General features: G+C 64.1%; 113 protein-coding genes. 57 read left to right on the forward strand and 56 right to left on the reverse strand.

All coding sequences use genetic code 11. The features are described from left to right. Both CBW50_RS04670 and CBW50_RS04675 read right to left on the reverse strand, forming a co-directional pair. A partial coding sequence (locus tag CBW50_RS04670; protein WP_172404675.1) for a MerR family transcriptional regulator occupies positions 1 to 685 on the reverse strand: 685 nt, incomplete at its 3' end. A 103-nt stretch (positions 686 to 788) separates the two neighbouring features. Then, on the reverse strand, positions 789 to 1,868 hold the full coding sequence (locus tag CBW50_RS04675; protein WP_226935680.1) for a YeiH family protein: 1,080 nt from the start codon (positions 1,866 to 1,868) through the stop codon (positions 789 to 791). A 117-nt stretch (positions 1,869 to 1,985) separates the two neighbouring features. Between CBW50_RS04675 and CBW50_RS04680 the strand changes: the two genes are divergently transcribed. From CBW50_RS04680 to CBW50_RS04690, 3 genes are read left to right on the forward strand one after another with little or no spacing between them, the layout of a single operon-like run. Beyond that, positions 1,986 to 2,888: a LysR family transcriptional regulator gene (locus CBW50_RS04680; protein ID WP_086144447.1), complete on the forward strand. Its 903-nt coding sequence runs from the start codon at positions 1,986 to 1,988 to the stop codon at positions 2,886 to 2,888. A gap of 50 nt (positions 2,889 to 2,938) precedes the next feature. Further along, entirely contained in the window at positions 2,939 to 3,511 is a 573-nt protein-coding gene (locus CBW50_RS04685) for a helix-turn-helix transcriptional regulator (RefSeq protein ID WP_086144448.1), read from the forward strand. Between the two features lie 7 nt (positions 3,512 to 3,518). Beyond that, positions 3,519 to 4,043 (forward strand): GNAT family N-acetyltransferase, encoded by a 525-nt coding sequence (locus CBW50_RS04690; protein ID WP_086144449.1) that lies wholly within the window; start codon positions 3,519 to 3,521, stop codon positions 4,041 to 4,043. A gap of 34 nt (positions 4,044 to 4,077) precedes the next feature. Here the strand turns inward: CBW50_RS04690 and CBW50_RS04695 are convergent, their stop codons facing one another. Continuing rightward, positions 4,078 to 5,466 (reverse strand): methyl-accepting chemotaxis protein, encoded by a 1,389-nt coding sequence (locus CBW50_RS04695; RefSeq protein ID WP_086144450.1) that lies wholly within the window; start codon positions 5,464 to 5,466, stop codon positions 4,078 to 4,080. Positions 5,467 to 5,828: 362 nt separating this feature from the next. Here CBW50_RS04695 and CBW50_RS04700 point away from each other — a divergent pair, with 362 nt between their 5' ends. Together CBW50_RS04700 and CBW50_RS04705 are read left to right on the forward strand one after the other, a co-directional pair. Next, entirely contained in the window at positions 5,829 to 6,092 is a 264-nt protein-coding gene (locus tag CBW50_RS04700) for a DUF378 domain-containing protein (protein ID WP_212592353.1), read from the forward strand. A 12-nt stretch (positions 6,093 to 6,104) separates the two neighbouring features. Next, positions 6,105 to 6,455 carry a hypothetical protein gene (locus tag CBW50_RS04705; RefSeq protein WP_086144451.1) on the forward strand — a complete coding sequence of 117 codons (351 nt, stop codon included), beginning with the start codon at positions 6,105 to 6,107 and terminating at the stop codon, positions 6,453 to 6,455. Positions 6,456 to 6,547: 92 nt separating this feature from the next. Here the strand turns inward: CBW50_RS04705 and CBW50_RS04710 are convergent, their stop codons facing one another. Next, on the reverse strand, positions 6,548 to 6,955 hold the full coding sequence (locus tag CBW50_RS04710; RefSeq protein ID WP_086144452.1) for a cytochrome c family protein: 408 nt from the start codon (positions 6,953 to 6,955) through the stop codon (positions 6,548 to 6,550). A 156-nt stretch (positions 6,956 to 7,111) separates the two neighbouring features. After that, positions 7,112 to 7,990 carry an EamA family transporter gene (locus CBW50_RS04715; RefSeq protein WP_172404676.1) on the reverse strand — a complete coding sequence of 293 codons (879 nt, stop codon included), beginning with the start codon at positions 7,988 to 7,990 and terminating at the stop codon, positions 7,112 to 7,114. Between the two features lie 214 nt (positions 7,991 to 8,204). Here CBW50_RS04715 and CBW50_RS04720 point away from each other — a divergent pair, with 214 nt between their 5' ends. The 4 genes from CBW50_RS04720 (at position 8,205) to CBW50_RS04735 (ending at position 10,274) form a co-directional block, all read left to right on the forward strand. Next, positions 8,205 to 8,690, forward strand: a complete 486-nt coding sequence (locus tag CBW50_RS04720; protein WP_086144453.1) for a hypothetical protein — start codon at positions 8,205 to 8,207, stop codon at positions 8,688 to 8,690. A gap of 79 nt (positions 8,691 to 8,769) precedes the next feature. Continuing rightward, on the forward strand, positions 8,770 to 9,252 hold the full coding sequence (locus CBW50_RS04725) for a hypothetical protein (protein WP_086144454.1): 483 nt from the start codon (positions 8,770 to 8,772) through the stop codon (positions 9,250 to 9,252). Positions 9,253 to 9,272: 20 nt separating this feature from the next. Continuing rightward, a complete protein-coding gene (locus CBW50_RS04730) occupies positions 9,273 to 9,833 on the forward strand; it encodes a hypothetical protein (RefSeq protein WP_086144455.1) in 561 nt (186 codons plus the stop codon). Between the two features lie 24 nt (positions 9,834 to 9,857). Continuing rightward, positions 9,858 to 10,274 carry a hypothetical protein gene (locus CBW50_RS04735; protein WP_086144456.1) on the forward strand — a complete coding sequence of 139 codons (417 nt, stop codon included), beginning with the start codon at positions 9,858 to 9,860 and terminating at the stop codon, positions 10,272 to 10,274. A gap of 64 nt (positions 10,275 to 10,338) precedes the next feature. Here CBW50_RS04735 and CBW50_RS04740 read toward each other — a convergent pair whose 3' ends face one another. Both CBW50_RS04740 and CBW50_RS04745 read right to left on the reverse strand, forming a co-directional pair. Continuing rightward, positions 10,339 to 12,198 (reverse strand): phytase, encoded by a 1,860-nt coding sequence (locus tag CBW50_RS04740; protein WP_086144608.1) that lies wholly within the window; start codon positions 12,196 to 12,198, stop codon positions 10,339 to 10,341. A 14-nt stretch (positions 12,199 to 12,212) separates the two neighbouring features. Then, entirely contained in the window at positions 12,213 to 14,741 is a 2,529-nt protein-coding gene (locus CBW50_RS04745; protein WP_253251902.1) for a TonB-dependent receptor, read from the reverse strand. A gap of 315 nt (positions 14,742 to 15,056) precedes the next feature. Between CBW50_RS04745 and CBW50_RS04750 the strand changes: the two genes are divergently transcribed. The 6 genes from CBW50_RS04750 (at position 15,057) to CBW50_RS04775 (ending at position 22,096) form a co-directional block, all read left to right on the forward strand. After that, a complete protein-coding gene (locus CBW50_RS04750; protein ID WP_086144458.1) occupies positions 15,057 to 15,962 on the forward strand; it encodes a GGDEF domain-containing protein in 906 nt (301 codons plus the stop codon). Then, entirely contained in the window at positions 15,962 to 16,987 is a 1,026-nt protein-coding gene (locus tag CBW50_RS04755; RefSeq protein WP_086144459.1) for an AraC family transcriptional regulator, read from the forward strand. The genes CBW50_RS04750 and CBW50_RS04755 overlap by 1 nt, the downstream gene beginning before the upstream one ends. 263 nt (positions 16,988 to 17,250) lie before the next feature. Continuing rightward, positions 17,251 to 18,645: a class I SAM-dependent methyltransferase gene (locus CBW50_RS04760; protein ID WP_086144460.1), complete on the forward strand. Its 1,395-nt coding sequence runs from the start codon at positions 17,251 to 17,253 to the stop codon at positions 18,643 to 18,645. 2 nt (positions 18,646 to 18,647) lie between these two features. Next, a complete protein-coding gene (locus tag CBW50_RS04765; RefSeq protein ID WP_086144609.1) occupies positions 18,648 to 19,991 on the forward strand; it encodes a sensor histidine kinase in 1,344 nt (447 codons plus the stop codon). A gap of 1 nt (position 19,992) precedes the next feature. Further along, the gene (locus CBW50_RS04770; RefSeq protein ID WP_086144461.1) at positions 19,993 to 21,090 is read left to right on the forward strand and encodes a hybrid sensor histidine kinase/response regulator; all 1,098 of its coding nucleotides are present in this window, start codon (positions 19,993 to 19,995) and stop codon (positions 21,088 to 21,090) included. Then, positions 21,083 to 22,096: a response regulator gene (locus tag CBW50_RS04775; protein ID WP_086144462.1), complete on the forward strand. Its 1,014-nt coding sequence runs from the start codon at positions 21,083 to 21,085 to the stop codon at positions 22,094 to 22,096. Before CBW50_RS04770 ends, CBW50_RS04775 begins: the two co-directional genes overlap by 8 nt. A 13-nt stretch (positions 22,097 to 22,109) precedes the next feature. Here the strand turns inward: CBW50_RS04775 and CBW50_RS04780 are convergent, their stop codons facing one another. After that, a complete protein-coding gene (locus CBW50_RS04780) occupies positions 22,110 to 22,760 on the reverse strand; it encodes an energy transducer TonB (protein ID WP_086144463.1) in 651 nt (216 codons plus the stop codon). Positions 22,761 to 22,819: 59 nt separating this feature from the next. After that, on the reverse strand, positions 22,820 to 23,347 hold the full coding sequence (locus tag CBW50_RS04785) for an SRPBCC family protein (protein WP_086144464.1): 528 nt from the start codon (positions 23,345 to 23,347) through the stop codon (positions 22,820 to 22,822). 215 nt (positions 23,348 to 23,562) lie between these two features. On the opposite strand from CBW50_RS04785, the gene CBW50_RS04790 reads away from it, so the two are divergent. Together CBW50_RS04790 and CBW50_RS04795 are read left to right on the forward strand one after the other, a co-directional pair. Further along, a complete protein-coding gene (locus tag CBW50_RS04790; RefSeq protein ID WP_086144465.1) occupies positions 23,563 to 24,348 on the forward strand; it encodes a DNA/RNA non-specific endonuclease in 786 nt (261 codons plus the stop codon). Between the two features lie 24 nt (positions 24,349 to 24,372). Then, positions 24,373 to 24,627 carry a hypothetical protein gene (locus CBW50_RS04795; protein WP_086144466.1) on the forward strand — a complete coding sequence of 85 codons (255 nt, stop codon included), beginning with the start codon at positions 24,373 to 24,375 and terminating at the stop codon, positions 24,625 to 24,627. Positions 24,628 to 24,658: 31 nt separating this feature from the next. On the opposite strand, the gene CBW50_RS04800 is transcribed toward CBW50_RS04795, so the two are convergent. The 5 genes from CBW50_RS04800 to CBW50_RS04820 all read right to left on the reverse strand — a co-directional run bounded on the left by CBW50_RS04800 (position 24,659) and on the right by CBW50_RS04820 (position 31,197). Then, the gene (locus CBW50_RS04800) at positions 24,659 to 25,258 is read right to left on the reverse strand and encodes a hypothetical protein (protein WP_086144467.1); all 600 of its coding nucleotides are present in this window, start codon (positions 25,256 to 25,258) and stop codon (positions 24,659 to 24,661) included. After that, complete coding sequence (locus tag CBW50_RS04805; RefSeq protein ID WP_139842396.1) at positions 25,255 to 26,109, reverse strand: hypothetical protein; 855 nt, start codon at positions 26,107 to 26,109, stop codon at positions 25,255 to 25,257. Before CBW50_RS04805 ends, CBW50_RS04800 begins: the two co-directional genes overlap by 4 nt. A gap of 91 nt (positions 26,110 to 26,200) precedes the next feature. Continuing rightward, entirely contained in the window at positions 26,201 to 29,065 is a 2,865-nt protein-coding gene (locus tag CBW50_RS04810; RefSeq protein ID WP_226935678.1) for a pitrilysin family protein, read from the reverse strand. Positions 29,066 to 29,219: 154 nt separating this feature from the next. Then, positions 29,220 to 30,254: a diguanylate cyclase gene (locus CBW50_RS04815; RefSeq protein WP_086144610.1), complete on the reverse strand. Its 1,035-nt coding sequence runs from the start codon at positions 30,252 to 30,254 to the stop codon at positions 29,220 to 29,222. A gap of 43 nt (positions 30,255 to 30,297) precedes the next feature. Next, positions 30,298 to 31,197: a sensor histidine kinase gene (locus tag CBW50_RS04820; protein ID WP_086144470.1), complete on the reverse strand. Its 900-nt coding sequence runs from the start codon at positions 31,195 to 31,197 to the stop codon at positions 30,298 to 30,300. Positions 31,198 to 31,487: 290 nt separating this feature from the next. Here CBW50_RS04820 and queE point away from each other — a divergent pair, with 290 nt between their 5' ends. The 8 genes from queE (at position 31,488) to CBW50_RS04860 (ending at position 40,137) form a co-directional block, all read left to right on the forward strand. Further along, the gene (gene queE, locus CBW50_RS04825) at positions 31,488 to 32,123 is read left to right on the forward strand and encodes a 7-carboxy-7-deazaguanine synthase (RefSeq protein ID WP_086144471.1); all 636 of its coding nucleotides are present in this window, start codon (positions 31,488 to 31,490) and stop codon (positions 32,121 to 32,123) included. Between the two features lie 23 nt (positions 32,124 to 32,146). Further along, complete coding sequence (queD, locus tag CBW50_RS04830) at positions 32,147 to 32,593, forward strand: 6-carboxytetrahydropterin synthase QueD (RefSeq protein WP_035819191.1); 447 nt, start codon at positions 32,147 to 32,149, stop codon at positions 32,591 to 32,593. Continuing rightward, on the forward strand, positions 32,586 to 33,095 hold the full coding sequence (tadA, locus tag CBW50_RS04835) for a tRNA adenosine(34) deaminase TadA (RefSeq protein WP_086144472.1): 510 nt from the start codon (positions 32,586 to 32,588) through the stop codon (positions 33,093 to 33,095). The genes queD and tadA overlap by 8 nt, the downstream gene beginning before the upstream one ends. A gap of 248 nt (positions 33,096 to 33,343) precedes the next feature. After that, entirely contained in the window at positions 33,344 to 35,698 is a 2,355-nt protein-coding gene (locus tag CBW50_RS04840) for a TonB-dependent hemoglobin/transferrin/lactoferrin family receptor (RefSeq protein ID WP_086144473.1), read from the forward strand. Positions 35,699 to 35,759: 61 nt separating this feature from the next. Then, entirely contained in the window at positions 35,760 to 36,914 is a 1,155-nt protein-coding gene (locus tag CBW50_RS04845) for a ChuX/HutX family heme-like substrate-binding protein (protein ID WP_086144474.1), read from the forward strand. Positions 36,915 to 37,076: 162 nt separating this feature from the next. Continuing rightward, positions 37,077 to 37,994 carry an alpha/beta hydrolase gene (locus CBW50_RS04850; RefSeq protein WP_086144475.1) on the forward strand — a complete coding sequence of 306 codons (918 nt, stop codon included), beginning with the start codon at positions 37,077 to 37,079 and terminating at the stop codon, positions 37,992 to 37,994. A gap of 32 nt (positions 37,995 to 38,026) precedes the next feature. Continuing rightward, entirely contained in the window at positions 38,027 to 38,944 is a 918-nt protein-coding gene (gene ldcA / locus CBW50_RS04855; protein WP_086144476.1) for a muramoyltetrapeptide carboxypeptidase, read from the forward strand. 5 nt (positions 38,945 to 38,949) lie between these two features. Beyond that, on the forward strand, positions 38,950 to 40,137 hold the full coding sequence (locus CBW50_RS04860; protein WP_086144477.1) for a DUF418 domain-containing protein: 1,188 nt from the start codon (positions 38,950 to 38,952) through the stop codon (positions 40,135 to 40,137). On the opposite strand, the gene CBW50_RS04865 is transcribed toward CBW50_RS04860, so the two are convergent. Further along, a complete protein-coding gene (locus CBW50_RS04865) occupies positions 40,134 to 40,850 on the reverse strand; it encodes an SOS response-associated peptidase (RefSeq protein WP_086144478.1) in 717 nt (238 codons plus the stop codon). The genes CBW50_RS04860 and CBW50_RS04865 overlap by 4 nt on opposite strands. 144 nt (positions 40,851 to 40,994) lie before the next feature. Between CBW50_RS04865 and CBW50_RS04870 the strand changes: the two genes are divergently transcribed. Then, on the forward strand, positions 40,995 to 41,216 hold the full coding sequence (locus tag CBW50_RS04870; protein ID WP_086144479.1) for a hypothetical protein: 222 nt from the start codon (positions 40,995 to 40,997) through the stop codon (positions 41,214 to 41,216). Between the two features lie 33 nt (positions 41,217 to 41,249). Here the strand turns inward: CBW50_RS04870 and CBW50_RS04875 are convergent, their stop codons facing one another. From CBW50_RS04875 to CBW50_RS04900, 6 genes are all read right to left on the reverse strand, one after another. Beyond that, positions 41,250 to 41,495, reverse strand: a complete 246-nt coding sequence (locus tag CBW50_RS04875) for a hypothetical protein (RefSeq protein ID WP_086144480.1) — start codon at positions 41,493 to 41,495, stop codon at positions 41,250 to 41,252. Positions 41,496 to 41,577: 82 nt separating this feature from the next. Then, on the reverse strand, positions 41,578 to 41,883 hold the full coding sequence (locus tag CBW50_RS04880) for a hypothetical protein (RefSeq protein ID WP_139842397.1): 306 nt from the start codon (positions 41,881 to 41,883) through the stop codon (positions 41,578 to 41,580). Positions 41,884 to 42,119: 236 nt separating this feature from the next. Next, positions 42,120 to 42,326: a hypothetical protein gene (locus CBW50_RS04885; protein ID WP_086144482.1), complete on the reverse strand. Its 207-nt coding sequence runs from the start codon at positions 42,324 to 42,326 to the stop codon at positions 42,120 to 42,122. 95 nt (positions 42,327 to 42,421) lie between these two features. Next, positions 42,422 to 42,991, reverse strand: coding sequence for a manganese efflux pump MntP (gene mntP, locus CBW50_RS04890; protein WP_086144483.1), 570 nt, complete (start codon positions 42,989 to 42,991; stop codon positions 42,422 to 42,424). 60 nt (positions 42,992 to 43,051) lie between these two features. Then, entirely contained in the window at positions 43,052 to 43,906 is an 855-nt protein-coding gene (locus CBW50_RS04895; RefSeq protein WP_086144484.1) for an undecaprenyl-diphosphate phosphatase, read from the reverse strand. A gap of 76 nt (positions 43,907 to 43,982) precedes the next feature. Then, entirely contained in the window at positions 43,983 to 44,603 is a 621-nt protein-coding gene (locus CBW50_RS04900; RefSeq protein ID WP_086144485.1) for a LysE family translocator, read from the reverse strand. A gap of 169 nt (positions 44,604 to 44,772) precedes the next feature. Here CBW50_RS04900 and CBW50_RS04905 point away from each other — a divergent pair, with 169 nt between their 5' ends. After that, a complete protein-coding gene (locus CBW50_RS04905) occupies positions 44,773 to 45,654 on the forward strand; it encodes a LysR substrate-binding domain-containing protein (protein ID WP_086144486.1) in 882 nt (293 codons plus the stop codon). Between the two features lie 9 nt (positions 45,655 to 45,663). Here CBW50_RS04905 and CBW50_RS04910 read toward each other — a convergent pair whose 3' ends face one another. From CBW50_RS04910 to CBW50_RS04930, 5 genes are all read right to left on the reverse strand, one after another. Further along, positions 45,664 to 46,527, reverse strand: a complete 864-nt coding sequence (locus tag CBW50_RS04910; RefSeq protein WP_086144487.1) for an alpha/beta hydrolase-fold protein — start codon at positions 46,525 to 46,527, stop codon at positions 45,664 to 45,666. 85 nt (positions 46,528 to 46,612) lie between these two features. After that, positions 46,613 to 47,251 (reverse strand): hypothetical protein, encoded by a 639-nt coding sequence (locus CBW50_RS04915; RefSeq protein WP_086144488.1) that lies wholly within the window; start codon positions 47,249 to 47,251, stop codon positions 46,613 to 46,615. Positions 47,252 to 47,359: 108 nt separating this feature from the next. Further along, positions 47,360 to 47,686 (reverse strand): hypothetical protein, encoded by a 327-nt coding sequence (locus CBW50_RS04920; RefSeq protein WP_099374404.1) that lies wholly within the window; start codon positions 47,684 to 47,686, stop codon positions 47,360 to 47,362. Positions 47,687 to 47,711: 25 nt separating this feature from the next. After that, positions 47,712 to 48,401, reverse strand: coding sequence for a hypothetical protein (locus CBW50_RS04925; RefSeq protein WP_139842398.1), 690 nt, complete (start codon positions 48,399 to 48,401; stop codon positions 47,712 to 47,714). 97 nt (positions 48,402 to 48,498) lie between these two features. Next, positions 48,499 to 50,169, reverse strand: coding sequence for a DUF6138 family protein (locus tag CBW50_RS04930; protein WP_086144491.1), 1,671 nt, complete (start codon positions 50,167 to 50,169; stop codon positions 48,499 to 48,501). Positions 50,170 to 50,629: 460 nt separating this feature from the next. On the opposite strand from CBW50_RS04930, the gene CBW50_RS04935 reads away from it, so the two are divergent. Continuing rightward, on the forward strand, positions 50,630 to 51,322 hold the full coding sequence (locus tag CBW50_RS04935) for a DUF3334 family protein (protein WP_086144492.1): 693 nt from the start codon (positions 50,630 to 50,632) through the stop codon (positions 51,320 to 51,322). Between the two features lie 59 nt (positions 51,323 to 51,381). Here the strand turns inward: CBW50_RS04935 and CBW50_RS04940 are convergent, their stop codons facing one another. After that, positions 51,382 to 51,828: a GNAT family N-acetyltransferase gene (locus CBW50_RS04940; RefSeq protein ID WP_086144493.1), complete on the reverse strand. Its 447-nt coding sequence runs from the start codon at positions 51,826 to 51,828 to the stop codon at positions 51,382 to 51,384. Between the two features lie 48 nt (positions 51,829 to 51,876). Further along, positions 51,877 to 52,551: a hypothetical protein gene (locus CBW50_RS04945; protein ID WP_139842399.1), complete on the reverse strand. Its 675-nt coding sequence runs from the start codon at positions 52,549 to 52,551 to the stop codon at positions 51,877 to 51,879. Positions 52,552 to 52,909: 358 nt separating this feature from the next. Between CBW50_RS04945 and CBW50_RS04955 the strand changes: the two genes are divergently transcribed. The 6 genes from CBW50_RS04955 to CBW50_RS04990 all read left to right on the forward strand — a co-directional run bounded on the left by CBW50_RS04955 (position 52,910) and on the right by CBW50_RS04990 (position 59,511). Then, the gene (locus tag CBW50_RS04955; protein WP_226935676.1) at positions 52,910 to 54,355 is read left to right on the forward strand and encodes a sigma-54 dependent transcriptional regulator; all 1,446 of its coding nucleotides are present in this window, start codon (positions 52,910 to 52,912) and stop codon (positions 54,353 to 54,355) included. A 367-nt stretch (positions 54,356 to 54,722) separates the two neighbouring features. Further along, positions 54,723 to 56,270, forward strand: a complete 1,548-nt coding sequence (locus CBW50_RS29250) for a hypothetical protein (RefSeq protein WP_172404677.1) — start codon at positions 54,723 to 54,725, stop codon at positions 56,268 to 56,270. A 61-nt stretch (positions 56,271 to 56,331) separates the two neighbouring features. Further along, complete coding sequence (locus tag CBW50_RS04975) at positions 56,332 to 56,784, forward strand: hypothetical protein (RefSeq protein WP_086144499.1); 453 nt, start codon at positions 56,332 to 56,334, stop codon at positions 56,782 to 56,784. Between the two features lie 32 nt (positions 56,785 to 56,816). Further along, on the forward strand, positions 56,817 to 57,527 hold the full coding sequence (locus tag CBW50_RS04980) for a C39 family peptidase (RefSeq protein ID WP_086144611.1): 711 nt from the start codon (positions 56,817 to 56,819) through the stop codon (positions 57,525 to 57,527). A gap of 29 nt (positions 57,528 to 57,556) precedes the next feature. Next, on the forward strand, positions 57,557 to 58,060 hold the full coding sequence (locus CBW50_RS04985) for a hypothetical protein (RefSeq protein WP_086144500.1): 504 nt from the start codon (positions 57,557 to 57,559) through the stop codon (positions 58,058 to 58,060). A 164-nt stretch (positions 58,061 to 58,224) separates the two neighbouring features. Continuing rightward, the gene (locus CBW50_RS04990) at positions 58,225 to 59,511 is read left to right on the forward strand and encodes an acetate kinase (protein WP_172404678.1); all 1,287 of its coding nucleotides are present in this window, start codon (positions 58,225 to 58,227) and stop codon (positions 59,509 to 59,511) included. 48 nt (positions 59,512 to 59,559) lie between these two features. Here CBW50_RS04990 and CBW50_RS04995 read toward each other — a convergent pair whose 3' ends face one another. Further along, the gene (locus tag CBW50_RS04995) at positions 59,560 to 60,108 is read right to left on the reverse strand and encodes a DUF2939 domain-containing protein (RefSeq protein WP_157792308.1); all 549 of its coding nucleotides are present in this window, start codon (positions 60,106 to 60,108) and stop codon (positions 59,560 to 59,562) included. Between the two features lie 222 nt (positions 60,109 to 60,330). Here CBW50_RS04995 and CBW50_RS05000 point away from each other — a divergent pair, with 222 nt between their 5' ends. From CBW50_RS05000 to CBW50_RS05040, 9 genes are all read left to right on the forward strand, one after another. Continuing rightward, positions 60,331 to 61,929: an ABC-F family ATPase gene (locus CBW50_RS05000; protein ID WP_076568522.1), complete on the forward strand. Its 1,599-nt coding sequence runs from the start codon at positions 60,331 to 60,333 to the stop codon at positions 61,927 to 61,929. A gap of 247 nt (positions 61,930 to 62,176) precedes the next feature. Further along, on the forward strand, positions 62,177 to 63,310 hold the full coding sequence (nadA, locus tag CBW50_RS05005; protein ID WP_086144612.1) for a quinolinate synthase NadA: 1,134 nt from the start codon (positions 62,177 to 62,179) through the stop codon (positions 63,308 to 63,310). Then, complete coding sequence (gene nadC / locus CBW50_RS05010) at positions 63,307 to 64,173, forward strand: carboxylating nicotinate-nucleotide diphosphorylase (protein WP_070292298.1); 867 nt, start codon at positions 63,307 to 63,309, stop codon at positions 64,171 to 64,173. The genes nadA and nadC overlap by 4 nt, the downstream gene beginning before the upstream one ends. Beyond that, positions 64,173 to 64,937 carry an ABC transporter substrate-binding protein gene (locus tag CBW50_RS05015; protein WP_086144503.1) on the forward strand — a complete coding sequence of 255 codons (765 nt, stop codon included), beginning with the start codon at positions 64,173 to 64,175 and terminating at the stop codon, positions 64,935 to 64,937. The genes nadC and CBW50_RS05015 overlap by 1 nt, the downstream gene beginning before the upstream one ends. Positions 64,938 to 65,098: 161 nt before the next feature. Continuing rightward, a complete protein-coding gene (locus CBW50_RS05020) occupies positions 65,099 to 65,686 on the forward strand; it encodes a sigma-70 family RNA polymerase sigma factor (RefSeq protein WP_086144504.1) in 588 nt (195 codons plus the stop codon). Next, positions 65,683 to 66,330 (forward strand): anti-sigma factor, encoded by a 648-nt coding sequence (locus CBW50_RS05025; protein ID WP_086144505.1) that lies wholly within the window; start codon positions 65,683 to 65,685, stop codon positions 66,328 to 66,330. The genes CBW50_RS05020 and CBW50_RS05025 overlap by 4 nt, the downstream gene beginning before the upstream one ends. Next, complete coding sequence (locus CBW50_RS05030; protein ID WP_253251903.1) at positions 66,327 to 67,628, forward strand: S8 family serine peptidase; 1,302 nt, start codon at positions 66,327 to 66,329, stop codon at positions 67,626 to 67,628. The genes CBW50_RS05025 and CBW50_RS05030 overlap by 4 nt, the downstream gene beginning before the upstream one ends. Beyond that, the gene (locus CBW50_RS05035; protein WP_157792309.1) at positions 67,625 to 68,299 is read left to right on the forward strand and encodes a TorF family putative porin; all 675 of its coding nucleotides are present in this window, start codon (positions 67,625 to 67,627) and stop codon (positions 68,297 to 68,299) included. The genes CBW50_RS05030 and CBW50_RS05035 overlap by 4 nt, the downstream gene beginning before the upstream one ends. 102 nt (positions 68,300 to 68,401) lie before the next feature. Next, on the forward strand, positions 68,402 to 69,481 hold the full coding sequence (locus CBW50_RS05040) for a TIGR03118 family protein (RefSeq protein WP_086144507.1): 1,080 nt from the start codon (positions 68,402 to 68,404) through the stop codon (positions 69,479 to 69,481). Positions 69,482 to 69,562: 81 nt separating this feature from the next. On the opposite strand, the gene CBW50_RS05045 is transcribed toward CBW50_RS05040, so the two are convergent. Further along, positions 69,563 to 70,456 carry a neutral zinc metallopeptidase gene (locus CBW50_RS05045; protein WP_086144508.1) on the reverse strand — a complete coding sequence of 298 codons (894 nt, stop codon included), beginning with the start codon at positions 70,454 to 70,456 and terminating at the stop codon, positions 69,563 to 69,565. 147 nt (positions 70,457 to 70,603) lie between these two features. Here CBW50_RS05045 and CBW50_RS29865 point away from each other — a divergent pair, with 147 nt between their 5' ends. Further along, positions 70,604 to 71,497 (forward strand): GNAT family N-acetyltransferase, encoded by an 894-nt coding sequence (locus CBW50_RS29865; RefSeq protein ID WP_193068862.1) that lies wholly within the window; start codon positions 70,604 to 70,606, stop codon positions 71,495 to 71,497. Positions 71,498 to 71,503: 6 nt separating this feature from the next. Here CBW50_RS29865 and CBW50_RS05055 read toward each other — a convergent pair whose 3' ends face one another. Continuing rightward, entirely contained in the window at positions 71,504 to 72,208 is a 705-nt protein-coding gene (locus tag CBW50_RS05055) for a hydrolase (protein WP_086144510.1), read from the reverse strand. 107 nt (positions 72,209 to 72,315) lie between these two features. Between CBW50_RS05055 and CBW50_RS05060 the strand changes: the two genes are divergently transcribed. Beyond that, positions 72,316 to 72,999 carry a TetR/AcrR family transcriptional regulator gene (locus CBW50_RS05060; RefSeq protein WP_086144511.1) on the forward strand — a complete coding sequence of 228 codons (684 nt, stop codon included), beginning with the start codon at positions 72,316 to 72,318 and terminating at the stop codon, positions 72,997 to 72,999. Here CBW50_RS05060 and CBW50_RS05065 read toward each other — a convergent pair. The 7 genes from CBW50_RS05065 to CBW50_RS05095 all read right to left on the reverse strand — a co-directional run bounded on the left by CBW50_RS05065 (position 72,962) and on the right by CBW50_RS05095 (position 78,631). Then, positions 72,962 to 73,642, reverse strand: a complete 681-nt coding sequence (locus tag CBW50_RS05065; protein ID WP_086144512.1) for a DNA alkylation repair protein — start codon at positions 73,640 to 73,642, stop codon at positions 72,962 to 72,964. The two genes, CBW50_RS05060 and CBW50_RS05065, sit on opposite strands and share 38 nt — an antisense overlap. 301 nt (positions 73,643 to 73,943) lie before the next feature. Next, positions 73,944 to 74,720 (reverse strand): peptidylprolyl isomerase, encoded by a 777-nt coding sequence (locus CBW50_RS05070; RefSeq protein ID WP_086144513.1) that lies wholly within the window; start codon positions 74,718 to 74,720, stop codon positions 73,944 to 73,946. 115 nt (positions 74,721 to 74,835) lie between these two features. After that, positions 74,836 to 75,615, reverse strand: a complete 780-nt coding sequence (locus CBW50_RS05075) for a peptidyl-prolyl cis-trans isomerase (RefSeq protein ID WP_086144514.1) — start codon at positions 75,613 to 75,615, stop codon at positions 74,836 to 74,838. Positions 75,616 to 75,728: 113 nt separating this feature from the next. Further along, a complete protein-coding gene (locus CBW50_RS05080) occupies positions 75,729 to 76,031 on the reverse strand; it encodes a BolA family transcriptional regulator (RefSeq protein ID WP_226935674.1) in 303 nt (100 codons plus the stop codon). Then, positions 76,028 to 76,657, reverse strand: a complete 630-nt coding sequence (locus CBW50_RS05085) for a septation protein A (RefSeq protein ID WP_086144515.1) — start codon at positions 76,655 to 76,657, stop codon at positions 76,028 to 76,030. Before CBW50_RS05085 ends, CBW50_RS05080 begins: the two co-directional genes overlap by 4 nt. 84 nt (positions 76,658 to 76,741) lie before the next feature. Beyond that, complete coding sequence (gene msrB / locus CBW50_RS05090) at positions 76,742 to 77,143, reverse strand: peptide-methionine (R)-S-oxide reductase MsrB (protein WP_086144516.1); 402 nt, start codon at positions 77,141 to 77,143, stop codon at positions 76,742 to 76,744. Between the two features lie 9 nt (positions 77,144 to 77,152). Then, on the reverse strand, positions 77,153 to 78,631 hold the full coding sequence (locus CBW50_RS05095) for a YdiU family protein (protein WP_086144517.1): 1,479 nt from the start codon (positions 78,629 to 78,631) through the stop codon (positions 77,153 to 77,155). Between the two features lie 238 nt (positions 78,632 to 78,869). On the opposite strand from CBW50_RS05095, the gene CBW50_RS05100 reads away from it, so the two are divergent. Then, a complete protein-coding gene (locus CBW50_RS05100; protein WP_086144518.1) occupies positions 78,870 to 80,522 on the forward strand; it encodes a 3-(methylthio)propionyl-CoA ligase in 1,653 nt (550 codons plus the stop codon). 6 nt (positions 80,523 to 80,528) lie between these two features. Here the strand turns inward: CBW50_RS05100 and CBW50_RS05105 are convergent, their stop codons facing one another. From CBW50_RS05105 to CBW50_RS05120, 4 genes are read right to left on the reverse strand one after another with little or no spacing between them, the layout of a single operon-like run. Next, a complete protein-coding gene (locus tag CBW50_RS05105) occupies positions 80,529 to 82,052 on the reverse strand; it encodes a chemotaxis protein CheW (protein WP_226935672.1) in 1,524 nt (507 codons plus the stop codon). Continuing rightward, positions 82,039 to 82,593 (reverse strand): chemotaxis protein CheD, encoded by a 555-nt coding sequence (locus tag CBW50_RS05110; RefSeq protein ID WP_086144519.1) that lies wholly within the window; start codon positions 82,591 to 82,593, stop codon positions 82,039 to 82,041. The genes CBW50_RS05105 and CBW50_RS05110 overlap by 14 nt, the downstream gene beginning before the upstream one ends. Next, positions 82,590 to 83,414, reverse strand: coding sequence for a protein-glutamate O-methyltransferase CheR (locus tag CBW50_RS05115; protein WP_086144520.1), 825 nt, complete (start codon positions 83,412 to 83,414; stop codon positions 82,590 to 82,592). Before CBW50_RS05115 ends, CBW50_RS05110 begins: the two co-directional genes overlap by 4 nt. Before the next feature lie 3 nt (positions 83,415 to 83,417). Next, on the reverse strand, positions 83,418 to 85,115 hold the full coding sequence (locus CBW50_RS05120; protein ID WP_086144521.1) for a PAS domain-containing methyl-accepting chemotaxis protein: 1,698 nt from the start codon (positions 85,113 to 85,115) through the stop codon (positions 83,418 to 83,420). Positions 85,116 to 85,668: 553 nt separating this feature from the next. Between CBW50_RS05120 and CBW50_RS05125 the strand changes: the two genes are divergently transcribed. Beyond that, the gene (locus tag CBW50_RS05125) at positions 85,669 to 87,756 is read left to right on the forward strand and encodes a 3-hydroxyacyl-CoA dehydrogenase NAD-binding domain-containing protein (RefSeq protein WP_086144522.1); all 2,088 of its coding nucleotides are present in this window, start codon (positions 85,669 to 85,671) and stop codon (positions 87,754 to 87,756) included. Between the two features lie 44 nt (positions 87,757 to 87,800). On the opposite strand, the gene CBW50_RS05130 is transcribed toward CBW50_RS05125, so the two are convergent. The 3 genes from CBW50_RS05130 to CBW50_RS05140 all read right to left on the reverse strand — a co-directional run bounded on the left by CBW50_RS05130 (position 87,801) and on the right by CBW50_RS05140 (position 89,481). Next, positions 87,801 to 88,637 (reverse strand): alpha/beta hydrolase, encoded by an 837-nt coding sequence (locus CBW50_RS05130; protein ID WP_086144523.1) that lies wholly within the window; start codon positions 88,635 to 88,637, stop codon positions 87,801 to 87,803. A 100-nt stretch (positions 88,638 to 88,737) separates the two neighbouring features. After that, complete coding sequence (locus CBW50_RS05135) at positions 88,738 to 89,136, reverse strand: VOC family protein (RefSeq protein WP_086144524.1); 399 nt, start codon at positions 89,134 to 89,136, stop codon at positions 88,738 to 88,740. Positions 89,137 to 89,235: 99 nt separating this feature from the next. Continuing rightward, positions 89,236 to 89,481, reverse strand: a complete 246-nt coding sequence (locus CBW50_RS05140; protein ID WP_086144525.1) for a DUF2798 domain-containing protein — start codon at positions 89,479 to 89,481, stop codon at positions 89,236 to 89,238. 113 nt (positions 89,482 to 89,594) lie between these two features. Between CBW50_RS05140 and CBW50_RS05145 the strand changes: the two genes are divergently transcribed. Further along, entirely contained in the window at positions 89,595 to 90,542 is a 948-nt protein-coding gene (locus CBW50_RS05145; RefSeq protein ID WP_086144526.1) for a LysR family transcriptional regulator, read from the forward strand. Positions 90,543 to 90,662: 120 nt separating this feature from the next. After that, positions 90,663 to 90,866 carry a hypothetical protein gene (locus CBW50_RS05150; RefSeq protein ID WP_086144527.1) on the forward strand — a complete coding sequence of 68 codons (204 nt, stop codon included), beginning with the start codon at positions 90,663 to 90,665 and terminating at the stop codon, positions 90,864 to 90,866. A 99-nt stretch (positions 90,867 to 90,965) separates the two neighbouring features. Here the strand turns inward: CBW50_RS05150 and CBW50_RS05155 are convergent, their stop codons facing one another. Further along, on the reverse strand, positions 90,966 to 92,666 hold the full coding sequence (locus CBW50_RS05155) for an MFS transporter (RefSeq protein ID WP_086144528.1): 1,701 nt from the start codon (positions 92,664 to 92,666) through the stop codon (positions 90,966 to 90,968). Positions 92,667 to 93,040: 374 nt separating this feature from the next. On the opposite strand from CBW50_RS05155, the gene CBW50_RS05160 reads away from it, so the two are divergent. From CBW50_RS05160 to CBW50_RS05175, 4 genes are all read left to right on the forward strand, one after another. After that, the gene (locus CBW50_RS05160; protein ID WP_086144529.1) at positions 93,041 to 94,219 is read left to right on the forward strand and encodes an acetyl-CoA C-acyltransferase; all 1,179 of its coding nucleotides are present in this window, start codon (positions 93,041 to 93,043) and stop codon (positions 94,217 to 94,219) included. Positions 94,220 to 94,346: 127 nt separating this feature from the next. Further along, positions 94,347 to 94,649, forward strand: coding sequence for a Dabb family protein (locus CBW50_RS05165; RefSeq protein WP_086144530.1), 303 nt, complete (start codon positions 94,347 to 94,349; stop codon positions 94,647 to 94,649). Positions 94,650 to 94,711: 62 nt separating this feature from the next. Then, entirely contained in the window at positions 94,712 to 95,713 is a 1,002-nt protein-coding gene (locus CBW50_RS05170; RefSeq protein ID WP_086144531.1) for an NADP-dependent oxidoreductase, read from the forward strand. A 60-nt stretch (positions 95,714 to 95,773) separates the two neighbouring features. Further along, positions 95,774 to 96,199, forward strand: coding sequence for a GNAT family N-acetyltransferase (locus tag CBW50_RS05175; RefSeq protein WP_086144532.1), 426 nt, complete (start codon positions 95,774 to 95,776; stop codon positions 96,197 to 96,199). A gap of 72 nt (positions 96,200 to 96,271) precedes the next feature. On the opposite strand, the gene CBW50_RS05180 is transcribed toward CBW50_RS05175, so the two are convergent. The 9 genes from CBW50_RS05180 to CBW50_RS05220 all read right to left on the reverse strand — a co-directional run bounded on the left by CBW50_RS05180 (position 96,272) and on the right by CBW50_RS05220 (position 105,851). After that, entirely contained in the window at positions 96,272 to 97,282 is a 1,011-nt protein-coding gene (locus CBW50_RS05180) for a ribose ABC transporter permease (RefSeq protein ID WP_070311868.1), read from the reverse strand. A gap of 173 nt (positions 97,283 to 97,455) precedes the next feature. Next, the gene (locus CBW50_RS05185; RefSeq protein ID WP_086144533.1) at positions 97,456 to 98,955 is read right to left on the reverse strand and encodes a sugar ABC transporter ATP-binding protein; all 1,500 of its coding nucleotides are present in this window, start codon (positions 98,953 to 98,955) and stop codon (positions 97,456 to 97,458) included. A gap of 77 nt (positions 98,956 to 99,032) precedes the next feature. Beyond that, positions 99,033 to 99,968 carry an ABC transporter substrate-binding protein gene (locus CBW50_RS05190; protein WP_083708248.1) on the reverse strand — a complete coding sequence of 312 codons (936 nt, stop codon included), beginning with the start codon at positions 99,966 to 99,968 and terminating at the stop codon, positions 99,033 to 99,035. A gap of 63 nt (positions 99,969 to 100,031) precedes the next feature. After that, the gene (gene tal, locus CBW50_RS05195) at positions 100,032 to 100,982 is read right to left on the reverse strand and encodes a transaldolase (protein ID WP_086144534.1); all 951 of its coding nucleotides are present in this window, start codon (positions 100,980 to 100,982) and stop codon (positions 100,032 to 100,034) included. A 2-nt stretch (positions 100,983 to 100,984) separates the two neighbouring features. Beyond that, the gene (xylB, locus tag CBW50_RS05200; RefSeq protein WP_216356318.1) at positions 100,985 to 102,469 is read right to left on the reverse strand and encodes a xylulokinase; all 1,485 of its coding nucleotides are present in this window, start codon (positions 102,467 to 102,469) and stop codon (positions 100,985 to 100,987) included. 31 nt (positions 102,470 to 102,500) lie between these two features. Further along, a complete protein-coding gene (locus CBW50_RS05205) occupies positions 102,501 to 103,508 on the reverse strand; it encodes a LacI family DNA-binding transcriptional regulator (RefSeq protein WP_086144536.1) in 1,008 nt (335 codons plus the stop codon). A gap of 210 nt (positions 103,509 to 103,718) precedes the next feature. Further along, positions 103,719 to 104,456 carry an NRDE family protein gene (locus CBW50_RS05210; RefSeq protein ID WP_086144537.1) on the reverse strand — a complete coding sequence of 246 codons (738 nt, stop codon included), beginning with the start codon at positions 104,454 to 104,456 and terminating at the stop codon, positions 103,719 to 103,721. Beyond that, positions 104,447 to 104,737, reverse strand: a complete 291-nt coding sequence (locus CBW50_RS05215; RefSeq protein WP_086144538.1) for a DUF4936 family protein — start codon at positions 104,735 to 104,737, stop codon at positions 104,447 to 104,449. The genes CBW50_RS05210 and CBW50_RS05215 overlap by 10 nt, the downstream gene beginning before the upstream one ends. A 7-nt stretch (positions 104,738 to 104,744) precedes the next feature. Then, positions 104,745 to 105,851, reverse strand: a complete 1,107-nt coding sequence (locus CBW50_RS05220) for a folate-binding protein YgfZ (RefSeq protein WP_226935670.1) — start codon at positions 105,849 to 105,851, stop codon at positions 104,745 to 104,747. Between the two features lie 185 nt (positions 105,852 to 106,036). On the opposite strand from CBW50_RS05220, the gene mltG reads away from it, so the two are divergent. Genes mltG through CBW50_RS05240 form a run of 4 tightly spaced genes read left to right on the forward strand, consistent with a single transcriptional unit; the run spans position 106,037 to position 109,296 of the window. Then, complete coding sequence (gene mltG, locus CBW50_RS05225) at positions 106,037 to 107,023, forward strand: endolytic transglycosylase MltG (protein ID WP_086144540.1); 987 nt, start codon at positions 106,037 to 106,039, stop codon at positions 107,021 to 107,023. Between the two features lie 24 nt (positions 107,024 to 107,047). Next, positions 107,048 to 107,689, forward strand: a complete 642-nt coding sequence (gene tmk / locus CBW50_RS05230) for a dTMP kinase (protein ID WP_086144541.1) — start codon at positions 107,048 to 107,050, stop codon at positions 107,687 to 107,689. 16 nt (positions 107,690 to 107,705) lie between these two features. Next, positions 107,706 to 108,734: a DNA polymerase III subunit delta' gene (locus tag CBW50_RS05235; RefSeq protein WP_086144542.1), complete on the forward strand. Its 1,029-nt coding sequence runs from the start codon at positions 107,706 to 107,708 to the stop codon at positions 108,732 to 108,734. A gap of 46 nt (positions 108,735 to 108,780) precedes the next feature. After that, on the forward strand, positions 108,781 to 109,296 hold the full coding sequence (locus CBW50_RS05240) for a GNAT family N-acetyltransferase (protein ID WP_086144543.1): 516 nt from the start codon (positions 108,781 to 108,783) through the stop codon (positions 109,294 to 109,296). Between the two features lie 12 nt (positions 109,297 to 109,308). Here CBW50_RS05240 and CBW50_RS05245 read toward each other — a convergent pair whose 3' ends face one another. Beyond that, positions 109,309 to 109,668, reverse strand: coding sequence for a hypothetical protein (locus tag CBW50_RS05245; protein ID WP_139842400.1), 360 nt, complete (start codon positions 109,666 to 109,668; stop codon positions 109,309 to 109,311). Between the last annotated feature and the right edge of the window lie 58 nt (positions 109,669 to 109,726).

The raw sequence follows: 109,726 nt of genomic DNA on the forward strand, positions 1-109,726 counted from the left end.
GGCTGGCGCCGGCCAGCGCGCCGGCGCACATGCGCAGGATGTCGGCCGGTGCGGCCGGTTCGCGCGCCAGCAGGCAATTCTCGGCGCGCAGGCGGGCGATGGTGGCGCTGGCGCCGAAGTGATACAGCACGACAATGGCGCGCGCGGCGCCCGCCACGCTGGCCGCGCGGATCGGCGGCAGGGCGTCGTCGCCCAGTTCGGCAATTTCCAGCATGATGATGTCGGCGCGCGCGCCCAGCAAGGCTTGCGGCGCCTCGGCCAGGCTGTCGCAGACGCGCACCACGTCGCAGGCGGGCATGCTGGCCGTGCCGCGCAAGTCGCTGGACATGCGCATCGGCAAGGTCGTGCCGACGAGGGCCAGGCGCAGCGGGCGCGGCAGGAGGGGCGCGGAAACGGCGTCGGGCGGCGCCAGCAGCTGTTGCAGGCTGTCTTGCGGCAAGTGGGCCAGCATGCCCACGTTGTGGCCCAGGTCGACCAGTTGCTTGATCAGCCCCAGCCGGCGTACCTGGCTGGCGGAATACAGGCGCTGGCCGCTGGCCGAGCGCTGCGTGGCGGCAATGCCGTAGCGGCGTTCCCAGACGCGCAGGGTTTCCACCGGCACGCCGGCCAGCCGGGCGGCGGCGCCGCTGCGCAAGGCGCCGTGCTCCGCGCCCGATTCTGCATAGTCTGTCGCCGATGTCCTCATGGTGACCCGTTGATGAACCGTGGTTGTTTTATTGTAGCGGTTCATTGTGTGCTTGCAAGCAGTATTTGCCCGGGCTTGTGCCAGATCAAGCGGTTCATCGTGTTCATGCGAACAGGCTGGCCACCACATGGTTGATGGCGGCGCCGCCGGCGATCAGCCAGCAGAACAGCAGGCCGGCCAGCAGCAGGGGCTTGATGCCGGCGCGGCGGATGGCCGACATATGCGTCGTCAGTCCCAGGGCCGCCATGGCCATGGCCAGCAGGGCCGTGTCGATGTCGTTGACGGCGGCCACGACGGGGCTGGCCAGCCAGCCCAGCGAGTTGAACGCCACCACGGCAATAAAAATGAAGGCAAACCAGGGGATGGCCAGTTTGGCCGCCTTGCCGTTGCCGCCCGCCTTGCTCTTGCCGCGCGCCAGCACGGCCGACAGGATGACGAGGAACGGTGCCAGCATCATCACGCGCACCATCTTGGTGATCACGGCCGCGTTCGCCGCTTCCTGGCCGATCGACTTGCCGGCCGCCACCACCTGCGCCACTTCATGCACGGTAGAACCGATGTACACGCCGAACGCCGTGGGCGTGGCGCCCAGCACATGCCAGTCCAGGTTCCACCGGTACAGCAAGGGATACAGGAAGATGGCGATGGTGCCGAACACCACGACGGTCGAGACGGCCACGGTGACGTCCTCGCTGCGGCCTTTGACGACGGGTTCCGTCGCCATCACGGCCGCCGCGCCGCAGATCGAGCTGCCGGCGCCGATCAGGATGGCGCTGTTGCGCTCCAGCTTGAACACCCTGGTGCCGAGGAACATGGCCAGGCCGAACGTGGACGCCAGCACCAGCGCGTCGATGGCGATGCCGGCCAGGCCTACCTGGCCGATATCCTGGAAGGTCAAACGGAAGCCATACAGGATGATGCCCAGTCGCAATAACGTCTGCTTGGAAAAAGCCACGCCCGCGCCGCAGGTGGGCGCCAGGCGCGCGTAGACGCTGTTGCCGAGCACGATGCCCAGCATGATGGCCAGGGTCAGCGCGCTCATGCCGTGGCTTTGCATCCATGCCAGCTTGCCCAGCGCAATGGCGCCCCAGGCGATGATGCCGCTCAGCAGCAGGCCGGGCAGGAGGCGGCCGTAGCGGTCGGAAAAACTCGTGGTATTCGTGGTCGTCGATAGGGAAGACATGCCGTACTCCATGTTTTTATGCGTATGGCATGACTGTACAGTGAGGCTATTAAATGGTAAAACGGATTGTTTTTGTATGTTTAACCTGAAAAATAGGTAAAGAAGGAGCGCAGCACCATGGCCTTGTCCTTGCGGCAACTGCAGATTTTCCTCGCCGTGGCCGACACGGGCAGCACCAGCGCGGCCGCCGAACAGATTGCGCTGTCGCAATCGGCCACCAGCGCGTCCCTGAACGAACTGGAAACCCTGCTGGGCGCGCAGCTGTTCGACCGCGTCGGCAAGCGGCTGGTGCTCAACGACAATGGCCGCCTGCTGTTGCCGCAGGCGCGGCAGATGCGCGACGGGGCCGCCAGCATCGAGCGCCAGTTCGCGGGCGCCGACCCGTCCGTGCCCGTCAGCCTGCAGATCGGCGCCAGCACGACCATCGGCATTTATTTATTGCCGCAGATCCTGGCGCAGGCGGCGCAGCAGTACGGGCGCAGCATTCCGCAGGTGACGATCGCCAACACGGCCGACATTGCGGCCGCCGTGGCGGCATTTCGCGTCGACATCGGCCTGATCGAAGGGCCGTGCCATGAACCTGGCTTGCTGGTGGAACCCTGGCTGACGGACCAGATGCTGATCGTGGCCGCGCCCGCGCACCCGCTGGCGCAGCTGCGCCACCTGCTCAGCTTTGCCGAGCTGAACCAGGCGGGCTGGCTGCTGCGCGAGGCGGGTTCGGGCACGCGCGAAGCCGTGGAGCAGGCGCTGGTGCCCTACCTGCACTATCTGCGCCCCGCGGGCGAGTTCAGCAATTCGGAAGCCATCAAGTACGGCGCGGCGGCCGGCCTGGGCATCGCCTGCCTGTCGCGCGTCGTCGTGGCCGATTTGCTGGCCAGCGGGCAACTGGTGGAGCTGGACACCATGCTGCCGCCCCTGGAGCGCAATTTTTATCTGATCCGGCAATCGAAAAAAATCCTCTCGCCGCGCCTGGCCGGCTTCCTGGAGCTGTGCCGCCACGCCTCGCGCATGGGCGGCTAGCGGGCGCACGCGGCTTGACTGTGTTCCATATATGGAATAAATTCCCATATATGGAAAATCATATTGCGAACGAAGACAACGCCGAACAGCGGCTGGCGGCGCGCCTGAAACAGTTGCGCGTGGAGCGGGGCTGGTCGCTGGACCAGCTGGCGAACGTGAGCCAGGTCAGCCGCGCCACCCTGTCGCGCCTGGAAAACGGCGACGTCAGCCCGACGACAGCCGTGCTGGGCAAGCTGTGTACGGCCTATGGCCTGGCCATGTCGCGCCTGCTGCGCATGGTCGAGGACGATTTCCCGCCCCTGCTGCGGCGGGCACAGCAAAGCGTGTGGACGGACCCGGACACCGGTTTTATTCGCCGCTGCGTCTCGCCGCCGTCGCGCGACCTGGCCGGCGAAGCGCTCGAATGCACGCTCGGCGCCGGCTTGACGATATCGTATGCCGCCTCGCCCCGGCCCGGCATGGAACACCATCTGCTGCTGCAGGAAGGCAAGCTCAACGTGACGGTCGATGGCAAATCCCACGACTTGCTGGCAGGCGACTGCCTGCGCTACCAGCTGCACGGCCCCAGCGCTTTTGTCACGCCGCCGGACAGCGGCGCCCGCTATGTTCTCTTTCTCGTCTGAGGCCGCCATGCCACCCTTGCTGCGTCTGTTTACTTCCGCCGATATTCGTGAGCGCCTGCCGGAGCTGGGCGCCTTGCTGCAGGCCTGCGTGCACGACGGCGCCAGCATCGGTTTCATCTTGCCCTTTGACGCGGCGGCCAGCCGGGCATTCTGGACCGACAACGTCTTGCCGGCCGTGGCGCGCGGCGTGCGCCTGCTGCTGGTGGCCGAAGTGGAAGGGGTGCTGGCGGGCGCCGTGCAGCTGGACTGGGATACCAACCCCAACCAGGCGCACCGGGCCGAAGTGCGCAAGCTGCTCGTCGCGCCCGCTTACCGCCGCCACGGCATCGCGCGCCAGCTGATGCGGGTGCTGGAAGACCAGGCGCGCCTGTTGCCGCGCAGCCTGCTGACCCTGGACACGCGCAGCGATGACCATGCGCAAGCGCTGTATCTGTCGCTCGGCTACGTGGCGGCGGGCAGCATCCCCGGCTATGCGCTGGCGCCGGCCGGCGACCGGCTGGACGCCACCACCATCATGTACAAGCGGCTGTAGCGTAGTCCCGACTGAGCCGCCGTGGCGGGGGAACTCAGGCTTTCCGCCGCGCTCTAACGCTTGCGGCAGGCCGGTTTGCCGGCGCGGTAACCTCCCGGGTAGCCTGCACGGCCACCAGGCTGATGCCGTGCGCCACTTGGGCGGGAAGCTGATCACGGCTCAGCTTGAAGATGCCCACCGTGCCCGACAGCAAGGTGGCGCGTTGCTGCATGCTGGCCGCCGCCGTCGACGCCTGTTCCACCAGGGCCGCGTTTTGCTGCGTCACCTGCTCCATCTGCACGATGGCGGCATTGACTTGTTCGATGCCCGACAATTGCTCGCCGCTGGCCACGCTGATTTCGCCCATGATATTTGTTACCCGGTGCACGCTGGCCACGATGTCGCGCATGGTGGCGCCGGCCGTGTCGACCAGGCGCGCGCCCGCGTCGACCCGCTCGACGGAGTCGCCGATCAGCTGCTTGATTTCCCGCGCCGCCCCGGCCGAGCGCTGCGCCAGGGTGCGCACTTCCGCGGCCACGACGGCAAAGCCGCGCCCCTGTTCCCCGGCCCGCGCCGCTTCCACGGCCGCGTTCAGGGCGAGGATATTTGTCTGGAAGGCGATGGCGTCGATGACGCCGATGATGTCAACGATCTTTTTCGACGACGCATTGATCGCGCTCATGGTATCGATGACTTCTGCCACCACTGTACCCCCTTTGCCGGCCACGTCGGCGGCCGATTGCGCCAGCTGGTTGGCTTGCCGCGCGTGGTCCGCATTTTGCTTGACGGTGCCCGTCAGCGTTTCCATCGAGGCGGCCGTGCGTTCCAGCGAACTCGCTTGCGCCTGCGTGCGCTGCGACAGGTCCAGGTTGCCGGCGGCGATCTCGCCCGAGGCGCCCGCGATCTCGTGCGTGCCGCCGCGCACCTCGCCGACGATATTGATCAAACTCGTGTTCATGTCCTTCAGCGCCTGCAGCAATTGCCCCACTTCATCGCCGGAATCGACGCGGATATGCTCGCTCAAGTCGCCTCCGGCCACCTTGCGCGCCACCTTGACGGCATGCCGCAAGGGCCGCACGATGCCGCTGCTGATGAACCAGGCCGTCGCCAGGCTCAGCACGCCGCCGACGAGGCCCAGCGCGATGATCAGCATGCTCGTATCGCGCGCGCGCGCCATGGCCGTCCCGGCCGCCGCGCGCATCAGGGCCGACTGCGCGGCGATCTGCTGGTCGAGGTCGCTTAGGGCGGACGGCGCCAGCGTACTGTTGCGCGTGGCCTGCAATTGCGCGATGCGCGCGTAGCGCTGGTTCACGCTGCTGTCGATTTCGCCGCTGACCGCCGACAATTGCCAGGTGCTGATGCCGACGACCACAGCCAGCAAAAGCGAAGCGAGCAAAAAGCCTGTCGTCAGCCGTACACCGATGCGTATGTTTGAAATATTCATGTCCCCTCAGCTGTTGTCCCATGGTGGCCGTGCCCCATGCGGCGGCGGGGCGCGGCGCTTGCCCCTGAAGTTGCTGGGGTGAAATGAGTGTAGCAGTGCGGTACTAAGTAATCTATAAATATTTCCATATTGGAATTAGTCACTGCCTGTTTAGCAACAGCTTGGGCCACAGCGGGCAAGGACGTGCCGGCATGGGCGCGCGTGCGCAAGGGGTGTTGCCGGATAAAATCACCCACCGCATTACAGAGTTATCCTACTTCCATACCCGGCATCGTCCGACTGGCGCCCACGGTTGGCCCGCCTACACTGTTTCTTGTACAGACCCGGCGGCGGGTCATTCTTCTTATCCACAGGAGGTTGACATGGCGAATATCCAGGCAGGATCGGACGGTGCTGCAAACGAGGAAATGACGGCAAAGCGCCTGAATGTGGTCGACTGGATCTCGATGATCCTGCTGATCGTGGGCGGCTTGAACTGGGCGCTCGTGGGCCTGTTCGACATCGACATCGTGGCCCGCATCTTGGGCGCCATGACGACGGCGTCGCGCGGCGTGTACGTGCTGGTGGGGCTGGCGGCGCTGTATTCCATCTATCTGTGCGTGCGCAAGCTGCCCGCCAAGCCTTAGGTGGGAGGGCGCATGCCAGCCGGTGCCAGTCCCAAGCGCGAGCGCGAATTCAGGAAGCTGGAAAAAGAGTTCAGGCAGGAAGGGCGCTATCGGGGCCGCGAGGATGAAGTGGCCGCCCGCATCGTGAACAAGCAAAGGGCGCAGGCGGGGGAAACGCGGGCGGTGCCCGAGCGGAAAAATACCAGCAGCCCAGGCTCGGATGCGCCAGCGTCAGACCTGCCCATTGCCGGCTACCAGCATTTGACGGTTGCGCAGATCCGCGACAAGCTGGGCGGTCTTTCCGCCGCCCAGTTACGGCGCCTGCGCGACTATGAGGCGGCGCACAAGAAGCGCAAGGGCGTGCTGCAGGCGCTGGGAGCTTGATCTGGCGTCAGGACTTGATGCCGTGTGCCCGTGCATGCATGCGCGCTGCTTACATTCGCTTATCGCTGCTTACATCCGCTTATTTCATGCGATTACTGCGTGCGCAGGTAGGCCAGCAGATCGGCCACTTGCTGCGCATTGCCGATGCCCCAGAAGCGCATGTTGTTTCCAGGAATGAAGTCGCTCGGTGCTTGCAGGAAGCTGGCCAGGTTTTGTTCGGTCCAGACGAGATTCGCGTTCTTCATGGCGGCCGAGTATTTATAGTCGGTGGTGGCGCCGGCCTTGCGGCCGATCACCCCCGTCAGCTTGGGGCCGAAGCCGCCGCGCGCCGCAGGCCCTACCTGGTGACAGGAGGCGCACTTGCGAAACGCGGCCTTGCCCGCTTCGGCATTGCCTTTCAAGGCGGCGGGAGCGGCCGCATTTACCATGGCGGCGGGCGCCAGCAGCAGGGCCGCCGCGGCAAGAGGGGAGAACCGGCGAAAAAGATATGTGGATGTCATCGGTGAGGCGGAAGTGCGCGATATGGCAAGCAATGACGCATTTTACAGGCGGGCATCCAAACCTGCCCGTTAGTGATGCAACCATGTGATGCAACCATGCCAGGCGGCCAAGCGCGGGCGTGGCGCAGTCAGCACAGCGGAACTGGCTCGACACCGCTAGCGCTTGCCGCCCTGTGCGCCCAGCGCCGCCATGGCCGAGGCAAACACGATGCAGGCGATGGCCAGCCACTGGGTCAGGCTCAGCAGCTCTCCCAGCACGGCCATGGCCGCCAGTGCGCTGACGGCCGGCGCCGCGCTGCTGAACATGCCGAACACGCCTCGCGGCAAGCGGCGCAGGGCAAAGATTTCCAGCGAATACGGCAGGGCGCTGGAGAGCATGGCAATGGCCAGGCCCATCAGCGCAATCGATGGCGCCAGCAGGGCCGTGCCCGAATACGCAACGCCGACGGGCACCGTCACCATGGCCGCCACCGTCATGCCCCAGGCCACGGCTTGCCCGCCCTGCAAGGCCGAGGCGCGCTTGCCGAAGATGATGTACAAGGCCCAGCACAGCGCCGCCCCCAGCGCATACGCCACGCCGACAGGGTCCAGGCTGCCCGGACTGCCCTGCAGGGGCAGCAGCAGATACAAGCCAAACACGGCGCACGCCACCGCCAGCAAATCGCGCGGCCGGCGTGACGACAGCATGGCTACGGCCAGCGGCCCCGTCACTTCGATGGCCACCGCAATGCCGATCGGTATGAGCGCAAACGCCCGGTAGATCAATAAATTCATCAGCCCCAGCACGGAACCGTAGACGAGCAGATTCAGCACATCCTTGCGCGTCAGCCGGTAACGCCAGGGGCGGAAGATGGCCAGCAGGATCAGCGCCGAAAACCCCACCCGGTACGCCGTGATGCCCTCGACGCCGATGACGGGAAACAGGTTTTTCGCGATCGCCGCCCCCAGATTGACGGAAATCTGCCCTCCCAGGACGGCCAGGGAAGGGAGCAGCACGCTGTCGGGCAGGGGGGAGGTCGAGGCGGGGGAGGTCATGGGGCGCCATTTTAATACGCCACAGGCCGCCAGTCGCTGGCAGATCTGTAACGGGCAGCAATTTATTCGCCCGCGCCACGTCGCGATGCGGTGCGGGCACTGTTGAGATAGTGCAAGTATTTTCTGATAATGCTATTCTGGCTGCACGCCCGGACCCGCCGGGCGCTACCCCGATTCCTCATCCTGATGGAGCCGTCTGATGAATTGCACAAGCATGGCAGTGACAGTCGCCTTGGTGTGCGCCGCCGGCATGGCCGGTGCGCAAGCCTTGCCGCCGCAGGCGCAATTGCCGGTCTGGGCGACGCAACAGCTCGATAACCTGGGCAGGCGCGAGCCCGTCGAAGTCAATGCCCGCATGAACCCGTTCGTCCTGCGCGGCGATTTCGACGGCGATGGCAAGGGTGATCTGGCCGTGCTCGTCAGGAACAAGGACAGCAAGAAGGAGGGCATCGTTTTCCTGTTCAGGCAAAAGACGGCGCCCCTCATCGTCGGTGCCGGACATGCCTTGTCCAGCGGCGGTGACGATTTCGCCTGGCTGGAAGTGTGGCAGGTGGAAGACAAGGGATCGTTGCAGCACAGCTATCATGAAAAATCCCTCAGGCTGAAAACGGATGGAATCGTGGTGGCGAAAGAGGGTTCTGCCAGTGCCTTGATCTATATCAAGGGTGGCAAGGCGTTTTGGCAACAGCAGGGCGATTGATGGATTGCCCGCGCATGTCCGCTGGCTGGCAAGCAGTCCACGGGAATGGGCAGAGCCTGAATCGGCATGAATTGAGATTATGACAGCACTGGCAGTGGATTACGTTGCATCCTATACCCCCTCATCCGAAGCGAAAATTGCCTTTGCCTGGAATGGCAGGCATGGGGCCGATTTCGACGATGCCAACATGGCGTTTCGCACCGTCATAGGCGATTATTTCGAAGAGAATACGCAGGCATGCTCCTTGCCGCTGATTGCCGCCCTGTACCGCGCGGAGACGCAGTGGGCGAAGGAAGCCTGGTGCGTGAGGAGCGTGGTGGCTGAATTGGCGCAGGAGCTGCTGCAGCGCGGTGGCGTCGCTTATCTCGACGTGTACCTTGCCGGCGCATGTTGCGGCATGGATGCCTGTATGGAATCGGGGAATATTTCGCTCAGCAAGACGCGTTGCGAAGAGTTGCTGGCCTATTGCAAGGCCTCGGCATTCAACGCCGAGGCCGGTCTCCGGGAACGATGGACCATGCTGGCACAGCGCTTTGCCTGCCTGCTTGCCGGTGCGGCTTGATGACGCAAATGAGGGAACAAATGAGAGACGCAGTTAAGGGGCAATACGGGAAAAAACTCGTCGGATGCACGATGCTGGCGCTCGCCTTGGGTGCCAGTTGCGGCGTCCGCGCGGCAGAGCCTGAAACCGTTGAAACATTGGCGATGCAGTTGTTTCTCGGCGTTTGCGTGCCTTCTCAAGGGGATGTGCAGCAGATCGGAACGGCAGTCAGGCGTGTGAAGCTGGTCGAGGTGACGTCAAAAGAGGCGCGGGCACTGCCGGATGATGTGCCTGGCAAGTCCTGGTCCACGAGGGAAACAGGCGGCCGCTTTACGGTAGTGGCCACGCAGCCGCAAACCTGCGCCGTTGTGGTGAAACAGATAGCTCCAGCCGATTTGAAGCGCGAGTTTGAACGGTGGCTTCCTCCGGCAAGCACCGGCTACACCGTGATGCAGAAAGCCGAGGACAGGCAGGGCGATATGGCGACCTCGTCTTACGCCATTTTGCGCGAGGGGCGGCTCAGGTACAGCTGGGTGCTGTGCATGTCCTTGACCCAGCCGGGCGCGACGGGAACGCTTTCCGTGCGTGCCGCGGTGTCCTGACTTGTTACGATGGAGTAGTGTTGAATGCATGTATTTAGTATCGGCGACACCAATTTCGAAGTGGATGTCGCGAAATCCCGGATCAGCGTGTCGGCACGCGCCGACGGCATGCTGGAAATCAATATCAGGATCGAGGCCGACGACGACGAGTTCATGCGGCTGACGGAAGACGAGGACGCGCCCTGGTCGTGGGCGCTGTATCCGCCCACATTCCTTTTGCAGGGCTTGCTCGTGGCGGGCACGGATACCGCGCCCCTGCACGGGCTGGCCGTCGATGCCGGCAATACGGACTGTGAATGCAGTCTCTACATGATGGAATACCGCGACGTGGCGGACCTGCGCCTGGTGGAACTATCGGCGCAGCGCCTGGCCGTGACCGGGAAGGTGGGTTTCGATGGCAAAGACCTGCCCTTCGCCATCGATATGCGGCGCGCGGCGTAGCGCCGGTCCTGGGTGCAGCGGCGGGAGAACGCTGGGGCGGCCGGTGCGGGCCGGCCCCGTGTCACTAGTCCAGCTTCAAGGCCTTCGCCACATCGCCCCACGCCACATACTTGAAGTTCTGCGGCCCGTCGGGCAAGCGCTTGTAGCCGTCCTGGATCACCAGCATGCCTTGCGCATACGCGCCGCCCAGGTTGGCGGACGTGACGTCGAGGCCATCCGTTTCCGAGGTGCCGTCTATGCCGGCGGGCAAGTTGAATCCCACCTTGAAGCGGCCGCGCACCTTGTACGGCGCCTGTGCGTCGAGCACGACGTAGCTGCTGTCGCCCTGGCTGGAGACGACCAGGTAGCCGGTGCCGGGCTTGGCGCCCGGCTGGCGGTAGATGGCCATGCCTTCCACGTCGGCCGCCAGGTGCGGGCCGACGGGCAAGACCATGGCGAGGGCGTCGGGCTTGGCGGCGTCGGCCGAGGTGGTCCACACGCCGCGTGTTTCCTCGCCCAGGAACAGGCGCGCGTTGGCGTCGTCGGCAACGCAGCCTTCCGGCTGCGTGGCGACCTTGAAGCTGCGCAACAGAGTCGCGCTGAACTTGTTGTCTTCCAGGCCGATGCTGTACTGCTGGAAGGTGCCGTCCTTGTCGTTGATGAACGCTTGCACGCCGCCGCCGGCCGGCTGGTACAAGCACATGCCGTAGATGCTTTTCAGGCCAGTCGCGAAGCGGCCCGCTTCCGCCACCTCGCCACTGGCATTGATCGTGAACAACATCATGCTGTTGTCGTCGCGCTGCGTGGCCACAGCCAGGTCGACCTTGCGGCCGCTCAACTGGATGTTCTGGCGCACGTCGACGTTGTTCAGGCGTCCCACTTCCAGCAGCTGCGTCTGTTTACCGTGCAGGTCGTAGACGAGCAAGCCCTGCTTCTTGTTGGTGCCGAGGATGCGCGAGTCGGCCCGGTTGCTGGACAGCCAGATGGCCGGGTCGTCGGCCGCATCGCCCTGGCGCGCCATCGGTTCCGTCTGCGCTTGCGGCGCGATGATGGCCACCGCAGGCTGCATTTCCGCCTTGCCGGCCCATTTCAAGGGCCGCGCCTGCCAGCTGTTCTTGCCGCGCAGCAGCAATGCGTCCTTGTCCAGCGCCAGCTGGCTGTCGCCCTTGCGCACGTTCAAGGCGACCGTTTGGGCCAGCTGCGCCGTCCACCGGTCGTCCTGGTGGGCAAACAGGTGCAGCTTGTCCGCCTTGCCGTCGAGAACGGCCACGCCGCCGGGCAGCACGGCCAGGGCGCCGGCGCCGCCGTCCAGCTGGCCGTATGGCTTGCGCAGCGCCACCACTTCGCGCTTGCCCATGCCTTCCGAATCGGCCTCATACGCCCACACGCCCATGTTGGACTCGCTCACCAGCAGGCGCTGCGCGCCATCGTCGGCGCGGCAATGCTTGGCGTGCGGGGGCAGGGCCAGTTTGCGTACCAGGCTGCGCTGCTCGCCCTGCATCACCCACTGTTCCGCCTGTCCATCCTTGCCGATCAAGAACAGATGGGCCAGCTGCTGGGCGTCGCGGTACAAACACGACGCTTCCACGGAAAACGTGGGCACGGGAAACGGCGCCAATTTGACCAGCTTGCCGGCTTGCACGTTCACGGAGACGGGCAGCGGGCGCTGCGTGTCCGCTTCCAGGAACACGGCCAGCACTTGATTGCCGTCAATGCGCGTGTCGAGCTGCTTGGCGCGCACGGCGATGCGGTCCAGCTCCTTGCCCGCAGGATCGAACAGGCGCAGGCCGTGCTTGTCCAGGGTCAGCCAGCCGCCGCCGGGCAGGCGCGCCAGTTCTTCCGCCTCCTGCGTGAAAGTGGGGACGGCTTGGGCAGGGGCGGCCTGCGCGCTGCCGCCCAGGCAGAAGGCGGCCAGCACAGCGCTGCAGAGTACGGTCTTTTTCATGTTATTGATCATCATCAGAAGGCGCTCGCTTTCAGGCTCACTTTGAACGTGCGGCCGTATTGTTCGTTCTGCACGTTGTATTGCTTCGTGCCCTGGTAGACATAGTATTTCTCGTTGTTCAGGTTGGCCGCTTCAAGGACCACTTGGAACTGCTTGTTGATCTGGTACGACAGCGAAAAATCGAGCTGCTTCTGGCTGTCCACGATACGGTCCTGGCTGGGGTCGAGGATATCGTTGCCCATTTCCAGCAGGTAGGGCGACTTGTAGTTGAGGGCCAGGCGGGCGCTGACGGGCCCCGTTTCATAGCCCAGCATCACATTCATCACCTGGTTCGACTGGCCCGGCAGACGGATGTCGCGGCTCATCTGTTGCTTGCTGGCCTTGTCATAGCGGCCGATCTGCGCGCTCGAGGTGCTCAGGGTGCCGTTGACGCCGACGAGCAGCTTGTTGAACGGCGCCGGCAGCATGCGCAGCGGCTGCATGTAGGCCAGTTCGATGCCTTTCACTTTGGCCGCGTCGCCGTTCGCATACGAGGTGGCCGTCGTGTAGCCCGTCCATTGGCCCGTGCCGGCCAGGTTGGTCGTGTACGTAAAATTCTTGATGTCCTTGTAGAAGCCGTAGGCCGACATCACGCCGTCGTTGCCCAGGACTCTTTCGATACCGAGGTCCAGGTTGTTGGCTTTCAAGGGTTTCAAGTCCGGGTTGCCGATCACGGCTTCCGTAGTGCTGGCCAGGCTGATGCCGGGCGCCAGCTGGCTGAAGTTGGCGCGCACGACGGCTTGCGTCCACGCGGCCCGCACGCTGGTTTTTTGATCCACATCATAACGGGCTTGCAGGTTCGGCAGCCAATTGGTGTATGAACGTTCGCGCGTCAAGGCCGTGGCCAACCCGGCGCTGTCCACCTGCGAGCCGGCCGCCTCGAAACTGGTGCGTTCGGCGCGCACGCCGCCCAGGATGTGCCAGGCGTCGAAGTCGTAGCTGTTTTGCACATACATGGCGTTGATGTCTTCATGCATGCGGTAATCGTTGATGATGGACTCGGTGGCCAGGCGCGCCTTGTCACGGTCCAGTCCGGCGACCCTGGCGCGTATCAGGGCCGGGTCCAGCGCCACGCCGATGTTGCCCAGGTCGTAGTCGAGATGGTGGCCCTGCACGAAGGCGCTCATCGAGGTGGAACCGGCGCCCCAGTAATTGCCGCTGGAAGCCTTGCTGCTGTTATACGCCCATTGATCCGTGTCATTGGTTTTTTCGCGGCGGCTGACCTTGGCGCCGAATTTCAGGGTGGCGATGTCGAACTTGCGGGCCAGGTCGATGCGCGCATGGCGTTCATTGTCCTTCGAATAGCGCTTTTGCAGGGTGATGGCGTTCAGTGCATAGCCGGCCGGGTCGTACAGCGAGGCGGGGCCGCTCAACAATGGTTGCTCGGTGCCATGGAAGCTGATGCCGTTAAAGTTGCTGAGGCCGCGGAAGCGGCCGTCGTTCAAGGACTCCGGCGTGTCTTCCGTGGCGCGGCTCAGGCCGCCTTTCACGTCCAGGGTCCAGTCGCCCGATGTCTGCTGCGTGCCCAGCACCAGCGAGCGCACCTGCTGCGTGTACTTGCGCTGGCGGATGCGGCGCTCGGCGCGCGCGCTGGCCGTCTGGTCTTCGGCCAGGCTGCCGCCCGCGATATTGCTGATGGTCAAGCGGTCGCGCACTTCATCGTCGGAAAATTCGCTCACAAAAGAGCGCAAGAACCAGCTGTTGCCCGCCTCCGGGCGGTAATCGAGGTTGACGGCCAGGGCGCCGCGCTTGCGCACGGGCAGGTAGTCGCGCAATTCCAGAGCCGACAATTTGCCCTTGCTCCAGGCGCCGCCTGTTTCCACGTCATCGGAGCCGAACGAGCGCTTTTCCGCGCTCAGGCCGGCGGCCACGCCCAGTTTGCCATCGAGAAAGCGCTGGGCCCACAGGGCGCCGCCGCTGGGGCTGGTCTTGCCCGTCTTTTCATCATGGCTGGCGGCCACGTTGGCCGACAGCAGCTTGCCTGGCAAGTCGAAGGCGGACAGCGACTTGACTTCGACGGTGGCGCCCAGCGAGTTGGCGTCCATTTCCGGCAGCAAGGTTTTCGAGACTTCCAGGGTGCGGATCAGGCCGGCAGGCAGGATATCGAGCGCCACGGCGCGGCGCCCCGCTTCCGGCGACGGCACCAGCGCGCCGTTGATGGTGACCGCGTTCAGGTCCGGGCCCAGGCCGCGCACCGTGATGTAGCGGCCTTCGCCCTGGTCGCGCTGCACGGACACGCCCGGCAGGCGGGCCAGCGCCTCGGCCGCGTTTTTATCGGGCAAGCCGCCGATATCGTCGCTGCTGATGACGCTGATGATGTTGTCGGCTTTCTCCTGTGCGGCGATGGCGTTGCGCAGGCTGGCGCGCTGGCCGCTGACGACGACGGTGGCGCCGGGCTGGCCATCCGCATCCTGCGCTTGCGCCTGGCTGGCGCCGCCGAAGACGGCCATGACGGCCAGGGCCACGGCCGTCAGGCGCAGCGGGGAAGGGTAGGAAGTGTGCATGGTTTTCATGAAGGGCTCGGTGAGGGGGAAGGAACCGGGCGGATTCTAGGCAGCAAATATGACGGTTGCGTGACAGGCCAGGGCTTGCTGCCCTGAAAACAACGGCGCGTGAAGGCTTTCCAGCCGGAAATGAAGCGGGGTGAGCTGAAATGACCTGTCCGCTGCGGGCGCGCGGGGCGCGGCATGCCGTATTTGCATGACGGCAACTCGTAATGGTGAGCCGTTTGCACCTGCCGCACGGGTGCGCGGCGTGTCATCGTGCCGTCATGGGCGGGCGCTATCGTGGCGGCAGCACCACTTTTAAAGGTTTTCCCCATGCTGCCATTGCACCGTAACAGCCTGATTGCCGCCGCACTGGCGCTGCCCCTGTTTTTTTTGCTGTACGCCACCCTCGGCCATCCGAAACCAGTTGCCATCTGGAAGTGGATGGACATCGTCTGCGAAGGCGGCACGGCCGTCATGGCCGGCGTGTGGTTCCTGTTCACCCTGAGCAGTCGTCCTGGGGGAAGGGTGACGAGCCTGATCGCCGGCGGCCTGTGCGCCATCATGCTCGGTTCCTGGGCCGATTGCCTCGACGAATTCTTCGCCGTCGACAAGCAGGACGTGTGGGATAACTGGCTGGAAGCCTTGATTCCGTTCGGCATGCTGGTGCTGACCATCGGCATGTATTACTGGCGCCAGGAACAGTTCCGCCTGAACGAACACCTGCAAAAGCGCGAGCGCCTGTTCCGCGACCACCGCGCCTTCGACCGCATCACCCAGCTGGCCGACGCCAGCTATCTGCGCACGCAGATGCGCCTGGAGCAGGAACGCCGGCCCGGCCTCGATTGCGCGCTGGTCTTGCTCGACATCGACAGCTTTCACCTGATTAACCGCGAATACGGCCACCGCGAAGGCGACCGCGTGCTGCAAGCCGTGGGCCACATGCTGCTGTTGAACTTGCGCAATGACGATCTGCTGTGCCGCTACGCGGGCGACCGCTTCGCCGTGCTGATGCCGGGCGTGGCCCGCGAGGACGCGGCTGCCAGGGCGCGCCACCTGTGCTATATGGTGGGGCAGATGCGCCACCACGCCAACGACAACCGCGAAATCCGCCTGAGCCTGCGCCATGCCTGCTCGCTCACCGACGGCGTGCCGGAAGTGGTGTTGGCCGAACTGAGCCGGGCCGTGGAAACGCCGCGCCCGGGCGCCAGTCCCGGCCCCGCCACCGCGCCTGCCTGATGCAGCTGAATCAGGCGGGCGACCCCGGCATCGCGGCGCGGCACCAGCCGGCGCTGGTGCTCGACTATGCGCGCAGCCGCGACCTGGCCATGGCGCCGCTGCTCAAGGGCACGGGCCTGGACGACGGCCCGCTGCCGTCCGAGGAAAGCCAGGTTAGCGCCGCGCAATACCTGCAGCTGCTGGCCAACGTGGCGCGCGGCCTCGACAGTGCCGACACGAGCTTCATGCTGGGCCAGCAAATGCTGCCCGGCCATTACGGCGCCGTCAGCCACGCCCTGCTGCAGGCGCAGAACCTGCGCCAGGCCCTGGCCATCCTGTGCGATTTCCATACCTTGCTGTGTCCGCTGCTGCAACCGCGCTTGCGTGTGGCGGGCGACATGCACGTCTTGTACTGGACAGATGCGTTCGGCGCACCGAGCCAGCTGCCGTTTCTGGTGGAAATGCACATGACGGCGCTGGCGGCCATGTGCCGCTGGCTGGCCGGCGAAGCGCTGCCGTGGCGCTTCTGTTTCAACCGTGCCCGTCCGCGCCACGTGGAGCAGCACGAAGTGCACCTGGGCCTGGCGCTGCGCTTCGATTGCCAGGTCGACGCCATGCTCATCGATTCCGCCTGGCTCGACAAGCCCTGGCCGCGCGGCAACGCGACGGCCGCGGCGCTGGCCCTGCGCGCGGCGGCCCTGGCGCCCGTGCCCGCCGCCAGCCTGCTGGGCGCGCTGTACGACTATCTGCTGGCGAACATCCGCTGCGCGCCCACGCTGGAACGCACGGCGCAGGCGTTCGGCGTCAGTCCCGCCACCCTGAAACGCCACCTGGCGCGCCATGGCACGCATTTCCAGGCCGAGCTGGACCAGGTGCGCGCGCACCAGGCCATCTACCTGTTCCAGGCCCATGGCTACGACAACGACGCCGTGGCCGCCTATCTCGGCTTTCATGATGCCACCAACTTCCGCCGCTCGTTCAAGCGCTGGACGGGGCAGACGCCGCAGTTGCTGCGGCACGCATTGGCCCTGTTTGTCTCTGGTTGAACGGGGGCGTTGCGCGCAGGCGCCATGCCAGGTGGTTCCAGAGGGAACAATTGCCCGTTCTGCCACATCCATAGTACACTCGATCAGAGAGCGGACAGACGCGCTGCGAGGCGCTCCGGCACGGCGTCACGCGACGCCGCGACACCGCCATCGCGATGGCGGGCCGGCGGCAGACAACCGGTTTGCCGTGCCTTAACCCCGCCCGGAAACTGGCGCGCCCAGCATGGCGCGCCGGAAGCCGGGCAACTTGATAATGCTCAATCGTGTATTCACAATCGCAGATCGATCCAGTCGTCAGTTTCCGCAACACCCAGGGTGAGGCGGTGCGCGGCACGATTTTCAACTTGCAGCGCAATTCGCTGGTCATGGAAATCTACAATCCCTACTCGATTGTGCAGGTCAGCGAGGTGCTCAACGAGCTGACGGTGCGCATGGGGGCGAAAAACGCCTACGTGGGCAAGGCCGTCGTCATCAGCAGCGTCAATACGGGCCTGACGGCCATCGTTTCCGTCACCCTGATCGACGAATGGCGCGAACTGAGCGACGTGGTGGTGGTCAAGGGCGCCGTGTTGAAAGAGTCGAGCGCCTTTGTCGCCGGCTGGGGCGAGCGTTTCCGCATCCGCCGCGATTACCAGATCGTCGTCAATGAAATGCGCGCCTTTTTGTCGGAAGTGTCGCGCTGGGTCGAGCAGGTCGACTTGTCCGACTCCCTGCCGAAGGAAAACGGCCGCCTGCGCCCCGACGTCTTCGACGAGCTGGCCCTGCCGCTGATGGAGCAAACCCAGCTGTACCTGCGCCAGCTCGAGGTGGAGGCGTCGCTGGTCGAGGAAGAGCGGGCGCCGGCCCACCGCGCCTTCGCCCAGGCGGCGCTGCACCCGCTGATCCTGCGCGCGCCGTTCGTCTTCCGGACGTTTACCAAGCCGCTCGGCTATGCGGGCGACTACCAGATGGTCAACCAGCTGCTGGACGATCCGCGCCAGGGGCCGAGCACGTATTTCCAGATCGTCAACGCGGCCTTTCTGCAGGCGGCCGTGGCCACCGCGCACCGCAACCGCATCGATATCCTGACGGAATTCCTGTCGCAGAAGGCGGCCGCGGCGCGCGCTGCCGGGCGCGTGTATAAAGTGCTCAACGTGGGCTGCGGCCCCGCCATCGAGGTGCAGCGTTTCCTGGAAACGTGCCCCGATGCGCAATGGCTGGCCTTCGAGCTGGTCGACTTCAGCAGCGAGACGCTGGACTGGACGCGCGCGCGCCTGACCACCATCATGCAGCGCACGGGAAGAGTGGTGGAGATCGACTACGTGCACGATTCCGTGCACAACCTGCTCAAGCGCCGCCATGGCGCGGGCGCGACGGGCTTGCCCGGCAGTTTCGACGCCGTGTATTGCGCCGGCCTCTTCGACTACCTGTCCGACAAGGTGTGCGCGCGCCTGCTGCTGCACTTCGCTTCGCGCGTGGGACCGGGCGGGCGGCTGCTGGTGACGAATGTGCATGCCGACAATCCGGGCAAGTTCGGCATGGAGCATTTGCTGGAGTGGCATTTGATCTATCGCAATGAGGCGGGCTTGTCGGCCCTGCTGCCCGAACATGCGACGGAACCGACAATCTATGTCGACGCCACGGGCGTGAATGTTTTTGCGGAAGTGAGCATACCCTGATGATGGATAATCCAGGCCTGCACGCCGGTTACACGGCTGTTTTGCGCGATTTCCGCCTGGAATTTAGCCGCGGCGGGGCCTACACGGGCATCGTGCTGATCCTGCTGGGCATGGGCCTCGATTCGGCCCTGTATCCGGACATGCAGTCGGCTTTCACCAGCGCGCGCATCGTCGTGTCCGCGCTGATCTTTTGCGTCGTGCTGGGCATGCGCACGCAGTGGGCGCAGGACCGCATCCAGGGCCTGACCTTCGTGTGGCTGATCCTGCCGCAGATCATGATCGCGTGGATGATCGCCGTCACGGAAGGCGCCACCTCGATCTATTACGTGGGCATGACCCTGGCCATTTATTCGTCGGGCATCGTGCTGGCCTTCGGCCTGTGGCAGAACATGGTCTTCGGCGCCATTTCCTGCCTGCTGTACGTGGCCGCCTGCGCCTGGCATGCGGGCGGCTTCGACTTGCCGGGCACGTTTGTCGTCAATTGTCTGTTCCTCATCATGTCGGCCAGCATCAGCGCCGTCTTTACCTATTTCAACGAGCGGGCCCGCTTCATGCTGTTCCAGCTGAAGGCGGAAGTGGCGCAAAAGAACACGCAGCTGGAAGAAACCAACAAAAGTCTGGCCGATATCAAGGGGCAGATGCTGCAGCAGGAGAAAATGGCCGCCATCGGCACCCTGGCCGCCGGCATGCTGCATGAAGTGAATAATCCCGTGAATTTCTGCATGATGGCCATCGAGGTGGCCATCGAAGATCCGGCCGCCAAGCAGAGCGCCCTCGTCAGTGAATGCCTGGCCGACGCCAAGCAGGGCATGCTGCGCGTGCAGCACATCGTGTCGGACTTGAAAACCTTTGCCTACCGCAAGAGCGGCAACCAGCTGGAAACGGGGCACTTCCAGTTCCGCAGCGCGCTCGAGGCGGCCATCCGCCTCGTCGGCCACGAAACGAAGAATGTCAGCATCAGCCACGACTTGCCGGTCGACACCCTGGTGCGCGGCGACGAGGCGGCCATCGTGGGCGTGCTGATCAACTTGCTGGGCAATGCCGTGCTGTCCATGCGCAAGGGCAATGCGCCGCCGTTCGAGATCCACGTCACGGCCCGCTGGGACGACAACCGGCTGCGCATCTGCGTGCGCGACAACGGTCCCGGCATCGCCCCGGAAAACCTGGCGCGCGTGTTCGAACCGTTCTTCACCACGCGCGAAGTGGGGCAGGGCCTGGGCCTGGGCCTGAGCATCAGCTATGGCGTGATCGAGCGCCACGGCGGCACCCTCTCCGCCGAAAGCGAGCTGGGCGAGTGGGCCAGCATGAATTTCGACCTGCAGCGCTCCGATTGGGAGGGCCGCTAGCATGGACAACGATAGCCGCGCCTGCGTGCTGTACGTGGACGACGAAGCGCTCGCCTGCAAGTATTTCGAGCGTGCCGTCGGCGCGCGCTACCGCGTGCGCACGGCGCAGAGCGTCGATGCGGCGCTGGCCCTGCTGGAAGACGAGGCCGCCCACGTCGACGTGCTCGTCACCGACTACCGCATGCCGGAGCGCCTGGGCAGCGAATTGCTGCAGGAAGTGGCGCAGCGTTATCCGCATATCGTCTGCATGCTCGTCACCGCCTACGCGGACAAGGACGTGCTGCTGGAACTGATCAACGGCGGCACCTTGTTCCGTTTGCTGGAAAAACCGCTCGACCTGGCTGCCATGCAAACGGCGCTGCAGCTGGCCGTGCAGACGGGGCGCGAGCGGGCCGCGCGGCGCCAGAGCCTGGTGGCGATGGAAGAATCGCTGGCCTTTCTTGCGCATGAATTGAATACGCCGCTGGCGGCCATCGCCAATTTCGCGCGCGGCATCGAACGGCGCGCGCAGGCGGCCGGCGCGCCCCAGGCCGAGATCGGCGAGGCGGCCGCCCTGATGCACGGCAATGCCCGCTATTGCCTGTCCGTGCTGGCCAGCTTTGTCGACACGGTGCGCCTGGCCAGCGCCGGACCCGGCATGCAGGGCGGCCGCAGCGCCGGCAGCGCGCGCCAGCTGCTGGCCGCCTTGCTCGACAGCTATCCCCTGAGCGCGGCCCAGCGCGCCGCCATCAGCGTCGAGACGGGTGAAGACTTTGCCATCGCCGAGTCGCCCAACTGCGTGGCGCTGATCGTCTCGTCCGTGCTGGGCAATGCCTTGCGCTCGGTCAATGATCAAGCCCATCCGCAGATCAGCATCCGCATCGGCGCCGGCCACATCAAGGTGCGCGACAATGGCGCCGGCATCGCCCCCGAGATTGTCGAACAGCTGTTGATCGACCCCGTCAGTGCCAGCAGCGAAGGCGGCAAGGGCTGGGGCATGGTATTTTGCCACCGCATGATGCAATCGTTCGGCGGCAATCTCGACATCGCCACCGAGCTTGGCAGTTCCACCACGGTGACCCTGAATTTTCCAGTACATATAAGGAACGAGCATGATTGACGCCAATCTGCGTTTACCGGCTCAGCGTGAGCCGGCGCAAGGCTTGCCGACGATACTCTACGTCGATGACGAGGCCAACGCCCTCAAATACTTCCAGCGCGCCATCGCGCCGCTGGCCGACGTGCTGACGGCCACCTCGGTCGAGGAGGGCAAGCGCATCCTCGACGAGCAGGCCGACCGCATCGCCGTGCTCGTGTCGGACCAGCGCATGCCCGGCGCCTACGGCAACGAGCTGCTGTCCTATGCCTGGGACCGCCACCCGCACATCGTGCGCATCCTCACCACCGCGTATTCCGAGCTGGAGCACACGGTGGAAGCCGTCAACCAGGGGCAGATCCACCGCTACATCCAGAAACCGTGGGATATCGCGGCCCTGCGCATGGAGCTCAAGCAGGCGCTGGAACTGGCGCGCTTGCGCAATGAACATGCGCAATTGCTGCGCGAAAAGCTGATGGTGCGCCAGCGGCAAGCCGTCGCCAACCGCATCGGCGCCCTGTATGCCCTGTGCGCCAGCCTGGCCGGACCGGAACAGCAGCTGCCCGTGGAAGCGTATCTGTCGGCGGCGCTGACGGCCGGCGTCACGCCGCCCGAACCTGACTGGCTGCTGATGGATTATGCCGACCTGGTCAGTTCGGAAGCCTTCCGCAGCACGGCCTTCGGCGCCGCCGTGCGCCTGCAGCTCGACGCGCTCGAACGCGAACACGCGGGACCGGGCGTGGAGCGGGCCGTCGACATGCTGGCGCCCGTGTTTGGCGCGGCGCTGCAAAACCAGGGCGGCACGGCGCTGTTCCTCGACGGACGCCTGCTGACGGAATTCCTGGAAACGCCGACCACCGCGCCCGTTTCGGCCATCCACAGCTTCTGGCTGGCCAGCCTGCTGTGGCTGGCGCGGCGCGGCTGGTCTTTGCAGCTAAGCAAGGTGGAGCAGGGCTTGCAGGGCAAGCTGGTGCAGGCTGAACCGGCGCTCACGCCCGACCACCTGGCTGCCTGGATCGAGCAGTTCTGAGGGGCGCCGGCGCCTAGGAGTCCAGTTGCCAGACATAGCTGGTGCGCGCCCATTGCTGCAGCGGCGCGCCGTCCTGCATGGCGGGCGCGAAGCGGCAGGCGCTGAGGGCGGCGCGGGCCGCCTCGTCCAGCTGCGGGTGGCCGCTGCTGCGCTCGAGCCGCGATTCCTGCACCACGCCATCGGTGCCGATCAACAAGCCCAGATACGTCGTGCCCTGCGCTCCCTGCGCCTGGGCGGCGGCCGGATAGTCGGGACGGGCGCAGTGGCGCATGTCCACGGTGGCCGCGCGGATGGCGGCGGCGCCATTGGCGAGCACGGCCGTCGGCCGCGCCGTTTCCATGCTGACGGGCAGCGCCACCCATGCCTTGCTGGCCTTGCCATCGATGCGGTAGGGCTGGAAGCGGCATCGCAGCGCCATCGCGCGCGCCGCCCCGTCGAGCCCGGCGTGGCCGCTGCTGCGCTCCACATGTGCTTCGGCGATGCTGCCATCTTCCCGCAACAGCAGGCGCAGCCGCGCCGTGCCTTGCTGCGGCGCGGCCGTGGCGGGCAGCACGACGGGCGGACAGTGCGGCGGCGGCATGGCGGCATCTGCCGCGTGGACATGGCTGGCGGCGGCCAGCAGGGCGGCGGCCGGCAGGCTGCCAGGTAGCTTGATACGGATCAAAGCATTTCCTAAAGAAAACAGGGCCGCGCGGGCCCCGTGTGCAGCGGCGGTGGGCGGGCTTAGCGTTCCGCCGCCGCCTTCAGATTGTTCAGGCCTTTTTCAAAATCCTTGCCGATCATCCGGTCCATGCTGACGAAGACCGTCATGACCTTGCTGACGTAGGGGCTGGGGCCTGTCATGGTCCAGTTCACCTTGGTGCCGTCGCCCTCGGGTGTCATGGTGAAGGTGGTGGTGTTGTGGCTTTCAAACGGTTTCAGGAAGTCCAGCTTGATGACGGTGCGTCCGGGCTGGGTCGCTTCCGTGATTTCCATGCGGCCCGCGCCCACCTTGTCATTGCCTTGCCACGCATATTGCGCGCCCTGGCCGCTGGCCGGGCCCGTGAACGTGCGGCGCATGGCGGGATCGAGTTTTTCCCACGGCGACCAGGCGGCCCAGTAGTGGAAATCCGTGATCAATCCGGCGATTTTCTCGGGCGGGGCCTTGATGGTGATTTCGCGCTGCACGCTGAAGGTGTCCGGTTTGGTGGTGGCATAACCGAGGATGGCGGCGACGACGACAATGATAAGCAGCAGGGTTTTTTTGATCATATGCTCTCCAGATCTTGAATGGTCGATGCGAACGAATCGGGTCAATCTTAGCAGAAATGAATGGCTGTGCGCGGCCGCCTGGCCTTTATTTGCGCCAGCTCCGGGCCGGGCCGCGCGCCTGCCCGTTTTTCGCCGCGCACAGGCGCGCACGCCTCGTTTGTGGCGCGGACCCGCGTCCGCTAGAATGCTGGCCTGCAAAGATTTCAGAGGGAAATATGATTCATCGATCGATCGCCAGGCTGACCCTGGCGTGCGGCCTGCTGGCGTCCGCCTTTGCCGCGAACCTGGCGCATGCCGATGCCTGCCCGGCCCATTACGTGGATGGCCGCAAGCCGGAAATCACCAACCCCAAGCTGGACGTGGCAACGAAAGAGCTGTGCTACAAGGTGTTTGGCGTGATGCACTCCGGTATCACGCGCACGCCGCTATGGTCGGCTGAACATTTGACGGCGAACAGGCTGGACGCGGCGCAGGATTTGTCGCGCGAAAACTCCTTCCATGCGGAACGCAAGCTGCCCGCCGCCCAGCGCGCCGAGCTGGCCGATTATGCGCGCAGCGGCTTCGACCGAGGCCACATGGCGCCCAACGGCGACATGCCGGACCGCCAGAGCCAGCGCGACAGCTTTACCCTGGCCAATATGGTGCCGCAAGACGCGCGCAACAACCGCTACGTGTGGGCCGGTATCGAAGGCGCCGTGCGCAAGATGGCGAAGAAGGAGGGCGATCTGTACGTGATCACGGGGCCGGCTTTTATTGGCGGCAACCTGCGCAAGGTGGGCCGCGTCATCGTGCCCAGCCATCTGTACAAGGCCGTGTACAGCCCGCGCCAGCGCGCCGGCGCCGCCTACTTCATCGAAAACGTCGATACCAAGGCGTATGAGGTGCTGAGCATTGCGCAACTGGAAGACAGGATAGGCATCGATCTGTTGCCGTCGTTGACGCGCCAGCAAAAACTGCGCATGCTGAGTTTGCCCAAGATCAATAGCAAGTCCAAGAAATAACAAGACCGTTGAAAAGGAAATCCCATGTGCGCAAAGAAATTCGTCCCGTATGCCAATGAAAGCGATGTGCTGGAAATCGGCGGCCTGACCATCGAAAACCGTGTCGACCGCATCAGCATCAGCGGCGACATCGACCTGACCCTGGACAAGCCGGGCCTGGCCCTGGCGAAACAGCTGCAAAAACTGCTGGCCGACGTGGTGGCGCAGCTGGAAAAGCAGCAATTGCCGGACCAGCTGCCGCCGCCCGAGGTGACGTCGGTGGCCAATCCCTTCGAGTGACGCCGGCCATGGCCGGGCCGCTTCAGCAGCGTCAGGCCGGGCCGGGAAGCCGCCTGAGTTGGGCCAGCAGCAAATCCCAATGCCAGATTTGCTCTGGAATGTACAATGCGCCGCCCGGCCCCGGGCGCAGCATGACTTCGCTAGCCACGCCTTTTGCCATGAGTTCGCCTTGCGCCCACTGCATCACGCGGCGCTGGCCCGTCAGCCAGCTGCGATGTTCCGGCGACAGCAGCGCCAGGGCGTGGGGCAGGCGACAAGCGAGGGTCTGCCGCAGGCGGATGAGCGCTGCTTTGTCTGTCCGTTCAAAGGCGGGTTCAAGCACGTAGACCTGGCCGGCCGCGTCGCGGACGTCATATTTATCCTGCAGATAGTCGCTGACGCGGTTTCCGCTCACCACGGTCTCGATCTGGCCTGACAGGACGTCAAGCAGGAATGCATTGACGCCGACGTAGCAATACTCGCTGCGGCCATGTACCACATATGCCTCGGCATTGGCGCGGATGATCCAGTAGTCGCCGCGTGCGGACAGGGCGCAGCACTGGATCGCGTGCTTCACGTAGTGCGGCGATTGCGGATCGCCTTCGCAGAACCGCAGTATCGTCGCTTGTGCAGCGTCAGCGCTGATCATCATTTCCGCGCACCCCGTGACCACTGCAGATAATGCAGGGCAAGCGCGATGCCGGCCATGCCGATGCTCCAGTTCCGCAGTTGCCACAGCGACGGCCCCATTTGCGCGGCATACGGTGACGTATATTTGTAGAAAAACATCTGCGCCAGGTACAGGGCGAATGCGGTGGACAGGATGCTGGCCCTGGCCAGGCGTCCCGGTGTGTTGCCCACCCACTCCGCGATCAAAATGACCGGCAAGGCAATAAAGACCAGCTTGTCGCGATGCAGGCTTGCCGGATAGATCTCGGTAATGCCCAGCACAATCGCATTGAAGCACCAGTAGGCATAGACGGCAGCGATGATGTACAGGCACGCGCCGATGCGCCGCCGGCCGCCAGGGCTGGGGCGGGGCAGTTTCGCTGATGCAAAATAAAGCCGGGCATCCTCGCGGTACAGCAGGTAGAGGAAGGTCGCGAACGCCAGTACGGCGAACGGCAGTTGCATGGCGTGGCCGCCCTGTGTCTGTGATGCGATGGCGATTATGTAAGCCATGCTTAGCGTGCCGACAATGACGTAGGCCAGGCGCGCCCACCGCTGCGCGCAGAGCAGGCCTGCGGCAATGAAAAAGTCGGCATAGCCGCCGGCTTCAAGCAGTTGCCATTGCACGCTGCCTGACAGGAAGGTGCCGGTCAGCGGGGCCTCGGGCAGGCGGCCAAACAGCAGGAAGTTAGTGATCGTGTCGCCCATGTTCATGAACAACATATAGGCGATCACGGTCACGCTTGCGGGACGCGGGCGCCGCATATTATTGTCCGCAGGCAAGATTGGCGCGGATGTCTGCGGCGGTGGGGAGTTGAGTACTTCGGATGTCATGCGGATGGACTCGTTCAGAGTTGCTGCGGCAGCGCGCGTGGCGCGGAATCCCATCCGACCGCCAGCATCGGATGGGCGATAGGGCGCCGGCTTACCTGGCGAACGCCTGCGCCGCCGGCGTCACGGTGACGGCCTCAGGCTTGATGTTCAGCTGCATGGCGCCGATCACCTTGTCTTCATCGAGCAGGGCCTGCGGCTTGTTGCCGTCGTACTTGATGGGGGAAAACGCGTCGCTGACGAGCTTTTCCTTCAGGCCGGCCGCATCCTTGGCGACGATCACCACGGACAGGTTCTTTGCCGACAGGTGCTGTTTGATGGCGCGGTTGACATCAAGCACCGTGAGTTTCGACAAGCCGTCACGCATCAGCTTGGTGAACTCGGGCGTGCCATACCATTGCGAATCGAGCGCATAACCGAGCTGCTGGTCCTGCGTCGACGTCATGACGAAGACGTTCTTCATCAGGTAGTCGCGCGTGGCGGCGAAATCGTCCTGCGTCAGGCCGTTGTCGATCAGCTTGCCCAGTTCCGTCAGGGCCACGCGCAGGGCGAAATGGGCGTTGTCCGGCGCCACGGGGCGTATCCAGATTTCGAACAGCTGCGCCTTGCGGCCCAGGTTCGGGTTCGGGAAGAACTGGTACATGCCGCGCGGGAAGGCTTCGATGTACGCGTAATCGCCGTAGTTCATGCCGCGCAGCTCGCGGATGCGCTGGTACAGATAGGAATTCGAGGCGCGGTGCTCGCCCAGCCACGTTTTCGCCAGCCACAGGGCGGGGAAGTCCGCGTGCGTGCGCGTCACTTCCAAAGGCAGGCCGAAGGAAATGGCCGTGGCGCGCGTGTTTTTCTCGATGATTTCCACTTCCAGGCCCTGCGCCTTGCGGCCAGCCGGTTTCACGGTGGCCGGCAGGCCGGGACCGGCCGGCAGCTTGCCCAGCGCCTGCGTCAGCGAGGCCGTCATGGCGTCGGACACGTCGCCGGCAATGCCGACCTTCACGGCGCCTTGCGCGTACGCCGCTTTCCAGAACTGTTTCACGTCGTCGAGGGTGATGGCGTCGATGCCGGCGAGCGTGCCCAGCACGGGGTGGCCGTACGGCGTGCCCGCATACACATTCGTCTGCAGGCGTTCCTTGGCGAATTCCTCTTCGTTATTGTCCTTCAGGTCCAGCAGCAGCGCGTTCTTTTGCGCATCCTTCAGGCGGCGGAAGTCGTCGTCGCGGAAACCGGGCGACAGCAGCAGGGGCAGGGCGATGTCGTTGAACTGGCTCCAGTTATCCTTGTGGATGGCGCCCGTAAACGTCGTCATTTCCTTGTCCGTCTGCTGGCTGAAACTGCCGGCCAGCGGGAACAGGGCCTGGTTGACTTCGTCGATCTTGCGCTCGGACGAGCCGCCGGACGCCACCATGGCGGCCGTCAGTGCGGCCAGGCCTTCCTTGCCTTGCGGGTCGTGCGCGGAACCGGCCGCAAACAGCAGCTTGTAGCGGATCTGTGGCAGCGCGGACTTTTGCACCAGCACGTCGAACTTCGCGTTCGGAGCGGCCGGCAGCAGGCTGGCCAGCTTTGGCGTGGTGGCGATGGCGGCCGGCATGGCTTCGTGCGACAGGGTGGTCACCACCAGGCCGTCGTCCGTCAGGTATTTGCGCGCGGCCGCCTGCAGGTCGGCCGGCGTGAGCGTGTCGATCAGGCGGTAGTACTGGTTGATGGTGGCGTACGAGCGGTCGAAATGCACGAACGACGCCAGGGTGCCGGCGATCTGCTCCGTGTTGTCGAGCGAGCGGATCAAGCCGTATTTCTCGGCCGACTTGGCGTCTGCCAGGTCTTTGTCGCTCACCGGCGTGTCGCGCAGCCGCGCCACGGTGGCCAATATCGCGTCGCGCACGTAGACGGCGTCGGCAAGGTTTTTCACGCGCGCGCCCAGCACGGCCAGGGTCGGGTCGACCCGGTCCGGCGTCATCTCGAACAACTGGTCGACCTTCTGCTCGTTCTGCACCAGGCGTTTATACAGGGGCGAGGTGCGGCCGAACGACAGCGACAGCAGGGTGGCCAGGGCGGCCTGGTCCTTGTCCTTGACGGAAAACGCGGGCGCGTGGAAGCCCACGGCCACCCACGGCAGAGTCGGCGTGGGCCAGGCCACGTGCTTGTAGACGGGGCCATGCGGCTTTGGCTCCACGGGCACGGCCGCCTGCTGCTTGCCGCGCTGCCATTTACTCCAGTATTTTTCCACCAGCGCGATGGCTTGCTGCGGCTCGACGTCGCCGGCGATGATGATGGTGGTGCGCTCGGGACGGTACCAGCGGTCGAAGAAGAGCTTCGAATACGCGTACTGGTTCGGCATATCTTCGATGTCCTGGATGAAGCCCATCGTCGTGTGCTTGTAGGTATGCGTCGTGTAGGCGCTGTCGCGCATCACTTCGAACAGTTTCGAGACGGGATTGGCGCTGTTCTTGTTGTACTCGCCCAGCACGGCCCGCGATTCCGTCTTGAACGCGTCTTCCGCGTAATCGAGGTGCTGGAAGCGGTCCGCCTCCACCTTCAGCACGGTTTCCAGGTCCTGTTTGGCAAACGTCGTGTGGTAATTGGTCAGGTCGTCGCTCGTATAGGCGTTCTGGCGCGCGCCGGCGCGGGTGATGATGTCCTGGTATTTCTCGGGCGGATAGGCCTTGGTGCCGCGAAACATCATGTGCTCGAAGAAGTGGGCGAAACCGGACTTGCCCGGCTCGACTTCATTGCGCGAGCCCGTCTGCACGGGAATCTGCAGCGAAACGATGTTCGGAAAGCCGGTCGGCACGATGATGATCTTCAAGCCGTTGGCCAGGGTCTTTTCCGTGGCCTTGAACGGCAGCAGGTCGGCCTTGGCGGCGGTGGCGCCGTGGGCAGCGGCCGGCCTGACGGGCGCGGCGCCCAGGTTCGACGCGGCCATGGCCGACAGGGCCAGGGCGAAAGCGGGTAATAAAGCAGGCATGATTCTTGACACGGGGGCTCCTTCTTTTTTGGATGTTATGAAAGTGCAACGCCGCAGCATAGAATATTCATGCCGCCGTGCATAGGGGCAAGGCGTTTTGGCATGAAGCGGTGGCCCCGTCAGGGCAGGCTAGGCGCGCCGCAGGGACAGGTGCTCAGGTCAGCGTCGTTTCCGGCAGGCTGATGCGGTTGCGGCCCAGATGCTTGGCGCGGTACAGGGCGCAGTCGGCCGTGTGGATCAGCTGCCCCAGTTCCGTGCCGGGGCCGGGCAGGGCCGTGGCGGCGCCGATGCTGACGGTGACGCAGGCGCCGTCGGGGCGCTTGCGCGGCAGCTGCAGCCGCTCCACGCGCTGGCGGATGCGTTCGGCCACGATGGCCGCGCCCTTGAGCGACTGGTTCGGCAGGATGACGGCAAACTCTTCGCCGCCGTAGCGGGCCACCAGGTCGTTGGCGCGCATTTCGCTGGCCACGGCGCCGGCCACCTTGCGCAGGCACAGGTCGCCGCCCTGGTGGCCGTGGCTGTCGTTGTATTGCTTGAAATTGTCGACGTCGACCATCAGCAGCGACAGCGCCTGCTGCTGGCGCTGCGCGCGCTGCCACTCGGCCAGGAGGGTGTCGTCGAAGCAGCGCCGGTTCGCCAGCCCCGTCAGGCCGTCGCGCGTGGCCAGGCGCTCCAGTTCCACGTGCGCGCGCTTTTCATCGGTCATGTCGCGCAGGGTTTCGACGACGGCGACGAGTTCGCCGTGGTTGCCGTAGATGGGGCTGGCGTCGACGGCCAGGTAGCGGCGGCGGCCCGTGCGCGGCATGTCGCACCAGTTTTCCGCGCACAGATTGTGGCCCGTGCTGTTGCGGTACTGCTGCTGCGCGTACAGGGCGCGCAGGTCGCCGCCGCGCCCGGCCAGCAGCAGGTCGGCCAGGGTGGGGCGCGCGTCGTTGTAGAAGCAGCGGCCCGGCGCGCGCATGCCCAGCACTTCGGCCGCCGGCACGCCCGTCAGCTGTTCGCAGGCGCGGTTCCAGATCATCACCCTGCCATCGACGTCGAGCACAAAGGTCGGCACGACCAGCAATTCCATCATCTTCATGGCGAAACCCTGGGCTTCGCCATAGGGCGATACGCTGGCATGATGTGCGTGGCTGTCCGGCATGTAGGCATCCTTGTAGGGCGGGGAGTGGGGCGGTTCGTTGGCCATGATGCAGCGTGGCTGGCGGCGGGTGTTGATATTGAGCAATATTTCAGCATTGGCCGGCGTTGTCCGCCGGAGGAAGCGGAAGTGGCAGGCTCAGGCGCAAGCGGGTGCCGCCGCCCGTGCGGCTGTCGATGTGCAGGCAGCCGCCGGCGCAGGCCAGGCGTTCGTGCATGCCGGACAGGCCGCAGCCCCGGCGCGCGTTCGCGGCGTGCATGCCGACGCCGTTGTCGCTGACGCACAGCTCGAGCGTGGCGGCGCGCCGGCGCAGGCTGACGCTGACGCGGCTGGCGCCCGCATGGCGGGCCACGTTGGCCAGCGCTTCCTGCAGCGCGTGGTACAGCAGCGGTTCCTGTGCGCCCGCGACGCCGTCGAGGGCGTCGCAAACGCCGTCGCACACGATGCCCGTGCTGCGGGAAAAGTCGGCCAGCAAGCCGTCGAACGCCGCCTGCCAGCCGTGTTCCAGGGCGGGCGGCCGCAAGTCGTCGATGACGCAGCGCAGGGCGGCGATGCTGAGGTCGACGTTGCGCGCGATCAAGGCCAGTTTCTGCGCCAGCTGGGGCGCCGTGGCGGCGCTGTTCGCCTGCAGCATGGCCAGGTCGATTTTCAGGGTCAGCAGGTGCTGGCCCAGGTCGTCGTGGATGTCGCGCCCGATGCGCCGGCGTTCCTGTTCGCGCGCTTTTTGCTGCTCGCAGGCGAGGCGTGCGAGCTCGGCGTCCGCGCGCAAGTGTTCCAGTGTTTGCAGGCGCGTGGCCAGGCGGTGCTGGCGCCACAGCAGCAGGGCCAGCGCTGCCAGCAGCACGGCGCAAGCCGTCGCCAGGTTCAGCGCGGTGTGCGCGCGCGCCAGCGGCGCGTCCGCCTGGCCGGCCTGCAGCGAGGCGCCCGCGCAGGCGCCGAGGCAAGCGGGAATGCCGAGCCTGGCCGGCAGGCGGATGTGGCGTTGCTTCATCTTCTCGCTCCCTCAGATGTTTGCCATCGGGCAATGTCATTACAGAAAATATATTGGCTTGAGGGTATTTATATTGTCTAAACGCAAAAACTGCGCAGATAGCCGCGCCAGCGTCGCATTCTTGTCCGTTTGCCGGCGCCGCCATGCGGCAGGACCGGCATTTGCACGGGATGTGTCGCGGCGGCATATAATAGAGGGTTGTCAATCGGCTTCACGCCCCCGGCCGGGTGTTTTGCGCCGGGCGCGGCCGCATCCATGCGCGATGCGCCGGCCAGCTCTTAGGAAATACAGTGACTTATAGCATCAAAGAGATTTTTTACACGCTGCAGGGCGAAGGCGCGCACGCGGGCCGTCCGGCCGTGTTTTGCCGCTTTTCCGGCTGCAACCTGTGGACGGGCCGCGAAAGCGACCGCGCCACGGCCGTGTGCCAGTTCTGCGACACGGATTTCGTCGGCACGGACGGCGAACTGGGCGGCAAGTTCAAGACGCCGCAGGAACTGGCCGCGCTGATCGACAGCCTGTGGCCGGCCAGCTATACCGCCAGCAAATACGTGGTGTTTACGGGCGGCGAGCCGCTGCTGCAGCTGGACGCGGCCCTGATCGACGCCATGCACGCGGTCGGCTTTACCATCGCCATCGAAACCAACGGCACCTTGCCCGTGCCGGCCGGCGTGGACTGGATCTGCGTCAGTCCGAAGATGGGTTCCACGCTGGTGGTGCACAAGGGTAACGAGATCAAGGTCGTCATCCCCCAGTTCCAGCAGGACCTGGCCGTCTACGAAGGGCTCGATTTCGAGAACTTCTTCGTGCAGGCCATGGATGGTCCATTGGCCGCGCACAACATGAAGCTGGCCATCGAGACGTGCAAAAGCAACCCGAAGTGGAAGCTGAGCCTGCAAACCCATAAACTTCTGCAAATTCCTTAAATAGGTAGTATTAATACAACAATATGCTCACTATCACACGCAAGCTCGAATTCGACGCGGGCCACCGCATTCCCGACCACAAAAGCCAGTGCCGCAACCTGCACGGCCACCGCTACACGGTGGAAATCACCCTGGTCGGCAAGGTCATCGAAGCGGAAGGCAATTCCGACAATGGCATGATCATGGACTTTTCCGACGTGAAAACCCTGGCCAAGCAGCACCTGGTCGACGTGTGGGACCATGCCTTCCTCGTGTATGAAAAGGATACGGCCGTGCGCGACTTCCTGGCCAGCCTGCCCGACCATAAAACCGTCGTCATCGACCGCATCCCGACCGTGGAAAACCTGGCGCGCATCGCCTTCGAGATCCTGAAAGCGGCATTTACCGACCATTTCGGCACGGGCTTGCACCTGCATAAGCTGGTGCTGCATGAAACGCCGAATTGCTGGGCTGAAGTGACCGATGACTGAAGTGCTCGATAGCGCGCAGGACGCGCGCTACATGCGGCTGGCCCTGGAACAGGCCCAGCACGCGTGGGACCTGGGTGAAGTGCCCGTGGGCGCCGTCGTCGTCAAGGATGGGGAAGTCATCGCCGTGGGCTACAACCAGCCCATCGGCCGCCACGACCCCACGGCGCACGCGGAAGTGATGGCCTTGCGCGCCGCCGCCGACAAGCTGGGCAATTACCGGCTGCCAGGCTGCGAGCTGTACGTGACCCTGGAACCGTGCGTGATGTGCTCGGGCGCCATGCTGCATGCGCGGCTGGCGCGCGTGGTGTACGGCGCGGGCGACCCGAAGACGGGCGCCTGCGGTTCCGTGCTGAACCTGTTCGAGCAGCCGGCGCTGAACCACCAGACGGCCATCGCTGGCGGCGTGCTGGCCGACGAGTGCGGCGCCTTCCTCAAGCGTTTCTTTGCCGAGCGCCGCCGCGCCCAGGCGGACGCGCGCAAGCTGGCCCGTCCTCCGGCCTGATGTTGGCCCAGACAGGGCAGGGCCGCCATGGCCTCGCCGGTCTGTGCGCCATGCCTTGCCAGCCATTGCGGATGGCATTTTTTATAATTGTTGCGAAATAACATCTGCCTGGAGCAATTGCCACTCTCAAATGAGAATGATTCGTGTTACAGTATTGTTTTCGCCAGCAAACTTTCCTTATGCATCGTTAACACTTTCGTTATCGATCCGGGTTCAAGAGCCAGCCTCCACTCTTACACCGGATCATCATGACTACAGTGCTACTGCAGCGCTCCGCTGCGCCCGTCGTATCTCCCCTTCCTGCCCGCCGCCACAACCTGGTGCTGCGCGCCGCCTTGCTCGGCCTGTTCGCCGCGCCGCTGCTGCCTGCCGTGGCGCAAACGGCCGCCATCAACGCGGGCACGGCCGCCCAGGAACAGGCCAGGCTGCCTGTCTTCCCGGAAATCGTCGTCAACGCCAAGCAGGATTACGAACGCCGCGCCGGTACCAAAACGGTGATCCGCAGCGACGACCTGGAGCGCCGCAACGTGACGGACATGGCTGGCATCGTGCGCTATCAGCCGCTGATCAGTACGCCAATGGCGGCTTCGGGCGGCGGCGGCATATGGGATGGCGCGGGCAACACCGGTTACAACATCCGTGGCCTGGAAGGCAACAGGGTCAGCCTGGAACTCGACGGCATTTCCCTGCCTGATGCTGCACCGAAGCCAGACAGCACTACCCTCAACGCGTTTGGCATGGGCCGCGATTATTTCGATCCTGAAACTTTCCGCGAAGTGCGCATCGATTCGGGCACGACGGCCGTCAGCGGCGCCAATCCTGGCCTGGGCGGCGGCGTGGCTTTCATCACCAAGTCGCCCGAGGATTACCTGGGCGAAGGGGCGGACCATTACGTGGCGTATAAATACGGCCGCGCCACCGCCGACCGCAGCAATGCGCACACCCTGACGGGCGCCGCCAAGATCGGCGCCAATCTGCAAGGCCTGGCCGTGTACGTGCACCGCGATGGCGAGCAGCTCGACAGCCGTGGCAGCGCGCCCGTCAACCCGGATGACTGGCATTCGAACGCCTTGCTGTCCAAGCTGGTGTGGACCTTGCCGGGCGAACAAAAGCTGGACTTGACGGTCGACATGTTCGAGCGCAAGAACAAGCGCGATTTGCGCAACAAGGTCAGCGCCTTGTATCCGGACGGCGTGCAGCAGGATTCCACCACCAGGCGCACCCGCGTCAGCCTGGGGCATGATGTGGTGCTGAAGGACTTCGCCCTGTTCGACCGCTTGACCTCGAAAGTCTATCTGCAGAACGCGAAGATCGACGACAAGAGCAAGGGGCGCTATACCTACCGCGGCAATTTCCAGCGCGCCATCGACACCAGCTTCAAGAACGACAGCATCGGCCTGACCTCGGAAGCGTTCAAGCAAGTCAATGCCGATAACGCGCTGCTGTATGGCGTGCAGCTGGAGCAGGGGAAATCGCGCCGTCCGTGGATGGAGGACCGTACGGCGGTCGCCACGGGCGCGCACGAGATCACGCGCAAGAACCGCATGGCCGACATGGACAGCACCAAGCTGGCGCTGTATGTGCGCGACGACCTCAGCTTTAATCTGGCTGGCAAGAAAGCCGTGCTGACGCCGGGCTTGCGCGCCGACTACCGCAAGAATGAGCCGAAAAATCTGCAAAACTACGTGATCGCCGTGCCGAACGCGGCCAAGGAGGTGCGCAAGGAAAGCGATAGCTATTTCACGCCCAGCCTGAGCCTGTCGGTGGAAGTACTGCCGCAAATCAATGCTTACGCCACCTTTACCCGCGGCACGCGCCTGCCGACGCCAGTCGAGCGCACGGGCACCTACGATTCCTTCAGCTACACGAGCACGAATGGCTATGCCATCCTGGGCAATGCCAATTTGCGCAAGGAAACCAGCAAGGCCTACGAACTGGGCCTGAAGGGCGACGTCGTCAAGGGCTTGAGCATGCATGCCTCCGTTTACCAGACGGAATACAAGGACATGATCGAGTATGTGATGCAGGACGATGACCCGGTGAATTACCCCACCATCACCCAGGGCTTGTACCGTCCGGAAAACATCGGCAATGCCCGGACCTGGGGCGCCGAGCTGAGCCTGCACGCGGAACTGGGCACCTGGCTGCCCGCCATGCAGGGCTACCGCGTCGACCTGGCCACGGGCGTGGCCAAGGGCCGCTCCTTCAATACCCTGACGGGCGACAGCGGCGGCCTGGCCTCGGTGGCGCCGGCCAAGACGGCGCTGACCTTCGGTTATGACCATGCGAACCAGCTGTTCGGGCTGGAATTGACGGCGCTGCATGCCGGCGAGAAACAGGCGCCGAACGACTTGCTGATGGGCACGACCGCACCGCGCTTCACCGTGCCGTCGTACACGATCTTCGACCTGTCGACCTACTGGAACGTGCACAAGAACGCGAAGATCGTCGTCGGCGTGTACAACTTGACGGATCGCAAGTACTGGGATTACGCCGCCGCGCGCAGCCTGTCCGCCGGCACCACGGCCGCCAGCCGCGCCGAGATCGAGCGCTACGCCAAGCCGGGCCGCAACGTCGCCGCCAGCCTCAGCGTCAATTTCTAAATTTTTCCGGGGAGGGGCGCCTGCCCCTCTTTTTTTCCATGTTTGATTGAATGGTCTCTCTATGAAGTTATCCAAACTCGTTCTCTCCCTGCTAGGCAGCCTGCTGATTGCAAACGCATACGCGGCCCCAGCCACCCTGGCGGAACGCTGGTCCACCCTGCGCACGGAGCAGCCGAAGCTGCAGATCCGCGACGCGGCCCGCGCCCTGGGCGTGTCCGAAGCGCAATTGCTGGCAACCAATGTCGGCAAGGGCGTCACGCGATTGCAGGCCGATGGCAACCAGCCGCGCGAAATCATGCGCGCCGCGCTGGACCTGGGCCTCGTGCAGGCGATCACGCGCAATGAAAACGGCGTCATCGAAACGACGGGCGTGGCCAGCAAGTTCAAGCAGGCGGGCGACAAGTCCGAGCAGGCCGACGCCAAGGACCCGGAAACGGAAGCGCGCCAGCGCAATATCGCAGGCGGCTACCTGGGCGGCCAGATCGACCTGCGTTTCCACTTTGAAAACTGGAAATACGCATTTGCCGTGGAACAGCTTGGTCGCGACGGCAAGCCGACGCGCAGCCTGCAATTTTTCGACGCCAACGGCACGGCCGTGCACAAGATTTTCCTGCGCAATGAAGCGGGCGTGGCCGTCTACGACAAGCTGGTGGCGGCCTTCCGCCTGCCGCAGCAAGGCGCCGAGCTGAACGTGCTGGCCGTGGCGCCGAAAGCGGCGGAAAAGCCGGATGCCGAAATCGACGTCAAGGAATTCCAGCTGGCCTGGAAAGACATGACGGACGTGCATCAGTTTGCGCAAATCATGCGCGAATTCCATCTGTCGCGCGAACAGGCGCTGCGCCTGGCGCCGGCCGGCGTGGTCGAGCGCGTGACGCCGCAAGCGCTGCGCACCCTGCTGGAAAACGCGGCGAAGGACAAGGTCGCCATCATGGTGTTCCTGGGCAACGAAGGCTTGACGCAGATCTACAGCGGCAAGATCGAGAAAACTATGGCCGCCGGCGGCTTCTTCAACGTGCTGGACCCGGACTTCAACCTGCACATCCGCGACACGGCCCTGCGCAGCGGCTGGGTCGTCAAGCGCGGCGGCGTCACTTCCGTCGAATTCTTCGACAACGACGGCACGCAAGTGGTCTCCTTCTTCGGCGTGCGCGAGCGGGGCAAGCCGCAGCCGCAAGCGTGGGTGGACCTGGCCGACTCCTTGCCAAAAGCCAAGTAAGCAGCATCATGGACACTGCACTGTTGCCGCCCGGCGTACCGGCGCGGCAACAGTGCAGAGGGACTTTCGCATGAGTCATGATGGTACTATCACAATAGTGGTATGCTGATTGCAAGGCCGCAGCGATCGTGTCTGCGTGCTGGTTCCTGAAGAGAGGCAATCATGGCAACCATCATGGCGAACGGCCTCAACATAGCTTATGAAAGCCACGGCAAGCCCGATGATCCCTGCGTGCTGCTGGTCATGGGCCTGGGCATGCAGCTGATCGCCTGGCCGGCGGACTTCGTCGAAGGCATCGTGGAGCAGGGCTTTCGCGTCCTGCGTTTCGACAACCGCGACAGCGGCCTGTCGAGCAAGATGGCGCTGGCGGGCAAACCCTATCTGCCCCTGGCCTACGTCAAGAATTTGCTGGGCTGGCCCCTGAAAACATCCTACACCCTCGATGACATGGCGGACGATGCGCTGGGCTTGCTGGCTGCCCTGCGCATTGCGCAGGCACATGTGATCGGCGTGTCCATGGGCGGCATGATCGCCCAGGTGATGGCGGCGCGCGCGCCGCAACAGGTGCTCAGCCTGACCTCCATCATGTCGAGCAGCGGCCGGCGCGGCTTGCCCGGCCCCACGCGGGCCGCGCGCAATGCCTTGCTGCAACGTCCGAAACGCAATGCCAGCCGCGCCGAGCTGATGGCCCACATGGCGGCCACCGTGCGCGTCATCGGCAGTCCCGCCTATCCCGTGTCGGAAAAACTGCTGTACCAGCGCATCGAGGCGGCGCTGGAGCGGGGCAGCTGTCCGGAAGGCGTGGCGCGGCAAATGGTGGCGATCGCCGCCTCGGGCGAGCGCACGGCCTTGCTGCCGAGCATCAGCTGTCCGGCGCTGGTGATACACGGCGCGGCCGACCCCCTGATTCCCGTCGCCTGCGGCATCGATACGGCGGCGCTGATTCCCGGCGCGCGGCTCGAAGTGATCGAAGGCATGGGGCACGACATGCCGCCCCAGCTGATCGAGCGCCTGCTCGCCTTGATCGATGTGCATCTGCAAGGTAAGATGGCGCCCCAGATGCGCTCCCAGCCAGCCTAGGCGCGCCCACCATTTTTGAAGGCACGGGCATTTTGAAGACACCTGACATTGGCATCGCCATCGTGGCGCCCGGCGGTTGCGCGCCCGATGACGCGGCCGTGGCGCGCGGCATCGCCCGCCTGCAGGCGCAAGGCGCCGCCGTCCACAATTACTACGACCCTGCACACACGTTCCAGCGCTTCGGCGGCACGGATGCGGGCCGCCTGGCGCAGCTCAACGCGGCAGCCGCCGACCCGGACGTGCAGGTGGTGCTGGCCTTGCGCGGCAGCTACGGCATCAGCCGCATCCTGCCCGACATCGATTTCGAGCGCATGGCCGCCAGCCGCAAGCTGTTCGTCGGCTACAGCGACTTCACGGCTTTTCACATGGGCTTGCTGGCGAAAACGGGCCGCGCCAGCTTTGCCGGCCCCATGCTCTGCGATGATTTTACGCGCGACGAGCCCGAGCAATTTACGCTCGATCAACTGTGGTCCTGCCTGGCCGGTCCCACGCACACGGTCAGCGGCACGTCCGTTGGCAATCCGCAGGCCGAGGCAGTGGGCACCTTGTGGGGCGGCAACCTGGCCATGCTGGTCCACTTGCTCGGTACGCCGTATTTCCCCCAGGTCGACGGCGGCATCCTGTTCCTGGAAGACGTCAACGAGCACCCGTACCGGGTCGAGCGCATGCTGCTGCAATTGCTGCACGCGGGCGTGCTCGAACGCCAGCAGGCCATCGTGCTTGGCGACTTTTCCGCCTATAAATTGAGTCCGATGGACAAGGGCTACGATTTCGACGCCATGCTGGCCTACGTGCGCGCGCGTCTGCCCGTGCCCGTGCTGACGGGGCTCGAATTCGGCCACATCCGCCGCCGGGTCACCTTGCCCTTCGGCGGCCAGGCGCGGCTGCAATCGGATGCGTCCGGCTTCCGCCTGCAGGTTGCCGATTACCCGACCCTGGCGCGCCCCTGAACTCCTTGAACGCCATTGGCGCCAGGCCGGGCAGGTTGCTGCAGCTCGACGTGCTGCGCGGCATCGCCGTGTTTGGCATCCTGCTGGTGAATATCTGGGGCTTTGCCTGGGGCACGAATTCCTTGCGCTACGGCACCTTGCCCGCGCAGCCTCCCGTGCTGGACCAGCTCGTCATTTTCGGCGTGGCGGCGCTGGCGCAATTCAAGTTCTATCCCGTCTTCGCCTATCTGTTCGGCGCCGGCTTTGCCCTGCAGACACGCTCGCTGCAGCGCCAGCTGGGCAGCTGGGAAGCGGCGCAAGCGGCCTACAAGCGCCGGCTGCGCTGGCTGCTTGTGTTCGGCCTGCTGCACGGTTTTCTTATCTGGAACGGCGACGTACTGACCTCGTATGCGGTGGCCGGCATGCTGGTCCTGCCGCTGGCAGGCGCCAGGCTCGGCCGCGTGCGCAACCGCGCCTGGCTGGTGGCGGGCGGTTTTCTGCTGTTCATGTGCCTCTTGATTCCCGTGGGCCAGCAGGGCGGCGCGCCCGATACGGCGCAGGATTTGCAGAGTTTTGCCGGCCGCTACGCCATCTACACGCAGGGGAGCGCCGGGGCCGTGGCGCAGCTGCGCGCCAACGATTTCCTCGTCTCGCTGCTGTACGCCATCGTCATGCTGCCGCACGTCATCGTGCTGTTCCTGCTGGGCATCTTGTCCGTGCGCCTGGGCTGGCTGACGCGGCCGCAGCGCCACCGCCGGCTGTGGCGCCGCGTGTGCGCCGCGGGACTGGGCGTGGGCTTTCCCTTGAACCTGCTGGCGGGCGGCGTCATCGCGCGCCAGGTGGCTGATCCATATCAAACTTTATTCGACGCGGCCCTGTTCGACGTGGGCCTGTTTGCGGGCGGCCCGCTGCTGGCGGCCGGCTACGTGGCGGCCCTGATGCTGGCCGGCCCCTGCATGCTGCGCTGGCTCGCTGCTTGGCTGGCGCCCGTGGGACGCATGGCGCTGAGCAATTATCTGCTGCAATCGGTGCTCGGCACCTGGCTGCTGCAGGGACCGGGCCTGGGCTGGGGCGCCACACTGCGTCCCATCGAGATGCTGGGCCTGGCCATAGTGATCATGGCGGGGCAGGTGCTATTKAGCCGCTGCTGGCTGCGGCATTTCCGCCAGGGGCCGATGGAGGCGCTGTGGCGCCGGCTGGCGCGCCTGCCTTAATCCTTCCCCCAGTCAAACACACCTTGCGGCGATGCCGGCGGCGGCGCCTTGGCCCTGGCGGACGGCACCAGCGGATTGTCGACGGCATGCCATTCGAACAAGTCCGCGTCGAGCATGCCGGTGCGCGCCAGCTGCAGCGCCGCTTCGGGCGACAGCTGCGGATCGAGCCAGCGGTGGGCGTCTTCCCGGCCGACGGCCACGGGGCGGCGGTCGTGGATATCGACCATGCCGCCCAGGCTGTCGGCCGTCACCAGCACGAAGCCCGCTTCCTCGCGGCTGTGCTTGTATGGCCCGAACTGGGCCAGCGCCAGCAGGAACAGGGGCGCGCGGTCGCGGCGGTGGATGTGCCAGGGCTGCTTGCCGCCTTTTTCGCCCGTCCATTCATACCAGCCCGACACGCAGACGATGCCGCGGCCCGCGCGCAGCAAGGGCTTCCAGTAGGCGCCGGCGAGTTTTTCCAGCCGGGCATTGATGGCGATGGGGATTTTTTTCTTGCCGGGCGCGGGCACGGCGTGCGCGGCCCAGGCGGGGCGGTAGCCCCAGTAGACATCGTCGACCCTGTGCTGGCCATCCTGGATGTGCAGCACGGGCCGGTAGGTGCCGGGCGACACGTTCAGGTGCGGCTCGGCCTCGCTGTCGAACACCGCGTCGGTCCAGCCGAAGGATGACGCCAGCACGCGCGCCGTGTCATTTTGGTCGAATCGTCCACACATGGCGAAATCATACCCGAATGCGGGGCGGCGCGAGGTCCCGCGCACGCGCAGGTCCTGAGTGTGATCAAACGTACAGACGATGCGCGGGCAAAGGCGCACAGTGGCGCTCAGTCAGGTCGCTGACGCTATTGCATCGGAGGCAACATGTCTTTTGAAAATCCCACCATCCACAAAGGATTCACCATCAGCGCCACGGCCAGCCAGCGCCGCGACGGCCGCTGGGTCGGCTCCTTCATCAGCCAGAACCATGCCCGCGGCGCATATGCGGACACCTGCGATTACGATGATTGCAGCAATGAAAAAGAAGCGCAGCAAGTGGCCCTGTCGGCCGGCTGGCGCCTGGCCGACGGCATGCCGGGCCGCTGAACCGTATCACCCTCAGCGCTGCAGTCCGGCATGTCAGCGTTTGCGGCGCAAGGCCAGCAGCAGGCCCAGCAGCGGGAAGAGCAGGGCGGCGCCCAGGCGCACGGGCGTCAGCGACGCCGTCTCGACGCCCAGCACATGGGGCAGGGCCAGCAGCAACAGGGGGGCTGGCACGGCAATGGCAAAGAAAAACAGATACCACGAGTAGCCATTCTTCTTGGCCAGCAAGGCGATCAGGCCGCAGCCGATCAGGAAGACCAGCGGCAAATTCACATGTTCCATTCGTTTAACATCTCGTTCGGGGGAAGCGCGTGATTATACGCGCGCCCGTGCCAGTGACGGCGGCCGTCGATACCGAGCTGCCTCAGTTGCCGACCAGGTCGGGCGGCTGCGGCGCCGGCTTGCCGCTGGCGGGCGCCTCGGCCGGCAGCAGGGCCGTGATGGCGCCGTTATAGATGAGTTCCTGGGCATACGCGGACGCCTCGATCAAGGCCGCATGCACGGACTTGAAACTGCTCGGCGTTTCAATCAGCACGGGCTTGGCGTACACCTGCAGCGTATCGCCGCGCTTGCTGATCAAGATCATGCCCCGGTAGCGCCCATCCTTCTCCAGCGCCCCCGCCACATGAAATTCATAGCCCCTGATCTGGTGTTTCTGTTGCTGATCCATGTTTGCCGCCTCCAGGTCCATTGTCACGGCATCGGCTCAAAAACTCGACAGGAACAGCAGAGTGTTTGATCTGCATCAATACCCCCATTCCTGACCTCGATCCAACGCACGTCACGACGCTTGCTGCAAGCGTAGCGAGCGGAGGTGATGTGTGGCCGAGAAGCGCAACCGTACATGAGTACGGTGAGCATCGCAGGCCGCAAAGCGCCCCGCGCAGTAGCTTGCGGCAAGCGTCATCACCCAGCGCGAATGGCGCGGATCTGCTGGGCCGTTTCCTCGATCTCGCGATACGCTTCCTGGATGTAGCCGCCGATCGGGTGCCCGTCCATCCATTCAAAATAGGCGCGCTCGTCGTGCTTGATGGCAAAGGGGATGTGGTGGTCGCGTATCGAGACGGCCGTCTCGCGCACCAGCGAGGCGAAGATCAGCTCCAGAGTTTCCATGAGGGTCACCTTGCGAGACATGAATGCAGAGCATTGAATGTAGCACAAAGCGGGCCGCCGGCCACGCCAGCGGCTGTGGCGTGCGCGCCCCGGCATCAGGCCGGATGGCCGATATGCTCGTACAGGATCACGCAGCCGATGATGATCAGCACCAGGCCGCCCGCGAGTTCGGCGCGCCGCCCGGCGATGGTGCCGAGCACGCGGCCCAGCATCACGCCCAGGGTTACCATGACGAAGGTGGAAAAGCCGATGGCGGCCGCCGTGACGACGATATTGGCGCCCAGCAAGGCCAGGCCCGCGCCCACCACCATGGCGTCGATGCTGGTGGCCAGGCCCGTGACGGCCAGCACCCAGAACGAGTGCGACTGCGCGGGCGCTTCTTCCTCGTCGGCGTCGGACAAGGCATTGCGTATCATCAACAGGCCGATGCTGCCCAGCAGGCTGAAGGCGATCCAGTGGTCCCACGCTTCCACGTAGGGCGCGGCCACGCTGCCCAGGGCCCAGCCGATGATGGGCGTGATGGCTTCGATGACGCCGAAGATCAGGCCCGTGCGCAAGGCCTCGCGCCATTGCGGCTTGTGCAGGGCGGCGCCCTTGCCCACGGCGGCCGCGAAGGCATCGGTGGACATGGCAAGCGAGAGGGCGGCGGTGGCGGCGAAATTCATCGTTGGCTTTCTGTGAAACCTGGCTGGGATGGTGGGTTGCAAATGACAAACCCGGCGATTCTACCCCAGGTACAGCACGACCAGCGAGGCCAGCAGGCAATAGGCGCCAAAGAAATGCCAGCGGCCCTGTTCCAGCCAGCGCGACAGCCAGCGCAGGGCCAGCAAGCCGGCCAGGAACGCGAGCAGCATGCCCAGCAGGCTGGGGCCGAGCAAATGCAGCAGGCTGTTGCCGTGTTCCAGATGGTCCAGGCTGCCATTTGCCACGGCCTGGTAGAAGCGCCAGCCTTCCTTGACCAGCACGGCGGGCGTCAGCACGACGGCCAGGGCGAAGCTGAATTCCTCGGCGCGGCGCTGCGGCACGCCCATGGCGATGCCGGCCGAAATGGTGGCGCCCGAGCGGGAAAAGCCGCGGAAGGGCAGGCACAGGCCTTGCACGGCGCCGATCACCATGGCCTTGCCGATGGACAAGGTGCCATGCTGGCGCGCCTGCAGGCGCGACGACACAATGATCAGCACGCCGGCGGCGGCCAGCGCGGCGGCCATTAGTTTGGCGTTGCCAAACAGGTGCTCGATTTCAAAGCCGGGCGCATTCTTGCTCATGACATGGGTGATGCCCTTGAGCAAGCCGAAGCCGACGATGCCCGTCAGGGCCGTGGCGGCCGCGAGCAGCAGCACATTGCTGCGCAAGGTGCCGGCCGAACTGAAATACGTGGCGCGCCAGGATGCCCAGAAATACACGATGACGGCGAACATGGTGCCTGTGTGTAACATGACGAGCAGCATGGTCAGCTCGGGCGAGGTGGGGTCCAGGCCCATCCATTTTTCCGCCATGATGACGTGGGCGGAGCTGGACACGGGCAGCAGCTCGGCGAAGCCCTGGACGATGGAGAGGATAAATAATTGCAAAAAGCTCATGGGGACGGGACTCGGGTGGCAAAGGCAAGGCCGCCGATTCTACCCGCCGTATCGCGCGCCTGCGCCGTGCGCGCCATTACAGTTTGTCCATGTTGGCGCAGGCCAGCAGCACGCCGAGGGCCATCAGCAGCGTGCCGATCAGGCGGTCGATGGTGTGCTGGTGCTTGACCATGCGCAAACGAAAGTTTGCCTGCGAGAAAAACGTGGCCACCAGGGCAAACCAGGCCAGGTGGATGGCGGACATGCACAGGCCGTAGCCGAACTGGACACTCAAAGGCGTGCCGGGCTGCACTACCTGGGTGTAGGTGCTGATGACGAACAAGGTGGTTTTCGGGTTCAGGGCATTCGTCAGGAAACCGCTCAGCAGGATCGTGCGCCGGGGCACGCGGGCGCCGCCCTGCAGCTCGATGACGAGACCGGCGCGGTTGCTCCAGGTTTTCCAGCCGATGACGATCAGGTACAGGGCGCCTACGGTCTTGATCAGCGTAAACAAGGCCGCTGAGCCGGCGATGATCAGCCCCACGCCAAACATCGTATAGCACACGTGCACTTGCACGCCCAGCGCGATGCCCAGCGCGGCCAGCAGGCCGGCACGGCGGCCATGCAGATAGCTGTTGCGCGTGACCATCGCGAAATCGGGGCCAGGCACGATGGAGGCCAGCAGGGTAATCAATGCAACGGCGAGCAATGCAATCATGGGTTTTCCTCGGGAAGTGGCGGCCGCATGGCAATCGGTGAGAATTCATCGCCTGTATGGGCAAGACCGTGTGCCCATGCCGCTGGCCGGAAGTCCTATTATCCCGATAGTGGCGGACGATGAAAAACGATGATATCTTGCCGATATGTGTGAGAAAAAGTGACAGATCATGAGCAGACAGACAGCGCTTGGCAGCTTGCGTTTCTTCGAGGCGGCGGCCAGGCTGGGCAGCTTCGTCCAGGCGGCGGACGAGCTGCACGTGACGCACGGGGCGGTCAGCCGGCAAATCCGCCTGCTGGAAGCGTCGCTGGGGACGGCCCTGTTTGAACGGCGCAACCGCGGCGTCTTCCTGACCGCGCCGGGCGCGCAGTTGCGCGACGCCGTGCAGCAGGCGTTCGAACGGCTCGACGCCGCCCTCGATGCGGTGCGCCAGCCGGCGCGCCCGGCGCCGCTGGTGGTGTCATGCGAGCCGACGATCGCCATGAAATGGCTGATTCCCCGCCTCGGCGACTTTTACCAGCGCCATCCCGGCGTGCCGCTGCACCTGTACGCCGCGGGCGGGCCGGTGGCCTTCCAGCGCGACGCGGTGGACGTGGCGCTGCGGCGCAACGATTTCGCGTGGGATGGGGGATTGCATGTGGAAAAGGTGTGCGACGAATGGATCGCGCCCGTGTGCGCGCCGGCCCTGCTGCGGCAAGGCCGGCTGGACCTGTCCGCGCAGCGCCTGCTGCACACGGCGTCGCGCCCGGCCGCCTGGGCGCACTGGCGCGCCGCCGGCACGGACGACGGCAGCAGTAGCGACAGCCAGACCTACGAGCATTTCTATCTGAGCCTGCAAGCCGCTTGCGCCGGCCTTGGCGTGGCGATCGGCTCCATCTTCATGGTGCGCGAAGAGATCGACAGCGGGCGCCTGGTGGCGCCCCTGGGTTTCCGGCGCGACGGCAGCGGCTATGTGCTGCTGTCGCCGCTGCCGTTCGACGGCGATGCGCGCCGCACCACCTTGCTGCACTGGCTGTGCGAGCAGATGGGGTCGGCGCTGCCGGCGCCGTAGCAGCGCCGTTTACTGGGGCGCGGCGGCCGGCTTGAACACGGCGCGGAACGCTTTTAATGCTGCCGGGTGGTAGATGGTGCCATGGGTTTCGGCCGGCATCTTTTCCTGGTGCCATGCCAGGCCGGGCGGCGCCTGCTTTGCCAGCACGTCGGCCAGGCGCTGCACTTCCACGGCAATGCCCGCTTCGCTGCTGGACGCCAGGTACAGGCTGCGCTTGCCCGGCTTGCCCTTGGCCAGCAGATCGGCCGCCTGGCGCGGCAGGGCGCCGCCATTCCACCACAGGCTGGGGTCGAAGGCCAGGTAATGGTCGAACAGCTGCGGTTCCAGCAGATACGTTTCCACCACGAACAGGCCAGCCAGCGATTCGCCGACGATGGCCGTCTCGCCCGTCGTGCGGTAGCGGCGTTTGACTTCCGGCATCAGTTCATCGCGGATGAAGGCCCGGTAGGCTTGCGAGCCGCCCACGACGGGAGCGATCTTGCGGTCTGCCGCGCTGTCCGTCGGCCCCGTCAGGTCGCGCCGGCGCTGCGTGTTCTGCATGCCGACCAGCATGAACGGGCGCATGGTGCCATTCGCTACCGACACCTGCAGCAGGCCGGCCATGTGCAAAAAGTCTTCCGCCACGCCGCCGTCGGGCATGTACAGCACGGGCAGCGGCGCGTCGGGCGGCGTATCCCAGGCGCGCGCCACATACACATTGATGTGGCGCTGTTCCTGCAGCGCCCGCGAATCGATGATGAAGCTTTCGCCGATGACCAGCGGCGTGGCCGCGCTGGCGGTAGCGCTAGCGGCGGGTGCGGCAGTGGCGAGGTGGAAGGGGCTGGACAGCAGCAGGGCGGCGGTGAGGTGCAGTGCAAGGCAAGGGCGGCGCATGTTTTCCCGATAAATAAGTTGGATGGATGGCATGGACGCGTATAGACATGCCACCAAGCAATTCTATCTTATCTTTGAGGCAGCTTTACTTGATCGTTAATAGTTTGCGCCCGCGCACGATCCCCGCCTTGTCGATAGTATAGGCAACGAGCAGGGCGCCGTCGTCGGCGCAGGCATGACAGCTCTTCAGGGGCGTGGAAAACAGCACGCTCTGGCCGCCGTCGGCCGTCGCCGTGCTGCCGACGAAGTCGGCGGCGGCGAACGGCACGGCGTCCGGGTGGGCGGCGGCAAACGCGCGCCAGGCGGGCGTGGCGCGGTCTTCCTCGCGCACGGAGTGCTCGTCGACGTCGACGGCTGCGCCATCGCTGCCGATCAGCAAAGTGCCTTCATTCGTGTTGGCGCGAAACGGATAGGTGACGGTGGCCAGGGACGCCTTGCCCAGCGGGCGCCAGGCGGAAATGTAGCCGGTCATGTTGGCCTTGACCAGCATCCTGGCGGCGACGAGGGCTTGCGGGCTGGCGCCCGCGCGCTGCATGGTGCGCAGCAGGCAGACATCGGGCGCAGTTTGCGATTGTTCGCTGCGGCAAGCCGACAGCGAGCGTTCCTGCCACACGACGCGCGCGTCGATGGTGCCTGTAGCTTGGGCATGGGCCGCCTGCATGGCGGCCAGGCCGGAGACGGCAAGGGCGCAGCTGGCCACGTGGCGCGAAAATCGTGTGGACATGGGGGGAGGCCTTTCAAGAGCGGAAACAGGAGAGCCTCCGATTATAGGAGGAGGCCGGCGCGCTTGCCCACACGAAACGCGCTTGCTGGCGGGCCGCTTGCGCCTCGTTCAGCGCTTTTTCGCCGCCGCCTGGCGCAGGGCCTTGGCTTCCTGCTTGTTGGGGATATGCGGACGCGTGGCCAGCTCCGCCTTGACGGCGGCGATGGCGGCGCCGAACTGCTGTTCGGCCTGCGCCGGGCTGGCGCCCGCATAGTGCTGCTGGCTGGATTGGGCGGCCCGCAGCCGGCGCAGCAGCGCCAGCAATTGCCTGGCGTGCAGGGCAGGCAAGTCTTGCGCCAGTGCTTGCGCGACCACCGCGCCTTCCACATGGTCCGGGTCGAGCAGGCGCAGCAAGGCCAGCCCTGCGGGCTGCGGTACAGGAGTCAATTTGTCCATCCAGCCATTCTAAACGAGGCCAGGATTACAGGTAATCCCAGATTTCATCGAAAGTTTCGCGCGCGAAATCGTTGCGCCAGGCTTCAGAGTTCTTTTCGCGGCTGACGGCAAACGCGGCGCGCCACGTCTGCTTCGGCGAGTTTGTGTAGCTGGCGGCGATCTTTTGCAGGCCCGCCTTGCATTGCTCGGCCTTGCAGCCGCTCTTGGCCAGCTGCTGCGCGGCGGTGGCCCACACCACGGGCACCTTGACGACCTGGCATTCGAAGCTGACGACAGCCGTCTGCATGCCGTTCTCCACCGTCACAGGGTCGGCCTTGGCGGCCTGGCACTCGGCGCCATTCTTGGCGGCGATGACATTGGCGGCCAGCTGTTCGGCGGCCGGCGTGACGGCAGCGCGCATGGCGGCGGGGAAAAGGTCGGCGATCAGCTTGCCGGTTTCTTTCGGGAAGATTGCATCCGTTTCCTTCAAGCCGCTGTACGACGCATATTCGGCCGATTGCTGGCCGGCCAGGCGCGTGGGGCGCAGGTAGGCATTGAGCCGGGCGACGCTCGCTTCATCATGGTTGATGATGGTCTTGATGTAGAGGTTGGCCACGTCGACGGGGGCCATTTCCACCACGGTTTCGGCGGCGACGGCGGGCTGGGCCAGCACCAGGGCGGCGGCAATGCTTGCCGCCAGCACGGTGGCGCGCGATGTTAGTTGTGTTACTTGCATGTAGATTCTCCACGATTCGATGTCAGGCGCCAAAAGATGCCTCGTGGCAACTTCGGCGCGCGCATTATAGATGGCAAAGTTCATAACGTTGCGCACATTAGGCGTCCGTCTTGCTGGCCGCTTCCAGCAGGGCCAGCAGCAACTCCTTGCGCCGCCCTTGCGCCTTGCGCGCCAGGGTGGCCAGTTTTTCCAGCTTGCCCCAGATGGGATACAGCATGTGTTCGACCAGATAGCCTTCCAGCCCCAGCAGTTGCTGGCAGAACAGCTCCAGTTTCTCCACCTCTTCCAGTTCCGCCTGGATTTTCACCTTGGCGCGGTCTGTGCACGCGCGCAGGCACGCCGCCAGCACGGGGACGGAGTCGCGCGTGACGCCATGCTTTTCGGCAAAGGCGGCCGTGAACTGGTCCTGCACCGACTGGTGTTCCTCGTCGACGCTGGCCATGTAGTGCTGCACCAGGGGGAAATAACGCGCGTCGAGCAGGCCCAGGCCGAACGTGGCGTAGCTGCCGGGCATGCAGTTCTTTTCGCCTTCCGTGTCGGCATAGAATTCGAATTGCTCGATGGCGGCGCGCGCATACGCTTCCAGCGGGGCGTGCAGTGCCGGATGGGCGAGGGCGTTGGCAAAGAAGCGGTGCGTGTCGGACCTGGCCAGGCCCTTCAGGGGAAGATACTGCTTGACCCTGGACTTGAGCTTGATCTGGCAGCTTTTCGGGAAGCCGTTGCTCAGCAAATGCGTGATGAAGGCCAGCGCCTGCGCATACGCCTCTGCCTCTTCGCGGGCTATCGTGATGCTGATGGTGGCAAACACATCGTTGGCGCGGCATTCCAGCTGCGCATTTTTCAGGTGGATGGCGTCGGGCGCGAACGTGCCGCTGCCTTCCTTGAGCATGCGCACGGCCCGCTCGCTGCCCAGTTCGCGCGCGATTTCCAGGAATGTGAGGCCTGTCGACTTGGCGTAGCTCGGTTCATGGCGCAAGATCATGACGGCGCCATACAGCAGCAGGTCGATGGGCGCCAGTGATTGCCTGTCAAGCGCCGCGCCTGCCTTCAGGGTGTATTCGGTGGCGCGGTAGCTTGATTTCCGCATGTCATAGAACCGCGGCAGGAACTGCTTTTCCGCCCATGCCGACACGGCCTGGATGATATCGCTGCGGTGTTCGGCCAGCGCTTGCGGGCGCGACTTGTTGAGCTGCTCGATGCGCTCGAACTGGGCGATCGTCCAGCCGATATCGGGCTGGGGAAACAGGTGGGGATCGAGCAGGTGGCGCGCCAGGAAGAAGGTTTCCAGCTTTTTCGTCGGACGGCTGCCATGCTCGAGTTTTTGCGCGACATACGCGTGTATGTTCTCCAGCAAGGTCTTGCGCTTGCCTTCGTTGACATAGTCGAGCAGGTCCAGGTGCAGCATGCCCTGCGCCGTCTGGAACTTGCCGCGAAAGCTGAAGCGGTAATCGACGAAGGGCGTGTCGGCCAGCGTGTCCAGCTTCGCCCGCACCAGGGCGGCCAGCCGGGGCGCGATGCTGTCGCGCACGACGGCTTCATCGAGGCGCGATGGCGTCCTCGGTGCGTCATCCTCGGCGTCGGCCAGATGGAAATCGTCGGCCGTGGTGCGCCCCGGCTTGTAGTCGAGCAGGAAATCGTTAAAGATTCCCATTTGCAAGGTGGTCCGCTTCACGGCCGCTTCCAGGTCGGTGCGCTTGAGGCGCTCGGCAAACCACGCTTCTATTGCCGCCGTCATTTCCGCCGTTGCCTGTTCTTGCAGTATGCTCATCCTGTCGTGCCTTTCGGTCAGTTGATCGTTCCATGCTGGCGGCGCCTGCCGCACCCAGCGCGGCAGTATAAGCGAGGCTGTCTTTTCGCCATGTTTTCAAACGTGCCAGGCTGATTTTTTGGCATGATTATCTTCCGGATAATGTTGTCTGCCTGCTTGCCGTGCGGCCGGGAAAGGCGCGCCATGCATGGGCTTTTGGTATTTCCGCACAGATCGTCAAGTAAATGCAGGTATGGCTGGACGGAAATGTTACATCTCGGTATTCTGCGCATCTGATACTTATTTCTATACAGAAAAAAGTAAGAGGATGGTTCGGGTCCGGCGGCGATGCCGGCGGACCCAGGCACGATCAGGCATGCAAAGGTGAAGTCGTCCGCCAGCTGAGCGAAACTGTCTTGTTTCGGCTCGCGGCGGGCAGGGAACAGTGCTGTCATCTTTAAAATAGTAGGAGAGGTTGCTCATGGATGCAGAAAAGGATGTTGTGTACGGTACAGAAGATTTGTTGATGAGTTTGTGCAACTCGGTGGTTCGGGTGCTCAACGTTGCAACGCAAAGCAAGGTAAATTATTCAGGCATGGTGCAGCGCATCACCAAGACGGGCCTGAAGCCGGACATCGGTTGTTTCGTCATGTTTGATGGCGGTTTCACGGGCCTGGTGGTGCTCAATTTCGCCGCCGATACGGCGATGGAAATCTACGAGCGCTACATGTTGCACATGGGTATGCCGAAGTCGGAGCTGGCCAGCTTCTACACGTCGGACGAAGTGTCGAACATCATGGGCGAGCTGATGAATCAGATCGTGGGCGATTTCACGGGCAAGGTGCGGCGTGAATTGCAAACGAATATCACCCAGAGCCAGCCGAAGATGCTGGTGCTGAACAAGCAGGTGATGCTCAGCGTCGATACGCCGCTGGACCGTCCGGAAATGCGCCGCGTCACTTTCTACACGGAAAAGAACAACATTTTCTATCTGGAACTGGCGATCGACCGTACCGAGTTCATCAAGCTGCACGATTTCGATTCGCGCGAAGTCGACGCCGACTCGCTGATGGATAGCGAATACGCGAACCGCGAGCGGGAAACGGTCCCCGCGCCCGCCGCGGAGCCGGAAGACGACGACAACGCCGACCTGCTCAAGTCGCTGGGCATGTAAGCGCATGTACCCGCCAGCGGCCGGCGGCAGGTTTGCCGCCGGCCACTGCCATATGCAACCTACAGGGTCTTGCTCATGAATACCCGGCTCGCCCCTTCGGGACTGCAGGCAAGGTCGCCGAAGCGGCGCCAGCCGCGGCGCTCGTAAAATTCAGGCGCCTGGAAACTGATGGTGTACAGCACCGCCGAGGCGCAGCCGCGCCGGCGTCCTTCCTCTTCGAACTGCGCCAGTATCCGGCTGCCCAGGCCCAGGCCCCGCAAGGCGGCAGGCAAATAAAACAAATCGAGAAACAGCAGGCCCAGCGAGGTCCGGCCCATGGCGCCGCCCAGCACGCGCTGGCTGTCGCGGTCGCGCACGGCCACGCTCAATACCTGCCTGTCCTGGTATCCCGTAATCGCATCGTTATAGGCGTTCAAGCCATCGAGGATGGTTTGCTCGATCTCCGCGTCGATCGTGGCGCTGACGGAAATGGTGTAGGGCAAGGCCTTGTGCGGGTGTGCAGGCATGGCGGACAGGAAAAGAGTCGATAACTGTATGAATATACAGTATTTTGCCTAATTTTTCCCGGTTTGTGGCGGCAAGGTCAATGTTTCCATGCGGCGCATGCCTACCATGCCGCTCTGCTGGCTGTCATCGAGCGACCAGTACTCAAGCGCATAGGCATAACTGCCGTCGATGATGGTCAGCGATTCCTTCTGGCGGCCGTTGGGCGCCTTGTAATACAGGCGCCGCGCGGGCCTGCCATCGACCGTGTGGCTGAACGCCTGCGGGCTCAGGGTGACGCGCTTGCCCGTCTTGCCTGCCATCGACATCGCCGTGATCGTCACGTAGGCCCGGTCCGGGCAGCGCGCCAGCAGGTGCGCGCCGCCCAGGACGGTGGGCTGCGCCCGGTCCAGCGGAAAGCCGAAAGGCTGCACGCCGACAATATCGTTGCACCCCATCTGTTGCGCCAGGGCCGTCAGCGGGGCCGGATCGAGCGCGCTGGTCCAGTGTTTTTCGGCCGCCCGCGCCTGGCCCAGCGCCAGGCGGCGCTCCAGTTCGGCCAGCGAGATATCGCTGGGCACGGGCAGCGGCGCGGGCGCGCCGGGATCGGCGGCGCGGGACGTTTCCGCCTGCATGCGCGCGCTGACGGAGTGGCTGCGTTCGGCTTGCTCAAGCGGGCCGGCAGCCAGGGCCGTGTTGGCGAGGCCGGCGGCGATGGCCAGCGTGAAAACATGTTTGGTCAGCATGGGGATCTCGTGGACGCGCATCTTCATTGATAAAAAAAGATGTCGAACAGCCTGGCGGCACCTTTGATGACTATGAGAAACGCAGTGTGGCAAAAAAATACAAACTCGATATAAAAAAAGTATTTCTTAGCACCGCAGTGATAAATATCAAAAAGATTGTCACACATATACACAAATCTCGCTACCCTTCCAGAGGGCAGTTCCATCGCGTGTGTTCCTTTGCCAGTTCTATCTTAAGTCATTGATTATTAAGGATTCAATCCACTGCAGACAGTTGGCTGCGATGGTGTTTTATCCGCGCAGTCTTTCATTGACTTTTATCATTCCAGAAAGATTCTGGAAAGCTAGAAAGGCTTGCATGAGTGCGACAGCTTATCTGGCTGCCTGCAGGGCGCCTCTTCTTGCGGGACGCGATGACGCGATGTCTTCTGATGCTCGCAGTCCATTTGGAGGCTGGATGTTGAAACGACAGTTATTGCTTATCGATCTGAGTGGCAATGCTTCGCTACATGAGGCAGGCAAGCAGCAGTTTGGTGTGGCGTGGGAGGGCTGGCAGGTCTGCACCGTGATGAGCCTGGCGGCTGCGGCACGAGCGCTGCGCACGCACACCTTTCCCGTTGGGGTATTGATTTCCTCGTCCGGTGGGTTGGGAGAAATCGACAGTTTCCTGCATCAGCACTGGGATATGCAATGGGTGGGAATTTTTCCGCCACGCGCCCTGCAGACGGCCGCTTGCCGGCGCCTGGTACGTGACCATTGTCACGATTACCACACTTTGCCTGTCGACCTGCTGCGGCTGCGGCATACCCTGGGCCATGCTTATGGCTACGCCACTTTGCGCGAAATGCCGGACGCGCCTCTGTGTGCGCTGGAACAGCCGGACATGTCGCTCAAGGGCAGTGGCGTCGCCATCGGCCGTTTGCGGCGCCAGATCCTGAAGGTCGCCGCTGCCAGCGCGCCGGTGCTGATCTGGGGCGAGTCGGGCAGCGGCAAGGAATTGACAGCGCAAGCCATACACGTCCATTCCGCGCGCGCGGCAGGTCCCTTCGTCCCCATCAATTGTGGCGCGATTCCGGCCGGCCTGGCGCAATCCGAGCTGTTCGGCCATGAGCGGGGCGCGTTCACCGGGGCCACGCGCGACAAGCGGGGCTTGATCGAGTCGGCGGCCGGAGGCACGGTCTTTCTTGATGAAATAGGCGACTTGCCGCTCCCCTTGCAAACCAATTTGTTGCGTTTCCTGCAGGAAAAGACGATTTACCGTGTCGGCGCCACGCACAGTACCGCCGTCGACGCGCGCGTCATTGCCGCGTCGCATGTCCATTTGCTGGAGGCCGTGCAGCAGGGGACATTTCGCGAGGATTTGTACTACCGGCTCAACGTGCTGGCGCTCGATGTGCCTCCCTTGCGCGAACGGAAGGAAGACTTGATGTTGCTGGCAAACCATTTTTTTGCCGCTTTCATGGCGGAGCGGGCGCCGCTGGTGCGCGGCTTCAGCAACGCCGCCGTCGAAGCGATCTGCAAACATAGCTGGCCCGGCAATGTGCGCGAATTGATCAACCGGGTGCGGCGCGCCATGGTGATGGCGGAAGGCAGGGCGATCCTGCCACAGGACCTGGGCTTGTCAGTTGCGGACGCGCCGGGCGCCGATGTCGCACTCGGCAGTATTCGCTGGCGCGCGGACCGTGACGCTGTGCAGGCTAGCCTGGCCAGTGCCGGCAGCAATATCAGCAAGGCCGCGCGCGACCTGGGCGTGTCACGCATGACGCTGTACCGGATGATGAAAAAGCTCAATATCGAATGTTGAACCTGGCGCATCAGGGGCAAGTCTGCGCCATGCGTGCGCATCGTCACAGATACAGGGGTGTAACAGGATTGCGCCAGCGGCAGGATAGGGATACGGCCTTGCAAGTGATTGATTCGGCGTGAATGTCTCTGCTGTGGCGAGCGGGGGCAGAAAAGTGGGTGGCGCATGGCTGTGACAGTTTTCTGTTTTTTGTTTTCTAAGTTTCCTAGAGGAATGCCATGCAAGCCGAAGATCATCGAATAAGACGTTTCAATTCAATGGTTTGGCCAAGTTCTTAATTGCTGGCACCAAATTTGCTGTGAAGCTGTGGACCCGACGCTTCAGTCTGGTGCCAGCATCCTGATTAACTTTTAAAGAGGAAACTGCAATGAAAAAAACTCTCATCGCGGCAGCGGTAGCGCTGGCCTTCGGTTTCAGCGCCCATGCCCAGAACAATGGCACGACCAAGGTCGATAATGTCACGGGTGTCAATACCCAGACGGCGAGCAATGCCACGACGCAGTCTGGTGCCGGGCCCGGGGCGAACGCGCATTCCACCGCCACGCAAGACAATAACTCAGACCAGAATAACGACAAGAGCACGGGGCAGAACAACAGCAGCGGCGGCGCGAATGCCACCGCGTTGGGCTCATCCGCGGCAAACAATGGCGGCACCAGCAGCAATAGCGTGGCAAATGCCTTCAACACCTCGACGGCGACGGCGGCGAGCACCCTGAGTGGCGCGGTGTCGGGCAACACGGTGAATAACATCGGCAATGTCGCCACCAACAACGGCAATACCGGCGGCGGCGCAGGCAAGGGCGGCATCGGCGGCAGTGCGCAGGGGGGCAATGCCTACGGCAAGGGCGGCTCGGGCGGCGCGGCGGCCGGTGGCGACGGCGCATCGGGCGCGCAAGGGGGGAACGCCAGGAATGGCAGTGCCATCAATGGTGCTGCGACGGTCGGCGACAGCACGGCCGGGGCAGGTGGCGCGGGTGGACTGGCCAAGAATGCCAGCAGCGGGGATGCCGGTGCGGGCGGCAAGGGCGGCGCAGGTGGCCGTGGCGCGGCCGGCGGTGATATCTATGGCGGCAACGGCGGCAAGGGCGGCCTGGCAGGCGATGCCAGTGGCGGCGCTGGCGGCAATACTGGCCGCACGACTGGCGGTAGCGGCGGTGATGGCGGCAAAGCCATCGGCGGTCCAGGCGGCGACGGTGGCTACAGCCGCAGCGCCGCTGGCGGCTCTGGCGGCAGCGGCAGCGCCGGTAGCGTGGCCAGGAATGCGGGTGGCGGCGTATCCACCTCCAGCGGTGGCACTGCGACGGGCGGTGCCGGCGGTGCCGGTGGCACCAATACGGCGGGTGCCGGGGCTGCAGGCGGGGCTGGCGCCTCCGGTGCTGGCGGCGCTGGCGCTGCCTTGACGAGTATGGGCGGCGCCGGGGCTGCGGCAACTGGCGGTGCCGGTGGCGCTGGTGGCGCCGGTGCGGGTGGCAGCAGCACCGGCGGCAACGGCGCCGCTGGTGCTGCGGGCGGCAATGGCGGCAGCAGCGGGATGGCGCAAAACACGGGTGGCGCTGGTGCGGCTGGCGGCGCTTCGAGCAATGGCAGTGCAAGCAACGGTTCGCCCTCGAACGGCAGCGCCATTGCCGGTGCTGGCGGCGCTGGCGGTGCCGGTGGCGGCAGCAATAGCGGCGGCGCCGCCGGTAACGGTGGCACCAACACGGGCGGCGCGGCAACCGGCGGTACCGGCGCTGGCGGCACGGGCGGTGCTGGCGGTGCGGTAGCTGTCAATGCAGGCGCCTTCGATATGTCCAACACCATGAGCGGTACCGCGCAGTCGGCGGCAGGCTTGCTGGTCATCAGCCAGAACAGCGGCATTTCTTCGCTGATACAGCAAAGTGTGACGGTGCAGGCCAATCTGGCAGTGGGACACTAGGCGAGCGGCTGCTTAGTGTCAGGCTCCGTCGTGGCAATGTCGCGGCGGAGCATCGCAAGTCATGAACAAGGGGATGAGCATGCGCCTTTTTTTTCATTCGATATGCTGTGCCAGCCTGGCCTGTCTTGCCACAGCTGCCATGGCTGCACAGGAAGCAAGGCCGCTGCCCTTGCTTGCCGGGCCAGAGTTGAGTCTGCCGATTATTGCTGCTCCGCCCACTACGCTGACGGCGCTGATGCCGCTGACAGCGGATGGGACCTCTGCCGGGGGCCTTGGCCGGGCCGCTGGCGAATCCGCGCTGGAGCAGGCGCGTGGCGGCACCGAGACGATTACCAATGAAGCGCGCCTGAGCGGCTTTGTCACCGGCAACTCGGCCAGCTACGTCAGCACGGGGGCCAACACGATCGATGGCGCCGCGTTTGCCAACGCCTCCGGCATTCCGATCGTGATTCAGAACTCGGGCGCCAATGTGCTGATCCAGAACGCCACCATCATCAATTTGCAGTTGCGCTAGGCATGGTCACACTCGGCACATTTCCGCGGCTCATGCTGTGCCTGCCCTTGCTTGGCGGCCTGGCATCCCCGGGCGCTTGCGCGGCCGAGATCGGCGCCTTCGGCAGCGCGCGCTTCGAGGTGCCCGTTGTCAGCATGCGCGAGGCGCGTTTCCAGCGTACCTTGCACCAGCAATACGACTTCAGTTGTGGCTCCGCCGCAGTGGCCACCCTGCTGACCCATCACTACGACTATCCAGTGACGGAAGAGTTTGTTTTTGAGCAAATGTATAAGCAAGGTGATCAGCAAAAGATTCGCAAAGAGGGATTTTCCTTGCTCGATATCAAGCGTTTTCTTGCAAGCCGCGGCTTTCTGGCCGACGGGTTTCAGTTGCCGCTGGATAAGTTGGCTGAGGCGGGCTTTCCCGCCATCGTGCTGGTGGCCGAAAAAGGCTACCGGCATTTTGTCGTGGTCAAGGGGCTGAGCCAGAGCCGCGTGCTGATCGGCGATCCTGCCGGCGGCACGCGCGCCATGGCGCGTGCCGGTTTCGAGGCGATCTGGCAGGGCCATTTGCTGTTTGTGATCCATGGACGCGCGACGACGGCCGCACCGGCTCCCGCCGCGACCGAGGTGGCAATGCAGGCGGCCCGCTTCAACGATGCGGATGACTGGCGTGCGGCGCCGCCAGCGCCACTGGGACAGGCGATCAGCCGCAGCGGCCTCGATCAACTCACCATGCCGAAGAATGACGGTGGAAATTTCTAATGGCGGGCCAACGCCACGCTGGAGGATGTATGTACACGAAAGAGCGGTTGATTGCGGCCAGCCTGGCGGGTCTGCTTGTTGCCGCGCAGAATGTCGGCGCCGCGCCGGCGGCGGCGGGATGGACGGCGGTCAGCGAGGAAACGCTGGAACAGGCACGGGGCGGCTTCGATGTGCCAGGCGGCTTGAGCCTGTCATTCGGGATAGAGCGCCTGGTCAGCATCAATGGCAGCGTGGTGTCCAGCGTGGCGTTTACGATTGCCGACGTGGCGCACCTGAGCGTCGAGGAAGCGAGCCTGGCGCGTACGGCCATCGCGTCGATGAATGTCGTGCAGAACGGCGTCGGCAATGTATTTTCGCCAAGCCCGATGGCGCAAACGATGGCGGCCACCGTGATCCAGAATAGCTTGAACGACCAGGTCTTGCGTACCCAGACGATCGTCAATGGCAGCGTGAACAGTCTTCAATTGCTGAAGCTGGCGAACTTTCAGGACACCTTGCAAAATGCGCTGGGCACGGTGGCAGGTCCCAAATAGGGTTTGCAGCAAGCCGCCTGGATTCGCCGGGCGGCATCGTGCAGTAGCACCGGGCCGTTGTTGTATCGCTGCCAGGGCTGGCTACTGATTGGCAGGGCTTGTCATCGGGAGAGACTATGCGGCATCTTTACTTAGTGCGATTTGGTACGGCGGGTGTATCTGCTATGTTGCTGTGTGCCGCCGTTCAGGCCCAGCAAACAGCCGGCGCCGGCCAGGACGATCTGGCGGCGCAGCTGGAAAGCCTGAAAGCGCAACTGGCCGAACAGCGGCACCTGCTGGAGGCGTTGCGTGCATCGATGCAGGAGCAGCAGCGCCGCATCGATATGCTGCAGGGCAGCGAACCTCTCGACAACAGCCGCCTGGCCAGGCAGCGGGGTACGGGTTTGCGCAGTGCATATCTGACGCTGGCGGAGGTCCAGGACGGCGGATCGGCGCCGCAGGCGCCGCCGCCAGCGCCGCAGCCGGTGGGGCTGGCGCCAAGCCCGCCCGTCCGGCCGCCCGAAGTGGCGCCGCTGTTCGAGCAACCCGGGGTGCTGACGCCCAAGGGGGCATACGTGCTGGAACCCTCGATGCAATTCGGTTACTCTTCAAGCAACAGGGTCGCCCTGGTCGGTTACACCATTATTCCCGCCTTGTTGATCGGCCTGATCGATGTGCGCGAGGTCAAGCGCAATACCCTGACCGGTGCGCTGGCCGTGCGTACCGGCTTGAGCAACCGCCTGGAAGTCGAAGCCAGGGTGCCGTACGTCTATCGTTCGGATGCCACCGTCAGCCGCGAACTGTTTACCGGCACGGCCTCGGAGCGGGTGTTTGACACCAGCGGGCGCGCCCTGGGCGATATCGAGGTTGCCGCCCGTTATCAACTGAACAATGGTGGCGCCGACAAGCCATATTATGTGGCTGGCCTGCGCTTCAAGTCGCGCACCGGACGCGATCCGTTCCAGGTCGTCACGGACTGTACGCAGCGCTGCGTGGGCGAGAATGCGACAGGCACGGGCTTGCCGCTAGACTTGCCCACCGGCTCCGGTTTCTATTCCCTGCAGCCCAGCCTGACCTGGCTGTTTCCCTCCGATCCCGCCGTATTCTTTGGCAGCATCAGCTACCTGCACAGCTTCAAGCGCACTGATGTCAGCCGCCTGGTGCTCAATGGCGTGCGCGAACCGCTGGGCACCATTGAACCGGGGAAAATTTTTGGCGTCAATTTTGGCATCGGCCTGGCGCTGAATGAAAAGGCCTCGCTCAGCCTGGGCTACGATCACAGCAGCGTTGGACGCACGCGTCAAAATGGCTTGACCGTGCCCGGCTCCGTGCGCACCCAGCTCGGTACCTTGCTGATGGGTTTTTCGTATCGCCTTAGCAAGGACAGGACCTTGAACGTGTCGGTGGGTGCCGGTCTGACGCGCGATACGCCCGATGTGTCCATCTCGGTCAGGCTGCCGATGACCTTTTGATTGAGGGCGGCGGGCAAGGCAGCCCAGCAGGCTGCCGCTCGCTGGCCGCTAGCGGCCGGCGAGCGCCGTCGCAATCTCGATCGAACTCAGTTTCCAGCCCCATACACCGTGGCGCTGCAGGACCAGTGCGCCATCCTGCGCATTGCCGTCCTTCGCCCGTACGACGAAGGTGTTCACGCCGGCATAGCCTGCGGAATATTCGGCTTTTTTTCGGGCGCCATCGGCCGGCGCATCCGCGTCGCCTTCTGCTCCCGCTTGCGGGCTGACGGCGCTCTTGTTGACGAGGGCGACGACGCCGGCGGGCGAGACCATGGTATCGACCATCTTGCCCAGCATGGCGCTGGCGATCGACTGGCCCAGGGCGGCCAGCGGGTTGCCGCTGCCGGCCGTCGCCTCGATGCTGCGCGCCATGCTCGCTTCCAGCTGCGTCTTGACGCTGGCGCGCAGGGCGGGGAAGTCCACCTGTTCGGCCAGGGCGTCGGCATTGCGCTCGGCCAGGGCGGTCTTGATCTGGTGCAAGGCATAGTAGGGCGACGCATAGGCGGTGGCGGCGATGGCGATGGCGGCCACGGCGGCGGCGATGGTGATTTTTTTCAAGTGATGCCTGTGAAGTAAGGAGTGGAAACGGGAGGCATGCAGCGTATCCGCTAAATGAAAATGCGGCAATCATATTTTCTTGCCATCAGCCACCGCTGTCTTTCTCCGCAGTGACTGCGCCTGCCCTTGCCGGGCCACTATAGAGAGGAAGAGGGTGGGTGCTGTATAATGGGAGAAAAGTACCTAACTAGCTGTTTTAACTGAATAAAGACCTAATATCACATGCTTTCAACCGCAAATATTACGATGCAGTTTGGCGCCAAGCCATTGTTTGAGAATATCTCCGTCAAGTTCGGCGACGGCAACCGCTATGGCTTGATCGGCGCCAACGGCTGCGGCAAGTCGACGTTCATGAAGATCCTGGGCGGCGACCTGGACCCGTCGGGCGGCAACGTCATGCTCGACACCAACGAGCGCCTGGGCAAGCTGCGCCAGGACCAGTTTGCGTTTGAAGACATGCGCGTGCTCGACGTCGTCATGATGGGCCACACGGAAATGTGGGCCGCGATGCAGGAACGCGACGCGATCTACGCGAACCTGGAAGCGACAGACGAGGACTACATGAAGGCGGCCGAGCTGGAAGGCAAGGTCTCGGAATACGACGGCTACACGGCCGAATCGCGCGCCGGCGAACTGCTGCTGGGCGCCGGCGTCGCCATTGATCTGCATCAAGGCCCGATGAGCAATGTCTCGCCAGGCTGGAAGCTGCGCGTGCTGCTGGCGCAGGCGCTGTTCTCGAACCCGGACATCCTGCTGCTCGACGAGCCGACGAATAACCTGGACATCAACACGATCCGCTGGCTGGAAGACGTGCTCAACGAGCGCAACTCCACCATGATCATCATTTCCCATGATCGTCACTTCCTGAACCAGGTCTGCACCCACGTGGCCGACATGGATTACGGCACCCTGAAGATTTATCCGGGCAACTACGACGAATACATGTTCGCCTCGACCCAGGCGCGCAACCAGCAGCTGGCCAACAACGCGAAAGCGAAAGACAAGGTTGCGGAATTGCAAGAATTCGTGCGCCGCTTCGCCGCGAACAAATCCAAGGCGCGCCAGGCCACCTCGCGCGCCAAGCAGATCGAAAAGATCAAGGTCGACGACATCAAGCCCTCGTCACGCGCCTATCCCTTCGTGCGTTTCGACGGCGAAAAGAAATTGCACCGTCTGGCCGTGGAAGTGGAGAACATCTCGAAAGGCTTTGACCGCCAGCTGTTCAAGAATTTCAGCATCATGGTCGAGGCGGGCGAGCGCATCGCCATCATCGGCGCCAACGGCGCCGGCAAGACCACCATGCTGCGCTGCATCGCGGGCGACATCGCCGGCCTGCAGCCGGACCAGGGCCGCGTGAAGTGGGCGGAAAACGCCAACGTCGGCTACATGCCGCAAGATCCGACGGAAGATTTCGCCAAGGATACGAACCTGACCGACTGGATCGGCCAGTGGACGAAAGAGGGCGACGACGACCAGGCCGTGCGCTCCATCCTCGGCCGCTTGCTGTTCGGCGGCGACGATGTCAAGAAGGCCGTCAAGGTGCTGTCCGGCGGTGAAAAGGGCCGCATGATGTACGGCAAGCTGATGCTGGGCCGCCACAACGTGCTGATGCTCGACGAACCGACCAACCACATGGACATGGAATCGATCGAATCGTTGAACATCGCGCTGGAAAAATACGCGGGCACCCTGATCTTCGTGTCGCATGACCGCGAATTCGTCTCTTCGCTGGCCAACCGCATCATCGAAATCAAGGAAGATGAAGTGGTCGATTACCGCGGCAATTACGAGGACTACCTGAAGAGCCAGGGTATCGATTAAACGCCTGATCAAACCTCGCGCGTCGCGCTTTGCGGCCTGTGATGCTCACCGTGCTTTAGCACGGTTGCGCTTCTCGGCCACAAGGGGGCGCCGAGCCTCGCTGCCGCTCGCTACGGTTTTATCAGGCGTTTGGAAAGCTGGTGGTGTACCCTGGTATCGCCACACCGACGCGCCGCGGTTATTTCGTTCCGGCGCACCTGCTTCATTGCAATCGTGCCGGTCTATCCCGTTTTTGTTTGACACAGCCATGCAAACTTTAGCCATCAAATCCGTCGAGTATGAACACCCGCAAGACGGAGCCAGCTGCACTGCCCACGCCTGGGCACGCACGCCAGCGACGCCGTCCCCGGCCGAAAAAGCCGAACTGATCACGCGCATCAAGCGCCTGCTGATCGAGCGCGAAGCCGTGCTCGTTGCCCACTACTACGTTGATGCTGACCTGCAAGACCTGGCCGAGGCCACGGGCGGTTGCGTCTCCGACTCGCTGGAAATGGCCCGTTTCGGGCGCGACCATCCGGCCAAGACCCTCGTCGTGGCCGGCGTGCGCTTCATGGGCGAAACAGCCAAGATCCTCAGCCCTGAAAAAACCGTCCTGATGCCCGACCTCGACGCGACCTGTTCGCTCGACCTGGGCTGTCCGGCAGACGAATTCACGGCCTTCTGCGACGCCCATCCGGACCGTACCGTCGTCGTCTACGCCAACACCAGCGCAGCCGTCAAGGCGCGCGCCGACTGGATGGTGACGTCGTCGATCGGCCTCGACATCGTGGCCCACCTGCATGCGCAGGGCAAGAAAATCCTGTGGGCGCCGGACAAGCACCTGGGTTCGTATATCCAGAAAGAAACGGGCGCCGACATGCTGCTGTGGCAAGGTTCCTGCCTCGTGCACGACGAATTCAAGGGCATCGAACTCGATCTGCTCAAGGAAGAATATCCGCACGCCAAGGTGCTCGTGCATCCGGAATCGCCCGCCAACGTGGTGGCCCTGGCCGACATGGTCGGTTCCACGTCGCAAATGATTGCGGCAGCGCAAACCATGGACACGGACACGTTTATTGTTGCCACCGACAATGGCATCCTGCACAAGATGCGCGCGGCCGCGCCGGGCAAGCGCTTCATCGAAGCGCCCACGGCCGGCAACAGCGCCACCTGCAAAAGCTGCGCGCACTGTCCGTGGATGGCCATGAACGGCTTGCTGAACCTGGCCGAAACGCTGGAAAACATGCACAACGAAATCCACGTCGACCCCGCCGTCGGCCAGCTGGCCGTGCGTTCGATCAAGCGCATGCTCGACTTCGCCGCCGCCAAGAAGGCCGGCTTGCAGCCGGGCGCGGACCTGGCAAAAGAAACCACATTGTTCCAAGGAATCGGTCCAGCATGAGTACCCTCGTCAATTCTTTCGCTCCTTTCGATCCCGCCCTGGCGCGCGCCTTTGAAGGCAATCTGCTGGCCGCCTTGCTGGAAGACGTGGGCCAGTGCGACCTGACGGGCGAACTGGTGCCGCCCGACCACATCGTCACGGCCAGAGTCATCGTGCGCGAGGCGGCCGTGCTGTGCGGCGCCCCGTGGTTCGAAGGCATCATGAAAAGCCTGGACCGCAGCATCGATATTGCCTGGCATTATGCCGAAGGCGACATGATGACGGCCGACAGCGTCGTCTGCACGATCGAGGCACCGGCGCGCGCCCTGCTGACGGCCGAGCGCAGCGCCCTCAATTTCCTGCAGCTGCTGTCGGCCGTGGCCACGGCCACGCGCCGCTATGTCGACGTGATCGCCGGCACGAAAGCCTCCATTCTGGACACGCGCAAGACCCTGCCGGGCCTGCGCCTGGCGCAAAAATATGCGGTGCGCGTCGGTGGCGGCAAGAACCAGCGCCTGGCCCTGTACGACGGCATCTTGATCAAGGAAAACCATATCGCGGCCGCCGGCGGCGTCAGCCAGGCCCTGGAAAACGCGCGCAATCTCGACGCGGGCGTGCCCGTGCAGATCGAGGTGGAAACCCTGGCGCAATTGCAGGAAGCGCTCGATGCGGGCGCCGTCTCCGTGCTGCTCGATAACTTCAGCAACGACATGATGCGCGAGGCCGTGGCACTGACCAATGGCCGCGCCTTGCTCGAAGCGTCGGGCGGCATCAACTTCGATACCGTGCGCGCCATTGCCGAAACGGGCGTGGACCGCATCTCGATCGGCAGCCTGACCAAGGATGTGCGGGCCACCGATTACTCCTTGCGCATCGTCGGCTGATGAAAGGAGCGGGGCGGCGCCTGCTGGCCCTGGCGCTGCTGTGGCCGGCATTTGCCGCGCCCCTGCCGGCGCAGGCGCGCGAGCTGCTGGCCGTGGGCGCGCAGTTCGAGCACGTGTTCGAATACCAGGACAGCGGCGAGTATGGCGGCCTGGGCGCGGATCTGCTGCGCCTGATGGCGGCGCGCACGGGCAATACCGTGCGTTTCCGCATGGTGCCCTGGGCGCGCGCGCAAGCCATGCTGGCGCAGGGCCAGGCCGATATCCTGATCGGCCCCTACAAGACGCCTGAACGCATGGCCAGCATGGCGTTTGCCGACAAGCCCTTCTACCAGGACCAGATGGTGTTCTATACGCGCCAGAATGCCAGTGTCGGCTGGGATGGCGATTACAGCGTGCTGAAGAACCGCAGGGTGGTGCTGCTCAACGGCTGGGCGTACGGCGCGGAGTGGGAGCGCATACGGCCCGGCCTGCAGGTCAGCGTGGCCAACAATGTGGAAAATGGCTTGAAGATGCTGGTGCACAAGCACGTCGACGTGTTTGTCAGCAACCGCCGCAATACCGACCCCGTCATCGTCCGCCTGGGCTACGGCCGCCTCGTCAAACCCTTGCCGCGCGTCATAGAAGTGCAGAATGGCTATTTTGCCTTTCCCCGTGCCCCCGCCTTCGACAAGCTGCGCCTGCAGTTCGACCAGGAATTCAGCGGTCTGATCGATAGCGGGGAATTGAAAAAACTGGGCAAGCGCTACGACGTTGCCATTCCCTGATGCCGCGTCCCTGGCTTTCCTCAAGGCGCCCGCCGCTCCTGTAGAATATTGTTACCCTGATAATGCCTCTGCGCGCTACCATGGACTGCCGTGCATTTTTTGCGCGGCTTAGAACCATTGGTCTGCCGTAAGGTATTTACAGGCAGCAAAGGAGAATGTCCATGCGGGAGGGACACGGGGAGGACGCGCGCACAAGCGCTGCCAATCTGGACGAGGCGCAGCTGCTCGGCCGGGTCGTGGCCGGGGACAGGTGCGCCTTCGAGACGCTGTACCGTGCCTACTTCCCTCGTCTGACCCGGTTTCTGGGCCGGATGACGCGCAGCGCGCAATTGATCGAGGAAATCGTCAACGACACCATGTTGGTGGTATGGCAAAAGGCACAGCACTATGACGGGAGTTGCAAGGTGTCGACCTGGATCTTCGCGATTGCCTATCGCAAGGCATTGAAAGGTTTCCGCACCTGCGACGAACCATTGGAGGCCGACATGGAGTTGTATCCGGGCGGCCCGGAGCTGGAGCCGGAGTACGAACTTAGCCAGCGGCAATTGGGATGTGCCCTGGCAGCGGCGATAAGCGCATTGCCGCTGCCGCAGCGCATCGTGGTGGTATTAACCTATTATCACGACATGGGTTATAACGAGATCGCCGCGATCATCGACTGCCCGCTCAACACGGTCAAGACGCGCATGTTCCATGCGCGGCGCAAGTTGCAGGAGCTGCTCGAGCGGGCGCGGGAGGATTACGAATGAACGGACGCATCGTCAAGCCGGATGAGCCTGCACATCAGGCCGCGCGCGCGCTGTTGCCATGGTTTGCGACAGGGCAATTGCCAGCGCGCGACGCACGCATGCTCGAGCAGCATCTGGCCACATGCAAGCTGTGCCAGCGCGAGCTGGCGATCGAGCGCCAGTTGCTGGCGGCCTGCGCCGGAGCGGATACAGACCTTGCGCCTGCGCAATGCGATGTCGAGCGGGCGCTGGCGCAACTATTGCCGCGACTGCCCAGGCAAGCGGCCCGGGCGGTGCCTGCGCCAAGGTGGCGCTGGCCGGCCTTCCATCACGCGGCCTGGATGCCCTGGGCGCTGGCGCTGCAGTTTGTCGCCATCCTTGGCCTGGTTTTCCTGCTCGCCCGGCCCGCCTCTGATGAGGGCGCCTATCGCGGCCTGGGCGGCGCGGCCGGCGCCGGCAACCTGGTGGTCGTTTTCAAGCCGGATACCGCAGAGAAAGAGTTGCGCCGCATCCTGCAAGCGAATGACGCGCGTCTGGTCGATGGCCCGACCGTAACCGATGCCTATCTGCTCAACGTGCCGGAACCGGCGCGCGCTCGCGCCCGTCTGCGCGCCGAGCCGGCGGTCGCGCTGGCCGAAACGCTGGATGGGGGAGGTCCGCCGTGATCCTGCTGCGCCTTGCCATGTCTGCGCTTGCCTTGCTGGCACTGGTTGTCGGCAGCGCGCCGGGCCACGCCGCCCCGGCACTTGATGATGCCGTGGCGTTCGTTCCCGACAGCATTAGCGCCGTCTCGCCACGCCAATTGCTGGTCATGCTGCGCCTGCCGGCCCCGCACTACCGTCCGGACGCCAGTTACGGCGGGCGCTACATCGACGATGGTGGCCGCAGCGCGCGCCGCCGCATTACCGAAGACCTGGCGCGGCGCCACGGGCTGAAACTGGTCGCCGACTGGCCGATGCCGGCGCTGGGTCTTGATTGCTACCTGTTGGAATACGGGGAAGGGAAGCAGCCACAGCAGCTTGCCGACCTGTTGTCGCGCGATCCGCGCGTGGAATGGGCCCAGCCGGTCGGGCTTTTTTCCGGCATGGGGGATGTCGATCCGCTGTATCCGGTGCAGCCCGGTGGCCGCTATTGGCAGGTGGACGCGCTGCACCGCACGGCCACCGGACGCGACGTGGCGGTCGCCGTGGTCGACAGCGGTATCGACAGCAGGCATCCGGACCTGACCGGGCAGGTGGCGCTCGCGGAAAATTTTGTCGATGGCAGCCCTTACGCGGCGGAGGCGCACGGCACCGCGGTCGCTGGCATCATCGCGGCGCGCGACGGCAATGGCGGCATGCTCGGCGTTGCGCCGGGCGCGCGGCTGATGGGTTTGCGTGCCTGCTGGCAGCAGCTGGACCACAGCACCCGCTGCAACAGCTTTACCTTGGGCAAAGCGCTCAACTTCGCCATCGTGCACCAGGCAAAAATTATCAACCTGAGCCTGTCCGGACCGTCCGACCGCCTGCTGGAAAGCCTGCTCGATGCAGCCCTGGCGCGCGGCATCAGTATTGTCGGCGCGCTCGATCCCCATGGTGGGGCGCGGGCTTTTCCCGCCTCGCACGCAGGTGTGATTGCGGTCGCGCAACAGGATCACGCGCCCCCCGTCGCGGCGGCGCCTGATACGCCGCAGCATGCCGTACGGCTGGCGCCCGGACGCGACATTCCCACCAGCATCCCTGGCGGCGGTTGGCGCTTCGTGTCCGGCAACTCGTATGCGGCGGCGCATGTCACCGGCTTGCTGGCCTTGCTGGCCGAATTGCGGCCTGGCGCCATGCCGGCGCAACTGGAGCGTTTGCTCATGCCGGAAACGCGCTTGAATGCTACTATCGACGCCTGTGCCACCATCGCGCGCGCCGCTGGCGCGTGTCCCTGCTCATGCGCAACAGCCTCCGCCATCCTGCCTGCCGGCCCAGGTCCGTGATTGCCACTGCCGGTGCCGTGCTGCTGCTGTGCGCCGGCACCGCCGCCGCCCAGGTTGGCGGCAACATCGCGCTGCTCTCCGATTACCGCTTTCGCGGCGTTTCGATGAGCGACGGACATCCCGTGCCGCAGCTCACCTTGAACTATGACGACCCGGACAGCTGGTACTGGGGCGTGCAAGCTTCGGGCGCCAGCCTGCACGAACGGGGCGGCACCCAGCTGATTGCCTATGCGGGCATGGCACGGCGCCTGGCATCCGGCTGGAGCTGGGAAGCGGGCGCCAGCAGGTCGGTGCTGACGCGCGATCATGGCAGCGACTACGGTGAATGGTATGCCGGACTTGCTGCCGAACGCATCGGCGTCAGACTCTATTTCGCGCCCCATTATTTTGGACGCGACATGCGCACCTTGTACGCCGAAATGAACGGATTCCACCCCTTGCAAGACGGGTTCAAGCTGGTCGCCCACATCGGCGTGCTGCGCCAGTTGTCGCACCCTGGCATGGAGTCGGCCAGCATGCGCCGCGACGGCAGCATCGGCCTGGCGGCGGCACTGGGCGACTGGCATGCGCAACTGGCCTGGGTGGCCAGCTCGGGCGGCGCGCCGCGCTCGGTCTACTACGTGGAAGCGGCATCGCGGGCGGTGGTACTCAGCGCTGCCTATTCTTTCTAAATAGCAAAATGACATTTTTTTTCGCGGAGGCGAAACCTTTCGGGCGTGTGCGGGTATACACGGGGCAGCGACATTTTGCCCACCACGCCGAAAGGAATCGCCATGAATACGCACCATGTCAGCAGAATAGCCTGTGCCTGCATCGCCGCGACGCTGTTTGCCTGCGGCGGCGGTCACGATGACGGCAGGGACCACATGCCGCCCAGCAGCAGCGCCTATGCGGCCACCAGCCTGGTATCCGATACGACAGCCTTGCCCGCCGCGCACACGGACGCCAACCTTGTCAACGCCTGGGGCGTGGCCTTCAATCCGCGCGGCTTCGTCTGGGTGACCGATAACGGCACGGCGAAGTCCACCTTGTACGATGGCAATGGCGTGCCGCAGTCGCTGGTGGTCGACACGCCGGCAGGGCCGACGGGCATCGTGTTCAACGGCACGCAGGACTTCAAGCTCAGCCAGAACGGCGTGACGGCGCCCAGCCCCTTCATCTTCGCCAGCGAAAGCGGCAGCATCTCGGCCTGGTCGCCCACGGTCAGCCCGACGACGGCCGTGGTCGTGTTCGATGGCAGCGCCGGCGGCAGCGTCTACAAGGGCCTGGCGATTTCCGTCTATGCGGGCGCCAATTATCTGTACGCGGCCGATTTCCATAACCGCCGCGTCGACGTCTTCGATGCCAATTTCACCAAAGTCAGCTTGCCCGGCGCGTTCAGCGATCCCGGCTTGCCGGCCGGCTATGCGCCGTTCGGCATTCAGGCCATCGGCCAGCGCATCTATGTCGCCTATGCCATGCGCCAGGCCAGCGGCGACGATGAACAGGCTGGCGCAGGCCTCGGTATCGTCAATGTGTATGACACGGGCGGTACCCTGATCAAGCGGCTGGTGAGCGGCGGCGCCTTGAATGCACCCTGGGGCATGGCGCTGGCGCCTGCCGGCTTCGGCACGGCCAGCAGCATGTTGTTGATAGGAAATTTTGGCGACGGCAAGATCAATGCCTACGACCCCGACACGGGCGCCGCCGGCGGACCGCTGCTCAAGGCTGACGGCACGCCGCTGGTGATCGACGGCCTGTGGGGCATCGCCTTCGGTAACGGCCTCAATAGCCAGCCCGTCAATACCCTGTTCTTTGCGGCCGGGCCCGGCGACGAGACGCATGGGCAGTACGGGCGCATCGACCTGAAGTAAGGGCAGTGCGGCGCCAGGCAGTGCCGTGCGGCCCCGGGGGCGGCACGGACAGGCGCGCTTTGCAGCGCGCCTGTCACAGGCTTACAGCTGGCGCGCCTCGAAGGTATTGCACTGTGAAATCTGGCCGCTTTCGATACCCTTGCTGAACCAGCGCACGCGCTGTTCCGAGGTGCCATGGGTAAACGAGTCGGGCACGACATGGCCTTGCGCCTGGCGCTGCAGCGCATCGTCGCCGATGGCCGTGGCCGCCTTGAGGGCCGCTTCCACGTCGCCCTGTTCCAGGATCTTGCGATCCTGGTTCGCGTGGTAGGCCCACACGCCGGCAAAGCAGTCGGCCTGCAATTCCAGGCGCACGGACATGGCGTTGGCCTGGCGCTCCGACTGCGTGCGGCGCGCCTGGTCGACCTTTTCGGACAGGCCCATCAGGTTCTGCACGTGGTGGCCCACTTCATGGGCGATCACGTACGCCTCGGCAAATTCGCCCGACACCTTGAAGCGCTGCTGCATCAGCTTGAAGAAATCGAGGTCCAGGTAGACTTTCTGGTCGCCGGGGCAATAGAAGGGGCCGCTGGCGCTCTGGCCCGTGCCGCAGGCTGTCGGGATGCTGCCCGAAAACAGCGACAGCTTGGGGCGGACGTAAGTGCCGCCTTCGGCCTTGAACAGGGCGCCCCAGGTGTCTTCCGTATCGGCCAGCACGGTGCGCACGAAGCGGGCCATCTCGTCCGATTCGGGCGGCTGGCGCGCCGGCGACTGGCTTTGCTGGGTGCTGACCTGGCCGCCCCCGCCGCCGCTGAGCAAATTGAGCAGGGTCAGGGGGCTGACGCCAAAGATGTAGGAGCCGACGAGGGCGATGACGATGGTGCCGATGCCGATCGAGCGTCCGCCAAAGCCGAAGCCGCCCCCGCCGCCCCCGCCGTCACCTTCGCCGCGGTGGTCTTCCACATTGTCGCTTTCGCGATTGCCTTCCCATTTCATGATCTTTACTCCTGCTGCGATTGTGATTGATGACGGCGCAAGAATGGTCTTGCGGCGAATCGTGTGATTATCGCAGCAAACCGCACCGCGACAGGGGCGACAATGTTACCCTTTGCAACTTTCCAGGCACTTCACAACAGGTACATCATGGCGCTAGTCAACGATACACGCATTTCCCCCGTCGCGGTGGTCCAGGCCCAGCTGGACGCCTACAATGCCCACGACGTGGCAGCCTTGCTGGCCCTCTATGCCGATGACGCACAGCAATTCCAGCACCCGGACACCTTGCTGGCCACGGGCAGCGCGCAGATCGGCCCCCGTTTCACGGCCCGCTTCGCCGCCAGCCGCCCGCAGGCGCAGCTGCTCAACCGCATAGCCTGCGGCAAGCTCGTGATCGACCATGAAATCGTCCACGGCGACACGGACGATGGCGTGTCGGCGCAGGAACTGGTGGCGACGTATGAAGTGGAGCGGGGGCGCATCGCGCGCGCCTGGTTCAGCTTTGGCGCCCTGACGCGCCTGCGCGTGGCGCTGCCGGCCGACGTGCCGCAGATGAATGCGCTGATCGCCCGTTCCGGCGTGGCGCTGAGCGCGGGATTTTATAGTGAAGAGCAGGCCGAGGCCGTGACGCGCCACGTATTCGGCGTCGATACGCAGCTCGTTGCCGATCAGACCTATTTTGTGATCGAAAGGGATGGCGCCATGCTGGCCTGCGGCGGCTGGAGCCGGCGCGCCACCCTGTATGGCGCCGACCGCGCCAAGAGCGGGCCGGACGCCTTGCTCGACCCGGCCAGCCAGGCGGGCCGCATCCGCGCGTTCTTCGTGGAACCGGCCGCGGCGCGCCAGGGCCTGGGCAGCATGCTGATGCGCCATTGTGAACGCCAGGCGCGGGCGGCGGGCTTTGCGGCCCTGGAACTGGCTGCCACCTTGCCCGGCGTGCCCCTGTACCTGGCACGCGGCTTTGCCGTCACCGAAGAGTTTCATCTCGACTTGCCAGGTGACATCAAATTGCCGCTGGCGCGCATGCACAAGGGCCTGTAGGGCAGCCTACCAGGGCAGCGGCGCTTTTTCCCCGTTGGCGTGCTCGCCGTAGTATAGCGACGGCAAAAAGCGCGACAGATAGGTAAATTCGCTGTAGCAATGGCGCAGCAGGTTCAGGCCCAGCACGTCGGGCACGTCGCGCACGGGATTGAGGCTGTTGCGACCCAACAAGAAGCGGCTGCGCAGCACGCAGCCCGTGGGCGTGTCGCGCGCGAGGTGCAGCATTTCGCCATCGAGCGGATCGCCGTACGGGTCGAGCACGACGTAGTCGCCAAAGCCGATGCGCGCGCAGACGGCGGCCGACAGGGCGCCGCTGTCCTGGGCCTGTTGCAGTTGCGCCGGATCAAACACGTCTTTCGGGTCATGGAACTTCAGCTTGGCTTTCACGGGCGCAATGTCGCCCAGCGATTCCACGGCCTCGATCGAAGCGCCATAGTAACTCTCTCCCTTTCGCCACGCCTTGTTCCAGCCATGGTGCGCCACGTGATCGTGCGGATGCCACCATTTGATGTGCTGCGTCGTTTCGAAGAAAGTGAACCACCAGTCCAGCATGCGTCCGCTGCAGCCGTGCAGTTCCGTGCGCGCCGCCACCAGCAGGCAGCCATCGTCGAGGCGCGTGATCCCCGTTTCCAGATGCAGCGGAAACGGGTCGAGCAAGTCGCCCGTGCGGGCGATGGTCCAGGGGTGTTCATGGTGGTGCGTGTCCGTCATGTCGTTCTCCTTTGTTTGGGTGAGCCCATTATATATTAAAGAAACGTTTGACGTTTCCGAAATGTTTTTCAGTGTAAAATTGCTCATCTTTAAGCGCAGGAGCAGGCATGCAGGAAGCAGAACAGACACCGTTGCGCGGACGGGGCCGTCCGGCGCGCCCGCACGGGGAAGCGCGCGAGGCGGCCGTGCAGGCGGCCATGTGGCTGCTGCTCAACGAGGGCTATGCGGCCACGACCATGGAAGCGGTGGCGCGTCACGCGGGCATGGCGAAAAAGTCGCTGTATCAATATGCGGCCAACCGCGAAGAGCTCGTGGCCCTCGTGGTGCGCGGCTGGACGGATGCCTTCTTGCCGGCCATGGCGCACGATGCGGCCGCGCCAGGCGAGGTCCTGCCGCTATTGAAGGAGATCCTGCAGGCGATGGTCGCGCGCGTGCTGACGGCGGACGCCGTGGGCCTGTTCCGCCTGCTGTGCACGGAGTTTCCCGCGCGCGCCGACTTGCTGGCCGTGTATCAGCGCAACGGCATCGAGCGCGGCACGGCCCTGCTGGCCGACTGGCTGGGCCGCCAGGGCGCGCGCGGCCATTTGCTGCTGCAGGATGGGCACGATGGGCACGAAATGGCCGGCTTGCTGCTGGCCATGGTGATCGCCGAGCCGCTGCGGCAAATGGCGCTGGGGCTGCTGCAACCCGTGCCGGCCTGGGATGCCGGCCCCCGCATCGACGCCGCGCTGCGCCTGCTGGGCGGGCAGGCCTTCAGCGTGGCTGGTGCTTCAGCGCTTCGCGGCGGCTGAGCGGCGATAGTTGCTGGCGGTGCGCGTTGACAAATGCCGTCACGGCCTCGGGCGCATGGTGCGCATGGTCGCGCAGGGCCCAGCCGATGGCCTTGCGGATGAAAAACTCGTCTTCCTGGCCCAGCGCCAGGGCCGCGGCGAACAGCCAGCGGGCGTCCGTGTCGCCGCGCCAGCCCAGCTGGTGCAGCATGGCGATGCGGCGCAGCCAGAAGTCTGCGTGGCGCAAGGCGTCGTCCATGTGCGCATGGCCGTCGCCGCCGCGCCGCAGCTGCGCCTGCAGCACGTCGCCGACAATGCCGGCCATGCCGTCGACGCTGTCCCACCAGGCGCCCTGGCGCGCCAGGCCTAGCAAGGCGGGGATATGTTCGACGCCCAGTTGCCGCTGGTGCATGGCCAGCATGTCGAGCGCCACGTGCTGGTATTCGCGCTCGGGCCGCTGCCACAGCCGCTGCGCGTGTCCCAGCAGCGTATCGGCATCGATGCCCTTCAACCCCGCCAGCAGGGCTTTGACAGCCAGCCGCCGCTGCGGCGCCGCCACGCCGAGGAACACGAACTGGTCGCGCATATACGCCTGCATGGGCGCTGCGCGGCCCGGTTCGGCGGCCGCTTCCAGCGCGGCTTTCAATTCTGCATGTAGATTCATCACATCTCCAGGCGTAAAAAAAGCGCTCCGTGGAGCGCTTCATATCCGGGCAGAACGCCCGATAAAACCGTAGCGAGCGGAAGTCAATTGTGGCCGAGAAGCGCAAACGTACTCTGGTACGGTGAGCATCGCAGGCCGCAAGTCACGACGCGCAGCAGGTTGGACCGGGTATTCCAGCCAAACGGCCGATAGAAGCGTAGCGGGCGGAAGTCAATTGTGGCCGAGACGCGCAACCGTACCTTGGTACGGTGAGCATCGCAGGCCGCAAAGCGCGACGCGCAGTAGCTTCTATCAGGCGTTTTTACTGGATTTTGGCTTTTTTCATCAGTTCATCACGGAAAGCGGCCAGTTTCTTCTGCTGCAGCGATTCGGCCACCTGGCCCTTGACTTCTTCCAGCGCCGGCAGCTTCGTCGGACGGGTTTCTTCCAGCTTGATCACGTGGAAGCCGAATTGCGACTGCACCGGCGTTTGCGTGACCTGGCCTGGTTTCAGGGCGACCATGGCGTCGGAGAACGGCTTGACGTAGGAAGCAGGGCTGGCCCAGTCCAGGTCGCCGCCATTGGCTGCGGAACCGTCTTTCGATACTTTCGCCAGTTCTTCGAACTTGGCGCCGCCTTTCAGCTTGGCGATGATGTCTTTCGCTTCCGCTTCGGTGGCCACCAGGATGTGGCGCGCATGGTATTCCTTGTCGCCGGCCTGGGCCTTGAACTTGTCGTACTCGGCCTTGATTTCAGCGTCCTTGACGGGGTTCTTCTTGACGTAGTCGGCCAGCAGGGCGTTGATGATGATGCTTTGACGGGCATTTTCGATCTGCGACTTGACTTCAGGACGGGTGCCGTAGCCTTGCTTGTCGGCTTCCTGGATCAGCACTTCGCGGCCGATCAGGTCTTTCTTGATGGCTTCGCGCAATTGCGGCGAATCAGCTTGCTTGCCTTGGGCGACGACTTGCTTGACGACCTGGTCGACGCGCGACGACGGGATGGCCTTGCCGTTCACGGTGGCGACGTTTTGTGCAAAAGCCGGAATCGCCACAACGGCGACCAGGGCTAGGATCAGGCGGGCTGGCTTCAAAATCATGTTCATTCCTAATAGATATACAAAAACTGATACGGAGAGTGCGCCTGCGGGGCAGTGCGCATTCAGGCGCAGAATACACGACCGGCGCCGAAAAGGGCGCCGGGGAGGTCAGTTCTTACTGAACTTTCGCTTTTTTGATCATTTCTTCCTGATACGCTTGCAGTTTCTTTTGTTGCAGCGCTTCGGCGATCTGTGGCTTGACTTCTTCCAGGGTCGGCAGTTTTGCCGCGCGGGTGTCGTCCAGCTTGATTACGTGGAAACCGTTAGGCGTTTGCACCGGGGTGTCCGTAACCTGGCCTTTTTGCAGTTTCACGAAGGCGTCGGAGAACACTTTCGGGAACGACGACGGGGCTGCCCAGTCCAGGTCGCCGCCATTGTCGGCCGAACCCGCATCTTTCGATTGCTTGGCCAGGTCTTCGAACTTGGCGCCGCCTTTCAGCTTGGCGATGATGTCTTTCGCTTCGGCTTCGGTGCCCACCAGGATATGGCGCACATGGTATTCCTTGTCGCCCGTCTGGGCCACGAAGCGGTCGTATTCGGCCTTGACTTCAGCGTCCGTGACGGGATTCTTTTTCAGGTAGTCGCCGACCAGGGCGTTGATGACGATGGCCTGGCGCGCGTTCTCGATTTGCTGCTTGACGGCTGCATCTTTACCGAAACCTTTGTTTTCCGCTTCTTGCATCAGCACTTCACGGCCGATCAAGTCCTTCTTGATCATTTCGCGCAGTTGCGGCGAATCCGGTTGCTGGCCTTGGGCGACGACTTGCTTGACGACTGCATCAACGCGCGACGATGGGATAGGCTTGCCATTAACGACGGCAACATTTTGCGCAAAAACAGGTACCGCGACAACGGCGAGTAGTGCGATCAGCAAGCGGGCTGGCTTAAAAGTCATTATTAAATCCTGTTAGGGAAAGTTTCGTAAAAAACGCATGGAAAGAAATCCATGACATGGCGCCGGAAGCAAAGGCGCACCCAAGCCGTCCGGGTACGCCAAAAACGCCATCCTTATGCTACCTCGGACGGCGCCAATGCCACAATCGCCAATGCATGTATCTCATTATGCATCATATCGTGCACGGAATCATACACCAGTCGATGGCGCATGACGAGTCTGAGGCCTTCAAATTGGCTAGAAATAATGCGCAGATTGTAATGGCCTCCGCCCGAGGCGGCGCCCGCATGGCCCCGGTGGCGCGCCGAGTCGTCTTCCAGCACGCATTCCAGAGGGGAAAGTGCCGTTTCCAGGCGGGTAAGAATGCGCTGCATGCGCGTTGCCGGCGAGGTATTCCCGGTGGTGGTATCGATCATGCGTCTTCCTTGATATGTTTGGCGAGGAACAGGGTTTGCGCCACGATGAAGGCAAAGAAGATGCCCGTCGCGCCAAACGCCTTGAAACTGACCCAGGCGGCCATGTCGCCCTTGTACAGCACGAAGGCAACGAACAAATTGAGCGCGCCGATGGCGCCGAAGAAGATGATCCAGGCGGCCAGCAACTGGTTCCATACGGCCTCGGGCAACTGCACCTGCGCTTCCATGGTCTTGCGGATCAGGTTTTTCTTGAAGCCCACATGGGCGATCAAGAGGGCCAGGCCGGACAGCCAGTAGATCAGGGTCGGCTTCCATTTCAGGAAGAAATCGTCATGCAGATAGATGCTGGCGCCGCCGAACACGACGAAGATGAACAGCGACAGCCACAGCATGCCGTCCACCTTGCGCCCGCGCAACAACAGATAGCTGACCTGGCAGGCCGTGGCGACGATGCCGACGAGGGTGGCGAGTATCCACGGCGCCTGGTCGGCCTTGATCAGGCCGCCTGACACGAAGCCGGACAAATAGTGCTGCACGAAATCGTGCGTGGCCGCTTCATACATGCCGCCCAGCTTGAAGGCGGCGAAGAAGGCGATCAGGGGGAAGAGGTCGAATAGAAATTTCATGGCGAGACTTTACTATGAGCGTGGTGTAAACATCTTAGGAATGACTTAGGAGCAATATTCGCGCTCCCGGTCATTCCTGTGGCATCAAGGCTGCGGATCGAAGCGCAAGGAGGCCGAATTGATGCAATAGCGCAAGCCGGTCGGCGGCGGGCCGTCCGGGAAGACGTGGCCCAGGTGGGCGTCACAGACGGCGCAGACGATTTCCGTGCGCACCATGCCGTGGCTGCGGTCGACGATTTCCGTGACATTCGCCGGGTCCAGCGCCTGGAAATAGCTGGGCCAGCCGCAGCCCGAGTCGAATTTCGTGTCCGAGGCGAACAAGGGCGTGTTGCAGCAGACGCAGGTGTAGACGCCGTGTTCATGGTGGTCCCAGAACTGGCCCGTGAACGCGCGTTCCGTGGCCGCGTGGCGCGTCACTTCGTATTGCATCGAGTCGAGCATGGCGCGCCATTCGGCGTCGGTTTTTCTGACTTTATTCGTGGTCATAATGACTCCTTAGGATGAGCAGCTGACTTCAAGGTGGCTGGCCCAGTCGGGCGGCAGGGCCGCATAGTGCTGGTGTTCCGGCTGTTCGTCAAATGGCTTTTGCAGTATTTCCAGCAATTTCGCCACTTCCGTGTAGTCCTGCTGCAGGGCTTTCTCGATGGCCACCTGCGCCAGGTAGTTGCGCAGCACGTATTTCGGGTTGACCCGGTCCATGGCCGCCCGGCGCCCGGCGTCAACGCTGTGCTCCTGCGCCAGGCGCGCGCGGTATTGCGCTGCCCACGCATCGAAGGCGGGGCGGTCGATGAACATGTCGCGCAGCATGGTGTCATGTTCGGGCGCCGCTAGCTGCAGTGTAGACAAGGCGCGGAAGAAATTCGTGAAATCCACGTGATTGGCTTGCATCAGCGCAAACATGCTGTCGAACAGGGCCGTATCGCCGTCCCGGCTCGCCTGCAAGCCCAGCTTGGCGCGCAGCAAGGCATTCATCTTCTCCGCAAAGGCGGGTTGGTAGCTGTCCAGCGCCGCCTGCGCCAGTTCCACTTCGCCGATCAAGGGCAGCAAAGCCTGGCCCAGCGCATAGCAGTTCCAGTGGCCCACCTGCGGCTGGTTGGCGTAGGAATAGCGGCCCTGCTGGTCCGTATGGTTGCAGATGTGTTCGGCGTCAAACGCTTCCATGAAGCCGAAGGGGCCGTAATCGAGGGTCAGGCCGAGGATGGACATATTGTCCGTATTCATGACGCCATGCATGAAGCCGACGGCTTGCCATTGCGCGATCATGTGCGCCGTGCGCACGCACACTTCGGCCAGCAAGGCCTGGTATGGATTTGCTGCGGCGCGCAAAGCGGGATAAAAAGCGTCGATCACGTAATCGGCGAGGATTTTCAGTTCGTCCGGCTGCTTGCGGTAAAACCAGTGCTCGAACGAGCCGAAGCGCACGAACGTGGGCGCCATGCGCGTGACGACGGCCGCCGTCTCGACTGTTTCGCGCATCACGCCTTGCTGCGAGCCCATGATGGACAGCGCGCGCGAGGTGGGGATGCCCAGCGCCGCCATGGCTTCCGAGCAGAGGAATTCGCGGATGGACGAGCGCAGCACGGCGCGTCCGTCGCCCATGCGCGAATACGGCGTGGCGCCGGCGCCTTTCAGCTGCAGCTCCAGCGGACCGCCTTGCGTGGCGATGTCGCCCAGCAGGATGGCGCGGCCGTCGCCCAACTGGCCGGCCCAGACGCCGAACTGGTGGCCCGAATACACGGCCGACAGGGGCTGCGAACGCTCGGCCACGGCATTGCCGATCAGCAACTCCACATAGTCGGGTTCGGCCAGGCGGGCCGCATCGAGGCCGATCAGGCTGGCAGCCGGCGCGCTGGCGGCGACGAAGTAGGGCGCGGGCAGGGGCGTGGGCATCAGCCGCGTATAGAACGCGGGCGGCAGGGCCGCAAAGGCGTTATCCAGTGGTAAGGTAGTAGCGCTGATGGCAATTCCATTCAAGGTAGGTGCGCTGGCAGACGGCGCCAGCCTGGAATGCGATTTTACCGCACGGCGCCGCAGCGTGCGGCGGACGCCTTCTGGCCTGCCGTGGCGGGCTTGGGCAGGGTGAAAAACGGAATCAAAAATTCCATGCTGCAATGCAATATCGAAATGCGTTGACGATTTCCGCACGACCGTACGAAACTAGGAAAAATCTGTCAATTCCAACAATAACCGAGTAGCCACCCCAGGAGACACGATGTCGGCATTCCCCTTGAGTCCAGTGATGGGCCAGATGATGAACCAGCCCCTGCTGATTTCCAGCATTATCGAGTTTGCAGCGCGTCATTATGGCGGCAGCGAAATCATTTCGCGGCGGGTCGAAGGCGATATGCACCGCTACACCTACCGCGATTGCCACCAGCGCGCGCGCCGGCTGGCCAATGCCCTGCATGGCCTCGGCGTCGGCATGGGCGACCGGGTCGCCACCCTGGCCTGGAACGGCTACCGCCACCTGGAAGCCTACTATGCCGTGTCCGGCTCGGGCGCGGTCTTGCACACGATCAATCCGCGCCTGTTTCCCGACCAGATCGCCTATATCTCGAACCACGCCGAAGACCAGGTCTTGCTGTTCGACCTGACTTTCCTGCCCGTGGTGGAGAAAATCGCCGCCGACTGCACCTTTGTCCGCCATTTCGTGCTGATGTGCGACCGCGACCGCATGCCCGCCAGCAGCAGCATCCCCGACCTGCTGTGCTATGAAGACCTGATCGCCACGCATTCCGACGATTACGCGTGGCCCTTGTTCGATGAAAACGCGGCCGCCACCCTGTGCTATACGTCGGGCACGACGGGCAATCCCAAGGGCGCCCTGTATTCGCACCGCTCGACCGTGCTGCACGCCTATGCCTCGGCCATGCCCAGCGCCCTGAACGTGCGCGCCTCCGATACCGTGCTGCCCGTCGTGCCCATGTTCCACGTGAATGCCTGGGGCTTGCCGTATTCCGTGCCCCTGTCCGGCGCGCGCATGGTGTTCCCCGGCGCGGCGCTGGACGGCAAGTCGCTGTATGAATTGTTCGAGGCGGAAAAAGTGACGTTCTCGGCCGGCGTGCCCACCGTCTGGCTGGGCTTGCTGAACCATGCCTTGCAGAATGACTTGAAATTCTCCTCCTTCCGCCGCACGGTGATCGGCGGCGCGGCGTGCCCGCCGGCCATGATGGATACCCTGATCGACAAGTTCGACATCGAGGTCATCCACGCCTGGGGCATGACGGAAATGTCGCCGCTGGGCACGGCAGGGGGCTTGCAGACCAAGCACCTGGACTTGCCGAAAGCCGAACAGCGCAAGATCCTGCAAAAGCAGGGCCATGCGATCTACGGCGTGGACATGAAGATCGTCGACGACGACGGCAAGGAGTTGCCGTGGGATGGCGTGGCCTACGGCCATCTGCTCGTGAAAGGGCCGTGGATCATCGCCTCGTACTACAAGAACGAGGGCGGCGACGCGCTGCAGGACGGCTGGTTCCCCACGGGCGACGTGGCCACCATCGACGCGGACGGCTACATGCAGATCACGGACCGCAGCAAGGACGTGATCAAGTCGGGCGGCGAGTGGATCGGCACGATCGACCTGGAAAACCTGGCCATGGCCCACCCGGCCGTGCTGCAGGCGGCCTGCATCGGCGTGTTCCACCCGAAATGGGATGAGCGCCCCGTGCTTGTGGTGGTATTGCGCCCCGGCATGACGGTCACGCGCGAAGCGTTATTGCAGTTTTTCGACGGCAAGATCGCCAAGTGGTGGACGCCCGACGACGTGCTGTTCATCGACGCCTTGCCCATGGGCGCCACGGGCAAGATCCAGAAGAACAAGCTGCGCGAGCAGTTCAAGGGGCACCGGCTGCCCGGCATGTAAAGCCGCCTAGGCCGCCTGCGGCAGCGCCGCCCCCAGCTTTTCCAGCAGGTGGTCGCACTGGAAGACGGACAGGGTCTGGCGCTGCGCCTCCGTGCCGATATCAAGCATTTCATCCATCTCGCTGCGCAGGTCGTCGTGCGTGCCGGTGCGGATGATTTGCGGCGCCGCAAAGCGCTGGCTGTCGGAAATGGTCATGATGTTATCGACGTGGTCGACGAGGAAGCCATAGCGTTCGTCGCCCCGTTCCACGATCAAAATCTTGCCGCTGCTGGCGTCCGGCAGGGGCGGCATCGCATACAGCCGGCGCAGGTCGATGATGCTGATCATTTGCTGGCGCAGCTTGAGCATGCCGCGCATGCAGGCCGGCATGCCCGGCGGCGTCGTGATGGCGCCGCTGAAGTCGATGATTTCGCGCACTTGCCCGATCTCCACGGCGAACGGCGTTTCCACGGTAAACGTGATGTAGACGCGGCGCCGCGCCTGGTGCGTGGCGGCGCTCGTTTCCGCATCGGCCGGATACAGGCGCGCGTGGCCGTCGCGCATCTCGACGATTTCCGTTTGCGACAGGATTTCTTTGTGGTCCAGGTAAATGATGTCGCCCAGGCCTTCTCGCGTGATGCAGCCGGCGAACATGGCGGCGCGCGCCTTGCTCAGCAGGGGAATCGGCAGTACTTCGTCGCCAAAGAAATGCACGATGCTGTCGATGGAATCGACAAGGAAGCCTACGCTCGTGTCGCCCAGCCGCACGACGATGACGCGCTGGTCCAGGGTGGCCGCCTTGGCCGCCTTGGCCGCCGCGGCCGGTTCTGCCGCCTGCAGCAGGGCGCCGAAATCGACGACGGCCACCTGGCTGCCGCGAAAATGCATGCGGCCCAGGCACAGCGCGCTGTTCAGCAGGGAGCTGTGCAGCTCCGGCACCTTGATGATTTCCTGGATGGCCAGCATTTCAAAGGCAAACGTGGCGCCGGCCGCATGGAAGCTGACGCACCGGCGGCGTTCGCCCTGCGCATGGCGGCGGGCCGTGCCGGGCCTGGCGCCGGTCGCCTGCAGGGCCAGCACGTGGGGCACGTTTTCGATGTGCAGCAGGGCGTGCGGGTCGAGGATTTGCAGCAGGCGCGCGCCGCCGCCGAGCAAGATCGTGCCGGCAATGACGGCGTGGGCGTCGCCGCTCGCATAGTGCAGGGCGCTGCGGTCGCTGGCGGGCACGCGCAGGATTTCGCCCGTCTCCTGGAAGACGATGCCGACGAGCACCTGCTGGAAGTCGAGGATGGCGATCTTGTCCGTGGCCACGGCGCGCGGCGCATCGGCGCGGAACAGCCGGCCCAGGTTGACCACCGGAATGACGCTGCCGCGCAAGGTAAACATGCCTTCCAGATAGGGCGGCGACAGGGGCAGGGCGGTGACCCTGGCCGGGTAGTTGACCACTTCGCGGATGCAGCTGGCGGGCAGGGCGAATTCATCGCCGCCGAGAAAGAAGGAGCCGAACAGTTCCGTGGCGCCGCCGCCCTCGCGTCCTTCATGCATGTCCATACGCGCTTTCCTTGCGTTGAGTCAAACCGGCTGGCGCCACGACGTCGACGACGGCATAGCTGTGGCGGGCGCAATCGATCAGCAACTGGCGCCCGTGGTTCCCGCCCAGCGCGCAAAAACTCACGCGCAAGCCGCATTGGGCCAGGTATTTCTGCGCCGCCTGCGCATTTTGCCGGCCCACCTGCAGGCGGCCATGGACGTGGGCGGGGCCGAACATGCTGGCGCCGCCCGCCAGCACCACCTCGATATCGGCGTAATCGGCCTGGCGCGCGCCCATCAGGCGCAGCAGCGCAGGCACGGCCTGGCTCACATAGCGTGCAGTCAGGGCGCATGCATCCGGCGCGCCCGCGGCACTGCCGGCGTGCGGCGCTTCGGGCAGCAGGCAGTGGGCCAGGCCGCAGCAATGGCCCTTCTTCCAGAGCAAACCGATGCCGATGCAGGACCCGAGCAGCGCCTGCAGCTGCTCGTCGCGCGTGCCCACGCTCAGCTGCCCCATGCCGACAAGCTGCAGCGGCAGGCCGGGGTCGACGATGGTGCTCATGCGCTGCCCGCCTTGTAAATCATGGGGAACTCGAACTGGTAGCCGGTGCCCAGGCGGGCGATGCTTTCCGACTCGCCCAGGATCAGCCGGCCATCGTCCCTGAGGCTGGCGCGCGCCTGGCGCAGCACGGTTTCCTGGTGCTCCGCGTCGAAATAAATCAGCACGTTGCGCAGGAATACGAGGTCGAACCGCCGCGCGGGGCGCAGCACATCGAGCAGATTGTGCTGCGCAAAGCTGACGTGCCGCCGCAGTTCCTCGTTGACCTGCACGCCATGCGGCGACGGCGTGAAGTATTTGCGCAGCAATTCCGGGTGCGACAGGCGGATGCGCTCGACGGAGCGCCCGCTGTACTGGCCCGCCTTCGCTGCGGCGAGGATGTGCCGTGAAATGTCGCTGGCCAGGATCTGGTAGCGGAAGGCGGGCGCTTGCAGCCGGAATTGCTCGCACAGCATGGCGATCGAATACAGTTCCTCGCCGCTGGCCGCGGCCGCCGACCACACGTTCAGGCAGCCGTCCGGATGGGCGCGCGCCCAGGCGGGCAGGTAGCGGTCGCGGAAGTAGTCCCAGATGTGCGGCGTGCGGAAGAACAGGGTGTCGTTGGTGGTCACCAGGTCGATGAAATGGGCTACCTCGTCGCCGTCGCTGGCCACGCGCTCCAGGTACGCCTGGTAGCTGTGCAGGGCCAGCGCCTGCAGCCGGGGCTGCAAGCGCCGTTCCAGCAGCACGCTCTTGCGCGCCGTCATGGCGATGCCCGTATGCTGGCGCACCAGGGCGATCAGGGTCGTCAGGACTTCGGGCGTCAAGGTGGCCGCGTGGCTCATCGTCTACACCACGAAGCCGGAAACGGTCTGGTTCAGGCTGCCCGCGCGCTCGTTCAGGCCATCCGTGGAGCGGGCGATGCTGTCGCAGTTGGCGGCCGACTTTTCCGTTTCCTCGGCGATGTACTGGATCGCTGTCGACACTTCGCGCGCCGTCAGCAGCTGCTCGTTGGCCGCCTTCGAGATGTCCGAGATGGCCAGCGTGGTCTTGGCCACGCCCGAGACGATCTTGTCGAAGGCGTCGCTGGCCTGGCGCGAAATCTCGCTGCCGGTGGAGACGCGCTTGACGGATTCGTTGATCAGCTTGGAAATCTCTTTTGTTGCCTGCGAGGAACGCTCGGCCAGCTTGCGCACCTCGTCGGCGACGACGGAAAAGCCCAGGCCGTGCTCGCCCGCGCGCGCCGCCTCGATGGCCGCGTTGAAGGCCAGCATATTCGTCTGGCTGGCGATCTCGCTGATGACCTTGACGATTTCGCCGATGTCTTCCGACGAGCGGTTGATCAGGTCCATCGCCTCGATGGACTTGGCGACGGCGCGCGCGCCCGCTTCCGCCTCCTGCTGCGTGGCTTTGGCCAGCGAGTCGGCGCTCGAGGTGTTTTCGGCGATGGAATTGATGGAAAACGTCAGGCCGTCGATGGAGGCGTTCATTTCCTCCACCGTCGCGCCCAGCGCCTGCGTGCCCACGGCCACGCCCGTGGCCCGCTCGGCGATCGTGTGCGAGGCGTCGGCAAAGCCGTTCGCCGCCGACACCACGTTGCCGATCACGCCACGCAGGTCGGTAATCATCTTGCTGATGCCGCCGGCCAGCAGGTCGATCGGTTCCTCGCCTTCGGGCACGATATGGCACGTCAGGTCGCCCTGGGCCGCGCGCGCCACCGATTCGAGCAGGGCGTTGACCTTGCGGCTGTCGCTGGCGGACCTGGCCTGGATGCTGTTTTCCAGGTTTACCTGGTCCGTGATGTCGATGGCGAACTTGACCACTTTATAGGGCTTGCCGTTCAGGTCGAGGATGGGATTGTAGGTGGCCTGTATCCACACCACCTTGCCGTGGTTGCCCAGGCGCTTGTAGCGGCCGCTGTCGAACTCGCCGCGGTTGAGCTTTTGCCAGAATTTCTTGTAGTCGGTGCTGCCCGCGTACTCGGGCTCGCAGAACAGGCGGTGATGTTCGCCCTTGATATCGCTCAAGTCGTAGCCCATGACGGCGAGGAAATTGTCGTTCGCGTCGAGCACGTTGCCGTGCATGTCGAACTCGATCACGGCCTGCGCCTTGCCGATGGCGCTGACCTTGCCCTCGTATTCGGCGTTGCGCGTCTTCATGGCCGTGACGTCGGTAGCGAACTTGATGACTTTATACGGCTTGCCGTTCGCGTCGAGGATGGGGTTGTACGACGCGTTGATCCACACTTCGCGCCCATCCCTGGCGCGGCGCTTGTATTCGCCCTGGTCGAATTCGCCCCGTCCCAGCTTGGCCCAGAAGTTGCTGTATTCATCCGTTTTCACATACTCGGGGTCGCAGAGGATGGCATGGTGCTTGCCTTGCACTTCGGCCAAGGTATAGCCGAGCACGCGCAGGAAATTGTCATTCGCATGCAGGATGGTGCCGTCGAGTTCGAATTCGATGACGGCCTGGACACGGTTCAGTGCCGTATTTATCGCTTGTAAGTCCAGACCCTGGGAGTGGCTGACATGGCTGGCTGCGTCCATAATGTTTCCTTCGGTGTGAGAAGAGGAATGGGGGCGATCAGGCTGCGCTTATTATTTTTCTGCTATCCATATAAGGCAGCGATGTTATTGCATCGGTTCGCGCCTGGTGATAATCGGTGAGAATGTGCGCGATGAACGGCAGCCAGTGCCGGTCCCGCGGTTTGCATTAACATAAATAAATTGTAGATTATTGATTTGAATCAATAATTTTATTATTCCCCAGCGTTTGGCGAAAAACAAGGGGCGGGAATAAATAATGTAAAAACTGTCGTAATTGACCCAGGCCGGCATATACCAGACGCATTCTTTCGTAATATAAAACGTCGTTATTATTATTGTGTTTTTATTATTTAAATGAATATTCAAGCGATAGCTTCTACTGGAACTTGCTGCTTGCAGCAGAATCTTTCCGCAAACGTTGCGGTACCATGGCAAACAATGCATGCCGTAGCGGAAAACGATAAAAATAATACGAGCGTTCTTTTATACGGTATAGTGAAGCTTCATCCCTTGCAACCACCTCATACTTGAGCAAAACCAATAAGGAAGAGACATGAGTGCTGAATATCAAGTGAACGGCGCCGTTGCCGTCATTACCCTGGCCAACCCTCCCGTCAACGGCCTGGGACTGGCCACGCGCACGGCCGCCGTGGCCGGCATCCGCCAGGCGCTGGCCGACGAGACCGTCAAAGCCATCGTCATCACGGGCGCCGGCAAGGCATTCTCCGGCGGCGCCGACATCAAGGAATTCAATTCGCCCAAGGCCCTCACGGAACCGACCCTGCATACCCTGATCAATGTCGTCGAGCAATCCACGAAGCCGGTGGTGGCGGCCATCCACAGCGTCTGCATGGGTGGCGGCCTGGAGCTGGCGCTGGGCTGCAATTACCGCGTGGTCGCGCCCGGCGCACAGATGGCCTTGCCTGAAGTCAAGCTCGGCATCTTGCCGGGCGCGGGCGGCACGCAGCGCCTGCCGCGCGTGCTGGGCCTGGAAATGGCCCTCAACATGATCGTCTCGGGCACGCCCGTGGCGTCCGACAAGCTGGCCGGCACGGCCCTGTTCGACGAAGTCATCGCGCCCGGCGCGGACTTGCTGGCCGCCGCCGTGGCCTTCGCCACGAAAGTGGCCGATGTGCGCCCGCTGCCGAAAGTGCGCGAGCGCAAGGTTGACTACCCGAACCACGAAGCGTTCCTGCAGTTTTCGCGCAATACCGTCAAAGCCATGTCCGGTCCGTTCCCCGCGCCGCTCAAATGCGTGGACGCCGTGGCGGCCGCCGTGACGATGAAATTCGACGATGGCCTCAAGTACGAGCGCGAACTGTTCATGCAGCTGGTGCAGTCGCCTGAATCGAAAGCCTTGCGCCACGCCTTCTTCGCCGAGCGTGTCGCCAGCAAGGTGCCCGACGTGCCGTCCGACACGCCCGTGCGCGCCATCGCCAAGGCGGCGATCGTCGGCGCCGGTACCATGGGCGGCGGCATCGCCATGAATTTCGCCAACGCGGGCATCCCCGTGATGCTGCTGGAAACGAAGCAGGAAGCGCTGGACAAGGGCCTGGCCACCATCCGCAGGAATTATGAAAACACGGTCAGGAAGGGCAAGTTGACGCAGGACAAGGCCGAACAGCGCATCGCGCTCGTCTCCGGCACGCTGGCCTATGCCGACATCGCGCAAGCCGACATCGTCATCGAAGCCGTCTTCGAAGAGCTGGGCGTCAAGGAAACCGTGTTCAGACAGCTCGACGCCGTCATGAAGCCGGGCGCCATTCTCGCCTCGAACACCTCCACTTTAGACCTGGACAAGATCGCCGCGTTCACCGAGCGCCCGCAGGACGTGGTCGGCACGCATTTCTTCAGCCCGGCAAACGTGATGAAGCTGCTGGAAATCGTGCGTGGCAAGGCAACGGGCAAGGACGTGCTGGCCACGGCGCTGGCGTTGTCGAAAAAGCTCAAGAAGACGGGCGTCGTCTCGGGCGTATGCGACGGCTTCATCGGCAACCGCATGATCGAGCAATACAGCCGCCAGGCCGGCTTCCTGCTGGAAGAGGGCTGCCTGCCGGAGCAGGTCGACAAGGCGGTCGAGAAATTCGGTTTCGCCATGGGCCCGTTCCGCATGGCCGACCTGGCCGGCAACGACATCGGCTGGGCCATCCGCAAGCGCCGCTATGTGGAAAAGCCGGACGTCACGTATTCGCAGACGGCCGACCTGCTGTGCGAACTGGGGCGCTTTGGCCAGAAGACGGGCGCCGGCTGGTATGACTACAAGGCGGGCGACCGCAAGGCGTATGCCTCGGAACAGGTCAACGCCATGATAGTCCGGCACTCGGCCGACATCGGCGTGGCGCGGCGCAAGATCGGCGACCAGGAAATCGTCGAACGCCTCGTGTACGCGCTCGTCAACGAGGGTGCGCGCATCCTGGAAGAGGGCATCGCCCTGCGCGCCTCGGACATCGACATGGTGTATCTGACGGGCTACGGCTTCCCCCTGTTCCGCGGCGGCCCCATGTTCTATGCCGATACGGTCGGCTTGCCGAACGTACTCGACACCATCAATGGCTACGCGAAAGGCCGCCACGGCGAAGCGTGGACGCCGGCGCCCCTGCTGGTGAAACTGGCGGGCGAGGGCAAGGGATTCAATAGCTGATTCAGATGCTGAATGCAAAAAGGGCAGATTTCTCTGCCCTTTTTTTATTTCTTCTTCGTCAGCATCTTGACCGCCTCGTTGACGATGACGGGGTTGTCCTTCTGGATGTAGGAGCCGGCGCCCGTGATGCGCTCGATGGCCGGCGCGCCGGAAAGGCGCTGCCAATCCTTTTCCTGGGCCCGCACGACGTCTTCAAACGAGCCCGTTTCCTCGATGCCGAACTTGTCGCGCACCAGCAGCATGGCGGGCAGGCGCAGCGGGCTGCTCATGTCGACGTGCTGCAGGCATTGCGTCTGTGCATCGAATTCGGCCGATTCCGTACTGTTGAACATGAGCTTGCGCCGCGTCTTCACGAGCATGGCGTAGGTGAGCGCCTCCGTCTGCAGGCGGCTCCATTGCTGCGGATGCGTGGGGTCGAGCAGGACCAGGCCGGCCACGTCCTGCGGGTACAGCCTGGCGTACACGTACTGGTACAGCCCGCCCAGGCCATGGCCGACGAGCACATATGGCGGCTTCAGGCCTGCCTGCGCCAGCAGGGCGCGCTGCTGGGCGGCGATGGTGCAGGGGTCGCGCGGCGTGGCGGTCTTCTTGCTGTCGCCGTAGCCGGGGCGGTCGTAGACGAGCACGCGGTGCTGCTTTGCCACTTCGGGCACCACCTTGGCCCACACCTCCTTGCCGTCGCCCATGGCCGACTGGAAGATGACGGGCAAGCCGTCCTGGCCGCTCAGGGTATAGGCGATGCTCGCGTCGGGCAGGGCGGCCGTGGCGGGCACGCCCGGCGCGGCCGGGGTGGACGGCAGCAGGGAGCAGCCGGACAGCAGCAGGCCGGCGCCGGAGAGGAGCATGGTGCGCGCGCGGCGGCCGACGAATAGATGATGCATGAATCTCCTTCTTGGTTCACTGCCCGGTATGGCGTGCCAGCCATTATAGGCAAATCGTCTGGAAGTGGAAATGCCGAACAGAAGCGCATTTCCCGTCCTGTCAGCCGGCGTCGGCACGATGGCAGACGGCTTCGATGCGGTTGCCGTCGGGATCGAACAGGAAGGCCGCGTAGTAGCTGGCGTGATAGTGGCGCAGCCCGGGCGCGCCCAGGTCGAAGCCGCCGTGGGCCAGGCCCGCCTGCCAGAAGGCGTCCACGGCGGCCCGCGTGGACGCCTTGAAGCAGCAATGGCGGCGCGGCGCATCGTCGGGCTGCGGGCCCAGGCGCACGGAAAAATAGCTGCGTCCGGGGTGGTCCGCATCGCTGCGCTCGCCGTAGCCTATCCAGGCGTTGGCATGGTCGCTGCCCGCCTTGGGCACGTCCAGCGCGGCAAAGACGGCGTCATAGAAGCGCTCGGCGCGTTCCAGGTCGCTGACGGTGAGGGAAACGTGATCGAGCATGGGCACTCCGCAGAAAACAGGGACGGCCATAGCATAGCCCGGATCGGGGTCGCCGTGGGCGGTAGTGACCGAGTGGCGCTGCGGGCGGGAAACTGCCGGTCAACTCGCCGCCTGGCGCGCCAGGCGGGCCGCGATATGCCGGCTCAGCTGCTGCACGCGGGGCGCGAACAGCATCACGGCGCAGAAGGCCACGGGCCAGGCGGCGAAAAACGCATGGCGCCAGCGGGGCAGGAAGTCGGCCTGCAGGCCGATATTGAGCCAGGTGACCCAGGCGCTCATCAGCAAGGTCATGACGAACGACATCAGCAGGGCAAACACGAAACGCAGGCGCAGGGCATCGGACATGGTGTATTTTTCATGAAAATGGAAGAGATGCCAGCGTAACGACTTGCAGCAATCTATACTAGAGCCATATTTTTAATTTCAAATTCCATAAATGAAACCATGCTTGAGGAATCATGCTCGATGACCTAGCCCTGTTTGTCTCCATCGTCGAGGCGGGCAGCCTGCACGCGGCCGCCGTCAAGGAAGATTTGCCGGCCGCCACCGTCACGCGCCGGCTGCAAAAGCTGGAAGGCCAGCTCGGCTACCGCTTGCTCAACCGCAGCGCGCGCCGCCTGCAGCCGACGGCGGAAGGCTGGCAATACTATGAACAGTGCCGGCCCCTGGTCCACGCCCTGCGGCAAGCCACGCAGCAGCTCGACGCCAGCCTGGCGGCCGTCTCCGGCACCATCCGCGTGCTGGCGCCCGTCAACTTCGCCAGCGGCCTGCTGACGCCCGCCTGGGTCAGCTTCATGCAGCAGTATCCGGACATCCGCCTGGAGCTGGAACTGTCGAACCTGCTGCAAGACCTGGTGGGCAGCGGCGCCGACCTGGCCATCCGCGTGGGCGCGCTCGACGATTCCTCGCTGATGCAGCGCCGCCTGGGCAGCGCTTCGCTGGTGATGGTGGCCGCGCCCGCTTACCTGGCCCGCGCCGGCGTGCCGCAGGACTTGCAGGCACTGGAACAGCACGAGTTGATCGTGGCCGAGCCGCTGCGCAGCTGGCGCTTGCGCCGGCCCGGCGACGGCGCCGAGATGGTGATCGCGCCGCAGGCGCGCCTGCGCGTCAACGAGATGCGCCTGGCCGTGGAGATGGCCGACGCCGGCATCGGCATCCTGCTGTGTCCGTTACTGCAATGCCGCGACGAGGTGGCCCGGGGCAGCCTCGTGCGCGTGCTGCCCGACTGGATGCCGCAGCCGCGCCACGTCTACGCCGTGTGGACGCAGCGGCGCTACCTGCCGGCCCGCGTGCGCGTGCTGCTCGAACACCTGGCCGCGTTCGCGGAAAACAATCCGCTGTTGAACGAGGACTTGGACGAGCGGCATGCCGTTGACGCCCATGCCGGCCGCAGTCCATTCCCGTAAGTAATTACCGAGCGCTTGTACTTCTTGCTGGGAACGCGTTAAGATAAAGCGGCCCCGCTTACCAAGCTGGCAATCGGTGTTGTTTGTCGTGCCATCCCGTCCATCCACATGAGAGATGCAATGAAATATCTGATCGTTCCCTGCCTGTTGGCCATGACCGGCTGCGAGGTGCTGTATGACGCGAACCGGGACAAGATCGGCGAGTACTGCAACAGCCTGAACAATTTCGACGACCGCAATGCCTGCCGCAAGCGCAACCAGACCAGCTACCAGGAATACGTGCAGCAGCGCGACCAGCTGAAAAACGGCAAGAACGCCAAGTAAGCGGCCGCCGCTGGCGCCGCCGGTAAAAAAAACGCCGCTGACAAGTCAGCGGCGTTTTGCATGGCGGCGCCCGGCCTTGCGGCCGGGGTTTGCACCGTATCAATCGTCGGCGTAGATGTTGTTGTCCTTGGTTTCCTTGACGAACAGGGTGCCGATGACCACCGTCGCCAGGGCCACGACGATCGGGTACCACAGGCCGTAATAGATGTCGCCCTTGAAGGCCACCAGCGCGAAGGCCGTGGTCGGCAGCAGGCCGCCGAACCAGCCGTTGCCGATATGGTAGGGCAGGGACATCGAGGTGTAGCGTATGCGCGTCGGGAACATTTCCACCAGCATGGCGGCGATCGGGCCGTACACCATGGTCACGTACAGCACCAGGATAAACAGCAGCAGCACGACCATCGGCTTGTTGATCTGCTCCGGATCGGCCTTGGCCGGATAGCCCGCTTCCTTGATGCCGGCGCCGATTTCTTTCTTGAACGCTGCTTCATGGGCCTTGCTTTCCGCATCGAAGTTCAGACCATCGGGCGTCATGACGGCATTAAACGACGTAAATTCCTTTGTGCCGATGCGTACCTTGGCGATGCTGCCGGCCGGTGCCGCTTCCTTCGTGTAGTTGACCGAGCTGTTCGACAGGAAGCCGGCGGCGATGTCGCACGACGATGGGAACTTCTTGGTACCCGTCATATTGAACTGGAAGTGGCAGGAGGCGGGATCGGCCACCACCACCACTGGCGAGTTCTTCAGTGCCGCTTCCAGCTGCGGATTGGCGAAGTGGGTCAGGCCGTTGAAGATGGGGAAGTAGGTGGCCGCGGCGATCAGGCAGCCGCCGAGGATGATGTATTTGCGGCCCAGGCGGTCGGACAGGCTGCCGAAGAACAGGAAGAACGGCGTGGCCAGCAGCAGGGCGATGGCGACCAGGATGGTGGCCGTGGCCAGGTCCACTTTCAGGGTCTGGGTCATGAAGAACAGGGCGTAGAACTGGCCCGTGTACCAGACGACGGCCTGGCCGGCCGTCAGGCCGATCAGGGCCAGGATGACGATCTTCAGGTTTTTCCATTTGCCGAACGCTTCCGTCAGCGGCGCTTTCGAGGTCTTGCCTTCGGCTTTCATCTTGGCAAACGCCGGCGATTCGTTCATGGCCAGGCGGATCCAGACGGAGATGGCCAGCAGCAGGACGGAGACGAGGAAGGGCACGCGCCAGCCCCAGGCTTCAAACTCTTTCTCGCCCGTGGCCAGGCGGGTGCCCAGGATGACGATCAGCGACAGGAAAAAGCCCAGCGTTGCCGTTGTCTGTATCCACGCCGTGAATGCGCCGCGCTTGCCTTCAGGGGCGTGCTCGGCCACGTAGGTGGCTGCGCCGCCGTATTCGCCGCCCAGCGCCAGGCCTTGCAGGATGCGCAGGATGACGAGGATGATCGGTGCGGCGATGCCGATGGAGGCGTGGCCCGGCAGCAGGCCGACGATGAAGGTGGAGCCGCCCATGATCAGGATCGTGATCAGGAAGGTGTATTTGCGGCCGATCATGTCGCCCAGGCGGCCGAAGACCAGCGCGCCGAACGGGCGCACGATGAAGCCGGCGGCAAAGGCCAGCAGGGCGAAAATGAAGGTGGTCGTGGGGTCGCCGATGAAGAATTGCTTGGCGATGATGGAAGCGAGCGAGCCGTACAGGTAAAAATCGTACCATTCAAACACGGTGCCGAGCGAAGATGCAAAGATGACCTTGCGTTCTTCTGGCGTAATCGGCGTTCCTTTGGTGGAAATTTTCCGCACGTCGGCCGGGCCGGATGATGATGCCATGGTTTGTCTCCCTATGTTTTATAGTGAACCGTTGCCGAGGTCTTTATTGACCATTCTTGCAACAGCTTGGAGGCGAGTGTGTTCTCGAAACCTTACGTCATGCTTGCTTGAAACTTACGCGAAGCTTACAAAGTGAGGGTTGCCGCAACTTTGCGAACGACCGTACTTAAATGTGCTATTCTGCTTGCGAGCTAGGTAATCGTCAGGAAATTCTTGTGGATTTATGACAAACAGAACCGGATGCAATACAAGGCGCCGACTGCTAGCAGTTGGCAACGCGGTAGGGCGCCGCTGATGGAAGTCAGAAATCACAAGAATTTATTGGGCTTACTTAACATCATTGACCACATAACATTCCCACAAGGAGACACAGCATGAATGAAGCCGTCATCGTATCGACCGCCCGCACGGGCCTGGCCAAGTCCTGGAAGGGCGCGTTCAACATGACGCACGGCGCCACCCTGGGCGGCCACGTGCTGGCGGCCGCCGTCGAGCGCGCGCGCATCGAGGCGGAGGAAGTGGAAGACGTGCTGGTCGGCTGCGCCTTTCCCGAAGGCGCCACGGGCGGCAATATCGCGCGCCAGGTGGCCCTGCGCGGCGGCTGCCCCGTGACCACGGCCGGCATGACCGTCAACCGCTTCTGTTCCTCGGGCTTGCAGGCCATCGCCCTGGCGGCGCAGCGCATCATCGCCGGCGAAGGCGATATCTATGCGGCGGGCGGCGTGGAATCAATTTCCTGCGTGCAAAATGAAATGAATACGCATATGTATCGCGACGTCTGGCTGCAGCAGCACAAGCCGGAAGTGTACTGGCCCATGCTGCAGACGGCCGAAACGGTGGCAAAACGCTACCAGATTTCGCGCGAGCGCCAGGACGTGTACGGCGCGCAAAGCCAGCAGCGCGCAGCAAGCGCCCAGGCGGCCGGCCTGTTCGACGCGGAAATCGTGCCCATGACCACCATCATGGGCGTGGCTGACAAGGCCAGCGGCATGCTGGTGTCGCGCGAAGTGACGATTGCCGCCGACGAAGGCATCCGTGCCGACACGACGTATGACGGCGTGGCGAAGATCCGCCCGGCCATTCCCGGCGGCGTCATCAGCGCCGGCAACGCCAGCCAGTTTTCCGACGGCGCGGCGATGGCCATCGTCATGAACGCGAAAGTGGCCGAAGCGAAAGGCTTGCAGCCGCTGGGCGTCTTCCGCGGCTTTGCCGTGGCCGGCTGCGAACCCGATGAAATGGGCATCGGCCCCGTGTACGCCATTCCCAAGCTGCTGAAAAAGGCGGGCTTGACGGTGGCTGACATCGGCCTGTGGGAACTCAATGAAGCGTTCGCCGTGCAGGTGCTGTATTGCGCCGACACCCTGGGCATTCCCATGGACCGCCTGAACGTCAACGGCGGCGCCATTGCCGTCGGCCACCCCTACGGCGTGTCGGGCGCGCGCCTGACGGGCCACGCCTTGATCGAAGGCAAGCGCCGCGGCGTCAAATACGTGGTCGTGACCATGTGCATCGGCGGCGGACAGGGCGCGGCCGGCCTGTTTGAAGTGCTGTAATGTTTGCGTGAACCCAGTCTGCGGGCGGCTTCCAGGGCCGCCCGTTTTCCTTGTACGGCCACTTCCTGCAGAGTGCGCCGATAGCGGTTACAGTAATGCTTCATTAATAAACAAGCAGCCTGCCACCATGATCAAGCACATTGTTTTTTGGAAACTCAAAGACCACGCCGAAGGCGCCGACCGCGCCACCAACGCCCTGAAACTGAAAGCCCTGCTCGACGCCTGTTCGGACCTGGTGCCCGGCATATTGAAATTCGAGGCGGCCGTGGCCCAGCCGGGCCTGGAAGCGAGCTACGACATCGTGCTCTACAGCGAGTTCGCCAGCCGCGCAGCGCTCGACGCCTACCAGAACCATCCCGAGCACGTGAAAATCAAGCCGTTTTTTGGCGCCGTGCGCGAAGCGCGGCAGTGTATGGACTATGAGATTTAATGATTGAATTACCCCAGCCCTTCGCTTTAGGGTTCAGCTTGTTCATCCAATAAGGAGCATTCATGACCACCTACCAACGCATCGTCCTCGCCGCGCGCCCCGCTTCCAACGAGGAAGTGCAGCCGGCACATTTTCGTCTGGAAACGAAAGACATTCCCGCCATCACGGATGGGCAATTGCTGGTACGCAACCAGTACCTGTCGCTCGACCCCTATATGCGCGGGCGCATGAGCGCCAATAAGAGCTATGCGGCGCCGCAGGCGCTCGATGAAACCATGATAGGCGGCACGGTGGGCGTGGTGCTGGAATCGAAGCATCCGAAGTTCGCCGCGGGCGACACGGTGGTGGGGACCCTGGGCTGGACGGAAGTGGCCGTGTCGGACGGCACCATGCTGCGCAAGGTCGACACGACGCATATCCCCGCGTCCGCCTACCTGGGCGCCGTCGGCATGCCGGGCATGACGGCCTGGTATGGCCTGAACCAGATCATGGCGCCAAAGGCGGGCGAAATGGTCGTCGTGTCGGCCGCCAGCGGCGCCGTCGGCAGCGTCGTCGGCCAGCTGGCCAAACTCAAGGGTTGCAGGGTCGTCGGCATCGCGGGCGGGGCGGAAAAATGCCGCTATGTCGTCGAGGAACTGGGTTTTGACGCCTGCGTCGACTACAAGGCGGGCAAGCTGGCGGCCGACCTGGAAGCGGCCACGCCGGACGGTATCGACGCCATCTTTGAAAACGTGGGCGGCGCCGTGTTCGATGCGGCCCTGGCCCGCACCAACGCGTTCGGCCGCGTGGCCGTGTGCGGCTGGATCGCCGGCTACAACGGCGAACCGACGCCGCTCGACAATGCCCGCCTGATCCTCACCAACCGCCTCACGGTGCGCGGCTTCATCGTGTCCGAACAGCCGGAATTCTGGCCGCAAGGACTGGCCGAGCTGGGCACCCTGGTGGCGTCGGGCAAGCTGAAGTTCCGCGAATCCGTGGCCGAGGGCCTGGCCAGCGCGCCCGACGCCTTCATCGGCCTGTTGAAGGGCCGTAATTTCGGCAAGCAACTGGTCAAGCTCGGCTGATCTCGCCGAGGAAAGGCGGGCCGTGCGACAATTGCGGCCTGTCTCCTTTTACATTACACCATGACCAAGCACACCATCCGTCTCGGCGACTGGGCCACCCTGGGCCCTGACGCCACCGCCATCCGCTTTGAAGTTTTCGTCGATGAACAGAAAGTGCCGGCCGAGATCGAACTCGACGATATGGATGCCGTCTGCCTGCACGCCGTCGCCTATGACGACGCCGGCCAAGCCATCGGCACGGGCCGGCTATTGCCGGACGGACACATCGGCCGCATGGCCGTGCGCCAGCCGGGCCGCGGCACGGGCGTGGGCGGCGCCATTTTGACCTTGCTGATGGACAAGGCGCGCGAACGTGGTGACCTGGCGGTGATGCTGAACGCGCAAACCGTGGCCGCGCCATTCTATGCGCGCCACGGTTTCGTGCAGCAGGGGGAACAATTTGAAGAGGCGGGGATTGCGCATGTGGAGATGCGGCTGCAGTTTTAAGCGTTAACCCAGGAGCAAGGACTGGGGTCGGACCCTACAGGGTCCGACCCCGGCAGTTCATGGGTTTAGGGTTTAATTCTGCGCGTGCGACTGGCGCCATTTATCCAGGATCACGGCCAGCACGATCACGACACCTTTCGCCACATACTGCCAGAACGACGACAGCCCCAAAATCGTCAAGCCATTGTTCATCACGCCGATGATCAGGGCGCCGATGACGGTGCCCCAGACGGAACCGACGCCGCCCATCAGGCTCGTGCCGCCGAGCACGACGGCCGCGATGGCATCGAGTTCATAACCGGTACCCCAGTTGCCGTTGGCGGCATACAAACGGCTGGCCGACATGGCGCCGCCCAGGCCCGCGAACAGGCCGCTGATGGTGTAGACAAACATCAGCACGAGGCCGACCTTGATCCCCGTCAAACGCGCCGCCTGGATATTGCCGCCCACGGCGTAGATATGCAGGCCCAGGGTCGTCTTGCGCAAGATAAACCAGGTCAGCAGCACGACGGCGGCCGCCAGCCAGATCAGCCAGGGCACGGCCAGGAAGCTGCCGTTGCCCATCCATTCGAAGCTGGGGATTTCCGTGTTCAGCACGCTGGTGCCGTCGGCCAGCAGATAGGCCGCGCCGCGCAGGGCCGTCATGGTGCCCAGGGTCACGACGAACGGGTTCAGGCCGACGAGGGCGACGAGCACGCCATTGAGCGCGCCCAGCAGCAGGCCGACGATGAGGAAGGCAGGGATTGAAAAGCCGGCGAACTGGGCCGACAAGGACATCAGCATGCCCGCCACGGCCGAGACGGCCAGCACGGAGCCGACCGATAAATCGATGCCGCTGGTCAGAATGACGAAGGTCATGCCCGAGGCCAGCACGATATTGATCGACACCTGGCGGAAGATGTTCATGGTGTTGTTGCTCGTCATGAACGTGGACGTGCCGTCGGCCGAGAAATACACGGTCAGGCCGTACATGGCCAGGTACAGCACGACCAGCACGGGCAGCATGCCCAGGCGGCGCATCAGGTTCGAGGCATTGAAAGGTTCGCCGGCGCGCGGGGCGCCGCGGGTGGTACTAGTTGTCATCATGAGTCTCCTGAATGATTATTTAAGGCGTATTCTTAAAACGCCTAACAAAACCGCAGCGAGCGGATGTGGGTTGTGGTTGAGACGCGGAACTGTGCGAAGCACGGGGACGCCGAGTCAGTGAGCATCGGAAACCGCGACCCGCGACGCGCAGTAGGTTTTGATAGGTGTTTTTAGGCCGCTTCCAGCTGGGTGGCGTAGGCGAGGATGTTTTCCTGCGTGATATCGTCGCCCGTCACTTCGCCCGTCAGCCGTCCTTCGCACATCACCATCACGCGGTCGCAGATGCCGACCAGCTCGGCCAGTTCGCTGGAAATGCACAGTACGGCCGTGCCCGCGTCCGCCAGCTGGTGGATGATCTTGTAGATTTCGCTTTTCGCGCCCACGTCCACGCCCCGCGTCGGTTCGTCGAGGATGAGGACCTTGGGGGCGATGGCCAGCCAGCGCGCCAGCAGGACTTTCTGCTGGTTGCCGCCAGACAATCCCCCCACGATGCCGTCCGGCCCCGAGACCTTGACGTTGAGGTTGGCAATCGCCTCGCGCGTGAGCTGCGTCAGGGCGCCACGGTTGACCACGCCCGCCGTGGAATGCTTTGAAAGTATGTTCATCGACATGTTTTCCATGGCCGACAACTGCATGAACAAGCCCAGGCTCTTGCGGTCTTCCGGCAGATAGCCGATGCCGTGGCGTATCGCCGCCAGCGGCCGCTGGATGTGCACTTCCTGGCCGTCGAGCCACACTTGTCCCGATGCTTTCTTGTCGGCGCCAAAGATCAGCCGCGCCAGTTCCGTGCGGCCCGCGCCCACGAGTCCCGCCAGGCCCGTCACTTCGCCCGCATGCAGGGCGAACGAGGCGGGTTTGACCTTGCCGCCGCCCACGTTTTCCACGCGCAGGCGCTCGGCGCCCCGCGTGCTGCGGCGCTGGTGCGAATAGAAGTCGTCGGCGGGACGGCCCACCATCATTTGCACGACTTTCTTTTGATCCAGCTCATCCTTGCCCAGTTCGCCCACATAGGCGCCGTCGCGCAGCACCGTGATGCGGCGCGCCAGGCGTTCCACCTCGGCCATGCGGTGGCTGATGTAGAGCACGGCCAGGCCCTTGTCGCGCTGTTCTTCGATGATGCGGAACAATTGTTCGGTTTCCCGGTCGGACAGGGCGGCAGTGGGCTCGTCCATGATCAGGATGCGGCTTTCGTGCACGAGGGCGCGGGCGATTTCCACCTGCTGCTGCTCGGCGATCGACAGGGTAGCCACCATGGTGTCGGCGTCGAAGCGGGAACCGAGGTCGGCCAGGATGGCGTTCGTGCGCGCGCGCATTTCGCCGCCCTTGACGGTCCAGAACGGTCCTTGCGGCTCGCTGCCCATGAAGACGTTCTGCGCCACCGTCATGTTCTTGGCCACGCTCAGTTCCTGGTAGATCAGGTTGATGCCCAGGGCGCGGGCCTCGCCCGGGTTGCGGATGCGGATTGGCTTGCCGTCGAGAATGATTTCACCGGCGTCCGGCGTGTACACGCCCGAGAGGATCTTCATCAGGGTGCTCTTGCCGGCGCCGTTTTCGCCCATCACGGCATGGATTTCGCCGCTGCGCACCGTCAGGTGCACGCCGCGCAGCGCGCGCGTGGCGCCGAAGCGCTTCTCGATGCCGCGCATTTCAAAAATAATATCGTCGCTCATGACTGTCCTTCCTTGCTGGTGAAACTGGCGCCGCCTGCCAACTGGCTGGCGGCGCCGCGTGGTTCAGGTCAGGCAGATCAGTTCTTCACCCAGCCCGTGTAGGTGGCGACGTTTTCCTTGGTGATGGCCGGGGTCGGCAACAGCACCATGGTCTGTTTCGGCGTGCGGCCGTTCATGATGTCGTAGCCCATCTGCACGGCGTCCGTTGCCATGCGGTAAGGGTTTTGCGCCGAGGTGGCGGCAAACAGGCCGGCCTTGTTCTTCAGGGCGTTCTGGCCGTCCGGCGCGCCATCGACGGCCGTGATCAGTTTGACGTCCGTGCGCTTCGATTGCTTGATCGCCAGTTCGGCGCCGATGCCGGTCGGATCGTTGATGGCGAACACGGCGTCGATCTTCGGATGGGCCGTCAGCAAATTCGACATCACGGTCATGCCGCCGTCGCGGCTGCCGCCCGCGTTCTGGTTGTCGGACAGGATTTTTATGTCCTTGAAGGCGGCCAGGGTTTTCTTGCAGCCGTTGACGCGGTCGATCACGGAGGTGACGGGCGGCCCGTTGAGGATCACCACATTGCCCTTGCCGCCGATCTGCTTGGCCAGGTAGGCGCACGAGACGTCGCCGGCCATGGTGTTGTCGGACATCACGGTGGCCGAAGCGCCCACGGCGCCCACGTCGACGGCGATCACGACCACGCCCGCATTGCGCGCCTTCTTGATGGCCGGGGCGATGCCCTTGGAGTCGACGGCGTTCAGGATGATGATGTCGGTCTTGTTGGCGATGAAATTCTCGATCTGGTCCACCTGGGTGTTCAGGTCATACTTGCTGGAAACAGTCGTGACTTTCACGCCGGGGCCACCGAGCTTTTTCGCGCTTTCTTCCGCGCCGCGGCCAATCGCCACGAAAAACGGGTTGGCCAGGTCGCCCACGCTCACGCCGATCGATTTGAGCGGTTTATCGGCGGCAAAGGCGCCGCAGGCGGCGGACAGCAGCAGGGTGGCGGTAATGACTTTTTTCATGAGGATCTCCAAGGGTTTTTATTGTAAAAACGACTGTGCTACGGGTAAAAACTTTGTTATTCGTTAATGATTACGCAATTTCTCGATCATGGCATCGAGCTTGCCCGCATCGACGGCAAAGCCGCGTATGCCTTCGGCCAGCTTTTCGGTGGCCATGGCATCGTCGTTCAGGGCGTAGCGGAAGGCCGCTTCGTCATAGCTGACGGCCGGCTGCGCCGCGCCCAGGTCAGCGCCCAGCGCGCGCTCGAACGGCGCATCCAGCGCTTCGAGCTTGGCCAGCAAGTCCGGGCTGATGGTCAGCAAGTCGCAGCCGGACAAGGCCGTGATCTGCCCCACGTTGCGGAAGCTGGCGCCCATCACTTGCGTGGCGATGCCATGTTGCTTGTAGTAATTAAAGATGCGCGTGACGGACTGCACGCCTGGATCGTTGGACAGGCTGCGCGCCGCTTCGTCCCATGCCGCGCCCAGCGATTTTTTATGCCAGTCGTAGATGCGGCCCACGAACGGCGAAATCAGCCGCACCTTCGCGTCGGCGCAGGCGACGGCCTGGCAAAACGCGAACAGCAGGGTAAGGTTGCAAAAAATGCCATCTTTTTCCAGTTCGCGCGCGGCCTCGATGCCTTCCCAGGTGGCGGCGACCTTGATCAGCACGCGCTCGCGTTTTACTCCAGCCTGCTCGTACAGGGCGATCAGGCGGCGTCCGCGGGCCACGGTGGCGTCGCGGTCAAAGCTCAAACGGGCATCGACTTCCGTCGAGACGCGCCCCGGCACGACTTTTAATATCTCCAGGCCGAAGCGCACCAGCACCTGGTCGACGATATCGTCGAGCGCGGCATTCTTGTGGGCGGCGACCGTGCTTTCCAGCAAGGGCGCGTAATCGGGCTGCAGCACGGCCTTTAAAATCAGCGACGGATTGGTGGTGGCGTCCTGCGGCGCGAAGCGGGCCAGTTGCAAAAAGTCGCCCGTGTCGGCGACGACGGTGCTGGTTTGCTTCAGTTGTTGCAGCTGATTCATTACTATTCCTTCTCACTGAGTTGGTGCAGGGCTTGCACGGCGGGAAACAGGCTACGGTAGCGGCCGTAACGGATGCCCAAGGCTGCGCCGTGCGCGGCGTCGGGCTGGAAAACGTTGTTAATGGGCAATCCCTGCGTCAGCAGGCTGGCGTCGCCGATGGCGGCAAAGCCCAGCTTGGCCGCACCGAGGCTGGCCGACAGTTCGCTGTTGTGCAGGGTGCGCATCTCGCGTCCCAGCACATTGGCCAGCAGCTGCGCCCAGTACTGGCTGCGCGCGCCGCCGCCCACCAGCATGCAGTGGGGAATCAGCGCGCCCGTCGACGTGACGGCGGCCATGGCGTCGCGCAAGGCGAAGGCCACGCCTTCGAGCACGGCGTAGCCGAGCTGCGCCGGCGTGCTGTCGTGGCCCAGCTGCAAAAAGGCGCCGCGCACCTGCGGGTCGTTGTGCGGCGTGCGCTCGCCCGACAGGTAGGGCAGGAACAGCGGCGCCGATGGCGCGATGACAGTGTCGAGCGGCAGGGCGTTTTCCACCAGCGCCAGCAGGGCTGCCTCGTCGGGCTGGCCCAGCACGCCAGTGGCCCAGCGCAGACAGCTGGCGCCGGAGAGAATCGCGCCCATCGCATACCAGCGGCCGGGCAGGGCGTGGCAAAAGCTGTGCACGCCGCCGGCCGGATTGCCCAGCGGCGTTTCCGTCACGGAAACGATGGCGGCGCTGGTGCCCAGCGAAATAAAGCTGTCGCCGCCGTTGACGGCGCCGATGCCCACGGCCGAGACCGGGTTATCGCCGCCGCCGGCGGCCACCACCACGTCCATGGGCAAGCCCAGCTGATCGGCGACGGCGGCCCGCACGGTGCCCGTGGCCGCGTCGCCTTCGGCCAGCGCCGGCAGCTGGTCGAGCCGCAAGCCGCAGGCGGCCACCATGGGCGGGAACCAGGCGCGGGCGGCCTCGTCCAGCCACAAGGTGCCGGCCGCGTCGGACATGTCCGTCAGCTTGATCCCCGTCAACTGCAGGCGCAGATAGTCTTTCGGCGACAGCAGGCAGGCGATGGCGGCAAACGCGGCCGGTTCATGCTTTTGCAGCCACAGCAGTTTCGGCGCCGTCAGGCCCGCCATCGGCAGGCTGCCCGTCACGTCCGCGTAGGCGCGATAGTCGCGCGCCAGGGCGGCCGCTTCGGCATCGGCGCGCGCGTCGTTCCACAGGATGGCGGGGCGGATCACCTTGTCATTGCTGTCTAGCAGCACGGCGCCGTGCATCTGGCCCGACAGGCCGATGCAGGCGACGTGCGCGTAGTCCTGCGGCCAGGCGGCGCGCAGCTGGCCCAGCGCCTGGACGCAGGCGGCCCACCAGTCCTGCGGCGACTGTTCGGACCAGCCCGGCCGCGGGCGGCTGGTGTCGATGCGCACGGAAGCCTGGCCGCGCACGGCGCCGCTGCCGTCCATCAGCACGGTTTTCAGTTCGGAGGTACCGAGGTCGATACCGAGGGAAATGGCTGGATGCATGTGTATTTACGGTAAAAGGTCAGGGGCAGCCGCAGGAATTGCGCACGCGCAAGGTCGGCGACAAACGCTGCACGTGCCGGGCGCGGCCCGGGTTGGCGATGCGTTCGATCAGCAGGTCGACGGCCCTGGCGCCCAGCTCTTCGAGCGGCTGGGCCATCACGGTCAGGCGGGGGCTGAAGTAATCGGCCCAGTCGAAATCATCGAAGCCGGCCAGCGCGACGTCTTGCGGTACCGCAATGTGCGCGTCGCGCAAGGCGTGCATGGTGCCGATGGTCATCAGGTTATTGCCGGCCACGATGGCCGTCGGGCGCTGTCCGGCGGGCAGGGCCAGCAGCTCGCGCGTGGCCGCGCCGCTGCGCTCGAGGTTCGAGTCGCCCGAGCGCAGCAGGTCCGGGTCAAAGACGATATCGGCGCGCTGCAGGGCCAGGCGGTAGCCGTCGATGCGCTCGTCCGTCGTCGACAGGCCCGGTGCGCCGCTGATGAAACCGATGCGGCGGTGGCCGTGGGCCGCGATCAGATGGCTGACCAGTTCGGCCGTCGCCTCGCTGTTTTCCACGCCCACCTGGTCGAATGGCTGGGGCGACATGCGGTCAACCAGCACGGAAGCGATCTTGTTGCTGTTTAAATAGTCGAGGGCGCGGTTGTGCGCATCGCCGGACGGCGCCAGCACGATGCCGTCGACCCGGCGCTGGTGCAGGTTCTGCACTACCTTGAGTTCCTGTTCCGGATCGTCATGCGTATCGGAAAACAGCATCATCAGGCCGTGGCGCGTGCAGGCGGCCTCGATGGCGCGCACGGTTTCGCTGAAGTAATGATTGGTGAACGCGGAAATGGCCACGCCGATGGTGCCCGACGAGGAGCCGGCCAGCGCGCGCGCCAGCATGTTCGGCACGTAGCCGATCTGCTGCATGGCCGCGTTGACGGCGGCGACGGTTTTCGGGCTGACCTTGCGGGTGCCGTTGAGTACGTGCGAGACGGTCGACAGCGATACGTCCGCCGCCCGCGCTACATCTTCCATGGTGGCCATGGTGTCTCCTGATGGTTTTATTCTTATTGTGTGCTGCGATGGGGTGCGGCTGTGTCGCCGCGTTGGATTCCATCGTAAACAAAAGAAAGCGCTTGCGCAAGCGCTTTCTTTTTTTGCGCGCAAACGTTTTAAAGCGTCATGGGATGGTCATGCGGAGGCAGCAGTGGCGGTGTCCGGGGTCTGACCCGGCGGGTCAGACCCCGGAGCGGTTTATTGGATCACCAGCTCATGCAGTTCGCCGGGCGAGTCCGGGAACAGTTTGACGACGGTGGAGGTGCGCGTGCCGTAGCCCGGCGTGTCGATGCAGACGGCGGACAGCACGCGCTCGAGGTCGAGCGGCACGCCCGTGTCGGGCAGGCGGAAGTCGGGCGCGCGCGTGGTGTCGGCCAGCATGTCGAAATAGGCGTCGTCGGGCGCGCCCTGGCACAGCAGGCTGGCGAACTGGGCCTTGGTTTTCAGGACCTTGGGCCATGGCGCGTCGAGCAGGGCGTTCGACAGGCCGTAGATGCCCGGTTCCAATGGATGGCCATTGCGCGCATCGCCGTCGCCCCGGTTGGAAAACCAGATCAGCGTATGCGCGTCGCCCAGCACCAGATTAAAGCCGTTGTAGGCTTTGCAGCCCGCGCGGATCTGCGCGATATAGTCCTGCGGCGACATCGTGCCGGCCAGGTAGTCGGCCACCAGGGCGCCGCGCGAGGGGGCGTCCGGATTGCGGTCTTGCGGGCTGCGGATATTCGTGATGGCGGCAAAGCGCGAGCTGCCGCTGCCGGCCTGGGTGATGCCCATCCAGCTGCCGCCCGCCTGCAGGTCGCGGCCCGCATACACTTGCGGGTGCTCGGGCCAGGCCCCGGCCGGGGCGCTGGCGCGTTCATAGAATTCGTCACGGTTGGCGGCGGCAATCAGCGGGACGTGCGGATTGACTTTCCAGGCAAAAACGATCAGGCACATGGGGGCAAGTCCATGAACACTTCCGTATGGCGCGCGCCGGCCGTCAGCGACAGCAGGCCAGCCTCGTCGGCCGCAGCGGCCAGCAAGTCCGTAAAACCTTCGCCGACGACGGGGTAGATTTCCATCCACGTCTGCAAGCCATCCTTGGCTTCCGGACGGCGCTTCAGCTGCGGCGCCACGCCGCAGGCGGCCGCCAGCTTGGCCTGCAGGGCGCGCACGCGGGCTTCCAGCGCCTGGGCGTGCTCTTCCTTGACCTGATAGTAAATGTACAAATCTTTCATGGCATTCTCACAGGTCGAGTGCGTCGAGCACGTAAGGCATGGACAGGAATTGCACGTGAGCGCCCTGGGCCGTGCCGTAGCGCACGGCGCCGGTGGCGCTTGAACCTTCCGCGATCGCCCCCAGTTTCATTTCAACGAGGGCGTCGACGCCGCCGTCACCGTTCGGCGCGGCGTTGACGACCATGCCGCAAGGCTGGTCCGGGTCGCTGACGGCAAACAGTTCGCCGCCGGCCACGGCGGACGCATCGGCGATGCTGACGAGGGTGGTGCGGCGCTTGAGCTTGCCCAGGTACTGGCTGCGCGCAACGATTTCCTGGCCCGGGTAGCAGCCTTTCTTGAAATTGACGCCGCCCAGCAGCTCGAAATTGACCATCTGCGGCACGAATTGCTCTTGCGTGGCGGCCGTGATCTGCGGAATGCCCGCGTGGATGTCGGACAGTTGCCAGCAATCATAGCCGCCCTTGGCCAGTCTTTCAGCCAGCTGCGGCCAGGCGTCGCGCGCCGTGGCGGCCGACGTCAGCCATTGGTAGCGGGCGCTGCCGAAGGCATCGGCCACGCGCAGCAGGGTGCCGGACGCCTGTTCGACCTTGCTGAACGGCGTGGCGGGCAGCACGGGGAAGATGGCGGACAGGGCCGCGCCGGCTTGCTTGCCGCCGAGGCCCAGGACGACTTGATTGCCTGCATCCAAGGAGGCATCGTGCAGCTTGGCCTTGGCGCGCAGCACGAACATCTGCAGGCGCTTCTGGATGGCCGGCTGTATGGCGCGCGGCAATTGCAGGTAAATGGTGGTGGCATTGCGCCACATCAGGAAACTGGCCAGCAGGCGGCCTTTTGGCGTGCAGTAGCCGGCCAGGCGCACTTGCTCCTGGTTCAGGTGTTCCACGTCGTTGGTCAGCTGGCCATGCAGGAAACTGGCCGCCTCGTCGCCATTGATGCCGATCAAGCCCTGGTCCGTGATGGCCGCGACAAAGCCGTTTTGCAGCTGGGGCACTGTCAGGGACTGGCCAAAATCGGCGATGGGGGCAACGGTGGCGGGGAGGGTACTGTCTGGCGCGCCTTCGGGAGGGACGGGACGGGCGCCTTGCGCAGCTAAAAATTGATTCCAGTTATTCATAATTTCCATTAGATCAGCGATTAAGCATTATCATTACGGGTTCATTATAGTGATGTCGCGCGGATCGCGTCGGCAGCGGCAAGAATCCATGCATTCGTGCAGGTTTGCGCGAGTTTCATTCAGTAATGAACGATCACAACAAGCGCGCGTTGCTCTCCAGCGCACGCATCACAAGAATCGGAACAATGGCTTTCTTTAAAAAACTTGTAGTCAGTTCGGTCATCGCCGCCATCGGCGTGGGCGGTACTTTTGTGTACTGGGCGCAGCAGCCCATCACGACGGAAGGCGAGGCGATTCCGTTTGCCATCGCGCCCGGCAGCGGCGCGCATGCGGCCGGCCAGCAGATCGCGGACGCGGGCGTGCCCATCGTGCCCATCCTGTTCAACATGCTGGCGCGCATCGAAGGCAAGACCTCGAAGATCAAGGCCGGCTCCTACGAGCTGAAACCGGGCACGACGCCGCAGCGGCTGATCACGCAGCTGGCGCGCGGCGAGTTCGCGCAAGAGTCCTTGACCATCATCGAGGGCTGGACCTTCAGGCAGATGCGCATGGCCATGGCCAGCCATCCCGGCCTCAAGCACGATACCGTGGGCCTGTCCGACAAGGAACTGATGGCGAAGATCAGCCCCGAGTATCCCTTGCCGGAAGGCCTGTTCTTCCCGGATACCTATCTGTTCGCCAAGGGCGCCAGCGAGATGCAGATCTTCAGGCAGGCGCACGCGGCCATGATAGGCCGCCTGTCCGAGGCCTGGGACAAGCGCGATCCGGCCCTGCCATATAAGACCCCATACCAGGCGCTGGTGATGGCGTCCATCGTGGAAAAGGAAACGGGGCAGAAATCCGAGCGCGCCATGATCGCCGGCGTGTTCGTCAACCGCCTGAAGACGGGCATGCTGCTGCAGACGGACCCCACCGTCATCTACGGCATGGGCGACAGCTACCAGGGCAAGATCCGCAAACGCGACCTGGAAGCGGACACCCCGTACAATACCTACACGCGCGGCGGCTTGCCGCCCACGCCGATCGCCTTGCCGGGCGCACAATCGCTGACGGCGGCGCTGGCGCCGGCCCGCACCCAGGCCCTGTATTTCGTCGCGCGCGGCGACGGCACCAGCCAGTTTTCGGCCAACCTGCCCGACCATAACCGCGCCGTGAACCAGTATCAGCGCTAATATTATTATCAGATCAAGAGTTTCATGACACAACACTATCAACCGCGCTTCATCACCTTCGAAGGCATCGATGGCGCGGGCAAGTCCACGCATATCGGCTTTGTCGCCGACTACCTGCGGCAGCGGGGCGTGATGCTCGTCTCGTCGCGCGAACCGGGCGGCACCAGTCTCGGCGAAAAGCTGCGCGAACTGCTGCTGCATGAAAAGATGCACCTGGAAACGGAAGCCTTGCTGATGTTCGCCAGCCGCCGCGAACACATCGCGCAAGTCATCGCCCCCGCCCTGGCGCGGGGCGAGTGGGTCATTTCCGACCGCTTCAGCGATGCCAGCTTCGCCTACCAGGGCGGCGGGCGCGGCATGGACTTGCGCAAGATGGAGCAGCTCGAAGCGTGGGTGCACCCGCATTTGCAGCCGGACATCACTTTCCTGTTCGACGTGCCCCTGGACGTTGCCCGGGCCCGCCTGGACGCCACGCGCGAACTCGACAAGTTCGAGCAGGAGCGCGCGGACTTCTTTGCCGCCACGCGTAACGAGTACCTGCGCCGCGCGACCCAGTTTCCCGAGCGCTTCCGCATCATCGATGCGACGCACAGCATCGCCGATATCCAGGTGCAGCTGGCGAAACTGCTTGATGTATTGTTCGAACAAAGCACTGTAATGCGCTGATTTAAAAGAAGAAGATATGACCAGTTCTCTCTATCCGTGGCAGCAGGACGCCTGGCAGCAGTTGCAAGCCTTGCGCCCGCGCATGCCGCACGCCATCCTCTTCCATGGCGCGCAGGGCATCGGCAAGGCCGACTTCATCGAGCACTTTGCGCAAGCGCTGCTGTGCGAAGACGTGCGCGCCGACGGCCATGCCTGCGGCGCCTGCGTCTCCTGCGGCTGGTTTAGCCAGGGCAACCATCCCGATTACCGCAGGGTTCGCCCGGAAGCGCTGGAAGACGAGGTGGCCGACGACGGCGAAGAGGGCGAGGGCGCGAAGAAAAGCGCCAAGAGCAAGACGCCGTCGAAGGATATCAAGATCGAGCAGATCCGCAACCTGGCCGACTTCATGAACATTTCCACGCACCGCCAGGGCTTGCGCGTGGTGGTGCTGTATCCGGCCGAGGCGCTCAACACGCCCGCCTCGAACGCCCTGCTGAAAACCCTGGAAGAGCCGCCGCCGGGCACGCTGTTCCTGCTGGCCTCGAACAGCCTGGACCGATTGCTGCCGACGATCTTGTCGCGCTGCAGGAAATTTGCCCTGCCCATGCCCAGCCACGAGCAGGCTTTGACCTGGCTCAAGGCCCAGGGCTTGAACGACGCGGACAGCTGGCTGCGCGAGCAGGGCGGCGCGCCGCTGGCGGCGCTGGCCCAGTCCGAATCGGGCGGCCGCGAGGAAACGGAACAGCTGCTGCAGGTGCTGGCCAACCCGGGCGTGGAAGCGGCCCTGAAAGCGGCTGACAAATTGCAGAAGGCGCCGCTGGCGCCGCTGGTGGCGTCCTTGCAGCGCTGGCTGTACGACGTGTTTTCCGTCAAGCTGTCCGGCACCATCCGCTACTACCCGCGCCACCGGCGCGAACTCGAAGCGCTGGCCGCGCGCATCAACGTCAGCCGTCTGATGGCCGCCATCAAGGCCGCCAACGAACGCCGGGCGATTGCCGAGCACCCGCTGTCGCCGAAGCTGTTCCTCGAAGACATGCTGCTCGACTACGCGTCAAGCTGCCAGTAAAGAGTCCATATAATCAATCGCTTGTCGCCACTATTTAAATAAGAATATGAACTATCGCCACCGCATTGCCACGCTTGCCGACCTGCCTGCCATCGTCGCCATCTACAACACGACGATCGCTTCGCGCGAAGTGACGGCCGACACGGAACCCGTGACAGTCGAGTCGCGCCTGGCCTGGTTCCACGAACACACGCCCGAGCGCCGCCCCCTGTGGATCATCGAGGCGGCCGATGACGGCTCCGGGCAGCCCGAGCCTTTGGGCTGGCTGTCGTACTCGAACTTTTATGGCCGTCCCGCTTACTCGGGCACGGCGGAGCTGTCCGTCTACATCGCGGAAAGCGCGCGCGGCAAGGGCATAGGCGCCTACGGCCTGACGCAGGCCATCGCCCACGCGCCTGCCGTCGGCGTGCACACGGTGCTCGGCTTCATCTTCGGCCACAACGCGCCCAGCCTGGGCCTGTTCAAGAAATTCGGCTTCGAGACGTGGGCGAACCTGCCGAAAGTGGCGAACCTCGATGGCGTGGAACGCGATCTGATTATCCTGGGCAAGCGCGTCGGCTGATAGGGATAGGCCTCAGCCGCAGGTGCGCGTGCAGCTGCGGTAGCGCACTTCGCAGGCCTGCAGGCGCTCGGCGCGCCGGGCGCGGAAGGCCTGGGCTTCGGTGGGGCGCAGCTGCTCCGCTTGCGTGTCGACATTCCTGCCGGCCGCGACGTAAGGATTGCTGCTCGGTTTCATCGACAGGACGGGGCTGCCATCGTTTTCCGTGGCGCCTTGCGCCTGCGCGCGGCAATCCTGGCGCGCCGAGGCGCAGACGGGCTGGCCCAGGCCCGCCTCGGCGGCAGGCCTGGGCGCGTCGCGCCTGTCCTGGGCATGCGCCGGCTGCGCCAGGCCGGCCAGCAGTGTCAACATCAGGGGACAGGCAATTTTCAGCATGAAACACTCCACGTAGCCGCACGCCGCCCCATGGCTGCGCGTCAGCCAGCCACTATAC

This window comes from Janthinobacterium sp. GW458P (assembly GCF_002127585.1).
In the GTDB taxonomy this organism is placed as follows: Bacteria; Pseudomonadota; Gammaproteobacteria; order Burkholderiales; family Burkholderiaceae_D; genus Janthinobacterium.

What these genes read in the sequence shown, in the direction of transcription:
- CBW50_RS05175 (WP_086144532.1), top strand. Translation starts at nt 95,774, where the DNA reads ATGACCAAGCACACCATCCGTCTCGGCGACTGGGCCACCCTGGGCCCT.
- CBW50_RS05100 (WP_086144518.1), top strand. Translation starts at nt 78,870, where the DNA reads ATGTCGGCATTCCCCTTGAGTCCAGTGATGGGCCAGATGATGAACCAG.
- CBW50_RS05015 (WP_086144503.1), top strand. Translation starts at nt 64,173, where the DNA reads ATGAAAGGAGCGGGGCGGCGCCTGCTGGCCCTGGCGCTGCTGTGGCCG.
- CBW50_RS04850 (WP_086144475.1), top strand. Translation starts at nt 37,077, where the DNA reads ATGGCAACCATCATGGCGAACGGCCTCAACATAGCTTATGAAAGCCAC.
- CBW50_RS04775 (WP_086144462.1), top strand. Translation starts at nt 21,083, where the DNA reads ATGATTGACGCCAATCTGCGTTTACCGGCTCAGCGTGAGCCGGCGCAA.
- CBW50_RS04870 (WP_086144479.1), top strand. Translation starts at nt 40,995, where the DNA reads ATGTCTTTTGAAAATCCCACCATCCACAAAGGATTCACCATCAGCGCC.
- CBW50_RS05155 (WP_086144528.1), bottom strand. Translation starts at nt 92,666, where the DNA reads ATGGCATCATCATCCGGCCCGGCCGACGTGCGGAAAATTTCCACCAAA.
- CBW50_RS04990 (WP_172404678.1), top strand. Translation starts at nt 58,225, where the DNA reads ATGTTGCTGTGTGCCGCCGTTCAGGCCCAGCAAACAGCCGGCGCCGGC.
- CBW50_RS05060 (WP_086144511.1), top strand. Translation starts at nt 72,316, where the DNA reads ATGCAGGAAGCAGAACAGACACCGTTGCGCGGACGGGGCCGTCCGGCG.
- CBW50_RS05025 (WP_086144505.1), top strand. Translation starts at nt 65,683, where the DNA reads ATGAACGGACGCATCGTCAAGCCGGATGAGCCTGCACATCAGGCCGCG.
- CBW50_RS04720 (WP_086144453.1), top strand. Translation starts at nt 8,205, where the DNA reads ATGGCAGTGACAGTCGCCTTGGTGTGCGCCGCCGGCATGGCCGGTGCG.
- nadA (WP_086144612.1), top strand. Translation starts at nt 62,177, where the DNA reads ATGCAAACTTTAGCCATCAAATCCGTCGAGTATGAACACCCGCAAGAC.
- CBW50_RS04680 (WP_086144447.1), top strand. Translation starts at nt 1,986, where the DNA reads ATGGCCTTGTCCTTGCGGCAACTGCAGATTTTCCTCGCCGTGGCCGAC.
- CBW50_RS05150 (WP_086144527.1), top strand. Translation starts at nt 90,663, where the DNA reads ATGAAATATCTGATCGTTCCCTGCCTGTTGGCCATGACCGGCTGCGAG.
- CBW50_RS04940 (WP_086144493.1), bottom strand. Translation starts at nt 51,828, where the DNA reads ATGCCTGCACACCCGCACAAGGCCTTGCCCTACACCATTTCCGTCAGC.
- CBW50_RS04945 (WP_139842399.1), bottom strand. Translation starts at nt 52,551, where the DNA reads ATGCTGACCAAACATGTTTTCACGCTGGCCATCGCCGCCGGCCTCGCC.
- CBW50_RS05045 (WP_086144508.1), bottom strand. Translation starts at nt 70,456, where the DNA reads ATGAAATGGGAAGGCAATCGCGAAAGCGACAATGTGGAAGACCACCGC.
- CBW50_RS05075 (WP_086144514.1), bottom strand. Translation starts at nt 75,615, where the DNA reads ATGACTTTTAAGCCAGCCCGCTTGCTGATCGCACTACTCGCCGTTGTC.
- CBW50_RS04675 (WP_226935680.1), bottom strand. Translation starts at nt 1,868, where the DNA reads ATGTCTTCCCTATCGACGACCACGAATACCACGAGTTTTTCCGACCGC.
- CBW50_RS05110 (WP_086144519.1), bottom strand. Translation starts at nt 82,593, where the DNA reads ATGAGCACCATCGTCGACCCCGGCCTGCCGCTGCAGCTTGTCGGCATG.
- CBW50_RS29865 (WP_193068862.1), top strand. Translation starts at nt 70,604, where the DNA reads ATGGCGCTAGTCAACGATACACGCATTTCCCCCGTCGCGGTGGTCCAG.
- CBW50_RS04885 (WP_086144482.1), bottom strand. Translation starts at nt 42,326, where the DNA reads ATGGAAACTCTGGAGCTGATCTTCGCCTCGCTGGTGCGCGAGACGGCC.
- CBW50_RS05205 (WP_086144536.1), bottom strand. Translation starts at nt 103,508, where the DNA reads ATGGCCACCATGGAAGATGTAGCGCGGGCGGCGGACGTATCGCTGTCG.
- CBW50_RS05220 (WP_226935670.1), bottom strand. Translation starts at nt 105,851, where the DNA reads ATGAATAACTGGAATCAATTTTTAGCTGCGCAAGGCGCCCGTCCCGTC.
- CBW50_RS05085 (WP_086144515.1), bottom strand. Translation starts at nt 76,657, where the DNA reads ATGAAATTTCTATTCGACCTCTTCCCCCTGATCGCCTTCTTCGCCGCC.
- CBW50_RS05235 (WP_086144542.1), top strand. Translation starts at nt 107,706, where the DNA reads ATGACCAGTTCTCTCTATCCGTGGCAGCAGGACGCCTGGCAGCAGTTG.
- CBW50_RS05020 (WP_086144504.1), top strand. Translation starts at nt 65,099, where the DNA reads ATGCGGGAGGGACACGGGGAGGACGCGCGCACAAGCGCTGCCAATCTG.
- CBW50_RS04845 (WP_086144474.1), top strand. Translation starts at nt 35,760, where the DNA reads ATGAAGTTATCCAAACTCGTTCTCTCCCTGCTAGGCAGCCTGCTGATT.
- CBW50_RS04925 (WP_139842398.1), bottom strand. Translation starts at nt 48,401, where the DNA reads ATGCAAGTAACACAACTAACATCGCGCGCCACCGTGCTGGCGGCAAGC.
- CBW50_RS05135 (WP_086144524.1), bottom strand. Translation starts at nt 89,136, where the DNA reads ATGCTCGATCACGTTTCCCTCACCGTCAGCGACCTGGAACGCGCCGAG.
- CBW50_RS04795 (WP_086144466.1), top strand. Translation starts at nt 24,373, where the DNA reads ATGTGCGCAAAGAAATTCGTCCCGTATGCCAATGAAAGCGATGTGCTG.
- CBW50_RS04785 (WP_086144464.1), bottom strand. Translation starts at nt 23,347, where the DNA reads ATGATCAAAAAAACCCTGCTGCTTATCATTGTCGTCGTCGCCGCCATC.
- CBW50_RS04685 (WP_086144448.1), top strand. Translation starts at nt 2,939, where the DNA reads ATGGAAAATCATATTGCGAACGAAGACAACGCCGAACAGCGGCTGGCG.
- CBW50_RS05145 (WP_086144526.1), top strand. Translation starts at nt 89,595, where the DNA reads ATGCTCGATGACCTAGCCCTGTTTGTCTCCATCGTCGAGGCGGGCAGC.
- CBW50_RS04700 (WP_212592353.1), top strand. Translation starts at nt 5,829, where the DNA reads ATGGCGAATATCCAGGCAGGATCGGACGGTGCTGCAAACGAGGAAATG.
- CBW50_RS04710 (WP_086144452.1), bottom strand. Translation starts at nt 6,955, where the DNA reads ATGACATCCACATATCTTTTTCGCCGGTTCTCCCCTCTTGCCGCGGCG.
- CBW50_RS05190 (WP_083708248.1), bottom strand. Translation starts at nt 99,968, where the DNA reads ATGAAAAAAGTCATTACCGCCACCCTGCTGCTGTCCGCCGCCTGCGGC.
- mntP (WP_086144483.1), bottom strand. Translation starts at nt 42,991, where the DNA reads ATGAATTTCGCCGCCACCGCCGCCCTCTCGCTTGCCATGTCCACCGAT.
- CBW50_RS05040 (WP_086144507.1), top strand. Translation starts at nt 68,402, where the DNA reads ATGAATACGCACCATGTCAGCAGAATAGCCTGTGCCTGCATCGCCGCG.
- CBW50_RS04875 (WP_086144480.1), bottom strand. Translation starts at nt 41,495, where the DNA reads ATGGAACATGTGAATTTGCCGCTGGTCTTCCTGATCGGCTGCGGCCTG.
- CBW50_RS04770 (WP_086144461.1), top strand. Translation starts at nt 19,993, where the DNA reads ATGGACAACGATAGCCGCGCCTGCGTGCTGTACGTGGACGACGAAGCG.
- CBW50_RS04915 (WP_086144488.1), bottom strand. Translation starts at nt 47,251, where the DNA reads ATGTCCACACGATTTTCGCGCCACGTGGCCAGCTGCGCCCTTGCCGTC.
- CBW50_RS05120 (WP_086144521.1), bottom strand. Translation starts at nt 85,115, where the DNA reads ATGGACGCAGCCAGCCATGTCAGCCACTCCCAGGGTCTGGACTTACAA.
- CBW50_RS05080 (WP_226935674.1), bottom strand. Translation starts at nt 76,031, where the DNA reads ATGATCGATACCACCACCGGGAATACCTCGCCGGCAACGCGCATGCAG.
- CBW50_RS05125 (WP_086144522.1), top strand. Translation starts at nt 85,669, where the DNA reads ATGAGTGCTGAATATCAAGTGAACGGCGCCGTTGCCGTCATTACCCTG.
- CBW50_RS04800 (WP_086144467.1), bottom strand. Translation starts at nt 25,258, where the DNA reads ATGATGATCAGCGCTGACGCTGCACAAGCGACGATACTGCGGTTCTGC.
- CBW50_RS04840 (WP_086144473.1), top strand. Translation starts at nt 33,344, where the DNA reads ATGACTACAGTGCTACTGCAGCGCTCCGCTGCGCCCGTCGTATCTCCC.
- CBW50_RS05240 (WP_086144543.1), top strand. Translation starts at nt 108,781, where the DNA reads ATGAACTATCGCCACCGCATTGCCACGCTTGCCGACCTGCCTGCCATC.
- queD (WP_035819191.1), top strand. Translation starts at nt 32,147, where the DNA reads ATGCTCACTATCACACGCAAGCTCGAATTCGACGCGGGCCACCGCATT.
- CBW50_RS05160 (WP_086144529.1), top strand. Translation starts at nt 93,041, where the DNA reads ATGAATGAAGCCGTCATCGTATCGACCGCCCGCACGGGCCTGGCCAAG.
- CBW50_RS05245 (WP_139842400.1), bottom strand. Translation starts at nt 109,668, where the DNA reads ATGCTGAAAATTGCCTGTCCCCTGATGTTGACACTGCTGGCCGGCCTG.
- CBW50_RS04985 (WP_086144500.1), top strand. Translation starts at nt 57,557, where the DNA reads ATGTACACGAAAGAGCGGTTGATTGCGGCCAGCCTGGCGGGTCTGCTT.
- CBW50_RS04810 (WP_226935678.1), bottom strand. Translation starts at nt 29,065, where the DNA reads ATGCCTGCTTTATTACCCGCTTTCGCCCTGGCCCTGTCGGCCATGGCC.
- CBW50_RS04705 (WP_086144451.1), top strand. Translation starts at nt 6,105, where the DNA reads ATGCCAGCCGGTGCCAGTCCCAAGCGCGAGCGCGAATTCAGGAAGCTG.
- tal (WP_086144534.1), bottom strand. Translation starts at nt 100,982, where the DNA reads ATGAATCAGCTGCAACAACTGAAGCAAACCAGCACCGTCGTCGCCGAC.
- CBW50_RS05165 (WP_086144530.1), top strand. Translation starts at nt 94,347, where the DNA reads ATGATCAAGCACATTGTTTTTTGGAAACTCAAAGACCACGCCGAAGGC.
- nadC (WP_070292298.1), top strand. Translation starts at nt 63,307, where the DNA reads ATGAGTACCCTCGTCAATTCTTTCGCTCCTTTCGATCCCGCCCTGGCG.
- CBW50_RS04895 (WP_086144484.1), bottom strand. Translation starts at nt 43,906, where the DNA reads ATGAGCTTTTTGCAATTATTTATCCTCTCCATCGTCCAGGGCTTCGCC.
- CBW50_RS04725 (WP_086144454.1), top strand. Translation starts at nt 8,770, where the DNA reads ATGACAGCACTGGCAGTGGATTACGTTGCATCCTATACCCCCTCATCC.
- CBW50_RS04735 (WP_086144456.1), top strand. Translation starts at nt 9,858, where the DNA reads ATGCATGTATTTAGTATCGGCGACACCAATTTCGAAGTGGATGTCGCG.
- CBW50_RS05070 (WP_086144513.1), bottom strand. Translation starts at nt 74,720, where the DNA reads ATGATTTTGAAGCCAGCCCGCCTGATCCTAGCCCTGGTCGCCGTTGTG.
- CBW50_RS04930 (WP_086144491.1), bottom strand. Translation starts at nt 50,169, where the DNA reads ATGAGCATACTGCAAGAACAGGCAACGGCGGAAATGACGGCGGCAATA.
- CBW50_RS29250 (WP_172404677.1), top strand. Translation starts at nt 54,723, where the DNA reads ATGAAAAAAACTCTCATCGCGGCAGCGGTAGCGCTGGCCTTCGGTTTC.
- CBW50_RS05185 (WP_086144533.1), bottom strand. Translation starts at nt 98,955, where the DNA reads ATGAGCGACGATATTATTTTTGAAATGCGCGGCATCGAGAAGCGCTTC.
- CBW50_RS04750 (WP_086144458.1), top strand. Translation starts at nt 15,057, where the DNA reads ATGCTGCCATTGCACCGTAACAGCCTGATTGCCGCCGCACTGGCGCTG.
- CBW50_RS04690 (WP_086144449.1), top strand. Translation starts at nt 3,519, where the DNA reads ATGCCACCCTTGCTGCGTCTGTTTACTTCCGCCGATATTCGTGAGCGC.
- CBW50_RS04920 (WP_099374404.1), bottom strand. Translation starts at nt 47,686, where the DNA reads ATGGACAAATTGACTCCTGTACCGCAGCCCGCAGGGCTGGCCTTGCTG.
- tmk (WP_086144541.1), top strand. Translation starts at nt 107,048, where the DNA reads ATGACACAACACTATCAACCGCGCTTCATCACCTTCGAAGGCATCGAT.
- tadA (WP_086144472.1), top strand. Translation starts at nt 32,586, where the DNA reads ATGACTGAAGTGCTCGATAGCGCGCAGGACGCGCGCTACATGCGGCTG.
- CBW50_RS04695 (WP_086144450.1), bottom strand. Translation starts at nt 5,466, where the DNA reads ATGAATATTTCAAACATACGCATCGGTGTACGGCTGACGACAGGCTTT.
- CBW50_RS04730 (WP_086144455.1), top strand. Translation starts at nt 9,273, where the DNA reads ATGAGAGACGCAGTTAAGGGGCAATACGGGAAAAAACTCGTCGGATGC.
- mltG (WP_086144540.1), top strand. Translation starts at nt 106,037, where the DNA reads ATGGCTTTCTTTAAAAAACTTGTAGTCAGTTCGGTCATCGCCGCCATC.
- CBW50_RS04935 (WP_086144492.1), top strand. Translation starts at nt 50,630, where the DNA reads ATGGATGCAGAAAAGGATGTTGTGTACGGTACAGAAGATTTGTTGATG.
- CBW50_RS04820 (WP_086144470.1), bottom strand. Translation starts at nt 31,197, where the DNA reads ATGAAGCAACGCCACATCCGCCTGCCGGCCAGGCTCGGCATTCCCGCT.
- CBW50_RS05140 (WP_086144525.1), bottom strand. Translation starts at nt 89,481, where the DNA reads ATGTCCGATGCCCTGCGCCTGCGTTTCGTGTTTGCCCTGCTGATGTCG.
- CBW50_RS05215 (WP_086144538.1), bottom strand. Translation starts at nt 104,737, where the DNA reads ATGAAAGATTTGTACATTTACTATCAGGTCAAGGAAGAGCACGCCCAG.
- CBW50_RS05210 (WP_086144537.1), bottom strand. Translation starts at nt 104,456, where the DNA reads ATGTGCCTGATCGTTTTTGCCTGGAAAGTCAATCCGCACGTCCCGCTG.
- CBW50_RS04910 (WP_086144487.1), bottom strand. Translation starts at nt 46,527, where the DNA reads ATGCGCCGCCCTTGCCTTGCACTGCACCTCACCGCCGCCCTGCTGCTG.
- CBW50_RS04975 (WP_086144499.1), top strand. Translation starts at nt 56,332, where the DNA reads ATGAACAAGGGGATGAGCATGCGCCTTTTTTTTCATTCGATATGCTGT.
- CBW50_RS04980 (WP_086144611.1), top strand. Translation starts at nt 56,817, where the DNA reads ATGCTGTGCCTGCCCTTGCTTGGCGGCCTGGCATCCCCGGGCGCTTGC.
- CBW50_RS05055 (WP_086144510.1), bottom strand. Translation starts at nt 72,208, where the DNA reads ATGACGGACACGCACCACCATGAACACCCCTGGACCATCGCCCGCACG.
- CBW50_RS04755 (WP_086144459.1), top strand. Translation starts at nt 15,962, where the DNA reads ATGCAGCTGAATCAGGCGGGCGACCCCGGCATCGCGGCGCGGCACCAG.
- CBW50_RS05170 (WP_086144531.1), top strand. Translation starts at nt 94,712, where the DNA reads ATGACCACCTACCAACGCATCGTCCTCGCCGCGCGCCCCGCTTCCAAC.
- CBW50_RS05105 (WP_226935672.1), bottom strand. Translation starts at nt 82,052, where the DNA reads ATGGACATGCATGAAGGACGCGAGGGCGGCGGCGCCACGGAACTGTTC.
- CBW50_RS05065 (WP_086144512.1), bottom strand. Translation starts at nt 73,642, where the DNA reads ATGAATCTACATGCAGAATTGAAAGCCGCGCTGGAAGCGGCCGCCGAA.
- CBW50_RS04805 (WP_139842396.1), bottom strand. Translation starts at nt 26,109, where the DNA reads ATGACATCCGAAGTACTCAACTCCCCACCGCCGCAGACATCCGCGCCA.
- CBW50_RS04815 (WP_086144610.1), bottom strand. Translation starts at nt 30,254, where the DNA reads ATGGCCAACGAACCGCCCCACTCCCCGCCCTACAAGGATGCCTACATG.
- CBW50_RS04740 (WP_086144608.1), bottom strand. Translation starts at nt 12,198, where the DNA reads ATGAAAAAGACCGTACTCTGCAGCGCTGTGCTGGCCGCCTTCTGCCTG.
- CBW50_RS04715 (WP_172404676.1), bottom strand. Translation starts at nt 7,990, where the DNA reads ATGACCTCCCCCGCCTCGACCTCCCCCCTGCCCGACAGCGTGCTGCTC.
- CBW50_RS04745 (WP_253251902.1), bottom strand. Translation starts at nt 14,741, where the DNA reads ATGCACACTTCCTACCCTTCCCCGCTGCGCCTGACGGCCGTGGCCCTG.
- CBW50_RS04900 (WP_086144485.1), bottom strand. Translation starts at nt 44,603, where the DNA reads ATGATTGCATTGCTCGCCGTTGCATTGATTACCCTGCTGGCCTCCATC.
- CBW50_RS04905 (WP_086144486.1), top strand. Translation starts at nt 44,773, where the DNA reads ATGAGCAGACAGACAGCGCTTGGCAGCTTGCGTTTCTTCGAGGCGGCG.
- CBW50_RS05000 (WP_076568522.1), top strand. Translation starts at nt 60,331, where the DNA reads ATGCTTTCAACCGCAAATATTACGATGCAGTTTGGCGCCAAGCCATTG.
- msrB (WP_086144516.1), bottom strand. Translation starts at nt 77,143, where the DNA reads ATGACCACGAATAAAGTCAGAAAAACCGACGCCGAATGGCGCGCCATG.
- CBW50_RS04765 (WP_086144609.1), top strand. Translation starts at nt 18,648, where the DNA reads ATGGATAATCCAGGCCTGCACGCCGGTTACACGGCTGTTTTGCGCGAT.
- CBW50_RS04955 (WP_226935676.1), top strand. Translation starts at nt 52,910, where the DNA reads ATGAGTGCGACAGCTTATCTGGCTGCCTGCAGGGCGCCTCTTCTTGCG.
- CBW50_RS04865 (WP_086144478.1), bottom strand. Translation starts at nt 40,850, where the DNA reads ATGTGTGGACGATTCGACCAAAATGACACGGCGCGCGTGCTGGCGTCA.
- CBW50_RS05115 (WP_086144520.1), bottom strand. Translation starts at nt 83,414, where the DNA reads ATGAGCCACGCGGCCACCTTGACGCCCGAAGTCCTGACGACCCTGATC.
- CBW50_RS05130 (WP_086144523.1), bottom strand. Translation starts at nt 88,637, where the DNA reads ATGCATCATCTATTCGTCGGCCGCCGCGCGCGCACCATGCTCCTCTCC.
- CBW50_RS04790 (WP_086144465.1), top strand. Translation starts at nt 23,563, where the DNA reads ATGATTCATCGATCGATCGCCAGGCTGACCCTGGCGTGCGGCCTGCTG.
- CBW50_RS05180 (WP_070311868.1), bottom strand. Translation starts at nt 97,282, where the DNA reads ATGACAACTAGTACCACCCGCGGCGCCCCGCGCGCCGGCGAACCTTTC.
- CBW50_RS04880 (WP_139842397.1), bottom strand. Translation starts at nt 41,883, where the DNA reads ATGGATCAGCAACAGAAACACCAGATCAGGGGCTATGAATTTCATGTG.